The organism is Luteolibacter flavescens, from assembly GCF_025950085.1.
Taxonomy (GTDB): Bacteria; Verrucomicrobiota; Verrucomicrobiia; order Verrucomicrobiales; family Akkermansiaceae; genus Haloferula; species Haloferula flavescens.
This window is the reverse complement of sequence record NZ_JAPDDS010000009.1, coordinates 57,672-173,014: the sequence shown is the minus strand read 5'-3', so window position 1 is coordinate 173,014 and position 115,343 is coordinate 57,672. Positions and strand designations below refer to the sequence as shown.

Below are 115,343 nucleotides of genomic sequence, written 5' to 3'. Positions count from 1 at the left end.
TCACGAACGCCAGCGACGGACCAAAGGTCGCACGGGCATCCGCGATGAACGTGCCGAGATTTGCCTGATAGTTACCCGCCTGCGCCGCGCTGGCATCGGCCTCACCCTGCATCCAGACCATGGAATCGATCTCCACGGTCGCGAGCGGATGCTTCGCCGCGAGTGCCGCAAGGCCCGCCGTCACTGTCTGCTGGAATGTCACATACTCCGGGCCATCGCCCGTGGTGGTGGCGTCGCCTCCGGCCTTCCACTGGGTGTGCAGGTTCGTGCCGCCATTCGCATACTTGATGATCGCGACACGCGTGCCGGCTTCATGCGCATACAGATCTGCCAACCTGCGACCGAGCACGATCTCCGGGCCGAATTGCGAGGTCTCGCTGAGCCCGGGCTGCAGGGTGGTCAAGGAGCCCGCCCCACCCTCGATGCGATAGTAGAAATCCACATCCGCCTGCGAGGATTGCAGTGCGGCGGGCAGCCCGGTGATCGCGGCACGGCCATCCGCATTCGACTGCCCGCCCAGCAGGATAACGCGAACCTTCGTCGCTGTGGAGGGCGTTTCGACAGGCTTCTCGTCGTTGTAGATCGTCGCCACCTGCGTGGCCGTGAGCGCGGATGGCATCAGACGTACCTCGTCCAGCGTGCCGTGGAAGTTATACTTCAGCGTGGTCGTCGGGTAGGCCTTGCCGATGCTATCGACGGCGAAGGAGGTATTGCCCGCGAGCGTCTCGGATTCCTGCCCGTCGATGAAGAGCGTCATGTTTCCCATGCCATCGGCCACCAGCGCATAGTGGCGGAGCTGGCTGCCCTTCGGCGCGGTGAAGTCGAGCGTGGCACCCGTGGAGGATCGGAAACGCAGGCCCGGGTTCGTGTCATTCAGCCAGATGAAGTCGTTGGTATTGTCCGCACGACCCATCACCATGCCCTTGCTGGATCCGATGCCTTCGCGCCGCGCCCACCAGGTGGCCGTCCAGGGCTGCGTGGCGGTGTAGTAGCCGGGCACGGGCAGCACCATGCGCGAGGCATCCGCGCCATCCGTCCACAGCGCGCCGCTCCCCTCCACCACCCGTTGGGGATCGGTGGTGAGCGCTGCATTTCCTTCGGTCGCGCCGTGGAATGCGCCGCTTCCGCTGTCATTGAGATTCTCGTCAAAGCGGTAGTGGAAGCCCGCGTAGGGCCCGCCGGCATCCGGATCATTCGAGAGGTAGAGCGAGCTGATCTTGTCCGGCCCGAGCGCATCCTCGAAGATCCAAACTTCATCGATCTGGCCATTGAAATCATAGTCGGCCGCCGCCGTGTAGGCCTCGCCAATGGTGTCGATGATGAAGCCGGTCTGCTTCCCGCCGACCGTGCCGAAGAACTGCCCGTCGAGATACAGCGTGATGGTGCTGCCATAGGCGACGATGGCGTAGTGGTGCCAATCGTAGTCGAGCGGCACGCCGAAATTCGCTTCGCGGTCCGCGGCATTCGAGGAACCCCGCCAGCGCATGCCGGTGCCGCTCGCGTCATTCAGGCCGATGAAGTGGTTCGCATTGTCGCGCTGGCCGATGACCATGTCCCACTGGCTGGCACCTCCGGTGTCGCCCGGTGACTTCCGCGCCCAAAAGGCAACCGTGTAGGAGAGTCCAGAGCCAAAGGTCTTCGACGGGATCGCGATGAAATCCCGGTCCGCATGGAAGTTCATCGCGCCATTGCCGAACTTGAAATCGCCCGGCGTGCTGATGATGCCGCTGTTTCCGAGGGTGCCATTGTCGGTGAGCGTGCCGTGGCGGTTGTTTCCGGAAACGTCGTCGAAGCTGGTGTCAAAGGAGTAGTGCGCCCATACGCCGGCCGTGGCGGGGAGGATTTGAAGGAGGAGGGCACACGGGATCAGTCGGGAAGGATTCATCGCTGTCGGGTTTTTCGTGGAGGGGTTTCGCCCGGCGCTTGGTTGGACTTGGATCCGCGGGCACTAGGAAATGTGCGAGCCGCGGAATGGTTAGCAGGATTGCAGGAAATTTTTTCGCGACGGTCATCGCTCGCGAGAAACATCCCGGGGGAAGATCCACCTCTCCCTCAGTAGCTGCGTTCGTGAGAACGCGGGCAGCACGGGGACGGCTGGCCACTCTCACAGGGGACTACGAGGGCAGCTTCTTCAGCCCCATCAATCCCCCGGGACGAAGCGATTCTCCTGATAGAGGATCTTCACCTGCTCGTCACTCAGCGCTCCGCGGATGATAAACAATTCGTCCACCATCACCGGCACATTTCCCGGCCCGCCGGGCATCATGCTGTCGCACGCGACCCGCAGACGCGTCGCAGGGCCGCCGCCCGCACGCGTGTCCACCCCCGCGCCGAGGGTGGCCCAGGTGATGGGAACAGGTTCGCCATCGATGTAATGCGCCACCTTCACCATGCCCGTCTCGCTCACCTCACCGGTGAAAACACAGGCGATGTGGTGCCACTCGCCATCCAGCACGCGCCGCGTGCCGATCTTCCCGGCCGTCAGGAATCCCGTGGTGCCCCATTGCGTGCCGATGATGCCGGACACGCAGTGCGCGCGCAGCGTCCAACTGCCACCTTCGATCGACTCGTCCCCCCACATGACCACGGACGGCGTGTAGTCCACGGCATCCGCAGTGGAGCGGCGCTCGATCGGCCAGCCCTTCACCCACACCGCCACCGTCCTCGGCCCGCCGCCGGAAATGCCCGCGAATGCGCTCTCGGCAAAGGATTTGCCGTCCGTCAGATCGAGACCGGCACCGAAAGCCCCCTCCGCCTGCCGCGGCATCACCGCGCGCCCGTCCAGATCCCGGACGGTGAGCGGAACCGTCTGCATGCCACGCCCCGTGGCCGGAAAAGCACCACCCGACTCCTGGTCAAAGCTCCAGTGGATATAGGCAGGCTCGCTTTGCAACTCCGCCACGAAGAGCCCCGGGTCCGCCGGGGTGAGCTTTGACCTGCCGACGAGATCCGTGATCGCCGCCTCGCCGCTGCGCAGCGTCACGGGAGAGATGCCAGGCAGCCTCGGCTCCAGCAGCACTTCGCCGGACTCCACCTGGATGCGATCGCTGCCCGTCGATACCGCCACGCCGAATCGCGTCGCCGAGGTGCGCGCACGCAGGCGCTCGGTCATCACCGTGAGATCCCGGTCTTCCGCGCCCATCTCGAACCACGCCTTGCCGCTCGAAACGCTCACCTGCCGGGGATCGCTGATCTCCAGCGTGGCCGGGCCTTCCACGACGATGCGCGTGCGCTTGCGCGTGACGATCTCCAGATTTCCCTGCTCGACCACCAGACGCGTGCCGGGGAGGAACTCACCCTCCGCCCCGATGCCGCCGCTCGAGTAGTGCCACCGGGCATTCCCACCCGCGATGACCTGCGCGGGCGGCTGCTTTCCAGCGTGCCAAAAGATCAGGCTGCCCGCGACGGCCAGCAATGCGACCATCGCCGCCGCGGCATAGATCACCCTGCGCGAAGCCCCCGACGTCCGCCGGGGGAAAACCACCACCGAGCGATCATCCTGACCGTCCTCCGGGATCGAGGCCTCGGCGGTCCAGTGCATCAGCGTGGCGAAGGACATGTGCTTCCGATAGGCACGGCGGGCTTCCGCATTCTCGCGGAGCTGCTCCATCAGCCACACGTGATCGTCCGCAGCGATGGTGCCGTCTTCCAAATCCTGGAAGGCCTGCTCGAGTCGTCGGGATACGGGCGGGCGCGGCTTCATGGCAGGCATTCACCGATACGGTCCTCGATGCAGCGCTTCAAGGCAGCGCGCAGGCGGAAGAGCTGCACCTTCAGCCCGCTCAACGAGCGCCCGCGATCCACGGCGAAGTCCTGCAGCCGGCTCTTCCGCCAGTAGCGCTGGAGCAGCAGGTCGCGATCCTCCGGGCGCAGCTTGCCGAGACAGGCACGCAGCGCATCGAGCTGGCGCTCCATCACCTCCGGCTCCGCGTGCTCCTCGATCTCCTCCGCCAACATCGCGGCCACATCGTCATCCAGCGTGACCCAGCGGCGCTGCTTCAGCACCCGTAGATGGGCCATCACCTGGAAGCGCGCGACGGCCAGCGCCCAGGCGCGGAAATTCGTGCCGAGCTCGAATTGGGACCGCTTTGCCCACAGCAGGGTATTCACCTCCTGGATCACGTCGTCCGTCCCCGGGGCGCCGGGAAGCAGCGAGATCACGAAGGAGCAGATCACCCCCTGGTGCTCGGTCAGCAGCTTCACAAAGTCTTTGTCCGGGTCGTCCGCCATGCTCGGGCCTTCCTTGGAAATAGCGAAAATCGGAGAAGGTTAGCAGCGTTTCCGGGGAAAAATCGGTCATCCCGGAGCGGCCTATGCATAATTGGGGGCATCGCATCGGAGATTTTTTCAGGGTGAAAACGTAGTCTAGGCGGCACTGGTCACCGCGATCCGCCTCACGCGACCGGTGACACTCGCCGGAGGACCCCCTCTTTCCATATTTTACATGCATTCCGCCGGAAACCGCTGATTATCGTGCCTTTAATTCTACAGCCACCGGAGACCAAAAATGGCAACTCCGCCCGGAGGCATCTTCCGGACCCGCCCGATCGACCCGATTTTCGCCCCTCGGAACCGCCAAAGTCATTCTGCTAGAAGCCTGTCCGTTCGGGTAGGCCCCGCTCGAAATGCTGGCTTTTGAAAGGCTTGGCAGGTAGTTTTTGTATCAAGCGGCACCGCTCGCATTACCCGATTTCATCATCGTTTTGAAAGCACTCCTGCCCATCTGCTCCGTTTCGCTCCTTGCCATTCCTTCCTTCCTCCGTGCCGAGGAGGCGGGAAAGGTGGACTTTGCCAAGGAGGTCCGGCCCATTCTCTCGAACCGTTGCTTCAAGTGCCACGGCCCGGATGAAGGCACCCGCGAGGGCGGCCTGCGTCTGGACCTGCGCGAGGCCGCGCTCGGTGAGGGCGATTCAGGAAAGATCGCGATCGTCCCCGGCAAGCCGGATGAAAGCGAATTCATGAAGCGCCTCCACGCGACCGATCCGGACGACATCATGCCGCCCGCGAGCGCGAAGATGGAGATGAGCGACAAGGAGCGCGACGTGCTGCGCCAGTGGATCGCGCAGGGTGCGGAATACAAGGAGCACTGGGCCTTCGTCGCGCCGGTGAAGGCCGCGCTGCCGGAAGGCGACGCCGTGCATCCGATCGACCAATTCATCCGCAAGCACCTCGCTGAGGAAAAGATGAAAGCCTCGCCCGAGGCCGGGAAATACCAGCTCATCCGCCGGGTCTCGCTCGACCTCACCGGCCTGCCACCGTCGCCGGAGGAAACCCGCGCCTTCATCGAGGACACCTCGCCCGACGCCTATGACAAGCTGGTGGACCGCCTGCTCGCCTCGCCCGCCTACGGCGAACGCTGGGCACGCCGCTGGATGGACCTCGCCCGCTACGCGGACACGAATGGCTACGAGAAGGACCGCGAGCGCAGCATCTGGCCGTGGCGCGACTGGGTGATCCGCGCGATCAACGACGACATGCCCTTCGACCAATTCACCATCCGCCAGCTCGCCGGGGACATGCTCCCGGATGCCACGCCGGATGACATCGTCGCGACCGGCTTCCACCGGAATACGATGCTGAATGAAGAAGGCGGCATCGATCCGCTGGAATTCCGCTACCACGCGATGACCGACCGCGTGGCTACCACCGGGACCACCTGGCTGGGCATGACGGTGGGTTGCGCGCAGTGCCACACGCACAAGTACGACCCCATCCTGCACACGGAGTATTTCCAGTTCATGGCCTTCCTGAACAACACGGAAGAAATCCGCTATGAGCTCCCGGACGCGACGCTCGCCGGACGCGAGGCTGCGAGGGACAAGCAGGTGGCCGATCTGATCGCCGCGCTGCCGGACAAGTGGCCCGCACCGCCGCCACCAGCCCCCAAGCTCACCTCCGTGACCAGCGAGTCCGGCGAGACGGCGAAGGTCCTGCCCGACCAGTCCGCGCTCTTTTCCACCCCCGGCGCGAACAAGGACAGCTACACGCTGGAATTCGAGGCGAAGGACGGCGTGGTCGATCGCATCCGCCTGGATGCGCTGGCCGATGCCGGCATTCCATCCGGAGGTCCGGGCCGGACATCGCACGGGAATTTCGTCCTGAGCGAGATCGAGGTCTATGTCCGCACCCGGCAGGTGGGATCGGAGTGGCAGCGCGTGGAACTTGCAGGTGCCAGCGCCGCCGTCGAGCAGCCGAATTTCCCGGTGGCGCACGCCATCGACGGCAATCCCGAGACCGGCTGGGCGGTGCAGAAGGACGGCACGAATCTCAAGTCGGACAAGAACGCCACCTTCACCTTCAAAGCCCCGGTCGATACCCGCAGCACGCCGTATTTCATGGTGAAGCTGGTGCAGAATTTCGGCGGCTCCCACACCATGGGTCGCGTGCGCCTCGCCGTGAGCGGCCCGGAGGAGCCGACGCACAACGGCAGGAACGACGCGAAGCTCGCCTACGAATCCTGGGTCGAGCGCAGCCGCGCCGCCACCATCCCGTGGACCACGCTGGAGCCGGTGAAGATGGAGTCGAACGAGCCGGTGCTGACTCTTGAGAAGGACAAGTCCATCTTCGTCTCCGGCGACACCACGAAGGACGACCGCTTCGTCCTCACCTACAAGGATTTCCCCGCAGGCACCTCCTCCATCCGCCTGGAGGCTCTGTCCGACAAGCGCCTGCCAGCCTACGGCCCGGGCAAGACCTACTACGAAGGCCCGAGCGGCGACTTCCTCGTCTATGACGTCATCGTGAAGGCGGATGGCAAGGAGCTGAAGATCGCCTCCGCAAGCTCCAGCAACGCGGCGAGCGGCGGCAATGCCATGCTCGCCATCGATGAGGAGGATCTCACCGGCTGGGGTCCGGGAGGACGCTTCGGCGAGGATTGCCAGGCGGTCTTCAATCTGGCCGAGCCGCTACCCGCGGCGACCGAGCTGACCATCGAGCTGCGCATGGGCCGCCACTATGCAGCCACGCTCGGGAAATTCCGCCTGTCCGCCACGACCAAGCAAGCCAAGGCACCGACGCAAGTGCTGCCCTACGAGCTGGAGCTGGCACTGGCCAGCGGGGATGAGGCGAAGATCGAGGCGGTGCGCCCGGCTCTCACGCGCTACTTCCTGCTGAATTCGCCGGAGCTGACCGCTCACACGAACCCCATCCGCGAGCTGCTCAAGCCCCTGCCGACGACCACCACGCTGGCGATGGAGGAGCGCGATGCCGCGCACCCGCGGAAGACCTTCCTCCACAGCCGCGGTGAATACACCCAGCCCGCGAATGAGGTGAAACCGGACGTGCCGGCCTTCCTCCCGCCGATGGACCCGAAGGAGCCGAAGAACCGCCTCGGCTTCGCCCGCTGGCTGGTCTCCCGCACGCATCCCCTGACCGCACGCGTCACGGTGAACCGCCAGTGGCAGGCCTTCTTTGGCAATGGCCTGGTGAAGACGATCGATGACTTCGGCTTCCAGGGCGAAATGCCCAGCAACCAGCCGCTGCTCGACTGGCTCGCCGTGGACTTCATGGAAAACGGTTGGTCGATGAAGAAGCTCCACCGCCAGATCGTCACCAGCGCCACCTACAAGCAGAGCTCGAAGGTGACGCCGGAACTGCTGGAGGAAGACCCGCAGAACCGCCTGCTCGCCCGTGGCCCGCGCACCCGCGTGGAGGCGGAGATGGTGCGGGACATCGCCCTCAGCTCGGCGGGCCTGCTTTCCAAGAAGATGTATGGCCCCTCCGTCCGTCCGCCACAGCCGGACAGCGTGACCGAGGCCGCCTACGGAGGTATGTCCTGGCCGGTGAGCCAGGGCGAGGACCGCTATCGCCGCGCGCTCTACACCTTCGCGAAGCGCTCGGCTCCATTCGCCTCCTCCCTCACCTTCGACGCGCCGACCGGTGAGGCCTGCATTCCCCGCCGCGAGATGGCGAACACGCCGCTGCAATCGCTGGTGCTGCTGAATGACGAGGTCTACTTCGAAGCGGCCCAAGTGCTGGGCAAGAAGGTCGCCGCCCTCTCCGCGACGCCGGAGGAAAAGGCGAAGTATATCTTCGAACGCTGCCTCACCCGCCCACCGGAAGTCAGCGAGGCCGACACCCTCGTCACCTTCCACCGGGAACAGCTCGAACGCCTGAAGAGCGGCGAGCTGAAAACCTCCGAACTGATGCCCGCAGGCTCCACCGACGATGAAGCCGCATGGATGACGGTCGCCCGCATCCTCCTCAATCTCGACGAAACCATCACCCGCAACTGACCCGATGAACTGCCACAACTCTTTCTTCGCCCGTCAGCATACGCCCGGCAACGACGTCAGCCGCCGCTGGTTCCTCCGCGAGTGCGGGCTCGGCGTGGGCAAGATGGGCCTCGCTTCCCTGATGGGGGACGCGCTCATCCGGAATGCCGCCGCTGCCGTCCCGACGAACAGCATCGGACCGATCGGCGCGAACTACGCGGGCAAGGCGAAGTCGGTCATCCACCTCTTCATGGCCGGTGCGCCGTCGCAGCTCGATCTCTTCGACCCGAAGCCGGAGCTGGCAAAGCTGGACGGCAAGCCACTGCCGCCGTCCGTGACGAATGGCCAGCGCCTCGCCTTCATCAAGCCGGACGCCGCGGTGATGTCGTCGCGCTTCAAATTCGCCCAGCACGGCCAGAGCGGCGCGTGGGTGAGCGACCTGCTCCCCTACACGGCGAAGATCGCGGATGACCTGTGCTTCGTGAAGTCGGTGAAGACCGACCAATTCAACCACGCACCGGCGCAGATCTTCTTCAATACCGGCTTCCTCCAGCCCGGCCGGCCGTGCATCGGCTCGTGGGTCACCTACGGCCTCGGCTCGCTGAACAACAACCTGCCGTCCTTCGTGGTGCTCAGCACCGGCGCGGGCGTCAGCGGCGGCGCGGCGAATTGGTCGAGCGGCTTCCTGCCAACCGTCCACTCGGGCGTGCGTTTCCGGAATTCCGGCGATCCGATCCTGAATACGGCCAGCCCGCGCGGCGTGGACGACCGGCTCCAGCGCCGCACCATCGATGCGGTCTCGCAGCTCAACAAGATGCAGCTCGCCAGCGTGGGCGATCCGGAGATCTCCACCCGCATCGCCGCGCATGAGATGGCCTTCCGCCTCCAGCACAGTGCGCCGGAACTCACCGACCTCTCCGGCGAGACCGAGGCGACGCTGAAGATGTACGGCATCGAGGACATCCGGAAGCCCTCCTACGCCCGCGCCTGCCTGCTCGCCCGCCGCATGGTCGAGCGCGGCGTGCGCTTCATCAATATCTACCACGAGGGCTGGGACGCGCACTCGGACCTCTCCGGCAACCACAAGGAGATGTGCAAGGCCACCGACCAGGCCAGCGCCGCGCTCGTCACCGACCTGAAGCAGCGCGGACTGCTCGATGAGACGCTCGTCGTGTGGGGCGGTGAATTTGGCCGCACGCCGATGGTGGAGACGAATCCCACGCTGGGCCGCGCGCTTGGCCGCGACCACCACCCGTCCGCCTTCACCGTGTGGATGGCCGGCGGTGGCATCAAGGGCGGCGTGAGTTACGGCGAGACCGATGACCTCGGCTACCACGTCGTGGACAAGGCCGTCCACGTCCACGACCTGCAGGCCACCATCCTGCACTGCCTCGGCATCGACCACGAGCGCCTCACCTACTTCTTCGCCGGCCGCCACTTCCGCCTCACGGACGTGCACGGCCATGTGGTGAAGGACATCATGGCGTGACACACGGCGATCCACAGTGCTGACCATCTACCGTAGCTGGGGCATCTTGCCCTAGTCCGTTGAAGGGGCGTCCCGCCCCTTCTTCCTCATCGCGCGGACGTCTCCTCGTCCTCATCATCCTTCTCACCGCCGTTCATTTCCGCAACCTCGCGCGCATAGCCGGGGTCGCGGAACATCAGCTTGTAGCTGCCGGACCGGTGGGTGAACTCAAAGGCCAGCGGATGCAGCACCTGCCACAGGAGCGGCAGCAGCACGGCAAACAGGGTGACGCCGAGCGCCTGCCATTTCGACAAGCCCCATAGGACCGCCACCACCCCCACCACGGTGATGAACACCAGCGACGAGAAGCTCCGCAGGAAGATCGCACGCGAGAGCCTGACCCCGCATCCTCGGTGGGCGGGCACCACCAGCTTCGCCGTCGCGCCGAAGATCCACGGGGTCATCCCGAAGAATCCCACCGGATTCGCCCGCAACTTCACCACCTCGTCAGGCTGGCTCGCCTCGCCACAAGCGATGCACTTCGAAGGAAAGGCGACGGTCTCTTTCTCAATGGTGACATCGGTGCTCAGGGTCATCTCGGGAGGGAGGGATGAAGGTAGATCACGCTCGATAGCGCATCTGCGCCCCTGATTCAAGCTCCCTCGCCGCGATGCAGGGATTCCAGCTTGCCGGAGCGGAGACCGTTTCGATGATCGCGGGTCAGCATGGCTACCGGCGCATCCGATTCTGGAAAACACATTGCCGGATCACGACTCGCCAGATTGATGCAGGCCGCGGCCAAGCCGGTGGACGGCGCATCGCTCGCGGTTTTCCGCATCGCCTTTGGCCTGCTGATGTTCTTTGACGCCGTCGTCTATCTGAAGCGCGGCTGGGTGCGCGCGCTCTACATCGACCCCGCCTTCCACTTCTCCTACCTCGGCTTCGACTGGGTGAAGCCGTGGCCGGGTGACGGGATGATGGCGCACTTCATCGTGCTCGCCATCGCGGCGCTGATGGTGGCGGCGGGGCTCTTCTATCGGATCGCCACGGTGGTGCTCTTCCTCGCGCTCGCGCAGGTCTTCCTCATCGATGCGGCGGAGTATCTGAATCACCTCTACCTCATCTGCCTGATCGCCTTCGCACTTATCTTTGTCCCCGCGCACCGGCTCTGGTCGCTCGACGCCATCAGGGATTCCTCGAAATCCTCCCCCACCATGCCTGCATGCTGGCTGTGGCTGATGCGTATTCAGGTGGGCATCCCCTACTTCTTCGGTGGCATCGCAAAGCTGAATGGCGATTGGCTGCGCGGCGAACCTCTCGGCACGTGGCTCGCCAAGCGCGCGGACTTCCCGTGGATCGGCCCGTGGCTCACGGAGAAGTGGGTGGCGCTTCTTTTCAGCTACTCCGGGCTCATCCTCGATCTCGCCTTCGTCCCGCTGCTGCTGTGGAAGCGCACGCGGCTCGCCGCCTACGTGCTGGTGCTGTGCTTCAATGCGATGAATGGCTGGCTCTTCGAGATCGGGGTCTTCCCGTGGATGATGGTGGCGGCATCGCTGCTCTTCTTCCCGCCGGAGTGGCCGAGATTCGGGAGAAAGGCTCGCCCCACGAATCACATGCCCCGCGTGTCGAAACCGGTGCTCGCGGGCATCGCGGTGTATCTCGCCATCCAGGTCTTATTGCCCCTCCGCCACTGGCCCTATCCCGGCGATGTGGCGTGGACGGAAGAGGGCCACCTCTACTCGTGGCGCATGAAACTGCGCGACAAGCAATCGGAACGGCTCGCCTTCCGCGTGCGCGACCTGCAAAGCGGGCACCAGTGGGAGATCGAGCCCGGTGACTTCCTGACGGATCGCCAGGCCTTCCGCATGCCCGGCCAGCCGGACCTGATCCACCAGTTTGCCATCCACATCGCCGACGAGTATCGCAGGGAATACGGCATGGATGTGGCCGTCACCGTGGACACGAGCGTGAGCCTGAATGGACGCGAAGCCGCCGTCATGATCGATCCCGCCGTGGATCTCGCACGCGAGCCGCGGAATCCCTGGCACAAGCGCTGGATCACACCGCACGCGGGTGAGTGGTTGCCTCGATGAAATCGACGATCACTCTTTGGAGTGAGTCAAAAAGTGTTCGCCTTGGCGGTGCTGCGTCTTCAGCTTCGACGGGCTCGTGAGCCATCCGCAGACCAAGCCGCGGTTACTCCGGAGGCTGCTTGCCTGCGTGTGTGTACTCGTCTGTACGAGCGTCGTTTCCGGGGAGCCCACTCTGGAAAAAGTGCGGGCGATCCAAGGCAAGGCGGCGACGGAACCTTTCCAACCCATCGAGGTGAAGACCAGCGGCGTGGTTACCTGGACCGACCCGACCGAGGGGCGGTGGTTCCAGATACAGGACGATACCGGCGGCGTGCAGGTGACCTTCACGAATGCCGAGTGGCCCGCCGTGGGAGACAAGGTGGAAGTGACCGGCGTGCTGGATCGCGGCCCGTATGCGCCCGTCATTGATCGCGCGACTTTCACGAATCTCGGCAAAAGCGAACTGCCGGAACGCAAGAACGCCTCGGGCGGCGGACTGCTTCATGGCGAATACAATGGCGACCTGGTGGACGTGCACGGCTTCGTGCGCAGCGCCGAGATGGTCACGCCCACCACCTTCTCCGCGCTGCTCAGCTCAGGCTCCGCCCGCATCACCGTGCGGGTGAGCAATGCTCGCACGCTGGACCCGCAGAAGCTCATCGCGGCAAAGGTCTGGCTGCGCGGCGTGGCGGTGCCGATGAGGGCGCGGGGCGGCCTCCGGCAGCTCGTCGATCTCCAGGTGCTGGCTGCCTCGGAGGCGGACTTCCATGTCTTCGAGCATGAGGAGTATGACCCGTGGAAAATCCCGGCGCTCCCGCTCGAGCAGGCTTTCCAATACCGTCCCGGATTCAGCCGCGGCGACCGCATCCGCGTGCGTGGGGAGGTGATCCACCACAGCCATGGCGTGGTGTATCTGAATGACGGCAAGAGCGGCATTGCCGTGCGCGGTGCCGGGGCACACGACCTGCGGCGCGGTGATCAGGTGGAAGCGGTGGGGTTTCCGGATCTCGAGGATTTCCTACCCATCCTCTCCGATGCGGTCTTCGCCTCCTTCCCGCCGGAAGGCCCACGCGCGCTGCCGAAGGCGATGCCGGTCGAAGACCTGATCGACGGGCTGGAGCACGCGAACTACGTCACGGCACGCGGCCGTCTGTTAGACCGGCTCCAGACACCGGAGTCGGAGACGCATCGCGCGCTGGTGCTCGCCTTGAATACCCCGCACGGCGTCTTCACCGCGGAACTGGAAGGCCACGGCGAGAGCATCCCGGGCGTGGAGGATGGCGCCACGCTCGATGTGAGCGGCATCTGCCTCGTGAGCGTGGATGGCGCTGGCTCGCCCACGTCATTCAAGATCCTGCTCTCCGGGCCGGACCAGATCTCGGTGGTCGAGCCTGCCAGCTTTTTCACGGTGAAGCGGCTGCTGGTGATGCTGAGCATCGTGCTCGGCGTGCTGGTCGCGGTGATCCTCTTCGCCTATCTCACCACGCGGCGGAACCTGAGCCTGGCCGCGGAGATGCGGGAGAGGAATGCCGTGACGGCCGAGCGCAGCCGCCTCGCGCGCGACCTGCACGATACACTGGAGCAGGGACTCACTGGCATTCACCTGCGGCTGCACAGCATCGGTCCGGATGAAGCCGACGCCTCGCCCGAGACGCGCGAGCATCTGCAGGCGGTGGATTCCCTGGTGCGCCAATGCCACTCGGAAATGCGGCAGTCGATCTGGAACCTCCGCTCGGTGGCGCTGGAGAAATTCGACCTCGCGGAAGCACTCGAGCGCGCGGCGAAATCGCTCACGCTGGGGTCCGACATCCGCGTGGAGACGAGGCAAGTCCGCACCTCCGGACGGCTACCGGCCTTGATCGAGGACAATCTCCTGCGCATCGGCCAGGAGGCGATCACGAATGCGGTGAAGCACGCGAAGCCGACAGTGATCACCATCGACCTGCAGGTCACCCAAGCACGCGCCACGCTCTCCGTCGCGGACGATGGCAGCGGCATCCGCCGGGCGGCAGCGCCGGGGCGCTTCGGCCTCACCGGCATGCACGAGCGCGCGAGGCGCATCGGCGGCACGCTGCGGGTGGAGACAAATTCCCAAGGCGGCACGACCGTGGGAGTGGAGGTGCCGCTGCCGAGAAACGATCACGAAAGCCATCGCAAGCCATGACCCACGCCTCCCCCATCCGCATCCTCGTGGTGGACGACCACTTCGTCGTCCGCGAGGGCATCCGCAGCCTGATCCGCCGGGAGGCCGGCATGGTGGTCATTGCCGAGGCATCGCACGGGGCTGAAGGGGTGAAGATGCACCAGCTTCTCACTCCGGACGTCACGATCATCGACCTGCGCATGCCGGTGATGGGCGGGGTGGAGGCCACCCGGCTGATCCGCCAGGAGACACCGGACGCGAAGATCCTGGTGCTGACCAGCTTCGATGGCGACGAGGACATCCACGCCGCCTTTGCCGCCGGGGCCTCCGGCTACCTGCTGAAGCACAGTTCGGGCGACCAGGTCATCCCCGCCGTGCGAGCGCTGATGCAGGGCGACCAGTGGATCCCGCCGGAAGTGGGCGAGCACCTGGCCGCCCGCCAACGCGGCGAGGTGCTTTCCGAGCGGGAAAAGGAAATCGTGCGCCACCTCGCGCTCGGCGAGGCGAACAAGGAAATCGGCATCGCCGTCGGCATCTCCGAGCAGACGGTGAAGTCGCACGTGAAGAACATCCTCGCGAAGCTCCACGTCCGCGACCGCACCGAGGCCGTGACCGTAGCCCTCCGCAGAGGGATCATCCACCTGCCGGAGCGGTGAGGAAATGTGGGGCGCGGGATGCTCTCGTAGCTGAAGGATTTTTCGTAGCAGAAGGACTGCGTCCTTCTGGCTGGGCGAGGCCCGAACAAATTCGCCCGCCCGACCACCATTCCACCCGCCCCCAAACGGAACGGCGCAGCCGGTCCGCTACGTGACGCCCCCCGATTCCCGGCCTTGCGGGACGGGGGATCATCGCGGAGCCTCCTTCCCGATGACCACCCCACCGTCCGATTGGCAATCCAGCAAGGGCATCGCCAGGAGCATCCTCCACGACCGGACGGCGCGGCGGAAGGCGATGGCGCGCAGCCTCGCACTGCTGATGATCGTCTTCGCCATCGGCCTGTGGGGTATCGACGAATGGCTGGCGGCGGACCTCATGCGCTTCGTCCTGTGGTGGGGGGCCTGCGGGTTCCTCGCGCTCTTCGTCGTCCTCTTCGCGCTCTACGATGCCATGCGGGTGATCCGCGAGGAGCGGGACCGGGATTGAATCGCCCGGGGTTTCGCCTTGCCGGGGACGGGGGTGGAGCGCTTGATTCGCCCGCATGACGCCGGAGCTTGAGGACCTTTTCGCCTTCCTTCGTTTTCCCAGCATTTCCACGGACTCGCGGAATGCCAGCGACGTCCGCGCCTGCGGCGAGTGGCTGATCACGAAACTGACCGGCATGGGCCTGAAGGCCACGCTGCACCCGACCGAGGGCCACCCCATCGTGGTCGCGCAAAACGAGCACAAGCCCGGTCGCAAGACCGTGCTCATCTACGGCCACTACGACGTGCAGCCCGTGGACCCGCTCCACCTGTGGACCACCCCGCCCTTCGAGCCCGCCATCCGCGACGGCAAGATCTGGGCCCGCGGCTCCACGGACAACAAGGGCCAGATGCTCGCACACATCCTCGGCGTGGAAAAGACGCTGAAGGAAAAGGGCGAGCTGCCCGTGAACCTGACCTTCCTCTTCGAGGGCGAGGAGGAAATCGGCAGCCCCAGCCTCGCGCCCTTCCTGGAGGCAAACCGCGAGCTGCTGAAGTGCGACATCATCGCCATCTCCGACACCGGCATGGTCGCCCCCGGCCAGCCGACCCTCAGCTACGGCCTGCGCGGCATCGCCGCCTGCGAGGTGATCCTCCGCGGCCCGGCGCGCGACCTGCACTCCGGCATCTACGGCGGCGCGATCCGGAATCCCGCCACAGAGATCGCCCGGCTGGTCTCCACCTTCCACGATGCCGACGGCCGCGTGCAGGTCGAGGGCTTCTACGACCACGTGAAGCCGCTGGAAGAGTGGGAGCGCGAGATGTGGGCAAAGCTGCCCGGCACCAGCGATGACGATTTCCTCCGCTACAGCGGCTCCTCCCGCACCCACGGCGAGGCCGGCTACACCAGCGCCGAGCGCACCTGGGCCCGCCCGACCGCAGAGATCAATGGCATCGGCGGCGGCTATCAGGGAGAGGGCTCGAAGACCGTGCTGCCAGCGGAGGCATTCGCGAAATTCACCTTCCGCCTCGTCCCGAACCAAGACCCGTCCGACATCATGGACAAGGTGAAGGCGCACCTGGACAAGCACTGCCCGCCCGGCGTCTCGCTGCTCTACGTGGGCGGCCACGATGGCAAGCCCTTCTTCACCGATCCGCACAGCACCTTTGGCCGGGCTGCGCAGCGCGCGCTGCAGACCGCCTTTGGCAAGGAGCCCGTGCTCATCCGCGAAGGCGGCAGCATCCCGATCGTGCAGGCGTTCCGCGACATCCTCGGGACCGATACGCTGCTGCTGGGCCTCGCCCTCGCCGACTCGCAGATCCACTCGCCGGATGAGAACTTCCCGATCGAGAACTTCGAGGCGGGTATCAGGCTCAATCAGGCGCTGTTGGAAGAGTTGGGGAAGTAATTCCCTGAAACCTCGAAGGGCTCATGGCATTCGACATCTCAGAAGAGCAGGTCCGACTTACTGAAGCCGAGATCGGTCTTGGCTTTCCGCCGGTCTATCGCTCCCTGATGATGGCTAACAACGGTGGTCTCGCCTTCGACGGGATGGACGAATGGACGCTGAACCCCATCAAGGATTCATCCGACCGGAAACGGCTCTCACGTTCCTGCAATCATGTGATTGTCGAAACATCGAAGGCAAAAGAATGGCGTGGCTTTCCTCCGGAAGGACTCGCCATTGGAAGCAGCGGATCCGGCGACATCATCCTGCTCATGCCATCACCGGCTGATCCCGGCATGCTCGAAGACAAGATCCTCAAGTTTGATCATGAAACTGGGGAACTAGAAGAACTCGCGGCGGACCTTTCGAAGTTCGAAATCGAGTAACATCCCGACCAATTTCAATTTCATTTCCCATGTCCGATTCTCCCAAGCTCGACTTCATCCGCGAGATCATCGCCGCAGATCTCGCTTCCGGTAAGCACTCGACCACGATCACCCGCTTCCCTCCCGAGCCGAATGGCTACCTGCACCTCGGGCATGCGCGGGCGATCTGCCTGAACTTCGGCATCGCGAAGGAGAATGCGGGCATCGGCGCGCGCTGCCACCTGCGCTTTGACGACACGAATCCCGAGAAGGAAGAAGTGGAATACGTCGAGAGCATCAAGGCCGACGTGAAGTGGCTCGGCTTCGACTGGGGCGAACACCTCTTCTACGCCAGCGACTACTTCGAATTCTACTACGACTGCGCCGTCCACCTCATCAAGCATGGCCTCGCCTACGTCGATGAGCAGACCGCCGATCAGATCAAGGAAACGCGCGGCAACCTGACCGTGCCTGGGACGGCGTCCCCGTGGCGCGATCGCGCGGTGGAGGAAAATCTGGAGCTCTTCGCGAAGATGCGCGCCGGTGGCTTCGAGGAAGGCACCGCGGTGCTGCGCGCGAAGATCGACATGGCCTCGCCGAATATCGTGATGCGCGACCCGGTGATCTACCGCGTGCTGAAGGCGACCCACCACAATACCGGCGACGCTTGGTGCATCTACCCGATGTACGACTTCGCCCACCCCCTGGAGGATGCGAAGGAGCACATCACGCACTCGCTTTGCACGCTGGAATTCGAGATTCACCGGCCCTTCTACGACTGGACGATCGCGAATTGCCCGGTGCCCGCAAAGCCGCGCCAGATCGAGTTCTCCCGCCTGAACTTCACCTACACGGTGATGAGCAAGCGCAAGCTGCTGACGCTGGTGAAAGAAGGCCACGTGGCTGGCTGGGACGACCCGCGCATGCCCACGCTCTCCGGCGCGCGCCGCCGCGGCATCCCGCCGGAAGCGATCCGCCGCCTGTGCGAGAAGACGGGCATCACGAAGTTCCAGGGCATCACGGACATCGCGCAGCTCGAATTCGAGATCCGCGATCATCTCAATACCGTCGCCGCGCGCCGCATGGGCGTGCTCGCCCCGCTGAAGCTGGTCATCGAAAATTGGCCCGCCGGCCAGAGCGAGGACATCGAACTGGACAACCACCCGAAGGACCCGGCCATGGGCAGCCGCCATGTGGCGATGTCCCGCGAGTTGTGGATCGAGTCGGACGACTTCCAGGAAGAGCCCGAGAAGAAATTCTACCGCCTCGGCCCCAGCCGCCACGTCCGCCTGCGCGGCGGCTACATCGTGAAGTGCACCGGCTTCGAGAAGGACGCCGACGGCACGATCACCGAGGTCCGCTGCGAATACCTGCCCGGCACCAAGGGCGCGGACGCACCGGAAGGAGTCGAGTGCCGCGCCGCCATCCACTGGGTGAGCGCCGAGCATGGTGTGAATGCCGAGATCCGCCTCTACGATCGCCTCTTCACCGTGGAAGATCCGGATGGCGCCGAGGGCGGCTTCACCAGCGTGCTGAATCCGGATTCGCTCAAGGTGATCCGCGCCTGGGTCGAGCCCGCCGTGGCCGACGCCGCACCAGAGACTGTCTTCCAATTCGAGCGCATCGGCTACTTCGTCGCCGACCGCCACGACCACCAGCCCGGCACGCCCGTCTTCAACCGCACCATCGGCCTGCGGGATTCGTGGGGGAAGAAGTGACCGGGTCGGTCGGAAACGAGCGTTAGATCTTCATCTTCTTCGTCTTTGGCTTGGAGAATTCGTAAGCGGCCCCTCCCAAGGTGCACGCAAAGGTGAATTTGAGAGCCGCATACGTCGGGATCTGGACCAAGACGAACGGCAGTGTCGCTTGCAGCGCCAACCCCAGATCGAAGGCCCCGGATATCGCATAGGCCAATCCAATGCCGTACAGCAACTCGCCCATAACGACGATCGTCAGTGTGGCAAGGAACGACACGGTACCTGCTGAAAAACGGCTGATGGCCCCAGATCGCCGGATGACTGTCCCGATGGGCCATCCTGCACAGAATCCGAATCCCACTGCCAGGACGATCACCACCCACGAAGGGATGAGCAGTTGTTTCGCATCCAACACGCGAAACATCGCTGCCCAAAGATTCCAAAATACTCCCCACGCCAAGCCACCGGCCAAAAGCGCGGCCGGATACAGGAGGGGCAGCTTTTTTGAGGGAAGATTGAGCTGCTCCAAGTCCTGCTGGTGGGTCATCTGTTTGCTTTCCAGACAACGCGGGCAGATCGCCGTGATCGAGGCTCCGTTCTGAACCAGGGTTGCTTCGCCCAAGCCACCGCAGGTCAGGCACATGCCGTCATGATCGGGCAAGGTGCTTGCATGCTTATTGACACATTCCTTCGCGAGAAAGGCAATGTCCTGAGCTGTCAGCAGTCCCGGCCTGGCAATCCATAGGAAAACGTATTCATCATCCACGTCGCAGCTCACTCCAGCCATGACATAGGCCTCTGGCAAAGTGTCCTGCCACGCCACGGGTGGAATGTATCCCGTGGACCCCGGTCTCACCGGAGGTGCTGGACGCGACACGGGCCCGGGTAGTCCCATGCGGCCCTTTTTCCTGAATCTGAAGTAATACCCGGGAGGTTCCGACGCTGTCTCCCTCAGCAAAAAGGGCGCGAAATCCAAAACTCCGCGGTAGAAGCCGTCATCACCAGGTAAGGCTCCGACAGCTTCTGTCACCGAAATGAAGTGCTCGTCCATCAATGCCACGACTCTTCACGGATGAAGTCAGGCGCTCAACAATTTATGGACTCGAGCTTGTGAGCTCCTGCCCAAAAAAGAAAACAGCCGCAGGCCTCCCCGCCCACGGCTGTTTTCAAACAATCCACACCGATAAGGTGCTTCAGGTGGCCTGGAGGCCATCCGCCACCGGCTTCGGCAGCGGCTTGTCCTTCCGGCGCAAGGCCTTGCGCATCTTGGTCAGCGCCACGTTCTGGAGCTGGCGGATGCGTTCGCGGGTTACGCCGAATTCGCGGCCGACTTCCTCAAGCGTCATCGGCGTCTTGCCGGTGAGGCCGAAGCGTTCGTCGATGATGCGGCGCTCGCGCTTGTCGAGGACGTCGAGCAGTCCGCCCAGCTCCCCGTGAAGGTTCTTCTCGGACAGGCTTTCGAGCGGGTCTTCCGCACGATCGTCGCCGATGATCTCGCCGTATTCGGTCGCCTCACCCTCGTTGATGGGCGCGTCAAGCGAGGTCGGGCGCTGGGATGCCTGCTTCAGCATGGCGAGCTTGCGGCGTGGCAGACCGATTTCGTCGGCCAGTTCCTCGTCGGTCGGTTCGCGGCCGAGAGCCTCGGCAAGCATCGTGGAGATGCGGCGCATCTTGGCGATCTTGTCCACCATGTGGACGGGCAGGCGGATCGTCTTGCTCTGATTGGCGAGCGAGCGCTTGATCGACTGCTTGATCCACCAGGCGGCGTAGGTCGAGAGCTTGCCACCCTTCGCAGGGTCGAAGCGTTCGACGGCCTTCATGAGGCCGATGTTGCCTTCGGAAATCAGGTCGGAAATGGGCAGCCCGTAGCCGGAGTAGTCTTGCGCGATCTTTACCACGAGGCGGAGGTTCGCCTTGATCATGTGGGCGCGGGCATCCTTGTCGCCCTTCTTGATGCGCTTCGCGAGAGTGACCTCTTCTTCCGGGGTGAGCAGCGGGGTCTTGGAAATCTCCCGCAGGTAGACCTTCAAACTGGAGTCGGAATCGTATGGCATGGCTAGGTCCCGGTGTTCCCGGGTTCTGTAAGTTTAACGCCGTGGCGTGCGGAATTATTCCTGAAATCAGACCGCCATTTTGTAACCACATGGTCACTACACTGATCGGGCGAATTTCTCTCATATCCTGAGCATCCGCTGTGCCCTCCGCTTAACCGGCACTGTCAACCATTGATGATCAAAAGATTGCAATCACGTGTCCGACAGCCCCTTGGACAAAGCTCCGCCCCGGGAGCGTCAAATTGCCACGTCGAGCGCGCCAAAAATGGACATTTGCAACGCGCAAATGTCGCGGTGCCACCGCCGCGCAGGACGGGCCACTCGTCAGTCTCGACGAACTTTTTCCAAGATCAAGCGACGTCGGTCATTTTAAGCTTGATCCGGAATTCCTCCCCCCAGCCGACGCGAACTTACACGCCATCGCGTCCCCATCCCGTCGCCGACTTCCTGCCTGCCTTCATCAGCTCGTCCTCGATGCTTTTCCTGAGCGTTTCGCGGATCTTGAAGAGCCGCGCCTTCAGCGTGCCGGGCTGGCGATTCAGGCTCGCCGCGTATTCCTGCAGCGTCTTCTCGCTACCGTAGCGGACGAGCAGCAGCTCGCGGTCCCGCAGTGGAAGCCGACCGAGGCAACTCCTGAGCGCCGCCAAGGTGTCCTCGTCCACTTCTTCCGGAACCTCTGAAAATGCAGCCGCCCGGGGTTCGTCCGGCGCGTGGTAGGAAAAGACGCGCTCATCCCGCCTGCGCTGCTTGAGCTGATTGAGAGTCTCAAGACGTGCGATGGAAGCACACCAAGCCCCGAAATTCGTACCACGCTGGAAGTCCTTTCGCTTCCGCCACAGCACGATATTCGTTCGCTGCAGCAGGTCCTCCGCCTCGTGGTGGTTCCTCACCATCGACTTGATGTGCAGCAGCAGGCGGTGCTGCTGCGCTTTCAGAAGCTCCTCGAAATCAGGATCTGTCACCGACAGATCGACGCGCGAGCACCCTGCTTCGGGTATGGTGACTTCGTGAATCACGGGACGGGCCTACGGGTTTTGCAGCCCGTGGAATGCACTAATCATGCCATGGACTGCCATGTTAGATGGCTGCTATCCGGCAGCTTGATGGTTCTTCACCGTGGAAGATAAACCCGCCAACGAGCTTCCGTAAATGAACAATCCCCCGCCACCCGCCGGGCGGCAAGGAAGATCCGTGAAGGGCGCATCCGGCGATCTACGATATTCGTAGTATTACGGCACCGCTCCCTTCGCCACCGTGGCCGATGCGCGGAATTGCATCCCGGCCCGCGATGGTATTCATGTGCTGGGGAAAGACGCCCGTATACCCTGCTCACCATGCGCACCCCTTTCCTCGCCCTACTTCTGATCACCGCACTCCCTCTCGGAGCACAGCAGCCAAAGCCGCGGCCGAACGTCATCGTGATCCTCACCGACGACCAAGGCTACGAAGATGCGGGTTGCTACGGGGCAAAGGATCTCAAGACGCCCGCGATCGACCGCATCGCTGCGGCGGGCGTGAAGTTCACGCAATTCTACGCCGCCTCCTGCGTGTGCTCGCCGAGCCGCGCGGGCCTGATGACGGGCCGCTATCCATGGAAGGCCGGGCTGGAGCAGAATGGCCCGGGCAGCCCGTCCGAGGCTGTGAACGATCTCTCCACCAGCAAGGAAAAGGGCGGCCTGCCCGCCGCGCAGGTCACCATGGCGGAGGTCTTCCACGATGCCGGCTACGCCACCGCCCACATCGGGAAGTGGCATCTCGGCCATGGCGATGGTACGAAGCCGCTCGACCAAGGATTCGACTACTCCTTCGGCCACATGGGCGGGTGCATCGATAATTGGTCGCACTTCTTCTACTGGGCCGGGCCGAACCGGCACGACCTGTGGGAGGGGAATCGCCGCGTGCGCATGCCGGGCCGCTTCTTCCCGGACCTGATGGTGGAGAAGACCGCCGCCTTCATCGAGCAGCACCGCGAGCGCCCCTTTTTCATCTACTTCGCCATCAATCTGCCGCACTACCCCTACCAGGGAGACCCGGCGGCGCTGGAGGAATACGCCTCCCTCCCCTACCCGCGGAATCTCTACGCGGCCACGGTGAGCACGATGGACGCACGCATTGGCAAGCTGCTGGACCATCTGGACCGGCTCGGCGTGAGGGATGACACCATCATCGTCTTCCAGTCCGACCATGGGGCCTCCAGCGAAGAGCGCGCACATGGCGGCGGCGGCAGCGCGGGGCCGTATCGCGGCGGGAAATTCAGCTTCTTCGAGGGCGGCATCCGTGTGCCCGCGGTGATCTCCTGGCCCGCAGGACTTCCTTCCGGCGAGAGCCGCGACGCCATGGCGCACGGTTGCGACTGGCTGCCGACGCTGGCCGACCTCTGCGGGGTGAAACTACCGGAGGCACCGCTGGACGGTCGCAGCCTCGCGCCGGTGATCCGCTCTGCAGATGCTCCTACGCCGCACGCTCACCTCGAGTGGAAGGTCGGCGAGCAATGGTGCGTCCGGCAGGGACCATGGAAGCTGATCCACCGGCCAAAGCCCGCCGGGGGCCCGCCGCTGCTGGCGGAGGACAAGGAGTGGTTCCTCGCCAACATCGCGGACGATCCCGCGGAGTCGAAGAACCGCGCCGCGGATCACCCGGAGATCGTCGCGAAGCTTCGCAAGCTGCGCGAGGAACAGTGAATGTCGCAGCCCCCGTCACTCCGGATTGAAACAAAACCGCCCCGCCCGGAAATCCCGGACGAGGCGGAAAGACTGCACCGGAGGAGGCATGGAGCCACTCCGGAGAAAGCCGGCTCAGAGTGCCATGTCCTTGAGCGCCTTCAGCGGGCGCACCTTGACGGCGGTCGAGGCAGGCTTTGCCTTGAAGGTGACTTCTTCCTTGGTGAAGGGGTTGATGCCCTTGCGTGCCTTCACGGCGGGCTTCTTGACGGTGTTGATCTTCAGCAACCCCGGGAGGACGAATTCGCCCACGCCACGCTTGTCCAGGTGACCGGCGATGATCGTGCCGAGGCCATCGAGGACGGAGGCGACCTGCTTGCGGGCGAGGCCGGTCTCAGCGGCGATCTGATCGAGGATCTGGGTCTTCGAGTAGCGTTCTTTGATCGGAGTAAGCTTCTTTGCCATGCGCGGGGAATCGCACGAAGCTCACCAGCGGTCAAGAGCGTCTAACGTCCGCCATCCCCCGCGCCACAAGGGAAAGCAGGGCGCGCGTGCTTCACCGGATCATCACGGGCCGCCGGGGGCCCGTGATGCCCTACCCGCGTGCCGGGGCGAGGCGGGGTTCACGGGCGGGCTCGCGGCGGCGGCGGAGCAGCCACTCGGCGGTGATGGCGAGGAGCAGCGGGAGGAGGATCCACCAGCGGTCCCACACGGGTACGGCGCGCTTCCACGTGACGTCCACGGAGCGTGAGGAAAGCTCGCCGAGCACCTGCCCGGCGCTCTTTTCATCGAGGATGCGGCCACCGGTTTCGCGGGCGAGGTCCGCCATCAGGTCCGGGCGCGCGGCGACGGCGACGGCTTCATCGCCGGTGGCCTGCACGTGGAATCCCGCCAGTGTCGTGACCGGCGTGCCCTCGGCATTCTTGTAGCGGGCCTCGATGGTCACGTCGCCGGCGATGCGCGGGACGTAGCCGCCCTGCCAGTGACGCGTCGCGCCGTTCCACTGCATGGGCAGCAATTGCGGCTCGCTGTCGCCTTCGCGCACGCGCAACTCCAAGCCCGGCAGGTCCGCGGTGGACAGTGCCGCGAGGCGGATCTCCACGGCATCGCCCGGCATGACCATGGCGGAGGGCACCTCGATGGAGGCCTGTCCACCCTTCCGCGCGATGCGGTCCGCGGCCAGCCAGCGCACGGTATTGTTCCAGAATTTCCGGTAATAATGCGCGTCCCCGTGGGTCGGCCACTGCGTCTCGAAGGCCGAGCCCCAGCCGCTGGTGGTGTCCGACATGAAGGCCATGGTGCGGCCGCGCCCGATCTGCTGCACGGCGAAGAGCAGCAGGTCATCATACTGGCTGCCCGGCAGGTCGATGCGTGCGAGCACGTGCGCACCCGGCTTTGCCCGCGTGGCGTAGTTCGCGCCGCCGAAGCCCGGGAAAAGGCTCGTCCACGCCTCCTTCGTCTCCGCGAGAGTCTTGCCCACGCGCATCATCGGATGCTCGTAGCCGGCGTCCGAAACGCTCACCTGGAACTGCTGCCAGAAGGGGTCGCTGTTGTTCGCGATCTCGATGGGCATGAGGAGGTCGATGACCGTCTTCTCATATCCGCCCGCGCCGAAGGACGTCTGCCCGCCGACCATGACGAAGCCCCCGCCGAATTCCTCGACGAAGGCGACGGTCTGCGCCATCTGCTCGGGCGAGAAGGCTTCCTTGATGATGTCGCTGTCGATGACCACGTCGTACTTCAGCAGCTCCTCCATCTTCACCGGATAGCCGCGCGTGGGGTGGCACACGCTGGGCACGGGCCGACCCTTCGAGTCCTGGAAGATGCGCATGTCCTTTCCCCGCAGCGCGAGCGCCTGCTGGGCCAGCGCCTCCACGGAGGCATCGCCGGGGAAGTGCAGGCAGGTGATCTCCATCTCCGGATCCGCCTCGATCGCCTCGCGCAGGTAGGCCGTCTCGGTGGGCATGGAGCCCTCCATGTAGAGCACGCGGATGGGCTCGCGCCGCACGTCGCACGCGACGCGCGTGGAGTTGTTCGAGACGGTCGCCTCACGCTCCATCGGGGAAAGCGCCACCTGGTAGAATTGCAGGCCGCGGTAGGGCGAAAGGAAGTCAATGGCGAGCGGCTGGGCCTTGCCCGCCAGCTTCACCTGCTGGCGGTGTAGCACCTGCTCGCCGAAGCGCACGGTGAGCTCCGCCTCCTTCCCCGCGTAGCCCGGGCTCTCGATGCCCAGCTCCAGATGGAGCGCGGTCTGCGACGGGCTCGGCTGGCGCAGGCTGGCGGAGGTGATCCGCAGGTCATCCGGCTGGTCCTGCGTGCCCAGCACCCAGGGGAAGACGGGCACGCGCGCGTCCTGGTAGAGCCGCGCCGTGGCATGCAGCTCGGCAGCATCGCTCGCCGAGCCATCCGACAAGAGGATCACGCCGCCGAGCGCCTGCTGGCTGCGATTCTCCAGCGCCTCGCGCAAGGCACCACCGAGCGAACTGCGCGGCGCATCCGGCGTGGCCGTTGCCACATCGCCCTGCGTGTATCGTTCACCCGCGAAGCCCGTCTCGAGCTTCGCGCCGCCGCTCCATGCGGGCTCGATCTGGCTGGTGAGGATATCGCGCGCGGCATCGAAGCGCGACTTGCCGCCCTCCGCATCCTTCGCCGCCATGCTCTGCGAGCGATCCACCACCACGCGCAGCAGCGGCTTCTCCGCCGTGCGCCGCGTGTCCTCCGCCCGCCAGTCGAGCAGGCAGGCGAGCAGCAGCGCACCGGCGACCACGCGCAGCAGCCACAGCCTCGCACGCAGCCCGCGCGACAGGTGCGGGTGCTCGCCGCGGATGAAAAGCCATCCGGCGACAATGGCGGTAGCGCCGAAGAATGCCGCCGCCCACGGCCACCAGCCGGGCATCAGATACGTCAGGGAGCCGGACACCGGCAGATCAATCATCATACGAAAGCCTTCGCGTGTATTCCTGGATCAGGTGCTGGTATTCCAACGCCTGCGCCCTTGGCTCGACGGCACCACTGGCCGATTCGCCGAAGAGGGACTTGGTCAACTCATGCGCCTTGCGCAGCGCGTCGGTGGAGGCCCGGCCCTGCGTCTGCGCGCCGCCCTCCCCCTGCGCGATCGCCTGTGCGGCCTGCGCCTGGAATTCGGCGGCCTGCCTCAATTGATCCGCGGCCAGGCCGGGATCGGCACCGTTCGAGGCCTTGCCCATCGCTTCGAGCTGCGCCCGGATGGCGGAGGACATCTGGCTGGCCTGGCCCTGGCGACCGGCGAGTCCACCGCCGCCCTGGCCACCTTGGCCCGGGCTTCCCTGCCCTTGGCCCTTGCCACCTTGCCCTTGGCCCGGCTTGCCGCCTTGGCCACTGCCCGGAGAACCGCTGCCCTGCGATTCGCCCTCCTGGCCCTCGCCTTCTCCTTCACCCTCGCCTTCATTTTCGGCGAGCTCTTCATTGATCTCTTCTTGCTCCTGCATCGCCTGCTCGATCTCGGCAAGCGCCTGCTCGATCTGTTCGCGCTGCTCCTGCTCGGTCAGCGGACGGGACTGCGGGGAACCGGACTTCGTGAGCGAATACTGCTTGCCCGGAGGCGCGGCACCTTCGCCGCCGCCACCACCGCCGCCCTGCTGCTGTTGCCCCGCCTCCTGCGCGATGCGCGCGGCTTTCAGCAGGGAGTCGATCACCGCACCTTCAGACTGGAGCGCCCGGTCGTACGGGGTGCCGTTCCGCGTGGGATAGGAATAGCGCAGGAACAAGGCGGCCTGCTCCGCGGATTTCTTCGCGGTTCTCAGCAGACCCATGTATTCCTCGCCCATCTCTTCTTGCTGCGGATCCTCCAGCATCTCGGCGAGGTTCTTCGCATTCTCCTGCTGCCGCTCGAAGAGTTCCTCCTTCGGCGCGGACTTACGACCCAGCGAAAGACGCAGGGTCTCGCGATAGAGCTGCTGCTGGATCTCCAGTGGATTCACCTGCTCGGGGCCACCACCGCCGCCGCCACCACCGCCGCCGGAACTCGGGTCTTCCTCTTCCCCGGTGTCTTCCGGGATCTCGATGATGATCGGCTCGGAGCTGCCAATACCGGGACCGTCCACGTCATTGGCATCGCGCGCCTGCACGACGATCACGACCATATCGAGCGGCTCGGCCTCGATCTCGGAAAGCGGCAGCTCCCACTCGCCACGCTGGTTCCGCACCAAGGGCGCACTGAGCGGAATGGGGATCTCCGTCGGCTTCGGGTCGCCCACGCGGGTGTAGGTCACGCGCACGTCCGCCAGGCCGATGTCATCGCTGGTGTCGAACTTGATCTTCAGCGAATCCTTCAGCGTCTTGATTTCCTCTGCATTGTTAGACGTGATCTCCGCGACGGGCGGCTTGTCCGGGTAGACGACGATCTGCTGGGGCTCGCCCGTCAGGCGCGGTTCCCCGCCTGCCTCCGCGGCTTCCAGATGGTAGCCGCAGGTGCGGCGCATCAGCGGTAGGTCCGCCTTCCACGAGCGCGGATTTTCCGGATCGGCGGTGAGTTCGATCGCTTCCAGATCGTTGTCGAAAACCATGCGCACCGACGTCGCGGGCTGATCGAAGACGGCCACGTAGCCGACCTTCGTCGCGCGCAGGATCGTGAAGCTCCCCTGCGTCTCGATGCGCTCGCCCTCGCCCGTGTAGGCGGGCGGCACGATGCGGTGCGCGAATTCCACCGCATGCGGAAAGGAGCGCAGGTCGATCTTCAGTTCCGGAGAGAAACCGTCCGCCGCGCCGCGCGCCACCAGCTTCACCGGGGCCGGCACGCCATTCTCAAAGTTATGTCGGAAGCTGCCATCCTGTGAAACCGCAACCGTGATCGCCGGGCCATCCACACCATGCAGCTCCACGCTCGCCGGGATGCGCCCGGCCACCACGCCGCTCACGGCGAAGGCCTCTCCGGCCAGCGGCTTCTTCTCCGGCCCCGTGAGCCCGATGGTCGTGTAGGGCAGCTCCTTCCACGGCTGGAGAACGCGCACCACCGGCCGCGTGCCGTGCACCGCAACAAGCGAGCCCAAAAGCACCACGCCACAAAGCGCACCAACGACCTGCCAACCGCGCGGCGCGGGGTGGATGACCTTCGCGCCCGCCGCGAGCTTGCCCGCCTCCGAGTGAAGTCGGGCGAGCAACGCCTGCTCCTCCACGCGATCCGTCGCCGGGGCATCGATCTGCGCGGACGTGGAGATCGCATGGCCCTTCACCAGGGATGAGTGCTCGTCCAGAGTTGCCGCGACCTCGCGCTCGTCCGGAGTGCGGAGCGCGCGACCGATCCCGGCGAGCGCCGACAGCACCGCAATCACGAGAACGACCAATCCCGCCCAGCGCCACGAGGCATCCAGCGCGTGAATGCCATCCGTCCATGCGACGAGCGCGAATGGCAGGGCCATCGCGAGCAACGAGATGACCGCCCACCTCCGGACCGATCCCGAGCGGTGCAACGCGCGATGTTTTCCAATGAGCTGCTTCAGTTCCGGGGTCATGGTTTCATCCTCAGGTTTGCCACCACGGGTTCGATCACGAGCAGCAGTGCCGCTGCCAAAAGACAGAGCCTCCAGGCGAGGCCACCCTGCTCCTCCGCCTCCCAGCGGACCGTGGAGCCGCTGCCGGACTGGCGGAGGGATTCGAGACGCTGGCGCACCACCGGCTCGGGGTCGCTTTCCAGCACGGACTCGGTGGTGGGGAAATTCACCGCGATCTTCCCCGCGGATGTCCCGTCATCGAGCGTCAGATCCACCACGCCGGGCTTGTCAAAGATCACATCGGTCGCGCGACCGTCCGCACCCACCGTGTAGGTCGCCTCGCCGAGCTTCAGCGTGCGACCGGCCAGCGCCGTGCCGAGCTTCAGCGTCACCGGCGCACCCGCGGCCACCGGCTGGTGGGCGGGCTGGAAAGGAGCATCTCCCAGCGAGCGCGCCGCGAGCAGGTGCATCGCGGGCACGAAGAGCGGCGCGGACGCCGCCCAGTCGCCCCACGCACGGTTGGCGGAGGTATTCACGAATTCCGTGCGGCCGCTGCCGATGACGCGCTCCGCCACGAAGGCCACGCCATCCGCGTACGATGCCAGCACAGCGGCGTCCGCCGCGAGTTCCACCGCGTGGCGCTGGCGCAGCGGGGCCTTTTCAAGCTGGCGGCGCGAGAGCGATTCCAGCGGGCCCCACAGCAGGTTGCCGTCGTTCATCTCGGCAAGCGATGGCGTCAGCGCGATCGATTCCGCCTTGCCGACGCGCACCGGCAGGAACTCCCCGAACGCGGCGGCATACTCGTCCGCATCGAGTGCCGGACCGCCGAAGAAGACGACCGAGCCGCCATTCTCCACCAGTCCCTTCACCAGCGCTGCCAGCTCCGCGGACGGCGATGCCGTGGCGGGCACGAAGAGCAGGCGCGGGGCGGCCGCGGTGCCGAGCTCGCCGACGGCAGCCGAGATGTTAGATTCTGTTAGAGCGACCGGAAGGTAGCGGGACACCGCGCGGCCATCCTCCGTGGACACCGGTTGCAGCGCGCGGCTGATGTAATACGACGCTTGCTCATATACGTGCTTCGCCTCGCTCGGCGGCTCCCACAGCCACACCGGGATGTAGTCCTGCGCCTGATAGACATCGTGAGCGACATTGTCCGCGGCGATGCCGTCGGTCTCCTGCAGCTCCAGGCGCCGGGTGACCCACTCGCCCTTCTCTCCCGCATGGCCGAGGCGCACGCCGCTGTTCCCGGGCGTGATCTCCAGCTCGCGCGAGCTGCCGTTTTCATCCAGCACCAGCTTGCCACCCGTGCCGTCATTGAATGAATAGATGCCGAGGTCGGTGGCACCGGCGGAGACGACTTCCACGGTCACGCCGCGGTTTTGACCCTGCGTCGCACCGAGCTTCGCGATCTCCAGGCCGACGCCTACCGGGAGCTTCACCTCGTCCAGCCCGGCTAGCGCGCTGCGCTGGAAGTCGCTCACCAGGTGCAGCACCTTCGGCCGGTCCTCCGGCATCTCGGCAAGCAGGCGCACGCCCTCGCGGACCGATGGTGCGAGCTGGTTCGCCCCGTAGCCCGGCTCCAACGCCGCGACACGCGTGGCGGCCTGCGCGGGAGATTCCCACGAGGGCACGCTGCGACCGGCAGGCGAGAGGATCACCGCGACGCGCGAGCTCGCATCGAGTTTTTCCAGCGAGGCTAGCACCTGCGCCTTCGCCTGGTCCCAGACCTTGCCGCCGGCCTCGGCCTGCATGCTACCGGAGACATCGACGACAATGGCCGCATACGCGCGGGCATTGTGGCTGCGCATGCCCGGCACCAGCAGGCGGCCGAAGCCGAGCGCCACCAGCAGCAACACCAGCGCGCGCAAGAGCAGCAGCGGGATATCGACAAAGCGGCGCGGCGACCGCGACGTCTGCGGCGTGGCACGCATCAGCCGCAGCGAACTCACTGTGGCGCGCTTCTTGACGCGACCCAGCCGCAGGTGGACCCAGACCGGCGCGCCGATGGCCGCGATGCCGAGGGTGAAGAGAAGGAGATTTGGCAACATGGGGGCTCAGAGCTGCTCGCGCAGGGCGAGGTAGCGGTGAAGGGCTTCGTCGAGCGGCTCGTCGGTGATGATGCGGCAGTAGTGTGCCTCCAGGCCGGTGCAGAGGCCCTCGATTTCCTGGAGGAAGGCGGCGAGACGGGGCGCGTAGTCACGGCGGAGCTGTGCCCCATCCACGATCATCTCCTCGCCGGTCTCGCTGTCGGTCAGCAGCACCTCGCCATCGTACTGCGGCTCCATTTCCTCGCGATGCATCAGGTGGAAGACGAGCACGTCCATCTCGCGCAGGCGGAGCTGGGTGAGCAGGTCGCGGCCTTCTTCGGGATCGAAGAAGCCATCGGTGATCCATACCGCGAGCGAACGCCGCCGCAGGTCCTCTGCCATCGAGGAAATGTCGCCGAGTCCAGCCGTCCGTCCATCCGCGCGCGTGGTTCCGAGCTGATGGAAGAGCTGGTCGAGGTGATCCGCGCGCGTGCTCGGCGGCAGCCACTTCACGCCGCCCTCCAGGCCGAGCACCGCCAGGCCCGGCGCATCCATCTGCGCCAGCATCAGCGAGGCCAGGCATGCCGCGAGCAGGCGACCGTAGGTGAACTTGTTCCGCGTGCCGTCGCCGAAGTCCATCGACTTGCTCGCGTCGAGCACGAGGTAGCCGCGGAAATTCGACTCATGGCGGAATTGCCGGATGAAGTAGTGATCGCTGCGCGCCCACACGTTCCAGTCCACGTCCTTCAGCGCGTCGCCGGGGAGGTAGGGACGGTAGGCCATGAATTCCTGGCTCACCCCGCGCAAGGCGCTGCGGTGCTGCCCTTGCAGGAAGCCATTGACCAGATGTCGCGCGGTCAGCGACAGGTCTTGGATCGAGTCCAGCAGCGACTCGTCGAGATGGATAGCGGCGTCAGCCATGACGAAAAGGTCGATAGATCCGGTCAGGCCTTTTCGCCAACGGACTCGAGCAGGCGCGTGACCAGATCAGCGCTCGTGATACCCTGCGTGCGTGCCTTGAAGCTCGGCAGGATGCGGTGGCCGAGCACCTGGCGGGCCACGGAGCGCACGCCATCGAAGTCCGCGCACGGGCGACCCAGCATCGCGGCGCGGCCCTTTGCAGCGAGGATGAGATACTGCGAGGCACGCGGTCCCGCGCCCCAGCGGAGCAGGTCTTCCATGGACTTCGGGCAATTCGGCGTGCCGGAGCGCGTGGCAGCCACGAGTCGCACGGCGTAGTTCACCACGTCCTGCGACACCGGCATCGCGCGCACGCCCTTCTGGATGCGCAGCAGCTCCTCGCCAGAGATCACCGGATTCAGCGCGGCCTGGCGCACGCCGGTGGTTTCCGTCACCACCTGCATCTCCTCCTCCACGGTCGGGTAGCCGATCTCGATGGAGAGCATGAAGCGGTCCGCCGCCGCCTCGGGCAGCGGGTAGGTGCCTTCCTGCTCGATGGGATTCTGCGTGGCGAAGACGTGGAAGGGACGCTGCAACTCGTAGGTCACGCCGCCCACCGTCACCTGGCGCTCCTGCATCGTCTGGAGCATCGCGGCCTGCGTACGCGGCGGGGTGCGGTTGATTTCGTCCGCGAGCAGCAGGTTGCAGAAGACGGGGCCCTTCAGGAAAAGCTTCTCGCGCCGTCCGGAGGAGAGGTCCTCCTGGATGATGTCCGTGCCGGTGATGTCCGTCGGCATCAGGTCCGGCGTGAACTGGATGCGGTTGAAGGAAAGATGCACCGACTCCGCGAGGCTGCGCACCAGCAGCGTCTTCGCCAGGCCGGGAACACCGGTCAGCAGCGCGTGCTCGCCGCAGAAGAGAGCCAGCAGCACATCCTCCACCACGGACTTCTGGCCGATGATCGCCTTCGCGAGTTCGGCGCGCAGGCGCTCCACGCTGGTGGTCATGAATTGGGCCAGCTCTTCACCGGCGGCGGATTCGGTCGGGGCGGATGCGATCATAGGGAAAACGGACGGAGCGGTTGGAAATGATTTGGAACGAAACGGATGCTCAATTTTGTGCAGGAAACGGTGGCTTGAGGAGAAATTCCTCGGGGGTTTGCGGATTGGCGACAAAGGCCTCGCCAATTGGCAGGTCGAACCTGCGATCCAGCCGGGGTTTCGCGTTACACTGTTGAGCCACGGCAGAGACAGGACATAAAATCTTCAGGAATCTTACTGACGACGAATCTGGGCTACCGGGCGATCCACATTCATCGGAAAGACCTTCCATGAAGGGACGGCAGAGCAGGATGGATTCCAAGAATTCACCGGCGAACCGGTGGATCATCCATCCCGCAGGGCACGGGCGTCACGCTTCCTTTTCAGGGAAAGCGGATCTTCACCAACCACGCCGGCTGGCGGTGCCGCACGAGGAATAAGCAAGGGGTTGGCTTATCCTTTGGCATGGCCAACTACAAAGCCACGAGAGAGACGAGAACAGATGACGCTGATATTCGAGTCGGTGCAGACATCCAATGCGGACGGGGCGTTCATGATGTGGCGGAGGAGGATCGCGATCGCGGAGGAGATCGGGGTGAAGCGTACGGCGCGGGTCCTGAGGAAGCATGCGGACTCGGGGATTCTGGCGGTGTATCCGCTGGCGTGGAGAGGCGGGGCCGGTGCGCGCATCGCCACCGTGGCCACCGTCTGATCCACGGTCACCAGATTGCCAAAGGTCTCCGCGTCCACGCCCAGCACCTTCCACGGAAGCAGCGGCGTCCACTGCCCGTCAGGCTTGGGCGAGATGTCCTTCGTCACGGAGACCTCGAAGCGTATCGGACGGAGCCGTGCTTCGGCAGCCGCGCAAGAGAGCTGTATCTGTAGCTCGCCGGCATCCAGCGGCTGCACCACGGAGAAGATCGCCGTCTGCTCGGAAAGCTCCCCGCCATCCACGCTCCAGCCATTGCCTTCCGAGAAAAGACCGTCGATTGCCTGGGCAACCTCCTTCCCCTCCACCTCGTAGCTCGCCACCGCAGTCGCCCACTTCACCTGACCCGTCGGTGAATTCGCCGCCGCCCGTCGTGGACGCAGCAAGGAAAGCCAAGGGCAGGATCGTTAGGACAGCGCGGAAGGACATCGGGGCCAATCCAAGCACTCCCTAGTCCACCCGAATCCGGTGTCGAAAGAAAAGTGTGCCGCCGGTCCACGCACCCGGCCACTGGCACAAAAAAAACGGCCCCACAATGCCCGGAGGCATCGTGGGGCCGGTAAAATCCCGTCTCCGCACCGGAGCGGAGACGTCGGTCATCAGCAGGAGCGGCGGCGGCGCGAGAAGCCCAGCAGGCCCAGTGCGCCGAGCAGTGCCACGGATGGCTCCGGAATGGTATCCAGCTTGAAGTTGTCCACTTCCACCCAGTTGTCGCTGGTGTTCACGATGCCGAGGCCCAGCGTGTGACCGATGGCCAAACTGCCCGCCGGAATGGTGAAGGTGCCGCTGTAGCTCTGGCTGGACGCGGTGGCAAAGACCTCGGTGGCCGGCACCGGCAGCACATTCGTACCGTCGAAGTAAACCAGCGTGACCGTGTGGCTCAGGTTCCGCCCGCGGATGTGGTCCCAGGAGAAGCTGAGCATATCGCCCGCCTGGATGGTGTGGGACGTGAGATTGTAGATGGCATTCCCCGGCTGGAGGAAGGCGAAGCGGATGCCGTCCGGGCCGACCGGGGCAGCAGGCGCGGGCGACCAGACCTCGGTGCCGCTGTTGTTGAAGTTGGTCGCGACCGAGCTCCAGATGGTCCAGTTGTCCACTTCACCGGCAGCGGCTCCGTCGAATTGCGTCACCTTCTCGATGTAGCTCGTGTTCACGACGCCATCGACGGACTCGAAGCTGCCGTTGTTCACGGTGGACGAGATGAGGGTGACCGCGCTGGCGGCTCCGGTGGACAGGACAGTGGCGAGCAGGCCGGTGGCGAGGGCGGTCTTCATTGGGTGGGTCCCGAGGGATTTCATGATTTTCTTTCGCAGGTTGGAGGCGGCATCAGGGGGAGCCGGTCTCACTCAGGATCATGCCCCGCGCCGTCCTCCCGGCCTACCTACCCGACCCAGTAGGAATGGTGTCCCACTTTTCGGCGACCTCATCGCGAGCCTCCCCGCGTGCACCCATCACGCCAAAGAATACATGATAAATACCATATCATCCATTCCTCTTCCCCCTCTCATTCGCAATAGTGGGAGACTGTTACTGGCCAATCTCCGCGCGTCTCGGACCGCGATGAAAGGACCCCGCGGTGGCGGCCAAGAACACAAAAACCCGGACCCACCCGAAAAATGCCAACGAAGAAGAAATGGACCCGCCATCCCCGGCCACGGCACCGGGGCTTCGCCCTCGTCATCACCCTGTCGCTGATGGTGATCGTGACGATCCTCTGCGTGGGGCTTCTCAGCCTTTCCTCGATCTCCCTGCGGAGCGGTTCCCACGGCGAGGCGATGGCGATCGCCCGTGCGAATGCCCGCCTCTCGCTCGCCCTGGCGATCGGCCAACTCCAGAAGCAGGCGGGCCACGATACCCGCGTCACCGCGAGAGCGGACATCCTCGACGAGGATAATCCGATGGTGCTCGGCACCTGGAAGAGCTGGGAAGGCATAGACCATGAGTCGAACGGAACCTTCGCCGGACGCCCGATCTCACCCGGGAACTACAAGAGCGCGAAGGAAGCGCGTTTCCAAGGCTGGCTGACCTCGTCGAATTTCGACCCGGCGGACCTGCAGAACCTGCCCGACACTCAGGCTGGCAATGGCAAGGCGGCACTGGTCGGAAAAGGCTCCATTGGGACGAAGGCCGGCAGCGAGAAAGCTCAGATCCATCTCTCCCCGCTTTCCATCGACGCCAGCGGACAATCCGGCGGCATCGCGTGGTGGACCGGCGGCGAGAACCAGAAGGCACGCTTGCCTAAGCCCGTTCGCCCGGAAGCGGAGGATTCCCCGGGGAGCTGGGCAGCCGTGGCCAAGTCTCACTCGGTGGCGGATCCGAAGCCCTTCGGACTGGAGAACCTGCTCGGCAATGCCGCGCTGGCCGACAAGGCATTCACCCTGCGGCAGGCGGATCTGATCGCCACCGCGGATGAGGCAAAGGCATCCGTGGATCATTTCCACGATCTCTCCGCGGTCTCCGTGGGCCTGCTGACGAATACCGCCACGGGTGGATGGCGGAAGGACATGTCGCTGCTCACGGAAGCTTGGTCGAACCAGCCATCCTCCCGGCTGCCGCTCTTCCGCCTGACCCCGCAGAAGGAAACCTCCGTGGGACGCCCCACGGCCAGCAGCCCCTTTGCCACCGGCTCGATGATCTATCCATGGGCCGCCTATCGCAGCGGCACCGCGCCCATCTACCAGCTCGGTGCGGTCAGCAGTTGGGAAAATCTCGTGAACTACGCGACCTTCTACAAGCGTGTCAGCACGACTTCCACGGGGCGTTTCTCCACGACTTCCTACTCCACGGCCATCTCGGGCAATGCCTTCAATTTCATCCACAAGGTGCGCATCCTGCCGGTGATCGCACGCATCCAGTGGATCTTTTCCCACTCCGCCGCCACGACCGCGGGAGCCACCGGTGACGCGCTGCTGGAGCCGCGCCTGCTGATCACGCCGGTCATCACGATGTGGAATCCCTACAACGTGGAGATCAGCCTGCCCACTGGCAACGACACGAATCCCTGCCTGGCCTTCATCCTCGACCAACCCTTCCCCACCGCGCTGAAGTACTACATCAACGGCGTGCCGAACTCGAAGTTCAACGCCGTGATGGGTGATGCCATCACCAACCAGCCCAGCCTGGGCGTGCCCCGGATGCGCTACAGCATCGCGACGATGACGGCCATGAAGCCAGGCGAGGTCCGGGTATTCAGCCCCACCAACACCACGCCCGTGCCATCCGGCACCACCGTGCCGCTGAAGGTGGGCTATCGGACTGGCGGAGGAAACTACTACGCCGTAAAGAACGACCAGGGAGCTGCGATGGCATTGCCTGGCGGCACCACCATCAAGGCGGATGCCCGGTTCGACACGGAGCACAACCAGTATGCGGAACTCACCAAGCCGGGCGTCGGCGTGGTGCTCGACATGCAGGTCGCCGGTTCCACCGACCTCGCCTACCGTGGCATCTGCACCAGCGCGGTCGCGCAGCAGCTCTACACGCCGCTCAACGGGCTGGCAGAGGCCACCCTCAATGACAGCAAAACGACCCCGAAGCCCTTCCTCTCCACCATGTTCGGCGTGCGGATGGCCAGCCGGACCCACATCGCGGCGAAGGGCTTCGTCCAGTCCAGCCCGATGGTGAACTACACCGCCATGGGCAAGGACGACGTGGAGTGGAGCATCCGCCGCCGCTACGCCGGAACGGACCACCCGGTGAATTCCCCCTTCGACTTCAGCTTCGTGGCGCACACGCCCACCGGCGACAGCCTGCTGCCGACCGACGATGGAAGCCGCGGCCACATCGTGACGGGATTCACGAAGAGCGACGGCCTTTCCCGCTGCATCATTGCGGAACTGCCGACGCGCCCGATCACCTCCCTCGGCGAGTTGGTGAATTGGGACCTGCGCTTTGACAATCCCATCCCGCCCTTTGCCCTGAACATCATCGGCAACTCGGACGCGAGCCCGCTGCTGCCCGCAAATGCCGTCTATAACGCCGCCGACAAGGGCCTGGCGACCAACCTGCAGTACGATGACTCCTACTGCGCGAATCACCTGCTCTTCGACGACTGGTTCTTCTCCTCCATCGCCCCGGACCCGAAGGAATTCGGCAACAATGGAAGGAACCAGCGCACCGTCTTCACCGATCTCATCTCCGGCCTGAAGGCGCTCCCGAACGCCGCTTACAAGCCCATCACGGAAGACCTGGCTGCAGGTTCCTCCGGGGACTCCTCGGCAGCCGCCAAGCTCTACACCGACCAGGTCGCGAAGGTGGACTCGTGGAAGAGGATCGCATCGCGACTGGAGGTCGAGGGCATGTTCAATGTGAACTCCACCTCGGTCCGTGCGTGGCGTGCGCTGCTCGGCCATGCGCGCAATCATTCCGTTCCCCAGTATAACGAGGCGGGCACCTCCTGGAACACGAAGCTGACCTCCGGAAAGGACCATCCCGTGACGCGCTTCAGCATCGCGGGAGATGGCGCGCCGGGAGAATCCAGCACCTCCGGATCCTTCCCCGAGGCGAATGAATTCGCGGGCTACCGGACCCTGGACGATGATTTCCTCGACGCTCTGGCGGAGGAAGTGGTCGCACAGGTGCGCCTCCGCGGCCCCTTCCTTTCGCTTTCGGAATTCGTCAACCGGCAGTTGTCCTCGGGCAATCTCGCCTTGGCCGGGGCCTTGCAGACGGCGATCAACGAAACCGCGTCCAAGTCCTCGAACAACATCTTCGCGAACGTTCAGGGGCTCTCGAGCGCATCGCTGGCGGAGCCGAAGGCCACCGCCGCCGCCGGCTACAAGTTCCCCGAAGCTGCCGTGGGCTACAGCGGCTACGGCCTGCCCGGCTGGACACGCCAGGCGGACATCCTCCGCCCGATCGCCCCCGTATTGACCGCCCGCGACGACACCTTCACCGTGCGCGGCTACGGCGATGCGCGAGACAGCAGCGGCAAGATCCTTGCCACCGCCGTCTGCGAAGCCGTGGTGGTCCGCACCCGGGAATTCATCAATCCGAGTGAATCCGCCGACATCCTCACCGAGCCGAAGGAAGCCGAGAACGTCATCTTCGGCCGCCGCTTCAAGCAGGTTTCCTTCCGCTGGCTGAAGTCGGAGGAGGTGTGAGCATGGCTGGTGGCGGCAAGGGCAAGGCCAGCCAAACCTCCAAAGCCGGCGCCACCCCCATAGTGGTCCGCACGCTCCGCGTGCGGCCGAAGCACCAAGGCAGCAGACCTCACTCCGGACTCCCGGACCAGCAAACCCTGGCAGCGGACCCCACCCACTGCCTCCCCGACCGGTGAACCGCACGCGGAGCGATGCGGACCACCTTTCCGGGTCGCAGATGATTGCCGCTTCCCCCTTGCCTTTCCAGCCGGGATGGACCGTCATCCCGCGGTCATGTCCGCTTTGCTTTCCGCCAATGAACTCCGGCTTTCCTATGGCTACCAGACGCTGCTGGATGGCGTGACGCTTGCCGTCTCGGCAGGGGAGAAGGTCGGGCTGGTGGGGCGCAACGGCTGCGGGAAGACCTCGCTGCTGAAAATCCTGACCGGCTCACAACGAGCAGACTCCGGGGAGATCTCGCTGCGGCGCGCGCTGCGCGTGGGCTATCTGCCTCAGGAATTCGAGCTCGATCCGGAATTGAGCGTCCACGAAAACATCGCGGCAGGCGCGGCGGACGTGGTGGAGGCGATCCGCCGCTATGAAGAGGGCGATGGCTCGGAGGTGGAGCTGGCAGACCTGCTCCACCTGATCGACCACGCGGATGGCTGGAACCTGGACGCGCGGATTAAGGCGACGGCCACGGCGCTCGGCACGCCGCCGCTGGAGACGTCGGTCGGCCCGCTTTCCGGCGGGGAAAAGCGCCGTGTGGCCCTGTGCCGCGCGCTGGCATCGCAGCCGGACCTGCTGCTGCTGGACGAGCCGACGAACCACCTGGACGCGGACTCGATCCGGTGGCTGGAGGATTTCCTGAAGACCTATTCGGGCGCGGTCATCTTCGTCACTCACGACCGCTATTTCCTCGATGTGATCGCCACGCGCATCATCGAGATCGACAATGGCAAGGCCTACTCGCACCCGGGTAACTACACCGCGTATCTGGAGTCAAAGGCGGTGCGCCAGCAGATCGCCGAGCAGACGGAGCGGCGCCGCCAGCGCTTCCTGCGCGAGGAGCTGGACTGGGTGCGCTCCGGGGTGAAGGCGCGCGGCACGAAGTCCCGGCACCGGCTGGACCAATACTACGAGATCGAGGGCATGGAAGCCCCGCCCGAGGAGCGCGAGATGGACATGCTCATCCCTCCCCCGCCCCAGCTCGGCAATACCGTGGTGGAACTGGAAGGCGCGGGCGTGAACGTCGGCACCGCGGCTTCCCCGCGCTGGCTCTTCCGCCATCTGGACCTGAAGCTGGAGCCCGGCCAGTGCACCGGCATCGTGGGCCGGAATGGCGTGGGCAAGACGACGCTGCTGAAAGTCTGCCTCGGCCAATTGGAGCCGACCGAAGGCACCGCCGTGGTCGGGAAAAAGGTGCGGATCAACTACATCGACCAGACGCGCATGGCGCTGGATGCGGAGGGTTCGCTGCTCGACGAGATTTCCGACGGGAACGAGAAGCTTCAATTCGGCGAGCAGACGCTCGGCGCGCGCGCCTACCTGCGACGCTTCCTCTTCGACGACCGCCGCATCAACGAGCGCGTGGACCTGCTCTCCGGTGGCGAGCGCGCGCGGCTGATGCTGGCAAAGGTGCTGAAGACCGGCGGCAACGTGCTGGTGCTGGACGAGCCGACCAATGATCTGGACCTGCCCTCGCTCCGCATGCTGGAGGAGGCGCTGGCGGACTTCGATGGCTCGGTGCTGGTCGTCTCCCACGACCGCTATTTCCTCGACCGGATCTGCGACCAGATCATCGCCTTCGAGGACGGCGGGGTGAAGGTGCAGCCGGGGAACTACTCCTACTACCTGGAGAAGCGCCAGGCGCGCGAGCAGGTGGAGCGCCTCCACGCGCAGGCGGCAGCACGCGATGCCGCGGCACGCCAGAAAGCGGTCGCCCCGGCATCGACGAAGCCGCGCAAGCTGACGCTGGCCGAGCGCAAGGAACTGGAAGGCATGGAAGAGGCCATCCTGCTCGCGGAGGAGTCCGTGGCGGAGCTGGAAGCCAAGCTGAACGACCCGGAATTCCAGAAGAACTACGCGGAGATCCCCGCAACCGTCGCCAAGCTGGACGAGGTCAAGGCAGGCGTGGTGAAGCTCTACGCCCGCTGGGAAGAGCTGGAGGCGGTGAATGCGGGTGCAGGCTCCTGACCCGTCCTCCACCCGCGATCAGCGCTTCCGTGCCGCGGCGGTGATCTCCGCCACCAGGCGGTGCAGCACCAGCCGGTGATCCAGCCCGGTGGTGACCAGCGAGCGGTCCGCACGCAGCGCGGACTCCATCGCACCGCGGAGGCCCTCGAGCGTGAATTGGTCGGCACCGCGCAGGCAGAGGAAGAGCGGATAGACATTCACGCCGCCCGCTTTCTTCTGCGGCAGCCACAGGCGCTCCATCTCCGGCATGCGGTCGATGGCGGCGGCGAAGTCGCGGTAGTTCCGCGTCGGCAGCTTCTTCTCAGAAAGCACCTTCGCCATGAAAAGGTTCCGCACCGTCGGGATGATCGACGCGCGCATCAGGCCGATGGCATTTTCACCGCGCTCGAGCTGCTGGTCGATGAGTTCCAGCGCGCGCGCGGCATCGCCATTCTGAAGGGCATTCCCGATTTCGAAGACCACGCCCGCGCGGCTGAGCGGCACCATCCGGCGCACGTCCTCCGGCGTTACATCGCGACGGTCCGGGCCGAGGTAGAGGTCGATCTTCTCCAGCTCGTTCCCGATCTGGCGGGTGGCCTCCCCGGCCAGCATCACGAAGAGCTCCAGCGCATCATCGCTGAAGCGCAGTCCGAGCTCCTTCGCGCGCTTTTCCACGATGGCGATGACCTCGTCCTGCCAGCCGTCGCGGGAGGTGTCGATCTTGTCGTAGGCCCTGACCTGGGCACCCTTTTCGAGGAATTTCCAGAAGGCGCGGCGCTTGTCGATGCCGGTGGCGCTCAGGAGGAAGGTGATGCCATCCGGCAGGCCGGCTTCCAGGCAGCCCTTCAGCGACTCGACTCCGGAGAGCGTGCGCTCGGAGCGGCCGGTGACATCGTCGAGGAGGAAGCTGGCGTTCTTCAGCCACACCACCTTTTGCCCGAAGAAGGGCAGCGTCAGCAGCGCCTCCACGACCGAGCGGCAGATCTGGAAGGCACCCTCGGAATTGTCCGCCGTGCCCTCGATGGTCTCGTGGGTGAAGCCGTCGTCGATGCCGCCCGTGAGCTCCCGGTGCAGGCGCAGGGACTCCTCCTTCACGCGCCCCTCGTCGCTGCCGACGATGGCGTAGATTTTCGTGCTCGCAGTGACGGCCACGCCGCTGGTGTACGCGGAGGACGGAGGGGCGGGAAACAAAAAGTGCCCGGCCGTCAGGACGACCGGGCACCGAACGAATCAACCGGGAAAGATCGATCAGGCCTTGATCGGCTTCACGCCGTACTCGGCGGGAGAGATCAGGGCGTCGTCATTCTTGTCCATCTTGTCGAAGGCGCGGAAGATGGTGGAAGGAGTCGACGGCGGGAAGAGGCGGGTCGCTTCGAATTCCTCGATGTCGAGGAAGCCGTCTTCACTCGTGTCGGCTGCGTCGAAGATCTGGCCCTTGGTCGGCTTGATCTTGCGACCACCGCCGTACTCGATGAATTCTTCGAGAAGGATGCCGCGCTCCGGGACCACGATGATGGCACCGCGATCAGCGATCACGTCGAGGTCGGTTGCCATGATGTCGAAGCGGATCTGGGTCACGATCGGGCGCGGGTTTCCGCCGATGGACTTGGAGAATTCTTCGTAATCGAGGACACCATCACCATCCACGTCGGCTTCGACGAAGAGCTTGGTGTAGACAACTTGCTTGAAGGTCTTGCGGGCTGGAACGGGTTCCGGGGTCGGGGAGCCACCGAAGGCCGGGACGGCTAGGGCAATGACACTGAGGAGGAGAGCAGATTTAATCATGCGGGGCGCATTTACGTGACTTTAGCGCCAGATTGTCAACCGGCGTGTTAAGCCATCCTGATAATCATGCAAAGTGCCTTCACATGTCCGTTGGGAATCCCGGCGGACGCGGCTTTTCCTCGCCCGCTTTCTTCCGTTCGCGGGCCTCGCGGAAGAATCCCTGTACGAGCCCGAGGCATTCCTCGCCCATGACGCCGGAGACCACCTCGCAGCGGTGGTTGAGCGGCGGGCAGGAGTTCAGCAGATTGATCCATCCCCCGGCAGCCCCTGCCTTCGGATCGCCGCAGCCGAAGACCACGCGCTCCGGCCTGCAGTGGACGATCGCCCCGGCGCACATCGGGCACGGCTCCTTCGTCACGTAAAGCGTGCATTTTTCCAGCCGCCAGTCACCGATGGCATTCTGGGCTGCAGTCAGGGCCAGCATCTCCGCGTGGGCGGTGGCGTCGCGCAGGGTCTCCACCTGGTTCCACGCGCGGGAGATGATCTTCCCCTCGCGGACGATCACGCAGCCGATGGGCACCTCGGTGGCGGCGTAGGCCTTCCGCGCCTCGCGCAGGGCCTGCCCCATGAAATACTCGTCACTGCCCAGGTCGATGATCCCGCTCACGGGCCGAGCAATAGGCAGCGCCGGAAAAGATCCAAGCGCCAAGACCGGCCGCGAGACCGTCGTCTCACGCCTGCCAGGTCTGGTCGATGAAGGCGACCAGCGTCGGGATGGCGAGATCGAGGGTCTTGCCGGTGTCCTCGTAGGCCTTTCGCCCCATGCCAATGGGATCCGGCACGTCCGCCGCCACGCCACGGCCTGGGATCTCCACGAATTCACAAACGAGGTAGAACTTGTCCGAATACTCCGGGAAGAGATTCTCCAGAGCCTCGAGATGACCCGAGGTCATGGCAAAGACGTGGGTCGCATTCTCCAGCAGTTCCGGGGAGACTGGCTGGCTGGAGAAGCCATCGAGCGTGATGCCGCGGCCGGAGAGGAATTTCACCGTCTCAGGATTCGGGCTGTCGCCGGGATAGGCGGCCACGCCGGCGGAGGCGACCGTGAAGTCCCCGCGGCTCTCCACCGCCTTGCGGAACATGCCCTCGGCCATCGGGCTGCGGCAGGTGTTTCCCGTGCAGACGAAAAGGACCGATTTGCTGGAGGACATCGCGCGCACCCTGCCCCCTACTGCCCGTGCGGTCAAGGCGGGTGGCGAGGAGCTTGCGGATGAGATTCCGGACGTTGTTAGTCGATTTCCCGGAAAGCGCCCTTCCCCCGGTGCCGCGGGACTGCTACAGCGCGCGTGGCATGACCTTGGAGGAAGCACGGCGCATACTCGGATTGTCCGCGGACGATGACGTGAATAACCGGCTGGGGGAGTTTTCCGCCGCGCGGGAGAGAATCGCGGACATGGTCCGTGGCGCGCCGAATGATGTCCTGGCGATGCGCTATCAGGACGGGCTCGTGGAATTCGACAAGGCGCTGGCAGTCCTGCGCGAGGAGTCGGAAAAGGAGCCGGAGGACGTGATCCGAGCCCGCGAATGGATGACGGCTGCCCGCGGTGGCACCGCGGATGAGCCCAAGGCCGGACCCGTCGCGGAAGCCGGGCAGGAGAAGGAGGATAAGTCCGACGAGAAGTCGGCTGCTCCCGCTGAAGCCGCTGCGACCACCCCTCCCGCACCGGCCCCACCTTCCCCCGCAGCCAAGGCCCCGGAACCGAAGCCGGAGGCTGGAGAAAGCGACGCGGATCCGGATCCGAATGCGGAAGAGGACGAGGAAAAGCGCAGCGTCGCTTCGCGGATTTTCTCCACTTTGGTGATCCTGCTCGTGCTGACCACCATCGGGGGCGCGCTCTATGCGTGGCACCTGGCCGACCAGAAGGTGCGCACGACCGAGCGGCTTGCGTTTTTGGAACGCATGGGCGCGAAGATGATCGAGTCCCGCCGCTGGCCGGAAGCGACCGCCGCCTACGATGAGATCGACCACCTCCGCCCCGGCACGAAGGCCGCCGAGGTGGGACGCCGCAGCATCGAGGCGGGCATGGTGGAAGAGCAGGAGCAATTCGTGGGCTACTTGTCCGGCGAGGCGACGAGTGCCTTCGACCTGGGCCACCTCGACGTCGCGATCGAGGCCGCTCGCAAGGTGCTGGAGAAGTATCCGAACCAGAAGGAAATGGCCGAGCTGCTCCAGAAGGCCGAGGACGCCCGCACCACCCAGGCCCGCGAGGCGCTGGTGACGGCCACTTCCGACGCCATCCAGAAGCGCCGCTGGGACGAGGCGGAGCACAAGGCCAACCAGCTCGCATCCTCCTTCCCCGGCGATCCCGAGGGAAATGCGCTGCTCGCCGAGATCCGCGCGGGCCGGGACAAGGAAACCAGAGAGCGCCAGCGCGCCCGCGAGCTCTACGACGCCGCCCGCCAGCGGGACACCGGCACCTTTGACAAAACGGCCTACGAGTGGCTGCGCGAGGCGACCGGGCTCTCTCCCGATGACGAGGAGATCGCCGCGCTCTACGAAAAGATCGCCTCCTACACCCGCACCATCCAGGTGCCGGGCGACTACCCGCAACTCGCCGACGCCATCGCCTCCGCCCGTGACCGCGACCGTATCGTGGTGGCAGAGGGGACCTACACCGGGCCGCTGATCGTGGACAAGGTCATCACCCTCGAGGGTGCGGGCCGCGACAAAACCTTCGTGGAAGTGGAAGCCAGCGAGAGCACCGCCGCCACCTTCAGCCGGCAATCGTCAGGCACCCGGGTCAGCGGCATCACCTTCCGCCACCGCGGCTTCGAGGCCGGGGAGGATCGCTTCTCGGCACTGCTGGTGCGAGGCGCGGAGGTCACGCTGACCGACTGCCGCGCGGCGGATTCCGCGGGGCACGGGCTGGCCGTGGTCGAGGCCGGGCAGGTGAGCGCCACCCGCTGCCTCTTTGAGAACAACGGCTGGGACGGCGTGGCCGTGCGCGGGGCTGGCAGCCGCATCGAATTCTCCGAGTGCGAGGCCGTTGGGAACATCGGCCACGGCTTCGACCTCTGGGACGGCGGCTCCGCGGCCATCCACCAGAGCATCGCCCGCGACAACAGCGGCAACGGCATCGTGGTCGGCACCACCGCGGACAATATCGTCATCGGCAACTGCGACCTGCGCGCGAACCGCGAGTACGGGATCGTGGTGGCAAATGCCGGCTCCGGCCGCATCCACGGAAACCGCTGCCGCGAGAACCTGATCGGCGGCATGGCCGTCCGCGTCACCGCCGCGCGACTGATCTTCGAGAACAACGTCTTGGAAAAGAACGAGGGGCCCGGCCTATCGCTGGAGCGGGGCCTGGATCCGCAGGCCTTCTCTTCCAATACCGCCACCGGCAACTCGGGCGGCCAGAATGTCCTGACCAATGGGGACTTCGCCCATGGCAACTAGTGTCCCGTTAGGCTAGTTTGCCACAATAGCTATCGATCTTCCCGAAGGTCCTGTCCGCTGTGGCTGTCCAGCGGAAGGATTCGGAGACTTGGTCGTAGGAGGCTACATACCTCGCGAAGGTCAGCCACGCTTGGCGGAGAAGCGTTCCACCTGCTTCAGCCGACTGGAATGCGCGGGAATGAAGGGAAGCCGCCATGGTGGGTGGCACAGGAATTCGAAGAACCACTGCAGGGGCCGGGGACCTGAGCAGAACAGCCTCTGCCCTCCGGGCTTTGGCCTGGGGCGTCTTCCTTGCCTCAGCCATGCGGGTGAGTTCGTCCCGCTCCTTCCTTCTCAACACCAGTCGCAACGTCGATCACCCAAGGGGTAAACGAGGACAAAAATAACAGCATCACCTGTTCCGGAAAGAACCAACCGAAGGGGATACTAGGAGAAATCCTAGGGCGGGTGTCGTTGACCCCTCTCAGGAGGGTGGCTAGTTTCTCGACTTGAATAAGTTTGGTGGAACCTGAGGAATTGCATTTTGCAATCACCTCTTCTTCTCCCCGTCCACGAAAAAAAATATCCATGTCTCAACACCACATCCTGCCACTCCTCGGCTTCCTCGCCTTGGCAAGTATCGCCCCCGGCGCGGTCGTCATCAACAACTCGGTCAATCGCGCCCCGGCGGGCGGCACCCCGGGCGCGGCCCACGACCCTTCGACTTCCGGCACCCCCAACCAATTCTCCGCCTCCAGCTCGGATTTGATACAAGGAATGACCCCCACGGTGACTTATACCGGTGGAACTGGTTCACCGACCACCGAAGGTTCCGCCGGCTCGGCAGTCTGGACCAACGGCTCGATCACCACGGTTTACGGCGGAGTGCCCGACGCCACCGCACACGCCGCCTATGGAGTGGTGAATGGGACGGTCGGCACATCCAACATCGACACCTTCGTGACCTACGACCTCGGATCGCTGTTCAATCTTACCGAGGTCAACGTGTTCACCGGCTGGAACGACTCGGGCCGCGACGACAGCTCGTTCAACCTGCTCGTGTCAGTCGATGGCATCACCTTTAGTTTGATCGCCGGTTATGCAAAGGGACCGGATGACACCGGGACTTACACCACGCCCGTCACCAACCGTCACAGCATTGTCGATGACGGCGGGGCCGCTATTGCCACCGGAGTCCGATTCGTTCAGTTGCAATTTACGGATAGCGACAATGGCCACGCCGGCATGCTCGAAGTGGACGTCTTCGGTGCCGCCGTGCCCGAGCCCGGCGCCGCCCTCTTGGTCGGACTGGGCGGATTGGCAGCCATGGCCCGCCGCCGCCGCGGCTGATCGACCGGAAAAGTCAGCTTCCTTCCTAAGGCGATCCGGCGGCACCGCGGCCCCGGGTCGCCTTTCTTTTTTGGCTCTCAAGGTCGGTCGTCCAAAAGCCATAAGGACGACAGGAACCTCAATGCCTCTATTGAAACGAACTAGACTGACGGCACACTAGGAAATCGCCCCATGAAAGAGGACTGACAGCCTTGCAAGATTTGCAGGCAAGTTTGCAAGACCTTCCGGATATGCCACCTATCCGATTCTCCCACGAAATTCGCGATATTAATCATATCATTGGAAATCAGGGAGATGTAGCACGTCGCCAAATTTTGGCACGAGGATTGCCATTACATAGGCGTTCTCTGGGGAGAGAACTGTCGACCCTTCGGGGTCTTAACTCGACCCGCATGATAGGCGATGCTGCGCGCGCGGTAAGTCTGTTGTGCGGGTCGATGTTTTTTCAGGGCATCGCTGCCATGAGGCTACCCGCTCGAACCGAACCACACGAGCCCGCGTGCTGGCGGCCCCCGTCCTTCCCGGGAGCATGGTGAGGACAGGGAACCGCCTTCGTCGGTGGAATGCCACACGCGCAATCCCTTGCAGGCCCGCGCCCGTGACTCCGATGGGGCCGCCGCAGTGCATGAAACGGGCCAAGCCCCGGCGGATCGCCGTTCCGTCACAGGGACCTTGAGCCCCGTGGGAAACGAGGCAAGTAGCAGGGGCAAATCCCCGCCTTTCCCGTGCGCCCGCCCCTTCACCGCTGGATCTCCTTTTGGCTCGGCCTGTTCGTCATCGTCTTCGTCGGCTGGGCCTGGTGGGATTCCCATCGCTACTACTCCACCCTCATCTGGGTCGGGAAGGGCTTCGCGTGGAATGGCGCGGGGATGGCTGGCATCAGCAGGAATGATTTCCTGGCACCCGATTCCTTCGAATTTGCGGTCTCGCGCGCACCTCTGGGCACCGTCTGGCTGCCGGGCATCCGGGCGAAGTTCCCGACCTTCGCGGTGGCACATTGGGCCGTGATGCTTTCCTTCGCCCTGCCATGGTTCAGGTGGCTGGCATGGCGCTGGCACCGACTGGGAAAGCTCCAGGCAGAGGCCCCTCCTGATGACGGAAGCCGCTGAAAACCCGCGCCCGCTGGGAAACCAATTCGCCCATACGCAACTTTTCCGGAAGTCTTACAGCCTATCTCACAACCGCGGATTGACAGAACCCCCAAGCAGGCTATCCGCTGGCTTGTGCTTCAACGCATCATCCACCTAACGGCCGCATTGGCTCTCGCGCCGCTCGCACCCGCGCAGGATTGGGAGCGCGAGGATGTGACCTTCGAAAAGATCGACGAGCGCGCCCGCGACCTGGCGGCCCAGCCCTACGCCGCTCCTGACAAGGAGGCGCTGCCGGACTGGATGAAGAATCTTTCCTACGACCAGTATCGCGACATCCGCTTCATCCCGGAGCGCTCCCTGTGGGCGGCGGAGAACCTCCCCTTCCGCGCGATGCTCTTCCACCCCGGCTACCTTTTCCGCGAGCCGGTGGGGATCAACGAATTCACGGACACGCACGTCCAGCGCATCCGGCTGACGGATGCCTTCTTCAACTACGGGCCGCTGGTGCCGCAGCGCGGTGACCTGCCGCCGGATGCGGGCTACGCGGGCTTCCGACTGCACCACCCGCTGAACCGCCCGGACTACTACGACGAGCTGGCCGTCTTCCAAGGCGCGAGCTATTGGCGCGCGCTGGGGAAGAACCAGCGCTACGGCATCTCCGCCCGCGGCATCGCCGTGGACACCGGCGTCGATGGCGCGCAGGAGGAATTCCCCCGCTTCCGCGAGTTCTGGCTGCGCAAGCCGGTGGCGGACAACAAGGCGGTGATGTTCTTCGGCCTGCTCGACGGCCCGTCCTACACGGGTGCCTACGGCTTCCTCATCCAACCGGGCGACGACACGGTGATGACGGTGCGCGCGGCTCTCTACGCCCGTCAGGGGGTGAAGCGCCTCGGCCTCGCTCCGATGTCGAGCATGTTCTGGTTCGGCGAGAATTCACGGAAGCGCTTCGATGACTTCCGCCCGGAGGTCCATGACTCGGACGGCCTGGCCATCCGCATGGGCAGCGGCGAGCGGATCTGGCGCCCGATTTCGAACGACACCGGCAGGCTGGAGTTCAGCGTCTTCCCGATGGACAAGTGCGGTGGCTTCGGACTGCTGCAGCGTGACCGCCGCTTCGCCGCCTACGAGGATGGCGAGGCGAACTACGAAAAGCGTCCCTCACTGTGGATCGAGCCGACCAGCGACTGGGGCTCCGGCCGCGTGGTGCTGATGGAAATCCCCACGCACAACGAGCTCGCCGACAACGTGGTGGCCATGTGGGAGCCCTCCCACATCCCGAAGCCCGGCGAACGCATCGAGCTGACCTACAAGCAGCACTGGACCATGGCCCCGGACCCTGCCGACGCGGGCGGCTACGTGGTGGCGACCCGCACCGGCCTGCACGACTGGCAGCCGGAGCAGCGGACCGTGGTGGTGGAATTCGCAGGTGGCCGCCTTGAGAAATGGGAGGGCGATCCTCCGGAGGCCGTCATCACCGCGCTCGGCGACTCCGGCGCGAAGATCAAGATCCAGGGCACCGCGGTGCAGCCGCTGCCGGAGGGTCACTGGCGCGTCGCCTTCCAGATCGCTCCCGCCACCGAGGGCGGAAAACTCGCGGACGTGGGTCCGCTGGAGTTGCGCTGCAGCCTGAAAAAAGGAGAGGATTTCCTGACCGAGACATGGGCCTACCGCATCATCCCCTAGAGACGCTGCGACCGCTGAGCGAGTCCGAGCTTTCGGAATGGGAGGAGGCCTACGCCGCCGTGGAGGCCTATCTCCAGGCGCTGCGCCTGCGGAATCGCCTGCTGGTGGCGGAACTGGTGCGCGCGATCCTGTGGCGCGCCTCCGCCCGTGGCGCAAAGGAGCCCGGCACCCCTGCCCGTGTGCTGGCCATGGAGGAGACCCTCACGGAGATCGCCACGTGGACGCAGGATGTGCTGGAGGAGCCGCTGGAACACCGCCGCCTCGCTGCCCGCGGTCGCCTCGCTCTGCTGCTGGCGGACATGCCGGGGAAGTGGCAGGGCGTCTTCCTGACCCCGCAGCCGTGGCCTCCCGCCTTCACCGAGGCCATGCGGAAGAGCTACCTCGCCGCCGGCCCGCAATTTGCCCAGCTCACCATGCTGCCGCAGCCGCTGGAGCTGAATGTGATCGGCGAGGGTGCCGCGCGGTGGTGGGAAACGATGGATCGCCGCCCGATCGTGCGGAAGATGTTCGCCGTCTTCGCGCTCGCCCTGATCGGGGCATTCCTCTGGTTCATCTATTTCTAAGCGATGGCCGATACCTCCCCTGATTCACCCCGGCAGGTCCGGCCCTTCTTCAGTCCCTTCCGCGCGGGGCTGCGCCGGCTCGTCTTCTTCGGCAGCGTCGCCCTCGTCAATATCGGCGCCACCTACTGGCTCTACGACATCTTCGAGCGCATGGGCGTGCACCGCGCCCACGGCCTGCTGCTGATCGTCTTCTTCATCCTGAATGGCCTGCTGGTGCTGGGGTCCTTTCACGCCATCTTCGGCGCGTGGGACATCCTGCTGGGGAGGAAGCAGGCGGTGCGCATCACGAAGCTCGCCGAGCAATCCGGCGACGGCCCCCTCACCCGCCGCTACGCGGTGGTGATGCCCGTTTACAACGAGGACAGCAGCCGCTTCTGCGCGCGCATCGAGGCGATCTACCGCTCGATCGAGGCGACGGGGCAGATCGAGCACTACGACTTTTTCATCCTCAGCGACACCCGCGACCTGGACCTGTGGGTGCTGGAGGAGACGGCGTGGACGAACCTGTGCCGGAAGCTCGGCGGCTTCGGCCGCATCTACTACAGGCGTCGTAAGATCAACTCGAACCGCAAGGCGGGCAACATCGGCGACTTCGTCCGCACCTGGGGTGGCGGCTACGAGGCGATGGTGGTGCTGGATGCGGACAGCCTCATGGACGGCGGGGACATCGTGAAGATGACCCGCGTGATGGAGGCGTATCCGAATCTCGGCATCCTCCAGACCCCGCCGAAGCTCATCCGCGGGGCATCCATTTTCACCCGCCTGCAACAGTTCGCCATGCGGCTATACGGGCCGCTCTTCATCCGCGGGCTGAATTGGTGGCAGCTCGGCGGCGGCAGCTACTGGGGTCACAATGCGCTCATCCGCGTGAAGCCTTTCTCGGACTTCTGCGAACTGCCGGACCTGCCGGGCCGCGAACCCTTCGGCGGGAAGATCCTCTCGCACGACTTCGTGGAGGCCGCGCTGATGGTCTCGCAGGGCTGGGAAGTGTGGCTCGCCTGGGACATCGAGGGCACCTACGAGGAAGCCCCGCCGACGCTGATCGACCACCTGAAGCGCGACCGCCGCTGGTGCCAGGGGAATCTCCAGCACCTGTGGCTGATCTTTGCCCGCAAGCTGCCGCTGACCGTGCGTGCCCACCTTTTCATGGGCATCATGGCATACCTCGGCAGCCCGCTGTGGTTCCTCTTCCTCATCTTCGGCACTTGGGTGGCGTGGGATCGCGCGGGTAGCGACCTGAGCAACTACACCTTCGACGGCACCACTGTGGACCGTTGGCTGAATATCGACGGCACCACGCAGAGCCTGATCCTCACGGGCTTCATTTTTGCCCTGCTCTTCCTGCCGAAGATCCTCGCAGTGATCGGCGCCATCCTCGTCCCGCGCGTGCGGCGGTCCTTCGGCGGCATGATCCCGCTGGTGATCGGCTCGCTGATCGAGACGGTGCTCTCCATGCTGCTCGCACCGTGCGTGATGGTGGCCCACACGATGATCGTGATGAGCATCGTGCTCGGCCACGCGGTCGGCTGGGGCACGCAGAATCGCGACACGGACGGTACCTCCTGGGGAGAGGCCGCGACGGTGCACGCACCGCCCACGCTGCTGGGTTTGGCCTGGGCCGGCTTGGCATGGTACATCAGCCCGGTCTTCGCCGCGTGGATGTCTCCCATCCTGCTCGGCCTCATCCTGAGCATCCCCATCTCCGTCATGACCAGCCGCGCCCGCCTGGGCAAGGCACTGCAGAGAAGCAAGATCCTCGCGACGCCGGAGGAACTCGATCCGCCCGCCGTGATGAAGCTGGCCGACGTGGCGAAGGCCTCCGTGGACCCGGCACTCGATGCCACCGTGGCCGGACGCCACGGAGTGGTGGCCGCCGTGGTGGACCCGTATGTGAATGGCGTTCACGTGGCCCTGCTGGAGCCCGGCGAGATGACACCCGGCCAGGAGGCCGTGGTGGAGCGCTGCCTAGTGGATGGCTGGCAGGCCCTCACGAAGTCCGAACAAAGCGAACTGCTCTACGATGCCCCCGGCCTGCTGCGCCTTCACCGCGCCGTGTGGCTGCGCCCCGCCGAGGGCATCCACTCCACCTGGACCCAGGCCGTGGAAAGCTACCGCCATCGCCTCGACGCGGGCTACGACGGCGACTGAGCTTCCTTCGTAGCGGATCGCCTTCTTGTAGCGGAGCGACTGCGTCGCTCCGGCTGTGAACGGCCGGAAGCACCATTCACGCACCGGCATTCCTCCAAGCCCCCTCTTTCAGCACCCCGCCGCATAACAAACGCGGCGCTTGCATGCGCGCCATTCCGGAGGCTCCTTGTGGGTCAAATGTCGGTCCTCGTCCGCGTCTTCAAGCTCGCCCTCGCCTATCCCGGTCGTGCCGTGGTCTCGCTGGTGATGGCGATCATCTGCACGCTGCTGGTCCTGGTGTTGCCTACCGTGACGATGGTGCTGGTGGACGAGGTGATGGACAAGGGACGGCGTGACCTGCTTTTCCAGACCGCTGCCTTCGGCGTGGGCGCGATCTGCCTCAGGCAATTCCTCTTCACCCTGCGCACCTATGGGAATAACGCGCTGGAGCAACGCCTAATCCACGACCTCCGCACGGTGCTCTACAACAAGCTCCAAAGGCTGCCGATCAAGTGGTTCGATACGAATTCCTCCGGCGAGATCATGTCACGCGTCGCGAGTGACGTGCCCACCACCGACCGCGTGATCGTGGAGGCCATCGACCAAGCATTGCCCGCGTTAATTCAGTTCGTCGCGATCGTGTGCTGGATGTGCTATTTCAGTTGGGAGCTCACGCTGGTGACGCTGGCACCGCTGCCTATCATCGCGCTGATCACCACGCTCTACTCGAAGCGCGCCGAGCCGAAGTGGCGCGAATCCTCGCAGGCATCGGCTGATCTGAATGCGCTGCTTCACGACAACCTCGCCGGCATCCGGCAGATCAAGGCCTACACGGTGGAGCCCGAGGCGCTCGACCGCTTCGACGCGGCAAGCCGCCGCGTGGGCGAGAAGCACATGCGCGTGATGAAGGGGCAGGCGGTGGTGTGGCCGACCGTGTCGCTGCTCGCCGAGTCCGGTATCGTCCTCATGCTCGGCTTTGGCGCGTGGTGGTATCTCGAGGGCGCGATCACGAAGGGCACGGTGATGTCGTTCCTGATGGCGTGGCCGCTGTTGTTCGACCCCGTCTCGCGCATCAACACTCTCACGCAGACCTTCCTCGGCGGCAAGGTGGCGGCGAAGCGTGTCTTCGACATCCTCGACCTGCCGGACGAGATGAACCTCACGGAAGGCAAGCGCCCGGAGACCTTCACGGGACGCGTGGAATTCGCGAATGCGGGCTTCTCCTACGATACCGACTCGCCCGCGGTGGAGGGCATCTCGCTGGTGGCGGAGCCTGGCATGACGGTCGCGCTCGTCGGACCGACTGGCGCGGGGAAATCCACGGTGCTGAACCTGCTCACTCGCTTCTACGAAACGGACCGCGGGAAGATCCTGCTCGACGGGCACGAGATCGAATCGCTTTCCAAGGAATGGCTGCGCGACCACACCGGCTACGTGACGCAGGAGAGCTTCCTCTTCAACAGCAGCCTGCGCGAGAACCTGCGCCTCGCGAAGCCGGATGCGACGGAGGATGAAATCTGGGCCGCGCTGGAGAATGCGAATGCCGCGCACTTCGTCCGCGAGCTACCGGAGCAACTCGACACCGTCGCCGGCGAACGCGGCGTGCGTTTCTCTGGCGGGGAGAAGCAGCGTCTATCAATCGCACGCGCGCTGCTGAAGAATCCGCCGCTGCTTTTGTTGGATGAAGCTACATCCGCTCTCGACAATGAAACCGAGCGGCTGGTGCAACAGGCGCTGGAGACCCTGCGCGCGGACCGCACGTCATTCGTGATCGCCCACCGCCTGTCCACGGTGCGGAAAGCCGACCTCATCTGCGTGCTGCAGGATGGCAAGCTGATCGAAAAAGGCAGGCACGATGAACTGCTGGCAAAGGGCGGGCTCTACGCGCGACTGTGCGAGGCATCAATCCGGGAGTAGCGCTTTTTTGTTAGATGGGAGGACAACGAAACGCGCGAAATTGACGAAAGAGGAAGAGGATTGGAAGGCCCGCACCCCTCTACGGCGAGCCTCTCGCGAATCGGACCCTGACTACTATATGCGCAGTAGACGAGGATGGCTCGGGCGGAATGAATTCCGCGTTCCCAGTGGCTTGATCAGGCCTTTGCCCTGATGTTCAGGGCCCGTAGAAATCCGAAACACACGAACAGAGCCAGAAGGATGATCCCGGCTTCATCAACCTGGAATGAATCCTTCCAGCGCTCAAACGAGGAGCGCCTGTCCAAGGACAGCTCGTTCCAGGAATTCCGGTCATCGTCATCGTTGCCCTGAGACTTCGAGATGCCGTCGGGGCCGAAGGAATAGAGCCCATACGCATCGAGATCCAACGCAGCCGAGAGCATCTTTTCGGAGTCTTTGATGGCTACATACTGATAAGGGTTGTTCCATGGATCCAGCGGCAGCTTGCCCATGATCTTCTGCCATCGCTTGTTCTCGGGATAGGTCGCAGGCTTTTCGATCAGGGCTGCCAAGCCCTCTTCTTCTGTAGGATACCTTCCGGCATTCACCCTGAACATATTGAGGGCGGATGACATCGAAGCCATGTCGCCATCGATGGGACCAACCGTCGCGATTCCCCCTCTACTTGGGAGAATGCCGAGATACATCGCCATGGCGAGACATACAGCCGCCACCAAAAGCATCACGAGGAACTTGCCCATTGCTTGTGGAATGCCGAAAGGCCGGAGCTTTGTCGGTGGATGTTTTCTGGTGATGGATTGTGCGGATGACCCGGGCGGAATGAATTCCGCGTTCCCGGTGGCTTGATCAGGCGGTTGCCCCCTTGCGTCCTCGCAGGATGGTGCCGATGCACAAGATCAGGGCGAGGATCGCGGCACCGGCGTAGGGAGCATGCCGAGACTCCAGCATCCTCTGTCCGAGCGGCCGTTTGTCCATCGAAGACTCATCCCACGAGTTGAGGTCCTCATCATCGCATCCACGGGAATTCGAGATGCCGTCAGGACCGAGTGAATAGAGGCCGTGGCCGTCAAACGTCCAATCTGGCATGTCGATCTCCGACGGATCATCGCTCTTCACGTATTGGTATGGATTACCCCATGGATCCAGCGGCAGCTTGTCCATGATCTTCGTCCATCGCTTGTTCTCGGGATAGGTCGCAGGCCTTTCGATCAGAGCCTTCAGGCCCTCTTCTTCGGTGGGATATCTCCCGGCATGCACCTTGAACATCTTGAGAGCTGCTGAGATCAAAGCCATGTTGCCGACGATGCGATTGGATCGCGTTCCCTCCGGCTTGCAACCTGTCAGCATCAGGAGTGATGCCACCGCAAACGAAATCATCGCGAGGAACTTTCCCATTGCTTGAGGAATGCCGAAAGAGCGGAGCTTCGTCGGTGGTTGTTTTCTGGTGATGGCTTGCGCGGATGACCTGGGCGGAATGAATTCCGCGTTCCCGGTGGCTGACGCATGCGCGGCATTTTTCGTGGTTGTACTGGTGACAGTGCGGAGACCATCCCGACGGCCGGCTTCACCCGATGCCTACGTGATGTCACCACCATGACCACGGATGGAAAGTGGCGGCTTGTATTTACGGCGATGCGAAGCTTCCATTCGCCCCGCATTCCCCTCACGTTCGCCACCCGCACATGGAAACCGTCCTGCAACTGCCCGATTCCGAAGAACCCTGCACGATCAAGGAAGTCGTCGATGCGCTCCGCAAGGAGAAGCTCTACCCGCGCCACGAGTCGAAGAACTGGGGCGACTGGATTCACTTCGAAGGCTCGCGCACGGTGATCAGCATCGAGTCCATGCGCGGCCTCACCCGCTCCGCGACGGTCGAGCATGCGGAAGACGAGGCGGAAGAACTCACGCCCGCCATCCTGCGCGCCTTCGGCCGCCTGAAGTGGATCGGCATCGGCGAGGACGGCGAGTATTCGCTCGATTGATCGACCGGCATCTTCGCACGTCGGAGAGCAACACGGGCCGGGATCACCCGGCCCTTTTTCGTGCGCCCCGTCTCAAGGTGCATCCACCGTCACGGACAGACGGAAGAACGCAGGCCCGGGCCCGCCCGGCGGCAGGTCCACGGCGAGCACTTCCACCTCGTCATCACCACCGATGACAACAGCCGCAGGGAGCGACGTCCACGCGCTGAGCTCGCCACAGGTCTGCGCCACCACGGTGAGGCCGCCTAGTGTCTCCTGCCTCCGCCGCGCATAGATGAAGCGCCAGCCTTCCGAGGTGGGCACCAGATCCGGCGCGCCACGCGTCACGAGCGCACCAGCCACTCCGGCACGCGATGACTGCGGGACCTTCGGATCGGTGCCGATCACATATTCCAGGACGTTCGCCAAGCCATCGCCATCCGGGTCCGCGTCCGCACCGCTGACGGTCACATCGGCGAGTTCGGTGGAGTCGAAGACATCTTGCCGCCACGAAACGAAGGTGAGAGGAGGTGGCTCGACCGGATCGGACGGAGGATCGGTGGCACCCGGCGAGCCATGGATGCGGGTGCTCGCCCGCCAGCCGGATGCCGACGCGAAGGCTGATAGCGGTGCAGCGAGATCCACCGGCACCAGAGAGTGCCCCTCGCCATCCGAGGCGGGATGCCAGCCGTCGTCGTAGGTGATGTCAAAGAGCGTCTGCCCCTGCGCGTTCTTCAGCCGCAGGCGCTCGCCACCATTGTCCAGGCTCCCGTCATACACACCGTCCACCGGGATCTCCGTGCCGTAGCGGGCCACGAAAGCGGCGGCATTTTTTACCAGCAGGATCGTCCCGCCAAGTGGCAGTGTCTTCTCGCCGAAGGTGAAGGTGAGGCCGCTGGTGAAGGTGGCTCCCGTGAGATCCAGCCCCTCAGTGCCGATGTTCCGGAACTCCAGGAACTCGAATTCATTCTGGTCTGAAAATCCCTCGGCGAGTTCCTCCGCATCCGGGTCCGCTGGATGATACATGATCTCGGTAATGCGGAGCGGGGCGGGACCTTCTGAAATGAAGCTGCGTTCATTCAGCGCGCTCCACACGGTGCCCTGCCGCACGCGGGCCTTCACGACGAGCGAATACGGAATCACCACCGCACCGGAGTAAGCGGTCGCGGCGGATGAGATACCGCCGCCTGCGAGCCGGGGATCGGTGCCGTCCACCGTGTAGTAGATCGTGCCCGTGGCATTCGGATTCGTCATGCCGAGCTGGTAGCCCTGCGCCACCTCACCGCCCTCCTCGCTGAAGGCCGGGGCGTCGATGGCCGGAAAGTATCCCTGCACACGCATCGCATTCCGCAGGAGAGTTGAATTCTCGGTGGTGCCCGTGCCCGCGGGCGTGCCGGTGAGCATGATGTTCCGCACGCGGTTCACCTCGTTGCGCCACTCAATGGTCGGTCGCGTGGGCGGCTCTTGCATCGTGTCCCCCCAGCGTGCGGACTCGCCGTAGATGGCATCCTCGACATGGGTATTGATGCGGTCCCAGCGAGCTACTACTTCCGCAGTACTAAGCGCGCCGCCCGCGGAGATGTGCTTCTGCAGCCGATCCCCGACTAGGGCGATGAAGTTCGGGTTCGCACGGGCGGCCTGCCAGATCTTCGCCGCCGGAGCGGCACTGGAGATCGGATTGATCGCGCGGAAATTCGGATGGACCCAGGCCGTGGTGTTCGAGCCATTGCCCGTGCCCCATGAGGTCTCACCGTCCCATGTGAAGAACTGGAATGGCCCCGCCGGGGTATTGCGATTCCCACCCCACCAGTTGTTCAGCGGCCAGTCATCCATGCCGATGAAGAACGCGCACAGCACGTAGTCCACGAAGGCGGGCAGATCCACATACTGGCCGAGCTCGGCGTAGTTTGCGGCATTCGCCATGTTCTTCCCCACCAGCGTGGTCGTCAGGTAGTCCCAGCGGGTGCTGTCCCCGCCGCCGTGGACGCCACCGTGGTTCACGCTGAACCACTCCTCCTTTTCCCCGCCGAGCGAACTCGCGGCGAAGTCCGCATCCGGGCGCTGCACCGCATTGTAGAGGCCCCAATAGACGCCATTGATGAAGAGGTGGACGAAGCGCCCCGGCGAGCCCGGACGGCCCATCGCGATCTGCGTCGCGCGGTAGAATTCATCCTCCGTGCAAGTGCTGGTCGTGGGATTCCAGCTCCGGGCAAAGCTGTGGTTGTTCCCCGCGCGGAGCACGATGTTGTCCACCTCGCGATTGCCCGCCTCGCCGCCCCACGGGACGCCGGTGAAGATGGCAGAGTCGAATTTCTTGTCGCCATACGCCGCCTTGAAGGACAGCCGCAGCGAGCGCTTCATGCGGTCGTGGCTGTGGCCTTGGATGCCGCAATCCGCCTGGGTGGTTTCCTCGGGGTTCTCCGGATTGATGTATTCCACTGAGGCGGCGCGCTCGAGGTCCGTGCCGCGGTAGAAGCCCCCCTCGCCCGCCGCCGTCCACATGTCGGTCTTCTTCACGACCACGGAGACGGTGGGGATGTCGGCGAAGCCCTCGATCAGCTCATCGCGGAAAGCGGGGTCGGACACCAGCGTCGGGTCCATCTCGTAGTCGTGCACCTTTGTCACGGTGCCGGTGCTGATCAGGGGATTCGGCCATCCGGCGATGGTGGCGGGCTGCTGGATGATGTCCGGCAGGTAGAGATACGTCCGCGTCTCCGGTCGCAACGAGGTGTAGCCGGTGCGATAGGCACAAGCGCGGATGGTGGCGGTGGTGGAGACCGGGATGGGCGCGGTGTAGATCTGCCCGGTGGTCGCGGTGGGTGCGGTGCCGTCCGTGGTGTAGCGGATCTGCGTCTCCGCCATGGGGCTCGTGAGCACGAGGGAAAAGGGCGCATTGAAATACCCGCGCTCCTTGCTGAAGACTACCTCCGGCACCATGCCGAGCGTGCTGGTCATGTTCGCCGCGGCAGGCGTGGCGGTCGTGTAGTATTCCTCCTTCGTCGTGATGCCCGTGGCCGCGACCACCTCCGGCATCACGAGGAAGTCATCGTCGGCGGCGGAGACATTCAGCCCCTGGATCGCCAGCACGTTCGTCTCGCCCGCGACGAGCAGGCCAAGCCGGTTGCTGATGTCGATGCTCTCCAGGTCCATGCCCGGGCTTGCAGCGGTGGCGGCGGAGTTCCAGGTGGGATTCGCCGGGGCATTGCGGCGCGCGATTTCCACTCCATTCAACCACGCCACATAGCCATCGTCGCAGCGCATTTTCAGCAGCAGGGCACGGAGCTGAGAGACAGACTCAGGCACGAAGGTGAAGCGCATCGCCGCGGTCGAGCGCACGCCATGCATGGCCGGCTCGATGTCGTGGCCGATGAGATCGTGATACGGCGGGGGCGGCACGAAATCGCCGAGAGCATGGAGGATGCATGCGTCAAAGATCGCCAGCCCGCTCGCCGTGAGAGGACCCAGCCCGTCGTCATCGAGGAAGAAGTGGATGCGGCTCGCCGGGGCGATGACACCTCCGCGGAGCTTCTTGCCGGCCGCCACTTCCAGGATCACCGGCTTCCCCGCGTCCGCGGTGGCCACCACCACGGCATCCGGCGCGAGATTCGAGAGATCCGCGGCATTCAGATTGCCTGCCGAACTGCGCACCGTGAGCGGCCCGGCGGGGAAGCCCGCGCCGAGCGGATGGGCCGCGCCGACCGTGGTGAGATGCACCGCCGTCTGAGCGCTCACCGCGGAGCCCGCCACGCTGAGCAGGAAGTCATCGGTCAGGCCGCGCTCGCAATTCACGACCGGCACCGTCACGTCCTTCAGCTTCGTATTCACCGCGCTGGCGGAAACGGTAGAGGAAACGAACACCAGGTCCTTGCCCGTGGCATCGGCGGCTTGCACCGCATTGTCGTCCACGGTGGTAACCACGTGGCCGTGGGTATTCGTCAGGCGGTTCACCAGCGTCTGGTCCCCGGCGCGCGCGGCGGCATTCGCTGACGTGTCCACCACCAGCAGGATCTTCGCCCCGCCCGCAATCATCGGCGTGGTATCATACCCCACCGCGGAGAGCCCGCTGGACCACGAGGCATCCGGCGTGAAAGTCGGCAGCTTCCAGTTCGCAGGCAGCGGCCCGGACGGCACCAGCACGTCCGCCGGGGCACCCGCCGCCAGCAACACCGATGACTCCCCTGCCACCGGCGTCAGGCCGTAGGAAATGTCCGACACCTGCGCGGGGAAGGTCGGCGCGTATTCCGAGACGATCGTCGTCCCGTCAGGCCGCACCAGCGCGAGATATTCGCCGGAGGCACCGAGCTTGAAATTCGTGTGGAGCGGATTGGCCGCGTTCCGCAGGTCGCGGTTCGACGCGAAGACCACGAGATAGCCATTCGCCGGGAGCGTCACCGCGGGGAATTTCCACTTCTTCAGGTTCGTGGCATTTCCCGTGAGATACCAGCCGTTCAGGTTCACCGCGGCCTTCGTCGGATTGTGTACCTCGATCCAGTCCTCGCGGTTGCCGAATTGATCCGTGAGGCCGCTGCCATTCGACGCGAGGAATTCACTGATGACCGGCGCGGTGCCGTATTCGGGCAAGGTGGCACCCGCCGCGAGGGCGAGGGCAGCGAGGCCAGCCGCGAGGACGCGGAGAGGGAGGGGAGACCAATTCATTCGCAACGGGGGGATTGCGGCGCGTAATCGATGAGGGAGGGATCAGCGCATCACGCCGGGGGGTGCACGAGCTATCCCGCCACCTCCCGCGGATATCAATTCGAATCCGGCACATCACCGCTCAAGTTGGGTATTCCCCTACAAATCGCCCCGGAAGCACTCCGAGACAGACAAACATTTCACACAATCTGATCAACAACATCACTCAACTTCCCGGCGGCCGTGGAGGAGTCCATTCCATGGTATGGCGCATCGCCGAGGTCCTGATGATGCGAAAGCCGAGCCGCTGGTAAAATCCCTGCACCGGATCGCCGATCACCGCCTCCAACCGCACCGGCACCTGGGTCCGCTGGCCCTCCGCCTGGACATTCTTCAGGAGCTGCGTGCCGATGCCGTGGCCACGGAATTCCGGCAGCAGCGAGATATCCATGACGCGCAGGCAATCGGTCATCCGCGCGACATAGAGACGCCCTGCCGGACGCCCCTCCACCATGACGATGGTGAACCACGCATGCGGATAGGTCTGCCGGTAGGAGAGCGTCTGCCACTCGTATTGCTGGACGAGCCAGCGGGTGCGCTCCGCCGGAGGCAGGTCGCGGAAGCCCGCCTCATCGTCCCGCGTGGACAGATACAGATCGACCAGGAAATCCCGGTCCTCCGGAACCTCCGGCCGCAGGGAGACCGTGGCGAGGCGGAACACGTGTGACTCAGGGCCGCTGCGGGAAGATCCCCTGCAGCGCGATGATGAAATTTACCGTGAGGAATGGAGGCATGTTGTTGTGCGCCAAGCCACCGCCGACCGAGGACGTATTGCCCGTAAGCGCGATGCTACCATCCGCCGCCGCATTCGAGAAATTGCTCTCGCCATCGCTGGCGCGCGACAGGCGGTTGCCATTCGGCGTCGTCTGGTTGCCCGCCGCCTGCACGGTGGGTAGGGTGCCTCCGGTAAGCGCATGCGTGTGGGCCGGGATCTCTGCGGTGGTGAGAGTCACGTTCTCGCTGCCGCCCGAACTTCCCAGCGTACGGCTGGTGAGGCCGCCCGGGCCCTGCCCCTGGTGGATAGGCATCCGGCCACGAAGATCCGGCAGAGCGAATGTCGTGTTGCCGTTACCCCCGTAGGTGGTGCCCAGCAGGGAAAAGAGTGCGGTATTTTGCTGGATCGAGAGCAACTGGCCACTGCACTGCGCCCAGCCTACCGGGGCGAAGTTGAAGCCTGCCATCCTGATTTCTGCGACGAAAGGATCTGCCATGGGAAGAGTTGGGTTGGATCTTGGTGAAGCGGGTGGCGCTCAAGTGGGAGAAGGAAAGATGCCGAAGAGCGAGATGATGAAATTCACCGTGAGGAACGGCGGCAGATTCGCGTGTGGCATGGTATTGCCCACAGGCTGGGTATTCCCTGTGAAGGCGAGAGCGATGGCGCCGTCGGCTACATCGGAAGAGTAGTTCTTCTCGCCATCGCTCGCGCGGGCAAGGCGCAGGCTACCGGGAGATGCAGCATTCCCCACCAGGTTCGTCGAGGGCACTCCCACGGACGAAAGCGGGTGGGAATGGGCCGGGAGTTGCTGTGTGACGATTGTCTCCGTCTCCGAGCCGGAAAATTGGCCGAGAGTCCGCGGACTGAGGGTCGGGCCCTGACCCATGTGGACGGGTGCTCTTCCACGCAGGTCCGGCACCGCGAAAGTCTGCTGCCCATCCCCGCCGTAGGTAGTCCCGATCAACTGGAATAACACCTCATACTCCGAGATAGCGAGAAGCTGGCCGTGGCACAGCGCCCAGCCGGGTGGTGCGAAATTGAAGCCGACCATCCGGATTTCGCCGATGTAAGGGTTGGACATGAGCGGGTGGAAATTGGCGAGGCTCGGAATGCTTGTGCGTCCTTATCTTTACTCAATCAAAAATGCCCGGTAGCCTGCAAGACATGAAGTCCGGCCGCGCAAAAATGTGGACCATCGCCCTGGCTCTCCTTCCCGCGGCACCCGCGCTCTCCGCCACGGTGGTGTATGCGACATCACCGCCGGAATTCCACATCGACTCGAAAGGTGGCACCGACGCGCTGGCCCCCTACCTGAGCGGGATCAATCCCTGGGGACTGGCCAGCGATCCGGAGACGGGGCGCGTCTATTTCTCCGACCCCACGGGCGGGCGCATCGCCTGGATCGATCCCTCGGCCCAAACTCCCGCGGCGACGAACCTGATCAATCGCCCGGCCTCGACCTTCCACGGCATCGCCATCGACTCGCCGAACCGCCGGCTCTTCTACCTCGATTCCGCGAATGACACGGTGAATGTCTTCCACCTCACGACCCTGGCCGACCAAGCGATCGTGACCGGCGGGAACATCGTGCGCCCGAATGACGTGGCCTGGGACGCCGGGCGCGGCTGGGTCTGGTTCACGGACTCCGGCGGTGACTTCGTCAGCGCGATCCGCTCGTGGACGAGTTCGACTGCGGACCGGGTGACTTTCCCCGCGACCGATCCATGGGGCATTGCCGTGAACCCGCAGACGGGCGCGGTCTATTACTCGTCCTACTCCGCCGGGACCATTCGCTCGCTGGATCCGGCAAACGGTAACTCCGCAGTGGTCGTGTCCGGTTTGCAGGGACCACGCGGCTTGAAGTTCGACGCCTACGGTCGCCTCTTCTGCCTGGAAAGCGGTCTGAACCGCGTGAAGCAGGTCCAACTCCCCGGCCAGCCAGTGCCAACGAAGACCTACACGAATGCCGAGAACGGTCGCGCCTTCCTGATCTATGAGTCCGACGATCTCGATGGCGATCACCTGATCGACGCATGGGAGCGTCGCTACAGCTCGACGCTCGCGGGACTCTCCTCCGCCAGCGATCCCGATACGGACGGTCGCACCGCGCTGATGGAATTGCTTTTCAATGGCACCCCGCAGAGCGGCGCGGACCCGGCACCGGTGCGCAGCTTCACCAGATCCGGAGGGACGGTTACGGCCACCTTCCAGGGACCACGCGAAGGCTACAACTTCGGCGCGCAGTTTTCATCGAACCTGTCGTCGTGGCAGAACTACAGCGGCACACTGACGAAGGTGAACCTGGCCGATCCGCTCTATGCCACGTGGACGCTGAGCTTCTCCCCCGCATCGGTGGGGCTGAATCCTTCACGTGTCTTCATCCGCTTCACCGGCGAGCGCGCGGCGCCATGACATTGCACGCGCGTCCCCGCCTCGCGGACTTCGAGGCACGGCTGGAGCAGGCCTTCACGGCGACGACACCGGAAGGTGCGTCTGCGGGTGAATGGATGCTGGCCGGGTGTGAGGCGCTGCCAGTGCCGGACCTCCCGCAGCTAGCCGGGCAGGATTGTTATTCGCTGACATTCCGCTGCGAGGCTGGGCTGGTGCAGGGCCTCTATCAGCTCGTGGCGGCGGATGGCTTTGTCGTGGCATTCTTCGCCGTGCCGGTCGCGGCGGGCCGGATGCATGTGACGGTGAACTGAGCAGGCCTGCCCTTCCTCACGCGGCGCGCAGCAGCACGCGGAAGGAACGCCCTCCCTGCAACCCGGTGACAGTGCGGCCATGGCAACGGAGGACGCCGTCCGCGAGACCGGCAAGCTCTTGCAGGGCATCACCGAAGGATGTCACCTTCGCCCGCGCGACAATCCGCAGTTCACCGTTCTTCAGCGAGAGCGATCCGCCATGACGGCCGGCCCAGCTTTCCAGGGTATCCTCCGCTTTCGCCGGCTGATCCGCATGCACGACACCGGTCACGAGCCCGAGTGAGGCCACCAATCCCAGCCGGATGAAATGCGCGCGGTCCATGGTGGCAGACTATCAGGCCCGCGCCCGGCGACAAGACACAACCGGGACAGCGATCCAAATGTCCCTCGACGTGGCGGGCATCGGGTGCATCGTGGCAGGTTCCCGAAATTTTTTTCACTCCGCCATGATCTCGCTCAAAGTGAACCAACAGGATCACGCCGTGGATGCGGATCCCTCCACTCCCCTGCTCTGGGTGCTGCGCGACCTGCTGCACCTCACCGGCACGAAATTCGGCTGCGGCATGGCCCAGTGCGGTGCCTGCACCATCCACCTCGACGGCGAGGCGGTCCGCTCCTGCGTCACGCCCGTCTCGCGTGCGCTGGGAAAGAACATCACCACCATTGAGGGCATGGCCGCGGATCCCTACGGGCGGGTGCTGCAAGACGCGTGGATGGAGGAGGACGTGCCGCAGTGCGGCTACTGCCAGTCCGGCCAGATCATGTCCGCCGCCGTGCTGCTGCGGGAGAAGGCGGACCCGAGCGACGAGGACATCGACCTCGCGATGAGCGGGAACATCTGCCGCTGCGGCACCTACCAACGCATCCGCTGCGCGATCCACCGCGCCGCCGGGGCCAAGGCGAAGGGAGGTGCGAAGTGATCGCTCCCACCTCCCCTGCCGCACCCGCCACGCTGGGCCGCCGGCGATTTCTCGCCACGTCGGGCGGGCTGGTGCTCGGCTTCTTCGTCCCGCTGCCGAAGCGCGCAGCGGCAGCCGGGACCCCTCCGGCGAAGCCGGGTGCGCTGCCCGCGCCGAATGCCTTTCTCCGCATCGGCATCGACGGACGGGTCACCGTGTTGCTCGCGCATTCCGAGATGGGTCAGGGCATCTGGACGACGCTGCCGATGCTGATCGCGGAAGAGCTGGATGCGGACTGGTCGAAGGTATCCGCGGAACATGCACCGGCCTCGCACACGTATGCTCACCCGGCCTTCGGCATGCAGATGACCGGTGGCTCGACGACTACGCATTCCGAATTCGACCGCTACCGGCAGGTCGGTGCGCTGGCGAAGGAGATGCTCGTGCAGGCCGCCGCGGCAAGATTCGGCGTGAAGCCGGAGGAATGCCGCACGGAGAACGGCCATGTGATCGCCGGGGAAAAACGCGCCTCGTATGGCGAGCTCGCGCAAGGTGCCGCCCGCGTCGCCGTGCCGAAGGAAGCGAAGCTGAAGGACCCGAAGGACTGGAAGATCATCGGCAAGGCGACCAAGCGACTCGATGCGCCGGAGAAGGTGAATGGCTCCGCGCAATTCGGCATCGACGTGCATTTCGATGGCCTGCTGACCGCGGTGGTCGCGCGTCCACCGGGCTTCGGCGGCTCGGTGAAATCCTACGATGCGACGGCGGCAAGAAAGGTGCCCGGCGTGCGCGACGTGGTGCAGGTGCCGAGCGGCGTGGCCGTGCTGGCGGATCATTTCTGGGCTGCGAAGCAAGGGCGTGATGCGCTGGAGATCGAGTGGAAGGAAGGCCCGGCCCACGACAGCGCGGAGCTTCTGGAGGAATTCCGCAAGCTCGCCGGGACCGAAGGAGCCGTCGCCGCAAAGGCGGGCGAACTGCCGGTGGCGAAGGGCGGCAAGACGATCGAGGCGGACTATTATGTACCCTACCTCGCGCATGCGACCATGGAGCCGCTGAATGCCACCGCACACCTCACCGAGGGGAAGTGCGAGATCTGGACCGGCACGCAATTCCAGACGATGGACCAGCAACTCGCGGCAAAGGCGGCGGGACTGGAGCCGGGACAGGTGGAGATTCACACGACCTTCCTCGGAGGTGGCTTCGGACGACGGGCAAATCCTGCGTCGGACTTCATTGTGGAAGCGGTGCACGTCGCGAAGGCGGCGAAGAAGCCGGTGAAGGTGGTGTGGACGCGCGAGGACGACACGCGCGGTGGCTTCTACCGCCCGGCATTCCTGCATCGTGCGTCGATCACGCTGGATGACTCCGGCATGCCGGTGGGGTGGAAGCACGTCATCGTCGGCCAGTCGATCATCGCGGGAACACCGATGGAGGCCATGATGGTGAAGGACGGCGTGGATGCCACCTCGGTGGAGGGAGTGGCGGACTCGCCGTATCTGAAGTCGGTGCCGAACCATCGCGTGGACCTGCATTCGCCGCGGCCCGGTATTCCCGTGCTGTGGTGGCGCTCCGTGGGACACAGCCACACGGGCTATGCAATGGAGTGCCTGATCGACGAGGCCGCGAATGCCGCGGGGAAGGACCCGGTGAATTACCGCCGAATGATGCTGAAGGATCACCCGCGGCACATGGCCGCACTGAATCTAGCCGCGGAGAAATCCGGCTGGGGCAAGCCGCTGCCGGCGGGACACTTCCACGGCGTGGCGGTGCACGAGAGTTTTGGCAGCACCGTGGCGGAGGTCGCCGAAGTCTCCGTGTCGCAGCAGGGTGTGGTGAAGGTACACAAGATCACTTGCGCGATCGACTGCGGGCTCGCGGTGAATCCGGAAGGCGTAAAGGCACAGATGGAGTCCGGCATCGTCTTCGCGCTCGGCGCAGTGCTTCACAGCGAGATCACCTTTGAGAAAGGCCACGTGAAGCAGGGGAACTTCCACGACTACCAGGTGGCCCGCATGCACGAGAGCCCGCTGATCGAGACCCACATCGTACCCAGCACGCAGAAGATGGGCGGCGCGGGAGAATGCGGGGTGCCGCCGCTGGCCGCCGCCGTCTGCAATGCCATCCACGCAGCCACCGGCAAGCGCGTCCGTGAGCTGCCGATCCGCAACCTGTCCTGAACACCCGCGCGCGAATCCCCAACCACGACCCGACTCCATGAAAACGAAAGCCACCGCCACGCTGCTGGGCGCAGCCGCCGCCATCCTCGGCGGATACGCCTTCCACGCCTACGGTCAGGATGACGTGAAGGAGAAGCCGCAGGTGAAGGACCCCGCGGTCTCCAAGGCGGCATTCCGCGAGGTTTACAAGGTGCTGATGCATCCGCGCTGCATGAATTGCCATCCCGCGGGCAATGCCCCGCTGCAAGGCGACGACAGCCATCCGCATGCGATGAACGTGACCGCCGGTCCGGAGGGCAAGGGCATCTACGCGATGAAGTGCGCGAACTGCCACCAGCACGCGAACCTGCCCGGTCTGAACATGCCGCCTGGAAACCCGAACTGGCACCTGCCACCGCGCGACATGCCCATGGTCTTCGAGGGCAAGTCCCCCGCCGAACTCGCGGCCCTCCTGAAGGACCAGAAGAAGAATGGCGGCAAGGACTTCGACCAGCTCATGCACCACATCGCCGAGGACAAGCTCGTGCTCTGGGGCTGGGACCCCGGCGAAGGCCGCACCCTCCCACCCCTCACCCACGAGGAATTCGCCAAGCAATTCCGCCTCTGGCTCGACCACGGTGCCGAGGTGCCGGATGAGTGATTCGCTTCCTGATGCCGAAGACCTGTTAGAGGGAAAGAAGTCCCTCCACGACTTACGGCTCCCGGCTTATCACGAGCCTGCCGAAACGGGCGGCCTCGGCACCCGTGGCAGTCACATCATCCACCGTCACCCTTTCCCATTGTGCATTCAGGATTTCGGTATGCGCGGTGAAATCGGTGTGCCGGGTGAAGTCGCTGAGATTTCCGGTGAACTCCACGGCATAAGTTGCCGGTGCGGAGGAGCGGCGACGGTGGAAAATCATTCTCAGTCTCTTCCCTTCTCCCGACTCGACGAGACCGACCCAGGGAAGCCCGCGTGAAGCAGGATCCGCCGGATCGATCTGCCGCAGGTCCGGCACTTTCGGATCGAGGCCGAGGGCATACTCGGTGAGCTGGTCCAGCCCGTCATTATCCGTGTCCAACGAATCGGAGGAAGCCTGGCTGCCCAGGGACCGATCCAAGGCCCACTGCTCGTACGTGTCCACCCAGCTCATGAAATTCCAGTCGGAGCGAAGGCTTGTCGCCCCGAATTCATCCATCACCGCGTGCTCCTTCACGCGTACGAGCATCTTCCCGGCATCCGGCACCAAGGTGATCGTGTATTGCTCGCCGCTGCCGGACAGCGATGTAACCTGCCCACCGATCGTCTCGAAATCCGCGAGAGAGAGTCCCGTCACCGGCGAAGTGAAGGTGAGCCCCATGGTACGGGTAGGCGACGAGGAAACCGCCGTACCGCTCCAGATGGCATAGGGTCGCTCGGGAATCAGCGACAAGCGATCGATGCGGGTGCCGTCTTCCGCCGCATACACGTACAGTTCGGTGTCACCTGTTGTGAGCGGGAACACATGGTCAGAGCCATCGTTCCGAGCGAACCCCGCATGAAATCGCCCGGAACCAACTTCACCCGGCCCCTGGTTGCAGCGCCATGGCAGGGTCCCTGGTCCAGGGACATTGCGAGATGCCAGCGACACATGAAACGAATCGCTGTTCAGATCGTCGGCCCGTGTCCATGCACGCAGACGGTAGTTCCCCTTGTGCCGGATGTTCAGTTTTGAAAAGATGCTATACAAGGAATCCGGCATCGTGTTTGCCCCTCGCTCTCCCTTTACGGTCCAGCTATAGGCGCCACCACTTGCAGTTGGATCCGTCACCCGTCGGAATTTGAAGGTAGAGAGGCTTTCAGCCTCCAGATGGGTGCGGGGCGAAATCGATCCCCTCGTGACGATCGCACTTTCGCCCATTTGCAAGCCATTGTGCCCCATCACCGCCCCTTCCCGTAGTGTGACTTTGGCTTGGCCAAATTCCGCAGCCACGATCAGGTGCCAGGCATCACCGTCCGGTATCAGCCATTCCAGTGTCCCGCCCGTCACCGTGAAGTCCTCCTTGGTAAGGCCGCTACAAGGTTGGTCGAAAGAAAGCCGGACATCCATCACCCGGTGAAACACATCATCCGTCGTGAAGGTGGGGACCGGAGGCGTTTCCAGTCCGCTCTGGATCGTGAGCACCTGCGAGGCGGAGTTGCCATAGGGTCCTGCATTGGCGACATTGGCAGGCAGTGAGACGGAAACCTGAGGCTGGGAGGCCCTGATCATCGCTACATAGTAGTAACCGCTGCCACGCATGGACGTCACCGCCCCCCCCGTGACCAACAATTCATGGGAGAAGAAATCCGTAACCGGAGAGTCGAAGACAATGGTCACCGGAAAGTCCCTTGCTGCGATGACCGGCGCAGCAGCCAGAGAGCTGCGGATCTTCCGACGGCCGATGAGGCCGGTATATGTCTGCGTTTTCGGCGACCCCACCCCGGAGGCCGAAGTCATCAAGGTCCAGGTCACGCCATCCATGCTGTAGTGGACCTCATATCCGGTGAGGCGGCCCGTCGAATCGTCCTGCCGTGGGATGTATTCCATCCCGCCGATCTCCCGCACGCCCTCCAGATCCAGCGTGATCGATTTGGGCAATGATCCGCCCGCCGAGGTGGACCAATACGTCCAAGGATCGCCATCGATCGCGAGGGCGGAGTTCCCCGCGATACCTTCACTGGAGAACGCTTCGATGGTCGCGCCTGGGATTTTGATACCATTTCCGTCCAGCACGGAGAACTCGGCAATCGCGACCATTCCGTTCGCCCCTCCCTGAACGGCAGAGAATCTCACATAGCGGGCCTGTGGCAATGGGTCCGCAGCGAATTCACCGGACGTCAGCCCTTGCAAATACTCCGTAATCGCCTCCACCGCCGTATCGTCCGCCACATGCTTGGCCAGGGGTGGCATCATCACTCCCGGCTGCGTGCTCGCGGTGCGGGTCAGCACGGCGGATAGCGACGGGTCTCCAGGCTTGAGGTAGCCCCCCCCGGCAGGTGGAACTGGCCCCGTATCGCTTCATTCATGAGGCGCTGGCTCGCCAGCGGCGTCTGAAGGCGGGCATCGAAGTATGGCACCGCGGCATTCGGTTGGTGGCAGTGGGCACAATTCGAGTCGAGATAGGAACGCACGCGGTGCTCCAGGGGTGCCGCCACGTCGTCGATGCGGCGCGACTCCAGTGCCGTATCCAGATGTGCAGCAGACAATGAGGAGGGGGCATAGCTGACTTCGTTTGTCGTGGTGAATAGCCGCTCTTCGTTCAAGAGCTGCAACTGGCCCTCGATTTCCCCGGTCACGGGACGCTGCACAGGCAGATTCATCTGATGGGTGCGCAGGCCGAGCGCCTGGCCGCTGGCATCACCATGGCACTCCAGGCAATTCGCCCGCGAAGGATAGCTCCACGTGCGTGTTTCCGTGGAGCCGTCCTGCCCGGTCACGGCGAATGTCTCCTCGGCACCGTCCGTCAGCAGGACCGCATCCGTCCCCTGCTCGTTCCATCGATAGGTCAGCCCGTATTTGCTCCCTCCAGGAGTGCAAACGATGACCCGTGTCTCCAGTCGTTTCACCACCGATGGATTTCTCGCGTCCACCGGCATCTCGAAATGCTTCACAAAGACCGACCCTTCGGGAAAAGACCAATTCCCGGTGGCGGAGTAGAGGATTCTCTCGCTTACGAGATTTCGATTCCCGTCATTCGGTATCACCAGCCAACGCCGCTTCGACGCTCCGTCCGACCATAGCGGGCTGGCCACCTCGTAGGGTCTCAATGCCGGAGAAGGCACCAGTTGCCGGGTATCGCTGAAGAGCCCGGTGGCAGACAGCAAGGCGGGAGCCGTGGGGGCGGTCGAGGCCGTGGCCAACTTGCGGATGGTCCCTCCCGGTTGGCTCTCCCCATTCAGCTTCAGGATGTAGATTTCGCCTGCCGCATCGGTGCAAATACCCGATATTCCGGAGTAGATGCCGATCCCCAGCCCCGAAACGATCTGCCTGACGACAGGTGGGCCGCCATCCGGATCCCATTTCATTTCGCGAAGCGCCCCTTGGGAATTATCCGCGAAGAGAATCCCTCCCCCCAGCAATGCTGACCATTTCGCACCCTGATATCGGCCCCCCGTCAACACACACCCTCCCTCCGTGCGGTCGTAGGAATACACCGGCGGCGTCTCGATCCCTACCACGGTGAACTTGCTTCTCAGTACCGGACCGGCGAGCGTGCCTTCCATGAAGGGCCATTCGTAATTGGCGCCGCGCTTGATCAGGTTCAGCTCTTCCCGGGCGCTCTGGCCCACATCCCCGACCCAGATCTCACCTGTCACCGGATCCAGCGACATCGAGTGCGGGCTGCGGAGGCCGATCGCATAAAACTCCTCAAGGACTGTGCCTGCCGTGCTCAACCACGGATTGTCATTGGGAATCCCGTAGCCTTGGGAGAAGGAGGCAAAAGCCCCGCCGACGGGAGACGCCGGTTGCCGGCGGATCGCGTGCGAACGCGCCGGGTCATTGTCCACGTCGATCCTCAACACTCCTCCGAAGAAGCCGCCATTCCGCTTCTGGATCAGGCCAAACTCGCCATTCGCCCCGCCACCGTCCCCACAGGTGACGAGCAGGAAACCGGAAGCATCGAATGCCATCGCCCCACCATTATGCCAGCGATGTGGATCATATTGCTGGATGAGCACCGACTCACTGGAGGGATCAATGGTCCCGAGAGCCGGCTGCCACCGGAAACGGGAAAGCCGCCACACGCTGTGATTGGGGCCAGCCCCTGACGCCGCAGGACGATGATTGTAGGTGATGAAGACATCATTGGCATGGGTGAAACCCGCCTTTCCGAAATCGGGATGGAATGCGATCTGATAGAGCCCCTGATCCTCCGAAACCTGCACCGATGCCGACAAGTCCAGGACCACCTTCATCTGCCCGGGAGTCGCATCGGGGCTATTTGGAAAACGGCGGATGAAGCCCGTCTTCTCGATCACCACCAAGTCGTCCGACCCGGGAAGGTCTCCCACCCAGAGCGGATCCACGAATGTCAGGTTCGGAAAGGCATTCACCGTGGTCCACCCGTTCACATCGGGCGGCTCGGATGGAAAAACACCGTTGAAATAAGGAGACACCGGTACTGCTGCCCTCAGACCGACGGACATCACGCCCAAGAGCAGAGCGAACCCGAACCAGCAGATGACATGTCCATGGCTTGGGCACCGTGGGGAAGCAAACAGCATGCGGACTTCTATTCTCAACTCCTGCCGGGAGTCATAGGAAAATCCGCGACGGAATCGATCCTGCAAACCCGTCAAACCCACCCCTTCAGCGTCTCCAGGAAGACGGGCAGGTAGCGCTGGGCCTTTGACTCGCCGATGCCGGGAATGGCAAGGCCTTCCTGGAGGTTCTTCGGGCGGTAGCGGCAGAGGGCTTCGAGCGTCTTGTTGCTGAAGATGACGTAGGGCGGCACGTCCTCGCGCTTTGCGATGCGTGCGCGGGTGTCCCGGAGCTGGGCGTAGAGTCCGCCATCGAAGCCCTGGTCGGGGAGCGAATCGACCTGCCCGGACGACGCGGGTGCGGGCCAGGCGAGACGGTATTTCCCGGTGCCCCGCATGACCCGCTCGCCGATATCTGTTAGAGTCAGCAGCGGGTATTCCCCGGCATCGACACGCACGAGGCCGACATCGCCCATGGAGCGAAAGAGCGCATTCACGTAGCCGGTGCCCTGCGTCTTCAGGATGCCGTAGGTGCTGAGCTGGTCGAGCGAGCTGGAGAGGATTTCCTGCGAACGGCTGCCGCAAAGCATCTGCACGATCTTTCCGCGACCGAACTTCCCCTCCCAGCCGTGCGCGGACTTCCGCGACATGCGGGCGACGCCGCTGAGGGCCTTTCTCACGATGATGTCCTCCTCGGCGGTCGGCGCGCGCTGGTCGTGATTCTCGCCGCTGCGGCAGATGTCGCAGGTGCCGCAGGGATCGGCATCGTCCTCGCCGAAGTAGCCGAGGATCCACTGCTGCCGGCAGATGCGAGCGTAGCAGAGCTCCACCATGGACTTCAGCTTGTCGCGGTCGCGGCGGTCCTTTTCCTCCAGTGCCGCCTCGTCGAACTCCAGCGCGCGAGCGAAGACCTCGGGCTTCTTCAGCCGCGTGCCGCGCATGCGCTTCCCCGGCACATCGAAGCGCTCGATGTATCCCGCGCGGCCGAGCGTGGCGAGCGCGCTGCTGACGGACATGGAATTCTGCACGCCCGCTCCCTCGGCGATGTCCTCGATGCTACGATGGATCTCGTACTCCTTGTCCGCCTGGTTCAGCAGATACTGATAGACCTCGCGGATGACCTGCGCACTGGGATTCGCCCCATCAATGAAGAACTCCTGCGTTCGCGTGTCGGCGTAGTTGAAAAGCAGCTCGCAGGCCGCCGCCTCGCCATCACGGCCGGCACGCCCCGCCTCCTGGTAGTAGGCCTCCACGCTGCCCGGCACCTCGAAGTGGATGACGAAGCGCACGTCGGAGCGATCGATGCCCATGCCAAAGGCGTTCGTCGCCACGGCCACGTCCGCCTTCTTCGCGAGGAAGACATTCTGCGCCTCGCTGCGCTCGGCATCGCTCATCCCGCCGTGGTAGGCGATGGATTTCAGACGCCAGGAAGCGAGCACTTCCGCCACCTCCTCGACCTTCTTCCGCGTGGCGCAGTAGACGATGCCGGTCTTGTGCGCCTGGATGATGTCGCGGATGCGGTCGTACTTCTGCTGCTTCTTTTCCACCGCGGTGATGGCCAGCGAGAGATTCGGCCGGGAGAACCCGCTGACCACCTCGAAGGGCTCGCGCAACCGGAGCACCTCGAGGATGTCCGCTCGGACAACGGGCGTGGCGGTGGCGGTGAGGGCAACGCATTGCGGGCGGCCGATCTTGTCGAGCGCCTTGCCTAGACGCATGTAGTCCGGCCGGAAATCGTGGCCCCACTGGCTGAGGCAGTGCGCCTCGTCCACGGCGAAAAGCGAGACCTCCACGCCACGGAGGGCATTGAGAAAGGACTCGGCGCGAAAGCGCTCCGGGGCGACATAGACGAGCTTCCACTTCCCCGTGCGCATGCCGTCCAGCCGCTCCTTTTGCTCCTCCCACGGCACGGTGGAATTGATGAGCGTGGCGGGGATGCCTTTCGCGACGAGCGCGTCCACCTGGTCCTTCATCAGCGCGATGAGCGGCGAGACGACGAGCGTGACCCCCTCGAAGCACAGCGCCGGGAGTTGGTAGCACAGCGACTTGCCGCCGCCGGTGGGCATCACCACCAGGCCGTCGTGCCCGCTGGTGATCTGCTCGATCACGCGGTCCTGGCCATCGAGGAAGCCGCCGTGGCCGAAGTGTTTTTTCAGCGCATCAAGCGGGGTCTGGACGAGGACTTTGGCGGGCGTGGCAGGCACAGGACGTGTTCAGGTGAACGAATCGCCGCCATGGGGTCAAGCCGGGGGTTGTCGGCAGCGCGGCTTCTCCGTAGGATAGCACCGAAATGGCGAACCCGCACGACACTCCCGACGCGCTGAAGGAGCTTCAGGACGCGATTTACAGGGAGAAAGTGCTGCGTGCGAGGGAGCTGACTCCGGGCGAGCGCTGCTCCGATGTTTTCGAACTATCCACGTTCCAATTTCACCTCATGCATGCCGGTGCGATGAAACGCCTCGGCACGGATGACCACGAAGCGGGGTGGAAGGAAGTCCGTCGCTCGCTCGACCGGCTGGCGAAGGTGCATGAAGCCGGGCTCTATACCACCACGCCTCCGCTTGCCCGATGAAACTCGAAGAACTGGCCGGCCAACTTTTCGACATCGCCGAAAAGAGTGGAGTTCCACACATGGCGGTGGGTGCGATCGCCGCGGGAACCTACGGCATCCCCCGTGCAACCAAGGACATCGATTTTCTCGTAGCCACCGACGACAATTTGGGAATCCGCCAGCTCATCGAGGCATTCCGACCTCTCGTGGAATTCGATCCGCAGGTCCAGTTCGACACGCTCACCTGGGGCAAGCGCTGGGTCGGTGTTTCGACAACCACGCCGCACTACAAGGTCGAGCTTTTCGAGATGTTCGACGATCCTTTCGTCCAATCGGAATTCTCACGTCGCACGCGGACCTATGTGCCGATTCTGGGCAGGGAGATTCATGTGCCCACGGCAGAGGACATCGTCGTGCAAAAGCTCAGGTGGGCGCGGCCGAAGGACCTTGATGACGCCCGCGACGTGCTCGCCGTGCAAGGCCCGGAAAATCTCGACATGAGCTACATCGAGAAATGGTGCGGGATTCACGGCACCATGGACCGACTGCATCGCGTGCTGGCGGAGATCCCGCCGCTATAGCAAGTCACCAGATCACTTTCACACCCGGATAAGTCGGAATGATCCGATCCGAAGTCAGAATCGTGAACCCTCTCTGAAGTGCTGTAGCCACGACAACGCGATCAAAGGGATCGCGGTGGATCAGCGGAAGATCCGCCGCCGCGCAAAAGACCGAGATATCCGGTACGTGCCTGTCCAGATTCAGGGAATGGCGCGTCGCAAGCGCCTCCGCCCAAGCCAGCGGATCGGTCGGAAGCTGGAGCTTGCCGGTCTTCACCTTGATCGCAATCTCCCAGACCACCACCGGGCTGATACAGGCATCACCGCCTGCTTCCAAGGCCTCGCGCGCCGCCCGTGGCAATGAACCTGCGGCCAGTGCCAGAAGAGCGCAGGTATCCAGCAAGAGATTCATCGGCAATCCCGGGGCCATTCATCTTCTGCCAGAGGCTCCGCAGGATCGTAGCTGGGAGCAAGGATCGGGCGAAGAGCGGGATCGGGCTCCAGATTGCGACGTCCGCGGGGAACGACTGCCGAGGAAAGGCGCGCGACCGGCTTGCCATCCTCACAGATCACCACCTCATCGCCGCGACTCGCATCCTTCACCAATTCGGCAAAGCGGATCTGCGCCTCGTGCATTTCCACGGTGATCATCGCGACCCACAATAGCAAAGCAGGGTCTCGTGTCAATTCACCCGCCCTACCCGATCAAATCCCCGATTGACCCGAAGTCCGGGGTGAAAAGCCGCTTGTACATCCGCGAGGCGTAGCCATCCGTCATCCCCGCGAGGAAGTCGCAGATGAGGCGGGCCTTTTGCGCCTCCGTCTCCGCCTGACCGATCTCGATGGCGGCGTCTTCGGGGAGGAGCTGGAAGGTCTGTCCGTCGATGTTGTCGCTGGTGACGTAGCGCTTCACGAGCACGTCCCACAGGCCGTGCAGGAGGTGGTTGCCCTTGTGCTCGAGTTGCTTGAGCTGCGGGGAAAGGAAGACTACCTCGAAAGCGAGCTTCTTGAAGAGCTTCGACTCCGCCTTCACCGCGGGATCGACGACCAGCCGGTAGCGGTAGCGGTTCGTCGCGCCGCTGAGGAAATTCGTGTCGGTGACGAGCGTCGCGGCGCGGATGTAGCGACCGATTCGCGACCCGACGAAGGGGTCCACGCGGCGCTTGCGGATCGAGCGGATCAGCTCGCCCAATGGCGTATCATCCCCCACCTCCACCCCGTGCTTCTCCGCCCATGCCTCGATGCGCTCGATGCGCAGGAAGCCGGCGCGCACACTGTCCGCGAGGTCATTCAGCGAGTAGGCGGTATCGTCCGCCCAGTCCATGACCTGGCACTCGATGGACTTGAAGGAATCGCGCTCCTTGCCCGGAGGATACTCCGCGGGGAAGTCATTCCCACCCATCGCCCAGTCGAGCCACGTGTGCTGGAAGTCGTAGAGGAAATGGTGCTCCGGCAGCTTGTCCGCGGTCCGCAGCTCGCTCCACAGCGACTTGTATTTCAGCACCGCATCCAGGAAGGCGCGGCTGGGGTCCATGCCAGTGCGCTTCGCGGAAAAGATCCGCTCGGTGAGCAGGCGCAGCGTCTGCGCATTCCCCTCGAAGCCACCGTACGGGCCCATCAGGTGATTCAGCGTCCGCTCCCCCGCGTGGCCGAAGGGCGGGTGCCCAAGATCGTGGGAGAGGCAGGCCGCCTCCACGAGATCCGGATCGATGTAGAAGTCCTCCGAAAGATGCTCCCCGCGCGACATCAGCCAGTGGCAGATCGAGCGACCAATCTGCGCGACCTCCAGCGAGTGCGTCAGCCGCGTGCGATAGAAGTCGTACTCGCCGCTCCAGAAAACCTGCGTCTTGTTCTGCAAGCGCCGGAAGGCAGGCGTGTGCAGCACGCGGTCCCGGTCGATCTGGAAGGGCGTGCGGAAATCCGCGAAATCGGCTTTCCCGGAGAATCGCTCGGTATCGAAGGCGCCGTAGAAGCGGTTGGGCATCGCGGCTTTGCTAAAGCGCGCCGCGGGGCTTGGCGAGGCATTCCGCGCGTGTGCGAGGCGTCCACGCGGCGATCAGCGACCCTGCTTCAAGTGCATCTCCAGGATCCGCTTCACCTCGACGGCGGCCTTCGGGCAATTCTGGACGCTGTGGTTGTACGGCACGATGCACTCGCTCTCCGCCTTCGCGAGGTGCGAGGACCAGTAGGGCACGATGCCATCGGAGCTATCCGGCGAGTCTCCCCTGCCCCGGTCGCCGATGACGGAGTGGACCTTCACGCCATTGCGGAAAGGCACGTCGCGGAGAGCGTCGTAGGCGGGATACGAGGGTGAGAGCGAGCCGATGCTGGTGAACCAGCCCTTCGATGACGTCCTGCCGTTCGTCATCACGCTGGAAAAATCGTTCAGCGTGAAGTCCACGAGATCCACCGTCATCGTCTTCGGCAGGCGGATCAGCTTCACCATCCACTCGGAGAAAAAGCGGTCCGCCATCGGGGAGCCGCGATGAGGTGCGGCCATGAAGATCACGCGGTCGGGAGTGTCCACCGGCTCGTACATCGCCAGCGCCTTCACCGCGGCGAGGGTTTTCTTGTTCGTGGTGAGCTGCTCCAGCGGACGATCCTCGAAGGCCTCGTAGATCCGGTTGCCGGGTTTTTTCAGCGATGCCTGGGTGATCACGCCACCCATCGAGTGGCCGATCACCACCATCTTCTCCCACTGGTCCACCGGCCCCTGCCTGCGCGCATACTTGTCCGCTTGCCTCATCGCGAAGCGGAAGCGCGCGGCATTGTAGGTCCAGTTGTTTCCCGTCGGGTAGCTGAAGAACCACACCTGATAGTTCTCGCGGAACCACTTCTCGCGATTCAGCTCATTGTAGAGCCTCTTGAAGGCACCGGGGCTGGAATTCAGCCCGTGCACCACGATCAGTGGGATGCGCTTCGGATCGTAGGGCGTGGAAACGTAGAGCGCGGTCTCCTCGCTGAAGCGGCTCGGCAGGAAAACCTTCTCGAGGTCCAGGTCGTCGAGATTGCTCATCTGCCAATAGAAGGCCGAGGGCGCGGACCAGTCCGCGGCCAGATCCATCGCGCGCGTACCGACCTTCTCCGTATCCGAGCGCCCCGGATAGACGAAGGCCCACTCCGGCGACTTCCTCTCGGGAAAGCGCAGCACCGCGGTGAGATTCAGCGGCACGCCGGTCGGAGGCTCGAATTGCCAGCGCGGCTCGCCTTCCTCGGCGGTCTTTTTCCACCCCACCACCGGCACGCCGAGGCCGTCCTCCACATGGCGCTGGCCGACATTCTTCGTCGAGATCCTCGATGCGGGCAGGATGGCATCCAGATCCTGCACGCGGATGCCCGCACCGAGCGTGCGCGTCTCGTCGATGGTGGTGCCCATCCTCGCCGCCTTGTCATGCAGGGTGCCGCTGCCGCAGTGGAGCTGGTCGAAGAGCTTCGCCACCGCGTCATTGTAGGACACGCGCGCCTGCTCCCGCTCCGCCGCGCTGCCCGCCGAGGCCATGCCGCGCCAGCCCTGCCGTGCCTGCTCGATGAAAGCCGATGGCTCACCGCGCGACGCACGCGGCACCACGCTGCACTTCGGCGCGGACGGCGTGCCGCACTGGCAGAGGACGACGGTGAGGGATACTGCCGCGAGCCGGATGAGAGTCATGAACGGCGCAGGACATAGCGGGCGGACACGCTTTCGGCAAGATACGGGATCTTGCGAAACGCGACGCCGCGGATAACTTGTCCGAATGGAAAACCTCGAAACCCTCCGCGCGAAGTTCATGGACTCCAAGCCGGCCCCCATCCCGGAGGAGGCCTACGAGCCCCGCCACGCGCGACGCCGGAGAACGCTGGGTGAAGAGCACGCCCTGCCGCTGTGGGGCCGGTGGGTCATCGGCCTCGCCCTGGCGGTGGTCGCGTCAGCGGTGGGCTTCTACTACTTCGGCGAGGAAGCCATCGTGCGGTCGATGCCTGCCGTTTTGCAGTGGCTCGGCTTCGTCGTCGTGATCCTCGCGGGCATCGTCGTCTATTTCCTGCCCGCCGTCGTCGCGTGGAATTACCAGGTGCGCCGGTCAGGGGCGATCCTGGCGCTCAATTTCCTCGTTGGCTGGACCTTCTTCGGCTGGGTCGGCGCTTTCGTCTGGGCCATCGCCGAAGTCGAGAGCCAGGAGCCGCTCACAAGCGCCCCGCAGCCTTGATATCGAGGTAGCGGTTCGCCAGCGCGATTGGGAACTGCTGCGCCGGGACATCCACGGTGAGAATGCCCGAGCCTTGGAGCGTCGCCAGCACCTCGGCGCGCTCGGCATCGTAGCGCTCCGCCGCGGCGAAGCGGAGGGCGTCGGAAAACTCGTCGATCGGCTTCGTCCTCGCATCCTCCACCGAGCGCTCCCGGAGGCTGGCGAGCATCACGAGGTGCTTCGACCGCAGGAGCCGCAGCGCGGGGATCAGCTCGGAGGAATCCTCGCCGCGCAGGTTGGTCATCACCACCACCAGCGCCCGGCGCTTTTGCCGCGCGAGCAGGCTCTCCGCCGCCGCGGCGAAGTCGCTGGGCTCCGGCGTGGTCTGGTAGTCGAAGAGATGATTCAGCAGCACCGCCATCGAGTGCGCGCCCTTCACCGGCGGCAGCCAGCGGTTCGTCCCGCCGAAGGCCTGCACGCCGACCTGGTCGCCCTGCCGCAGCGCCACGTAGGACAGCAGCAACATTGCATTCAGGCAGTGGTCGAATTGCGGGAGCTCGCCATCCATCGCCCGCATCCGGCGGCCGGTATCGGTGAGGAAGATGACGATCTGGTTCCGCTGCTCTTGGAATTCGCGGCTGATCAGCGCGACGCGGCGCGAGGTGGCCTTCCAGTCGATCTGCGACATGGGATCGCCCTCGCGGTATTCGCGGAGCTGGTGGAAATCGCGGCTGCTGCCAGCGTAGGCCTTCCGCACGATGCCCATCTGCTCCTGCCGCGCCTGCATCGCGAGCAGCGCGAATTTCAAGACCGGCTCGTAGTCCGGATAGACCTTCACCTGCTCGGCTTCGCCCGCGAGGTGCCGCCTGCGCCAGAGACCCAGCAGGGACGTCCGCTGCACGTGGACCTTCCCGAAGGACGCCATGCCGCGCTCGATGAGCCGCACCGGGTGCGTCACGCGGGCCTTCCCGCCGCTACCCTGGATGGTGCCTGCCCATGGCATGGCCTCCGCCTGGCCACCGGCGGGAATGCCGTCGAAGATCTCGACGACCGCCGGAAAGCGCCCGGGATTCCGGACATCCAGCCGCACGTCCGACGCCTCGCCTACGGCGAAGCGGCCTGGCAAGCGCCGCGAGATCTCCACCGGTGCGAAGCGCTTCAGCACGATGCCATCGACCAGCGCCGTCACCGCCAGCACCACCGCGGAAATCCACCACGGCGTCACCAGCTCGCGCCACACCGAGGCCGCGAGCCCGAAAAGGGCCCACGCCACCACGATACCCAGCGCTCTGGCAGTCGGACTCATGCGTAGTCGGATCTCAAATTTCGAATCTCAGATTTCAAATTCCCGGATGTGGAAAGCCCCCTCACTGGCGTGGAAAGCCGCTTGGATCACTGCCGCGGCGCGGGCACGGAATCGACGATCATGCGGAGCACCTCGTCCATCGATTGCCCGCCCATCGCCACTTCCGGCGCGAGCTGGACACGGTGGCGCAGCACCGGCAGCGCGGCGGCCTTGATGTCGTCCGGGATGACGAAGTGACGGCCATGCATTACCGCGATGGCCTTGCCGATGCGGACTAGCGCGATCGCGCCGCGGGTGCCTGCACCGAGCCACACGGTCTTCGCCTCGCGCGTCGCTTGGACGATCGCCACGGCGTAGTCCACCACCTCGCGCACGACCTGCACGGCAGCGACGGCGGCCTGAGCGCGCACCACTTCCTCCGGCGTGGCCACGACCTGCAGTTCCGAGGTCGAGGAGTCTCCCGGCGCTTCCGAGGCGGCGCGGGCAACGATCTCCGACTCGGCATCGCGTTCCGGATAGTCGATGATGATCTTCATCAGGAAGCGGTCGAGCTGCGCCTCCGGCAGCGGGTAGGTGCCCTCGTGCTCCACCGGATTCTGCGTGGCCAGCGTCATGAAGGGCGGCGAAAGCCGGAGCGTCTCGCCATCAATGGTCACCTGGCGCTCCTGCATCACCTCCAGCAGGGAGGCCTGGGTCTTGGCCGGCGCGCGGTTGATCTCGTCCGCCAGCAGCAGGTTGCAGAAGACCGGACCCTGCCGGAGCTGGAAAGTCTGGCTCTTCATGTCAAAGAGCCGGAAGCCGGTAACGTCCGACGGCATCAGGTCCGGTGTGAACTGGATACGGCCGAAATTCCCGCCGAAGGCCCGCGCAAGCGCCACCACCAACATCGTCTTGCCCAGACCCGGCTTGCCCTCCAGCAGCACGTGTCCGCCCGCCAGCAGTCCGGCTAGCACCTGGCTGACCACCTCGCGCTGGCCGATCACGGCGTGCTCCACCTGCGCCCGCAGGCGGGCGACCAAGGCTGAGGCATCGGCGGAAGGCGGCGGCGCGGGCGGGGCGTATTGTACGGCGTCTTCTTCGGTCATGTGAGTGAGAGGTGAAGCTTTTGGAGATCCGCGACCACGCGGGTAAAGGCAGTGAGATCAGCCGGGCGCTCATGGGTCATCGCCCGCTCGGCGCGCTCGCGGGTCATCCCGGCGCGCTCGGCCATCCATTCGAAAAGATCGCCATGATGCTGGCCGCCATGGCGCATCGCGCGCTCCAGCACCGAGTCGCGCAGCGGGCGCAGCATCGCCTGCCCCTTGTCGAGCCGCCATTGGAAGTCGCCGAGCGCTTCCAGGTGATGGTCGTAGTCGCGCTGGTGGGTCGGCTCGTCCTCGCGGCGCATCGGGCCGAAGCGCGGCATGTTCTTCCACAGCCACACCACCGTCAGCACCAGCAGGCCGATGAGCGCAGGCCAGCCGTGCCGCCAGAGCATCGTCCAGAGGGAAAGCCCGCCGTCGCGGATGATGGCGACCGTTCCCTCGTAGTAGGACATGTCCACCAGCGCCAGCAGTAGCTCCGCGTGGTCGTGGTCGCCGATGTAGCGGTTCCGGAAGGGTCGCGCATCCATCATCACCGTGACGATGCCATCGCCCACGAATGACTGGGCCATCGCCTGCCGCGTCCTGCCGTCGTGATCCACGCCCAGCATGGATTCCGCGAAAACCTCGTATCCCGTGCCATCCACCACGAGGCGCTTCGCTTCCACCTTCGTGCCGCTCGTGCTGAAGGTGAAGCCCTGCTCCTTCAGCCAGGCATCGAGCGACTTCGGCACAGCTTCATCGTCGAAGATATAGCGTAAGCTTCCCGAGCCCCGCCAGTCATCGTGATAGGACTCCGAGTTCTCAAACAGGCAAATGAGATGCCCGCCGTCGCTCACCCAGTCCTTCACCTCGCGGACGTAGGCATCGGTGGTCAGCACCGATGCCGGCACGATCATCACCGAGACGTCTTCCAAGTCCGGCCAGCCGGGCTTGTTGAGGACGGCGTGGTCCATCTGCTCCAGAAAGCGCGCGGCTGCGAGGTAGGCATCCAGCTTCGCCCTGCCCTTGTAACCCGTCTCCTCGGTGCGGGTCGTGTAGCTGCCGCCGCCACAACCGGCGACCAGCAGGCAGAGGAGAAGCCAAAGCGTCCTCACGCCCGTCATGCCGGCCTCCTTTCCGAGGAAAACGGCCACGTCGCGCAGAGCTCCTGCATGCGCTCGTCCTGCGGGGCGCGACGACCGTAGGCCAGCGTCATCCAGGCATCGGTCAGCCCGCCGAAGTAACCTGAGTGCGCCGCGGCCTCAGCTTCCACCCGGCGCAGGCAATCGCTCTCGGTGTCCGACTCGGCGATCTCCACGCCGCCGGTCTCAATGAGCCGGGAAATCGTCCCGCGATACAGCAGGCTCATCGCCTCATGGCGCCGTCCGACGCGCCACAGCTCCATCGCCGCGGTCGGGATGTCCTTTGGCAGCGACTCCGGCGCGACATCCATGCCCATCACCACGCGTGCCGCGGCAGGGACGGGCTTTTGCAAGCTGATGCCGGCACCTTTGAATACATGGCGATACCGCCAGATCATCCACACGAAGAAGGCGATCAGCAGTCCTAGCAGCGTCCAGCCGATGCCGGAGATCAGCATTGCGAACCAGTCGCCCGGGCCACTCCAGCCGCCGGAGGAACCGCTCGGAGTGCGCTCCTTCCACGTGTGCTTGAAGACCTCGAAATCCGGATGCGCCTTCACGTCGCTGATCACCTCCTTCGGCGTCCCGTCAGCCATCGACCGCGGCGAGATCGCGAAGAAAACGAGCAGCGTCATCACCGCCCCGGCGACCCCGCGCAGGCGGTTCCCCAGGCGGCGGAAGGCGAGTTCCACGTCCCAGCCCTCGATCCAGGTACGATGGTTCACGTAGATGCCGAAGCCCGCACCGGTGCCGAAGACATCCACCAGCGACATCGCGAGCATCACCGCGCTCACCCCGGTCCACAGCAGCCCCTGCGGCAGGCCCGCCCAGGAATTCCCGCTCCACTCCTTCATCGCCAGGTTCCACACCTCCGCCTCGGTGGAGGGCAGGAACATCAGCGCCGTGGCAAAGACCGCGACCGCCAGCCACGCGGTGAGGAAGGCGCGCCACAGCGCGAGCACCACCACCGTGGCATCCCCGCGACGCAGCAGGATCCGCACGCGGGTGGCATAGTCCTTTTTCCGCAGGCCCTCCAGATCCTCCACGGCCATCGTCAATGGCCGCCACGGGGACAGACGTGCCCACAGCATGCGATAGAAGAAGCGCCGCACGCAGGCACGCGGCCACTCGCGAAGAATGGCCCGCCAACCGGGCAGCTCACCGAAGAGCCGGCGGCTCATGACAAAAAGCACCAGTCGCGAGCTCACCGGCATCCACCACCAGCACAGCAGCAGCATCAGCAGCGGGAGGTCCCGCAGGAAGACGAGCGAAAGCACCAGCGGCGGCAGCATGCCGAGCCACCAGCAGGCGAGGAGCCGCCAGAAATCGCGTCGTGACAGCGCGATGCCGAGGTCCACCGCCTCCCAATCGCTCCGTGGCCGGAGCTCCGCCGTCATTTCTTCAAGCCGCACGCGTCCCCCTTCCCAATGCCAGGAAATACACCGCGTGAAGCACCCATCCGGCGATGCCGACGGCATACTTCACCCCCGAGTCCATCGGCTGCGCGGACCAGAAGCCCTCCACCACCGCGGCCATGCCCGTCATGACCGCCGCGCCGAGCAGCAGCGGCAGCGCCTGCTTCCCCGCCTCCGCGATCGCCCGCGATCTGGGCAAGCGCCCCGGCTTCAAAACCCCGAGCCCGAGCCGCATGCCTGCCATGCCCGCGACCACCATGCCGAGCAACTCGTAGGACGAGTGACCCGCCACGAAGGTCCAGAAGGACTCCGGATTGCACGCGTAGTGGACATACCCCGCCGAGGCCCCGATGTGGATGCCATTGTAAACGAGGAAGAAAATGGTGCCGACGCACGCGGCGATGCCCCCGGCGAAGATCTGGAAGTCGATGCCGACGTTGTTCCGGATGTAGAAGCCGAACATCATGAAATTCGAGCCGAACTCCTCCCGCAGGTGGCTGATCTGCTCCTCCTTCCCGCCATACATGCTCTCCATGCTGGCCATGCCCTGCTGGCCGATGGCGGAGCGGATCCAGTCGATATCGAACCACGCCGACGCCATCATCGCGAAGAACGGGATCCAGAAGAGCGCATTGCACAGCCAGAAAAGCCGCCACTCCTTCCGGACGATCTGCGGGAATCCGGCGACGGCGAATCTCAGCGCGGTCTGCCAGCCGTGCTTGCGGCTGCGGTAGAGGAGCTTGTGCCCGCGGATGACAAGGGCATTCAGCCGCTCGATCAGGTGGCCCGCATACATCCGGTGGCGGGCCAGCGCAAGGTCGGAGCAGGCCTCGCGGAAGCGCCGTGGCAGCTCGTCCACGCCTTCCACAGGCTTGCCCTTCTCCACGCTGGTGATCAGGCGGTCCAGCTCCACCCACTCGGCGGCGCGGCGTTCTTCAAAGGATCCGGGGCTCATCGTCTCTCCTGCAGCCAGTGGGCTATCGCCATGATGCGCGTGACGCCCCTGCGGCCGTCGGCGCCCGTCAATTCCTTCGCGTGATTCGCGATCTCGACCTGTCGTCCCTCTGACCAGAAGCCCGCGCGCTCGCGGAAGGCGACGACGGCGCGGACTTCCTCCGGCCGCAGGGCCATGGCCGGGCGGGCAGCTTCCATGGGCGGGGGCGCGGGTGCCGAGGGCTCCGGCAGCACACGGTCGTAGATCACCACCGTCCCGGCCGCGAGATCGCCGAGCCGCTGGAAGCGCTTCGTGGCCATGCACGCCGCCAGGCCGAAGGCCATGGTGGGCACGGGGAGCCCGCTGGTCCACACCGTGGGCCACAATGGCATCTCATCGATCCAACGCAGGAAATTCCTCAAGATCGACTGCCCGAAGGTGATCGGCGCGCCGGACGTCTGCACCACGCGCAGGCCCATCATGCGCTTGCCGGGCGTCGCACCACGCTTCGAGGCTTCGAAGAACACGGGATACCACCAGCGCATGAAAAACCACACGAGCAGGAATATCCCCATCGCCACCTGGAAACCGATCGCCACTCCCGCAAACACGAGCACGAAAGCTCCGGCGATCAGGATCAGCATCTGAATGATCAGGTCTATGGCCATGGCGATCCCGCGTGGCAGCGGTCCAGCGATGCGGAGCCGCACCTCCACGCCCTCGGCCAATTCGATGGCCTGCAGCGTGTCGATCCGCAGCGTGGAATCTTCCATGTGTCCCAGAGTCGCGAGGAGGCTAGCGACAGATAATATTACGTAAAGGCAGGATACGCCGGAAATGCGACCGTTAGACGGCATAACCCCGCCCGCCACCACAGGTCGCGGGAGGCTCTGGACTACAGGCGACACGGGTCAATCCCTACCGCATACGTAGTAATGACCGCACAAGGATGCCGGGCAGGCCACCCACCGAAATACACGTAGGTCCCAAACGTCTTGAATGGTGGATTTTCGCGACACAACCCGCTAGAAGGCTTCCTGTAGCAAAGATCAGAAAGGTGTTCTCGTGCCAAAATGACTGCTCCCGTCAGGCACCCGGGGCCGACCCGACCGGCAACCACAGCGTAAAGACATCGAGCCACTAAACCCCTGATCCGTTTTCGCCGTTTGAAATTGAGACGATCCCACACGGGCCGTGTCCTCCTTACTCGAATACCAAAAAAAACCAAAATGCATACTCCCCGATTCGTACGAGGCTCCCTGCTCCTCCTCGCGGCATCGATGCCGGTACATGCCGCCCTCTACTGGGACGGCACCTCCACCACCCCGGACGCTGACGGAGGAGTCGGCACCTGGGACACCACGGCCACCAACTGGGACTCCGCAGCCGTCGCAGGCACGGACGTCGTCTGGAATCCGGCTGAGACAGCCGCCTTCGGCGGGACTGCCGGGACAGTGACCATCGCCACCGGTGGCATCACCGCGGCGAACCTCGATTTCCAGGTCACCGGCTACAATGTCAGCGGAGATCCCATCGCGCTCAGCAATGGCAATGTCCGGGTCGGCTCAGGCTCCGCCACCGTGGGATCCGTGATCACCGGAAGCAACGGCCTGACGAAGACCGGCTCCGGCGCCATCATTCTGGCTGGCAACAATACCTATACCGGGACCACTACCGTGAGCGGAGGTATACTTGTCGCAAACGTCTTGGCAAACAACGTGACGGCGTCCTCGCTCGGTATCGGCACTTCGCTGGTCCTGGATGGCGGGACCTTCCGCTATCCGACGGCGTCCGCCAACGTGAACAATTTCGCCCGCCTTATCACCCTCGCTGGCGACTCGGTCGTGGATATGGAAGGCGCTGGCTTCCTGTTCTTCGGCGGGGTTATTTCGGGCCCGGGGTCTTTGACCAAAGTTGGCACCCGGCAGTTGATCATCAGCGGCAACAATACCTATCAGGGTGAAACCTTCGTCAATGTAGGTGAGGTCCAGATCCGCAATCTGAACGCATTCGGCACCACCGGACAGGGCACGACCGTGGCCGACGGCGCACGCGTGGCGGCTGGCGGGGCACTGGGAGGAACCGTCAACGAGAGATTCACCCTCAACGGCCTCGGCGGAGGAAACGGAGCCCTGCAGGCAAATGACTCCGGCACCAATGTCACCTTTGGAGGTGCCATCACCCTGGCGACCACCAGCGGCATCGGCGGCGGGGTTCCCTTCGCAATCAGCGGCGTCATCGGCGGTCCCGGAGGCCTCACGAAGCTGACCACAAATGCCGTCACGCTGAATGGCACCGCGGCAAATACCTACACGGGCGTCACCACCCTCGGCGGCACCGGCAAGCTGGTGCTGGACAAGACCGATGGAGTCGTCGCCATCCCGGGAAACATCAATCTCTCCTCCACAGCGTGGAACGGCCAGAACTCGGGTGTCGTCCTCGCCAGCAACGAGCAGATCGCCGATACCTCCATCGTCACATGGACGACGACCTCAGCCCCGGCGGGTGGTGCTCAGGAAGACAGCTTCCTCCGCCTGAACGGCTATACCGAGACCATCGGTGGTCTGGTTTCAACCGGTCTCGGATTCAAGGCCGTGGTCGAGAACCGTGGTGCCAATGACCTCGCCACCTATGGCCAAGGCACGCTGATCATCAATGTCGCCACTGGCCTCACTCACAACTACAACGGCAGCATGCGGGATAGCGACGGTGGCGACAGCGGCACCGGCGGCAAGGTGGCCCTCACGAAGACCGGCCCGGGCACCCAGGTGCTCTCCGGCGGCATGAACTCCGCCACCGGCCCGCTGCTGGTAAACGCCGGCACTCTCCGGGTGAACAATCTGCTCGGCAGCGCCACCTCCTCGGTCACCGGTACCGGTACTCTGGAAGGCACCGGCACGATGAGCGGCGGAGCCGTCACCGTCACCGCCGGCGGCACCCTCGCCCCCGGCATCACGGGCACGGGCACCTTTACCGTCACCACCCCGGCGGTCATTGGCAACTTGGGCAAGCTTTCCTTGGCCACCGCCACCCTCGGCGGCTCTGCCACCGTCGCCTCCGGCGGTCTGGTCACGGGTGCAGGCACGGTCTCGGGCTCGCTGACCGTCCAGAGCGGTGGCACGCTCACCCCGGGCACCGATCTCGCGCCCATCGGCACCATCTCCGTCAATGGTGCCCTGAATCTGGCGGGAACCACCAACATCCAGATCGGCAAGACCGGCGGAGTGGTCAGCAATGACTCCATCGCCGGGCCTACGAGCATCGCCTTCGGCGGAACCCTCGCCATCTCCGTCGTTGCCGGCAGCGAGGCATTCACGGTGGGAGATACGATCACGCTGTTCAATTCCCCTGGCGCCCTTTTCTCGGGCTCCTTCGCCAGCATCACCGGACTGCCCGCCCTCGGCACAGGCTTGCAGTGGGAAACCACGAACCTGACGAGCAACGGCACCATCTCCGTGGTCAGCAATACCAGCGCTCCCGGCTTCAGCCTCTCGAGCGGTGGCTACATCGGAGCCCAGTCCGTGACCATCTCGTCGGACCCCGGTGCGACCATCTACTACACCACCAATGGATCCACCCCCACGGTCTCGTCACCGAGCGGCCTGAGCCCGCTGACGGGCATCACCGTGCCGGACAATACCGTCGGCTTCACCATCAAGGCGATGGCCAAGCACCCGGACTTCGGATTCAGCGCCGTCTCCACCGCGACATACAATACCGTCTCCGGCTCGGCCAAGTGGAACGTGGACGCCAATGGCAACTGGAGCGATGCCGGCAACTGGCTCAACCAGGTTGTGCCGAACGGAACCGGCGTCCAGGCCGACTTCACCTTCACGCAGGGCTTCCCGACCCTCGTGACCGTGGACAGCAACCGCACGGTCGGCGGCCTGCTCTTCAACAACGCGAACGCGATCTCGTGGACGCTGGAAGGATCCAGCGTGCTGACACTCGACGTCGCCACCGGCTCGCCGGTCATTGCGACGCCCAATGTGGCCGTGGAAACCTTCATCTCCACCGTGCTCGGGGGAAACAAGGGCTTCACCAAGACCGGTGCGGGACTACTGACCTTGTCCGGAGCGAATTCCTACGCCGGTGACACCGTCATTTCCGGCGGCGTCGTGAGCGTGGCGAACCTGAAGTACAACGGCACGGCATCGCCGCTCGGAACGGGATCGAATCTCGTCCTCGACGGTGGCACCCTCCGCTATACCGGAGGCAGCGTCCGCGTCGACCAGGTCAGCAACTTCAACCGCAACGTCGTGCTGACCGCGAACAACGGCACGATCGAGACGGGAGCCGCCGGATTCTGGCTCGCGGAAGGCGTCTTCTCCGGAGCGGGCGGCTTCACCAAGACAGGTGCGAAGCAGCTCATCCTGGTGAACGCCGGCTCCTACGGGGGCGTGACGAATGTGAACGAAGGTGAAATCCAGTTCCGCACGCAGACTTCGCTCGGAGCAGCCACCGCGGGCACCAACGTGGCCAACGGGGCATGGGTCGCGGCAGGTGGAAACGTGAATGGAGCGGTCGCCGAGCCATTCACGCTCAACGGCACCGGCAATGGAAACGGCGCGCTGCAAGGGAACGACGCCTCCACCGTGAACTTCACGGGCCCTGTCACCCTCGCGACGACGGCCGGTGTCGGCGGCTCCCGCGACTTCACCCTCTCCGGCGGCGTCAGCGGCCCGGGTGGACTGACGAAGCTGAGCGGCAACAACATCACCGTGACCGGAGCCTTGACCTACCAGGGCCCGACCACCGTGTCCGCGGGCACGCTCGGCATCTCCGGCACCACCACGAGTGGACTGACGGTGGCCACCGGAGCCACCTTTGCTCCCGGTGGGGCTATCATCGGCACCTTCATCGCGGGGAATACCGACATCAACGGCACCTACGCCTTCCAAGCGACTGAAACCACCGCTGACAACCTGACGGTGAATGGCAACCTGGACATCGAAGGAGCCACCCTCGCCTACTCCCAGCTCATCGCGCCAACAGCCAACAGCTACGTCATCGCCAGCTACACGGGCACCCTGACCGGCACCTTCACCGTCACCGGCACCCTGCCATCAGGCTACTCGGTGGTGTATGATGCGACCGCGAAGCAGATCCTGCTGAGAAAGTCCGGTGGCTTCTCGAGCTGGGCCAGCACGAACGGCTTGACCGGCTCACCGACCGCCGACTTCGACAACGACGGCCTGCCAGACGCCGTGGAATACGTGCTGGGCTCCGATCCGAAGGCATCCAGCACCGCAGCGGCACCGGCACTCAGCCTGTCCGGCGCGAACATGGTCTTCACTTTCAACCGCGCCAACTCGTCCAAGACCGCGGACGTGACGGTGGCGATCGAGGTGGGCACCAACCTGACCGCCTGGCCGACCACCTACACCGTGGGCAATGACACCGCCGGCTCCACGGCGGGCGTCACGGTTACCGCAGGTGCCAACGCCGATACCGTCACCCTCACCGTGCCTCGCGGAACGGACACGAAGAAATTCGCCCGTCTGAAGGTCACGGTCGCTCCCTGATCCGGCCTCACCCGCCACACAGCAGAAAACGCAGGAAGGCGTCCCCGCGAGGGGGCGCCTTCTTTCCGTGTGGGTGGGAGGATTCCCAAGGCCACTGTCACGATTCCGCCCCCGATGCTGGAATTTTGGAATCAGCCGCTGCTTCCGCTTTCATACGATTTCCGCACAGGCGAGGCGCACGGACGCGGCATATCGCGATTTTGTCGTCACCTTTCCGTTTGTGCCGGAAGCCCAACCGCATAGCTTGACCACGATGAACACACCTGACCTGAACCGCCGCCATTTCGTGAAGCTCTCCGCTGCCGCCGTCGGCGCGCTTGCAGCCACGCCTGCCGCATTTGCGCAGGACGCGAAGGCGGCGTTCACCCTCCCCGCCCTGCCTTACAAGCCCGCCGATCTCGCGCCGCACATCGATGCGAAAACCATGGAGATCCACCACGGCAAGCACCACCAGGCCTACATCACGAACCTGAATACCGCCGTGGCCGCCAATGCCTACCTGCAAGGCAAGCCGATCGAGGATCTGGTGGTGAACCTGCCGAAGATCGAGGACGAAGCCGTCCGCATGACCGTCCGCAACAACGGTGGCGGCCACTGGAACCACGCATTCTTCTGGGAAATCATGGCCCCGGCAGGAAAGGGCGGCGAGCCGGGCGACAAGCTCTTGGAAGCGATCAAGGCCTCCTTTGGCTCGATGGAGGATTTCAAGAAGCTCTTCGGCGAGGCCGCGACCAAGCGCTTCGGCTCCGGCTGGGCCTGGCTCATCGTGCAGGACGGCAAGCTGAAGGTCGTGAGCACCGCGAACCAAGACAGCCCGCTGATGAAGGGCATCGTCCCGGACAGCGACCTCGGCACCCCGATCCTGGGACTGGACGTGTGGGAGCACGCCTACTACCTGAACTACCAGAACCGCCGCCCGGACTACATCACCGCCTGGTGGAACGTGGTGAACTGGGACGAGGTGGCAAAGCGCTTCGCCAAGGCCTCCTGATAGCCCGGCTTTCGGGATACTTTTCGCAGAAATCGCGCGGCCTGACGGGGTCGCGCGATTTTTTTGTGTCCGGTCCCCCGATCTCGCGGACAGTAAGGTCCCAGAAATGCGGGAATCCTCCGATGCCGAACTCCTTTCGGACTGGCTGAAGCGCCAGCGCGAGACGGCTTTCCACGCCCTCGTCGCCCGCTATGCCGGGCTGGTCCACATGGCGGCACTGCGGACCTGCGAGGACGAGGCACTGGCCGCAGAGGCCTCGCAGCTCACTTTCATCACCCTCGCCCGCAAGGCCCGCTCGCTCGCCTCGCGCGGCTCCGTCGCCGGCTGGCTGCACATCACCGCCGTGATGCACGCCAAGAACCTGCTGCGCCAGCACCGGCGCGAATCCCGCAAACGCCAACTCCTGCGCACGCACATGGAAACTTCCCCGCCCGACCATGCCGCCGAGGCGTGGAAGAACATGCAGCCGGTGCTGGACGAGGCACTGGCCGCCCTGTCCACCAGCGACCGGGAGACCCTGCTGCTGCGCTTCTACCGCTCGCTGAGCGTGAAGGAGATCGCCGCCGCCCTGGGAATCGCCACGGATGCCGCGCAGAAGCGACTGGACCGCGCCACCGAGCGCCTGCGCCAGCAGCTCGCCCGCCGCGGCTGCCAGGTCGGCGGCTCGCTGGGTGCCGCCATGGTCGCCGGGCTGGGCGCGGATGCCCAGGCCGCGATCCCCGGAGTCGCCACCCTCGCCACGAAAGCCCTCGCCGCCACCGCAGCCGGTGGTGCCACCACTCTCACCACCATCACACTCATTGCCATGACCAAGAAAACCGCCATCACCGCCGGCGCGGCCCTGCTGCTTGTCGGAGCCGGAGCCGTCGCCTTCATCAATCGCGACACGGGAGCCCCCGCTGGAAATGCCCCTGAGGTCGCCACCACCGGTAAGCAAGGTACCGGAACCACCGGAGGCCTGGCACCCACCGAGGAATCCACCCGCGCCCCGAAGGCCAAGCCGCGCGAAACCACGCAGAACTCCGACCTCATCGCGCAGTACGGGGAGTCCCGCACCAATCTCTCCAAACATGTCGCAAACAACGTCATCGGCCTCTTCGAGGATGGCGTGGCCATGGGTGAAATGGCCACCACCGGGGAATTCGCCGGTGCCTTCGGCGGACCGCGCGCGCACCTCGGCCGCTCGCTAGGCGGGCTGCATGGCCGCCTGAATCTCACCGACGAGCAGCAGGACAAGGCCGCCGCCGCCCTTGCCGAATATCAGAAGCGCGAGATCGCCCGCTCGAAGGAAAACATCGAGAATCTCAAGAAGGACCCGACGGCGCTGATGAAGCTCATGCTTGCCAGCGACTCCTACTCCCGCGGCGACATCACCGAGGAAGAGTGGAAGGCCGCCCAACTCGCCTCCGGCGACGAGCTGAAGGGTGTCATGAACCCGCTCGACCGCAACAACCTCCGCGGCCAACCCTTGAAGGACGACCAATTCGTGAGCGACCTGAGCGCGGTGCTCGACCCCGCCCAGACGGAAACCCTGCAGCGCGAAATGACCGAGCAGCAGGCCCGCGAGGCATCCGGCAACGGCGGCGGAATCACCAACATGCCCTCGATGAACCTCGAGGAACTCGACAGCACCATCACCTCCGCGAAGAAAGTCACCGCTGGCATGAAAGGCATGATGGAAGGCATGGGCGGCCTACAGGGCCTCGGTCCCATGATGGAGCAGCAGCGCCGGGCCCGTGAAGCCGCTCCCGCGGAGGAGGCTCCGGAGAGCACCGAACAGTGAGCTGACCGGTGGTCCGTGGCCGCGGCCTCCAGCCGCAGGTCCTCACCAGGCAGGGCTTGCGGCCTCCGGCCACAGCCACGGACAGGCTCAGAATTCCCCCTTGAAAGAGCAGCGGGCGGTCGGGGTCTCGTAGATCACGATCTCCGCGAGGCCCGGGAGCTGGGGCGCGAGCTTCTTCCAAAACCAGCCCGCCATCCGCTCGATGGTGGGGCTTTCAAGTCCCTCGATGTCATTGAGATAGCCGTGATCCAGCAGCTCCAGCAGCGGATTCATGGCCTCGGAGATCCGCTTGTGGTCATAGACCCAGCCGACGGACTCATCCACCTCTCCCTCGATGGAGATCTCCACCTTGAAGCTGTGGCCGTGCATGCGGCGGCATTTGTGGTCCTCCGGCAGGCTCGGCAGGGTGTGGGCGGCTTCGAAGCGGAAGTCCTTGGTGACGCGGGCGCGCATGCGGGGATGAAATCACCATTCATCGATCGCTCAATCACCAATCGGGCTACCGGCGTCCTGACGCTACGGAAAAACCCGCCCCGATGGTGCGCGATGCACGGGATGCATCTTTCGGCCCATTGCCCGCCCCGATTGCTGACTGGAGGATTGCTGACCGAAGATTTCCGCGTCACACCTCCCCCGCATGCCGGATTCCCGACCTGTCGTTCTCATCCCCAGCTACAATACCGGACCCATCCTCCCAGCCACCGTCGCCGCGGCGCTGGCCCAGGGCGTGCCGGTGCGGGTGGTGATCGACGGCTCCACGGACGGTTCGCCGGATCTCCTCGAGCCGCTGCTGGCCAATCCGCTGCTGAAAGTCACCCGCCTCGCAAAGAACGCCGGGAAAGGCTCCGCCGTCCTGCACGGGACCCGCGACGCGCTGGCCGAGGGCTTCACCCACGTGCTGTGCATGGATGCGGACGGCCAGCACCCGGCGGAGATGATCCCGGATTACTTCGGCCTCTCCCACCGGCACCCGGAAGCCGCGGTCTTCGGCCGCCCGGTCTTCGACGCCTCCGCCCCGGCGCTGCGGGTGAACGGCCGGAAGGTTTCGAATTTCTGGGCAAACCTGGAAACCATGGGCTGGGGCATCGATGACTCGCTCTTCGGCATGCGGCTCTACCCTGCGGCCGGGCTGGTGGAGGTCTTTGAGAGCACCAGCTTTGCCCGGCGCTTCGACTTCGATCCCGAGGTGGCCGTGCGCCTCGCTTGGCGCGGCGTCCCCATCCTGAACCTGCCCACTCCTGTCCGCTATCTCAGCCGCGAGGAAGGCGGCGTGTCGCAATTCCGCTATCTCCGGGATAACACCTTGCTGACGTGGATGCACACGCGGCTGTTCTTCGGCTTTCTCGTCCGCTTACCTTGGCTTGCCTTGCGGGGCGAAAACCCGCTCCTTTCCCTCAGCCCGCCCCGCAAGTGACCGCCGATCTTCCCAAAAAACTCGCCGCCCCCTTCCCCGGGGTCTGGGACCGCTGCTACGTGGGATCGAAGGTGAAGACCGATCCGCTCTACGGCGCGGTGCACGAAGAACTCCGCGGCTCGGCACTGCCCCTGCTCGACCTCGGCTGCGGTCTCGGGCTGCTGGCCTTCTATCTCCGCGAGCGTGGGCTGGACTTCCCCATCACGGGCGTGGACTACGATCCGCGGAAAATCGAGTCCGCCTGGAAGGCATCCGCCGCGCTGGATCACCGCGACCTTTCCTTCGCCACCCACGATGCTCGCCAAGGTCTGCCGGAGCATCATGGGAATGTGACGATCCTCGATATCCTCCAGTTTTTCACCCCGGAAGAACAGGCGACCCTGATCGGCCTCGCCGCATCCCGCGTCGCGCCGGGCGGCAAGCTGGTGATCCGCTCCTGCCTGCGCGATGACTCGCGGCGCTTCAAGGTGACGGTCTTCTGCGACTACATCGCGAAGGCCACCTTCTGGATGAAGGCGGCACCGACGCACTATCCCTCTGCGGAGGAGTTCCAGAGGAATCTATCACCCCACGGCAAGGTCACGATCAGCCCGCTGTGGGGCGGCACGCCCTTCAACAATCACCTGATCGTGATGGAGAAGGCGTAGCGGTCACTCCCGCTCGATGACCGCGGTGGTGCGGAGTTCGGCGGCGAGATCCTTCAGCACCTGCAGGCGGCGGGTGCGCGCGACTTCCTCCCGGATGCTGTTGACGACTTCTTCGAAGGGCTGGACGGAGGCCGGGCGGACGCCGGTAACCTTCACGAGGTGGTAGGCCTGCTCGTAGTGGAAGACGGGGCTGATTTCGCCCTCCTGCATCGAGAAGAGCATCGCCTCGAAGGGATTCAGCAAACGCTGCTGGTCGATCCACCCGAGATCGGTCTCGCCGCTTTTCTTCTGGGTATTCTCGGCGGCCAGCGTGGCGAAGTCCTCGCCGGCTAGCGCGCGGGTGCGAATGGCCAGCATGGCGGCGTAGTCTTCCCACGGATTGGAATTCTCCGGGAAGCGCACCATATGGAGCACCTGCGCCTCGGCGGGCGTACGGAAGCGGGTGATATTCGCGTCGTACCAAGTACGAAGCTCATCGTAAGTCAGCTCCGGCAGGCCGTCCCACAGGCTGGCGGTGAAGCGCTCCATGCGGAGCTGCGAGACGGTCTCCGCGCGCAGCGAGTCGCGCTGGGCGTCCAGCAGGTCCCACGAGGCACCGTGGCGTCGCCACTCGCGCAAGGTTTCCTCGAAGGCCGTGCGGACCTCGTCTGCGAGTGGCTGCGGCACGCGGCGCTCCGCCTCCTGGGCGAGCAGGATGCCATCGATGACCTCCTCCTCTGCCTGTGCGCGGAATTCATCATCCCGCTCGCAGCAGGAGACCTCGCTGGCCAGTTCCGCCTCCGCCTTGAAGCGGACATAGGCATCCTCGATCAGCGCGGGATCGGCCTGCTCACCATTGACTCGCAGCATGCCGGTATCAGCGCGGCGGGTTGAGCGGCGGCGGCGTGAAGCCTTCCATGAGGGTCGAGCGCGCCTCCAGCGTGGAGCGATATTGTGCGAGCTGGGCCGGGGTGAGGATGCCCTTCAGCGCAGAGACGCGGACCTCTGCGGTGGCGCGTTGCGCCTCGATGAGGCGGCGCTGCACTTCCTGCGGGTTCTGCATCGCCTCGGGATCATCCATCACGTCGCCCAAGTCTTCCAGGACGGAAGCTTGGTTCGGGCCGACCATGCCAAAGGATTCATTCATGAGCGCCCAGCCCGCCGGGCGTCTCGCCGCGGCGGCCTCGCTGATCTCGCGCATGGCACCCAGCGCCTGCTCGCGCTGATCCTCGGAAAGATCTACCAAGCCGATGAGGTCTGCCACGTCCCGCTGGGCCTTTGCCTCGATGCGGTTGTCGCTTTCCCGCTGCTTGAAATCATCGAGCGCGGCGACCTGCTCGGGGTCCAGGAGCTTCTTCACGTCTTCCATGAAGGCCTGCTCGGAAATGCCGGCCTGCTGGATGGCATCCACGGGATTTGTGCTGCTGCTCTGCAGATCTCGGAAGCCGTCGCGGCGGTTTGCCAAGAGCACGGCCAGCGTCTGCCGCTGCTCCTCGCTGAGCCCGAGCGCCTCGGTGAGGCGGGACAGGCGGGCATTCTGCGCGCGATCCGCCGCATTGCCGAAGTTCTCCTGAAAGCGTGCCTGAGCGGAAACCAGCTCCGGATCGGACGCGGCCGGCGCTGTCCCGCGCTGCTTCAGCACCAGCGGGCGCTGGCTGGATTTCCCGTCGAGCCTCACATTTCCGCTGCTGCCTCCGTTACCACGGGTCGTATTTGACGCGCCATTCGCGGTGGCCGAGGCATCCGGGGCCGCATCGGGTGTCGGCTTGATGACCCAGCCTGCGGCGAAGCTGAGCAGGGCGATGGCGGTGACGACTACGGGTTTCATGGCGATGAGAAAACGGGCAGGACAGGAGTATAGCGCCGCCGGGCGGCAGATTCGTCGGTTTTCAGGCCTCGCGGATCTGCTTCACCGCTTGCGCCATGTCCGGAGCGCGGAAGGTGGAGGAGCCCGCGACCATCACATTTGCCCCGGCTTTCGCGCAGCGGGCGGCGGTGAGGGCGTCGATGCCGCCGTCCACCTCGATGTGGTAAGCCAGCCCGTGCTCGTCGCGCCACTGCGCCGCGGCCTCGATCTTCGGCAGCACTTCATCCATGAAGGCCTGCCCGCCGAAGCCGGGAACCACGGTCATGCAGAGGAGCAGGTCGATCTGGTCGAGATACGGCACCACGGCCTCGAAGGGCGTGGCGGGATTCAGCGCGAGCCCGGCCTTGCAGCCCGCCTCGCGGATGGCGCGCAGGGTGGCGGCCACGTCGTGGTCCGCCTCCACGTGCACGGTGATGAGATCCGACCCGGCTGCGATGAAGCGTGGCAGGAAGTGATCCGGCCGCGAGACCATGAGGTGGACGTCCAGGTAGATGTCATTTGTCTCATGGACCGCCTGCACCACGGCCGGGCCGAAGGAGATATTGTCCACGAAGTGGCCGTCCATCACGTCCAGGTGGATCCAGTCCGCGCCGGAGTGGATCGCGCGCGTCACCTCATCGCGGATGCGGGAAAAATCGGCGGCTAGCAGGGAGGGCGAAATGACACGGTCGCGGCAGGTCGGCGGGATCACGTCGGGGAAGGTGGCCTCCCCCGCCCGGGGTGCCAAGCGCCAAGAAAGGCCGGGGGCTTCCTGTGTCATCCGGGGCGGATGCGGGGTGCGGGGGGCATTCCGGCAGTCTCAGGAGTTGCATTTCACGCGCCTGCGGTCCATTTCCTCCGCCCCAAGCCGACCCATCATGAGCCAGAAGTCCCTGCGTATTGCCCTCGGCGCCGATCACGGCGGAGTAGACCTGAAGGATGCCCTCGTCGCCCACCTCAAGGCCGCCGGCCATGAGGTCACCGACTTCGGCACGCAAGGCCACGAGTCCGTGGACTACGCGGACTTCGCCAATCTGGTGGGCCGCGCCGTCTCCGACGGCACGAATGACTTCGGCGTGCTCTGCTGCACCTCCGGCGTGGGCGTCTCCATCGCCGCGAACCGCCACCGCCACGTGCGCGCGGCAAATGTCCGCACCGTGGAGGAGACCGTCACCACCCGCCAGCACAACGACGCAAACATCCTCTGCTTGGGCGGCAAGACCGTGGACGTGGAAACGGCGAAGGCGATGGCCGATGCTTTCCTTTCCACCGCCTTCGAGGGTGGCCGCCACGAGCAGCGCGTCTGCAAGTCCTCCGGCTCCCGCATCGCGGAGATCGATCCCGACCTCTACGCGGCCATCGTCGCCGAGGAGAAGCGCCAGCGGAACAACATCGAGCTGATCGCTTCCGAGAACTTCGCCTCGCCCGCCGTGATGGAGGCGCAGGGCTCCGTGCTGACGAACAAGTATGCCGAGGGCTACCCGGGCAAGCGCTGGTACGGCGGCTGTGAAAACGTGGACGTGGTCGAGCAGCTCGCCATTGATCGCGCGAAGAAGATCTTCGGCGCTGAGCACGCGAACGTGCAGGCCCACTCCGGCTCGCAGGCGAATACGGCGGTGTATTTCTCCGTGCTGAAGCCCGGCGACAAGATCCTGACCATGGATCTCTCGCACGGCGGCCACCTCACCCACGGCCACAAGGCGAACTTCTCCGGCAAATTCTACGACGTGGTCCACTACGGCGTGAGCAAGGAGGACGAGCAGATCGACTACGACCACCTCGCCGAGCTCGCCCGCGAGGTGAAGCCCGCGCTGATCACCTGCGGGGCCAGCGCCTACTCGCGCGTGATCGACTTCGAGCGCATGTCGCAGATCGCCCGCGAGGTGGGTGCCTATCTCTTCGTGGACATGGCGCACATCGCCGGCCTCGTGGCCGCGGGGGTGCATCCGAATCCCGTGCCGCACGCCGACTTCGTCACCTCCACGACGCACAAGTCCCTGCGCGGCCCGCGCGGCGGCATCATCCTGTGTAAGGAGGAGTTCGCGAAGAAGATCGACGCGCAGGTCTTCCCGGGCATCCAGGGTGGCCCGCTGATGCACGTCATCGCCGCGAAGGCGGTGTGCTTCGGCGAGGCTCTCAAGCCGGAATTCCGCACCTATCAGGAGCAGATCGTGAAGAACTCGCAGGCACTCGCCGCGCGCCTCACCGAGCATGGCTTCCGCATCGTCTCCGGCGGCACGGACAACCACGTGATGATGGTGGACCTCCGCTCGAAGGGTCTGAACGGCTCCGATGCCTCGCACGCCTTGGATGAGGCGGGCATCACGGTGAACAAGAACTCGATCCCCTTTGACACCGGCACGCCGATGAAGCCGAGCGGCATCCGCATCGGCACGCCCGCCGTGACCACCCGCGGCATGAAGGAGAAGGACGTCGAGCAGGTGGCCGACTTCATCGCCGAAGCGCTCGGAGCGATCGGTGACGAGGCCAAGCTGCACGTCATCCGCGACAAGGTGTTTGCCTTCAACCGCGCCTTCCCGATGCCGATGTGATGTGACCGGCGGTACCGGTGAAGCCGGTATCCGTAAAAAGTCAGATTTAAAAGAGCCCCGCCGCGACCTCATGTCCGGCGGGGCTTCTTTCGGCCTTGCGACCCGGATGGGAGATCGCGCCGCAGGCGGAGCGCTGGCTTTAGCCGGCGAGTATGGTTCGGAAAGCGGGCCAGGGGGATTGAGACGGCGTTTCCACCGCCCCTACCAGGGCGGGTCCGTCGTTATCGCCCTATCCGGCGGCTCACGCCGCCGGCTAATTTCCGACGCCCCTGCCGGGGCAATCAATCAGCCTCCTCACCTCACCCTCGGCACCACCTTGTCCAGGAAGCCCTCCACCTCGCGGTGGTACTTCGCGGGGTCACCGGCGCGGAGGTGGTAGTGGGTGCCTCGGGCGATGGGGACGAAGCGGTAGTTCTCCCCCTTGGCGTGGCTGGCGATGCGCCAGCCTTGGGCGATGGGGATGAGCTCGTCGGCCTCGCCGTGGAGGTGCAGCACGGGGGCGCGGACCTTTTCGATGGCGCGCTCGGGGGCCACGGCCCCGGGGTCGAAGGAGGCGAGCTTGCCCGCGGCGTCGATGAAATACGGGCCGAGCCCGCTGACCGGCAGCGTGGTCCGCATGGTCACCTGATCCTGCGCGACGGCGCGGAGATCGGCGAAGGTGCTCTCGATGATGCCGAAGTCGAATCCCCCGTCCACCGACATGGCCTGCAGCGCGACGGCCCCGCCATATGAGGTACCCCAGAGCCCGACCGGGATGCCGGGGAATTCCTTCTCGATGGCGCGGCGTAGCAAAGTGAGATCGTTCTTTTCCTGATACCCGTAGGTGGCGAATTTCCCGCCGCTGTCGCCATGCGCGCGGAAATCCGGGGCCATGGCATAGACGCCGCGGCGGGCGAGGTAGCGCAGCCCCTCCACCTGGCTCGCCTTCGAGTCGGAGACGCCGTGCAGCACGAGGATGGCGGCGCGGGGCAGCTCCTTCGGGCGGGCTTCCCACACGCGCATCTCCACCTTGTCCGGCAGGACAAAGGTGCGGGCAGCGAAGTCCTCTGGCACCGGGGCGGCCACGCCCTTGCGCGGCGGCTGCACGATCGCCTCTGAAACGAGCTTCGTGGTGAGCCCGCAGGAAACCAACCCCAGCAGCAGCACGACGACGCCGGAAACCAGGAGCCTCCGCCCGATTTTCCGCCATCTTGTCAGCATGGTTCCCCGACTCATCTCTCCCAACATACATAATGCCGGGACCACGGCAATCTGTCGCCGTGACCGGGAAGCCCGCGGGCGCTCACCCTCAAGCCTCGGCCTGCAGCACCATTTCCTCGTGCATCTTTCCATCGATGCGCTTCCGGCTGCGGTAGAAGCCGATGATCCGGCCATCCGTCCCGACCACCGGGGAAAGCCCGCAGGTCAGAGAGGTGTAGCGTGTCGGGAGATATTCCGACTCCTCGCCAAACCAGTCGTCGATCTTGCTCTCCTCCTTGAAGTCCGCGAAATCCTTGCCGACGGCCACTCCCAGCGCCGCGAGGTCCAGCAGCATCTGATCTTTCGACCGCCGGGAGTAGATCACCGCATTGATGCGGTTCGCCATCACCGGCCGGTAGGGGTCCAGCTCCTCCTCTTCCGGCGGCAGGTCCGGCTTCATGCCACCGCAGGCGGCGAGCAGGAAGGGCAAGGCGAGATGGGAAAACGCGCGGCGCTTCATGCCATGCGGATCAATCGATGACCACGGAGCGCGGGTCCCAATTCACCGTCGGGAAATCCATCTTCAGCCCGCGCAGGGTATCTACCAAAATGCGGGCGACGATGAGGTTACGGTACCACTTCCGGTTTGCGGGAATGATGAACCACGGGGCCTGCTCGGTGCTGGTCTTCTCGATGAGATCCTCGTAGGCGGTCTGGAATTCCGACCAGCGGGCGCGGTCCGAGAGATCGTCGGGATTGAATTTCCAGTACTTCGCCGGATTCGCGAGGCGGGATTCCAAGCGGCGCTTTTGCTCGTCCTTCGAGATGTGGAGGAACATCTTGATGATCGTGGTCCCCTCCTCCGCCAGCATGCGCTCGAACTCGACCACATGGCGGTAGCGGCGCTTCCACACCTCGTCGCCGAAGAGCTTCTTCACCCGCACCGCCAGGATATCCTCATAGTGGCTGCGGTTGAAAATGGCGATCTGCCCGTTCGCCGGGACGTGGGGATGCACGCGCCAGAGGAAATCGTGCGCCAGGTCCTCCTCGCTCGGCTTCTTGAAGGCGGTCACGGCAAGCCCCTGCGGGTCCACTTGGGAAAAGACGTGCTTCACGCAGCCGTCCTTCCCTCCGGTGTCCATGGCCTGCAGCACCACCAGCACGCGGTGCTTGTTCTGCGCGTAGAGCACCTTCTGGAGAGACTGGAGCTCGTCGCGGAGCTGGTTGAAGACCTCCACGGAGGCCCCCTTCCCGCCCTCGGGGAAGAGCGAGAAATCGCCCGCATCCAGAGCGGAGAGATCCACCTTCCCGCCGGGCTTCACCCGGTAGTGCTTCAGCGCGTCGCCGATTTTCATCGGGTTCCATGTTCCGGGCGAGTGCCAGCCCTTGGCAAGCATGGAGTCGCTTTAGGGATGGTCCGTCACACATTCGTCATTGAAAGCCGGGGGTTCCCGCGCTGTCTTTCGGGCGATGCCAGCCACGCCTGTTTCCGACGCCACCGGTTCGCTCGTCACCGCGATCCACGTCGGGGCCAGTTCCGTGTCCATGCTGGTCGCCGAGACCCAGCCGAATGGAACCCACGTGGCGGTGGATTTCCTGGAGCAGCCCGTCTCCCTCGCCCGCGATGTCTTCCGCCATGGAAAGATCAGCGCGGAGACCACCGAGCGCATCGTGGAGATCCTGAGCGACTATCAGAGCGCGCTGACGGAATACGGTGCGGACGGCCGCGACATCACCCGGGCGGTGGCGACGAACATCCTCATCGAGGCGACGAATCACGACATCTTCCTGAACCGCATCCACATCGCCTGCGGGCTGTCGATCACACCGATCGACGATGGCGAGATGACGCGCCTGATCTATCTGAAGACACGCCGGAGGCTGAAGGACACGCCGGCGATGAAGCGACGCTGCGCGCTGGTGGTGCACGTGGGCCCGGGGAATACCCGCGCGCTGCTTTTCCAAGACAGCGCGATCACCCGCTACACCAGCTACCGGCTGGGCACGCATCGCACGCGCGAGGCCACGGACGCGTCCCATGCCGAGGGCCCGGCGATGCTGCGGGTGATCCGCGAGCACACATCGGGGAATCTCGCGCAGATGCGCTTCGACTATCACGACGTGGAGCTCGAGGGCCTGGTGGTCATCGGCTACGAGATCCAGCAGATCGCGCGCTATCTTTCCAAGGGCGGCACGGCGGTCTCCACGAAGGCGCTGCAAAAGCTGGCGCTGGAGGCTTCCCAGATGAGCGAGCTGGACCTGGTGAACCGCTACCAGATCGACTACCAGACGGCGGAGGCGCTGCTGCCCGCGCTGGAGACAAATCTGGCGATCGCCGAGACCTTTGGCCTGAAAGAGCTGCACATCCCGGCCAGCGACTACGAGCAGGGCATCCTGCTGGACCTGCTGGTGTCCGGCAGCCTGGCCGGCACGCTGGACCAGGAGGTGCTGCGCTCGGCGAAGATCCTGGCGTCACGCTACCAGTCCGATCCGCGCCACGGCGAGCACGTGGGGAAGATCTGCCAGCATCTCTTCACCGAGCTGCAGGACCTGCACGGCATGACGAAGCACGATGCGATGCTGCTGCAAGTGGCGGCCATCCTCCACGAGGTGGGCACCTACGTCAGCCCGCGCGCGCACCACAAGCACTCCGAGTATATCATCCTGAACAGCGAGATCTTCGGGCTCGACCGGCTGGACATCAACATGATCGCGATGATCGCCCGCTACCACCGCCACTCCGGCCCGCGGATCGACCACCCGAACTACCGCGCGCTGGACACCGTGGACCGCATCCGCGTGGCGAAGCTCTCCGCGCTGCTGCGCGTGGCGGACGCCCTGGAGCGAACGCACGACCAGCGCATCCACGAGATCCTGCTGCGCCGCGACGAACGCCGCTTGCGGCTGGTGCTTCCCGGGGTGACAGATGCCGCGGTGGAACGGTTGGCGATGGCGTCGAAGGCGGATCTCTTCGAGCAGGTCTTCGGGCTCGAAGTGGTCATCGATGACGCGGGGTAGCGGGAGATGTTAGATGGCGGATCGCGGATGGCAGATGAGACTGCCGGAAGCCATCCGCCCGAAGCCGCCCGCACCGCACGATTGCCTGTAATCCACTATCTTCCTCTCCCCGTCTTCCATCTCTATTTCCCATGTCGCTCCCCTTCATCAACCGCGAGCTATCCTGGCTGGAATTCAACCAGCGCGTGCTGAACGAGGCGCTGCGCGGTGACCTGCCGCTGCTGGAGCGCGTGAAATTCCTCGCGATCAGCGCGTCGAACATGGACGAGTTCTTCCAGGTCCGCGTCGGCAGCCTGATCCTGATGCGGCGCAGCGGGCGGAAGAATCCGGACCCCTCCGGCCTGACACCGGCGCAACAGCTCGCGGCGATCCGCAAGCGGGTGCAGCAGATGACGGAGGATCAATACTCGCTCTTCACGCAGGTGCTGACCCCCGCGCTGCAGGAGGCGGGCATCCGCCTGCTGGATGCGAAGAGCCTCTCTCCCGCACAGGCGAACAAGGTGGCGGAGGCTTTCCATGACTCGATCTCGCCGCTGCTGACGCCGCTGGCCGTGGTGCCGGGCGAGGAGCCGCCGCTGGTGCCCGCGCTACAGCTCATCGTGGCCTGCCGCATTTCCGACACCGAGACCGGGGCGATCCGCCACGCGCTGATCCCCATCCCTGACGGACTCGGCCGCCGCATCCCTGTAGGAGATGGCGAGGGTGTGTCTTTCATGCTCATCGAGGACGTGGTGGCGCTCCATGCTGGCGAGCTTTTCCCCGGCGAGGATGTGGATGCCACGGCGTGCTTCCGAGTGACGCGGAATGGCGACATCGCCGTGCAGGAGGACGACGCCGCCGACCTGGCGGGCGAGATGGAGGAAGTGCTGGCCGCGCGAAAGCTCTCCGACACCGTGCGACTGGAGCTGCCCGCGAGCATGCCGCGCGATCTGGCGAAGGTGATCCAGGAAGTCTGCGGCGCACCCTCCGAGGGCACCTATCGGCTCGCCGGGCCGCTGGCGCTTTCCGGATTCATGGATCTGGCATTCACGCCGGGCTTCGACCACCTGCGGGATGAGGATTGGCCGTCACAGCAATCGCCGGACATCGAGCCGGGCGACTCCATGTTTGACGCGATCGGCCGCCGCGACGTGCTGCTGCACCATCCCTACGAGAGCTTCGAGCCGGTGATGCGCTTCATCGAGGAGGCCGCGGACGATCCGCATGTGGTCTCCATCAAGCAGGTGCTGTATCGCACGGCGAAGCAGTCCCGCATCATCGACGCGCTGATCCGCGCGGCGGAGAATGGCAAGGCGGTGACGGTGCTGGTGGAGCTGAAGGCCCGCTTCGACGAGGCGCGGAACCTGTTGCGCGCGGAGGAGCTCCAGCGGGCGGGCGCACAGATCGTCTATGGCGTGAAGGGCCTGAAGACGCACGCGAAAATCTGCCTGGTGGTGCGCCGCGAGGAGGGCCGCCTGCGCCGCTACGTCCACCTCGGCACGGGGAACTACAACGAGAGCACGGCGCGCCTCTACACGGATATCTCGCTGCTGAGCTGCCGCCCGGAGTACGGCGCGGATGCTTCGCTTTTCTTCAATGCGGTGACCGGCCGGTCGAAGCTGCTGCGCTTCCAGCGGCTGGTGCCCGCCCCGACAGCGATGAAGCCGCGGCTGCTGGACCTGATCGCGTCCGAGGCCGAGCGTGCTCGCCAGGGCGAACCGGCCCGCATCCTGGCGAAGGTGAATTCGCTGCAGGACCCGGACATCATCGCCGCGCTCTATCAGGCGTCGAAGGCCGGGGTGGAGATCAACCTGAACGTCCGCGGCATCTGCTGCCTGAAGACGGGCGACGCGAAGTTCTCGAAGCACATCCGCGTGGTCTCGGTGATCGACCGATATCTGGAGCATGCGCGGATCTTCTACTTCCACCACGGCGGCGACCCGGAAATCTTCATCGCGTCCGCGGACTGGATGGGCCGGAATCTCGACCGCCGCGTGGAACTGATGGTGCCCATCGAGGACAGCCGCGCGCGGCGGCGCCTGCTGCGGATCCTGGAGTCGTTTTTCCAGGACAACGTGCAGGCATCGAAGATCCTGCCGGATGGCTCGGCCGAGCGCTTGAAGCCGGGACCGGGCGTGAAGAAATTCCGCGCGCAGGAGCATTTCTTCAAGGAAGCCCGCCGGGCGGCAAAGGCCCGGGACCACGAGCGAGCCATGACCTTCGAGCCGCATCGGCCGAAGTGAGAAGCTGACGGGAGCGGGGCGAAAAATGCCGGGCCAAAGAACCAACGGCCCCAACGGTTTCACGTGGGATCGTGGAATTGCTCATCCTTTGCGCTGCGCTACGGGATGAATCGGGCGGCTTGCCCTTGCGATCGGCCCTTGCCCTCGTGACCGGCCCTGCCCCTACGACCGGCCCTGCCCGTGCGACCGGTCGTGCTCTTCAGGGCCAACGGCCCGGCCATCCCTCAGCCCGGGTCGAAGGCCCGGGTATCCGGCGGATCGTGAATGGCGGCCTGAAGGGCCGCGATAGGAGCAGCGCCGGAACAAACGGGGAGAGACCGAAATCGGATGTCGCTGGAAGCAAGGATTTCGGAGGACGGGGATGTGACGTGTTTCGACCGGCGGCGTGTCACGTCACAAGGGCCGCCCACGTATCGCGGCCCTACAGGCCGCCGTGGGCACGGTGCCCGTTTTCCCGGGCCTTCGACCCGGGCTGAGGGATGGCCGGGCCGTTGGCCCTTTGGAACGGGCTGCACAACGCGCCTTGATGACAGGCAGCGTGTCACGTTGGACCGGCGACATGACGCGTTCCTCCGGCGGCGTGGCACGTCACAAGGGCCGCCCAAGTATCGCGGCCCTACAGGCCGCCACGGGCGCGGCGTCCGTTTTCCCGGGCCTTCGACCCGGGCTGAGGGATGGCCGGGCCGTTGGCCCTTTGGAGACGAGCTGCACAAGGTCTGCACCACGCGCCTTGATGACAGGTGGCGTATCCCGTTCCACCGGCGGCGTGACGCGTTCCACCGGCGGCGTGTCACGGCACAAGGGCCGCCCACCTATCGCGGCCCTACAGGCCGCCACGGGCGCGGCATCCGTTTTCCCGGGCCTTCGACCCGGGCTGAGGGATGGCCGGGCCGTTGGCCCTTTGGAGATCATTCACTCCTCCAGCCCATCCATCTCCGCCCGCATGCGTTCCATGAGGAGTTCCATTTCTTCCAGATTCCGGCGGAGGTTCTCGGCGGCTCCGCGGGGTGCGGGGATGGCGCGGGGGACGTTCTGCTGCGGAGGCAGATTCTGACGGACCTGCTGGCGGCGGTTCGCCTCTTCCTCCTCCATGGCAGCCTGGGCGACTTCCGCGGAGACGGGCTCGCGGGAGAGCAAGTCTTGGATGTGCTTGGCAGGAATCACGAAGCTGCGCGTGCGGTCGGCACGGGCGATGGAGATGCCGACGAGATTCCCGTCGAGATCGACGACAGGACCGCCGCACTGCTCGCGCCCGACGCGGAGGTCGGTCTGGATGGCGGTGGGGAAGCCTTCGCGGACGATGCTAAGACCCTTTTCCTTCGATCCCATGCGCTCCATCTGACTGAGACGGCCATTGGGGAAGCCGGGGAAATTCGCGCCGCGCTCCTTGAGCTCGGCCTTGAGGGTGATTTCCTCACCCTTCCGGTCAAAGCGGATTTCCACGGAGTCACCGGGGCGATAGGCGGAAAGCACTGACTTCAGCTCGATGAGACCGCCGACATCCCGGCCACCCACGGAGAGGATGAGATCGCCCTTCTGCAGGCCTGCATCCGCAGCGGCACTGCCGTCCTCGACACTCTCGATTCGCAGGCCCTTGGCCGGCGGATCGGTATTCGCGATCACGCCGAGGAATGCCTGGTCCTTCTCGCGCAGGGAGCGCGCCTCTACGGCCACGACGCCGACGCTGACGGGCGTGTCATCCGGCGAGGCGGCGATGAGGAAGCGACCGAGCTTCGGCGCCGCCAAGGCATTGAAACTCACGGGGTGATATTGCGCGCCATCGAGCTGGAGCAGGGCGAGATCCTCCTCCTGATAGACGCCGATCACCTTCGCCTTCGCGGTCGCACCATCGCCGCCAACCACCTGGATGGGGCCGCGGGCCATGGCGATCTCACTCCACTTCGTGAGGGCCTTCGTGCCGTCCTGCACGATGGTTCCGTAGGCCACGGAGCGCTTCCCGCTGCCGGTATCCGCCCAGACCCATACGGTGGACGGGACCACCGGGCGCACGGACGGGCGCACGGCATCAATGAATTGCATCGCCTGGCGCTGGACGGTCTCGGCTTCCTCCGGGCGCATCAGCGGGACATCGTCACTGCCCTGGGCATACGCGCCGGTCAGGAGAGCGGCGTGAAGTGCGGTCGCTAGAAGACTTGTTTTCATGATGGATGGGACGAAATCGCTTACGTTCAACGAATCTGATTCCTTTGCTTCAATTCGATCTCAAGCTCGACCGGCTTTTCATTTCCTCCACGGAGGACGCCGACCTTCACCTTCTCGCCTGCCTGCTTCTTCGCGAGGTAGAGCTGGAGGGCGCGGCCGTCGCGGACCTTGTTTCCCTCCACGGTGACGAGGATGTCATTCGGGCGAAGACCCGCCTTCGAGGCATGCTCGCTGACCCCGGCGATGACGATGCCGCCGCCGCGGACCGGGCCGCCGAGCTCGATGCCCATGACGGCCCGCTCGGAGTTTGCCATGGGGTCCATCTGGAGACGGCCCCACACTTCCCCGTCGATGAGGCGCTTCCAGTCTTCCTTGAAGCCGTCCACGCCGGCGTGGTTGTTGTTCTTCAGGGAGACGCCGATGGAGGAGTTGATTCCCACGACCTTGCCATCGAGATCGAAAAGCGGTCCACCGGAGTCACCGCCGATGAGGGTGCAGTCGGTGGTGAGGAAATTCCCCGGGCCATCCGAAACGACGGAGCCAAAGCGCACCGGCGGGGTGCGGGCGGGGTCGAAGCCGGTCGAGTGGCCCATGGCGATGACCCAGTCCCCTGCCTCAAGCGGGCCGGATTCGCCGCGCTCCATGAAGGGCCACGGGCCCTTGTCCTCCATCTGGACCATGCCGATGTCCTTGGAGAGGTTCGCGCCGAGGACCTTGCCTTTCACCTGCTTGCCGTCCGGGAAGACGACGGTGACCGCTTCCGCGCCCTCGATGACGTGGGCGGCGGTGAGAATGAGACCGTCCGCGGTGACGATGACGCCAGAGCCGGAGGCGCCGCTTTCCTCGGAAATGAGGGCCACGGTGGACTTCATGGCCTTGGCGGCCACGGCCTCGATCTTGGCTTCAAGCTTGCGTATGTCCTCGACGGACCCCACGGGCTCGCGGGACCAGACGGGCTGCAACGAGGCCAGGGCCAGGACGGCTCCAGCCACTCCATGGAAAAATCTCGGATGCTTCATCGCTTTCTCACATGTCAGAGCGACACACTCGCGCGCCTTTGTTTGAGGTGCGATATCGCCATCGCCTCCGCAGACCATCCGCGCTAAGTTCTCCACGTCCATGCCGAAATCATCCCCGAAGGACCCCGGCAGCCCAACCGGAAAATTTTCCGACCAGCGCTCGTCCAACCGCAAGAAGTCCGATGTACCAAGGAAATCCACCGGCCTCGGCACGGTGATCCTGTTCTGGCCCTTCCTCATTTTCCACGGGCTGATCTCGCCGCTGCCGAAGTTCGTCCGCATCCCGCTGAGGCTGCTGGGAGACCCGGCGATTGCGGGACTCTACGCAGCCCTGCTGCTGGGAGGATTTTATTTCATCCGCGCCCAGCCCTTCGACATGGCAAAGGTGGCGGAAATGCCGGAGCGGACGGTGATCTACGACCGCCGCGGCGAGGAACTCGGCCGCATCCATGGCGAAAAGCGCGACGTGATCCGCGTGGAGGACGTGTCGCAGGACTTCATTTTCGCAATCCTGGCGCGCGAGGACAAACGCTTCTACACCCACCACGGCGTGGACTGGATCGGCGTGGGCCGGGCGATGGTGCAGAATTTCAAGCGCGGCGGCGTGGCCCAGGGGGCCTCGACGCTGACGATGCAGCTCGCTCGCAACAGCTTCGCGCTGAAGTCGAAGTGGCTGGATTTCTCGCCAAAGCTCCAGGAACTCGACCGCAAGCTGCTGGAAACGGCGGTCTCTTACCGCATCGAGAGCCACTACGAAAAGGAAGAGGTGCTGCAGCACTACGTGAACCGCATTTTCTGGGGCCACCAGATCCGGGGAATCGAGGAAGCGTCGCGGACCTACTTCGAGAAGCACGCGAAAGAGCTGACGCTGTCCGAGTCGGCGCTGCTGGCGGGGATCGTGCGCGGCCCGAATGCCTTCTCGCCCTTCAATGACATGGAGAAGGCGGTGCGCGAGCGGGACTCGGTACTGGACCGCATGGTGCTGGAGGGCTTCATCCCGCAGGATCAGGCGGATACGGCGAAAAAGGACCCCATCACGATCCGCCCGGAGTGGCGGCGCATTTTCCACGACAGCTATGCGATGGACGCGATCCGCCGGGAGCTGGAGCGCATCCTGGAAGAGGAGAATATCGAGCTGGGTGGCCTGCAGATCACGACGACCATCGACAGCCTGATCCAGAAGAAGGCGGAGGAAGCGCTGGACGCGAAGCTCCGCCAGATTGAGCGCACCCCCGGCTACCCTCACCAGACCCGGGCGGCGTGGAACGAACTGCCCGCCGACAAGAAGTCCCGTCCGCAGTACCTGCAGGGCAGCGTGGTGGCCATCGAGAACCTGACCGGGGCCGTGCTGGCGATCGTGGGCGGGCGGAATGCCGACGAGTCGAAATTCAACCGCGCGCTGCAGGGCCGCCGCCAGATCGGCTCGGTCTTCAAGCCCTTCGTGTATCTGGCGGGATTCGAGTCCGGGATCCGGCCGAACACGCTGATCGATGATGGCCCGCTGAATATCGGCGGCTGGCGGCCGAAGAACTCGGACGGAACCTTCGGCGGCATGCTGCCGGCCTCGACCGGGCTGATCCGCTCGCGGAACACGATGTCCGTGCGCATCGGCAGCCGCGCGGGGATCGAAAAGGTCTCCGATACGGCGATTTCCGTGGGATTTGAGACGCCGATCCCGAAGTCGCCGACGTCCTATCTGGGGGCTTGGGAGGCTTCCACGTATGAGGTGGCGTCCGCCTACACCGTCTTCCCGAACAGCGGGGTCCGCTACGCGCCGCGCATCATCAAGGAGATCCGCGATCGGAACGGTAACGTGGTGTGGCCGGAAAAAGGCGACTCGCCCTACATTTCCTATCAAGCGGTGAATCCGGGCTCAGCGTGGAGCGTCTCGAATATCCTGAAGGAAGTGACCACCCGAGGCACGGCGGCATCCGTCAAATCCTTGGGCTTCAACAAGCCATGCGGCGGCAAGACGGGCACGACGAATGATTACAAGGACGCGTGGTTCGCGGGCTACACCTCCAGCATCACCTGTGCGGTGTGGGTGGGCCTGGACACGCCGAAGAAGACCATCGACCGCGGCTACGGCTCCACGCTGGCACTGCCGGTGTGGGTGGAGGTGATGAAGACGGCGGACAAGCTGGGCTACAAGGCCGAGGGCCTGAAGTCGCAGCTCTCCTTCGTGGAGTGCCGCCTGTGCCGCACCTCCGGCAAGCGCGCGACGGCAGGCTGTGAGCGCGCGCAGGAAGCCTATACCGACAACGTGCCGGTGGATAACGTCCCGGCGGAAAACGACCTCTGCCCGGATCACCCGGCGAAGGCGATCCCGGTGGACGGCGTGATCGAGGAAGAGCCGACCACGGGCCGCCCGCCAAAGGCACAGGAAATCATCGACGAAGGTCCGATCCAGGAAGAAATGGAACCGGAGGTGCTGAAGGCTATCCCGGTGGACGAAGACGAGATCCGTTAGCAGGGCATCCGGCCTTGCCACTCCCCCTCCGAAGCCCTCTCACTTCCCGCGCATGTCCACCTGGCGTCCCATCCGCAGAACCCCGGCCTGGCTGGCCTGGATGCCGGGATGGCTGCGTGTGACGATGAAGTGGACGATCGGGATCGGCCTCGTCGGCGGCGTTGCGGGCTTCCTGCTGATCCTGGTGTATTTCTCGAAGGCGGCACAATTCGACCTCGCGGAGGTGGCGAGGCTCCCCGCCCACACGGCGATCTACGACCGCAATGGCAAGGAGATGGGCGGCGGCGGGCCGAACAACCGGCGGCTGGTGAAGCGGGAGGACATCCCGGATTTCCTCGTGCTGGCGCTGCGGGCGCGGGAGGATGCGCGGTTCTTCGAGCACAGCGGCGTCGATGTCCGCGGACTGGCGCGGGCGACGGTGCGGAACGTGAAGGACCGGGACTTCACCCAGGGAGCCTCCACGCTGAGCATGCAGCTCGCGCGGAATACCTTCGAGATCCGCGAGAAGTCCATCAACCGGAAGCTGCTGGAGATCGCGCTGACGCTGCGGGTGGAGTCGCGCTACTCAAAGGACGAGATCCTCGCGAACTACCTGAACCGGATCTATTTCGGCGCGGGCTGCCACGGCATCGAGCAGGCGGCGCGCACTTACTTCGGCAAGCAGACGTCGCAGCTCAATGAGGCGGAGTGCGCGATGCTGGTGGGCATCATCCGCGGGCCGCACATTTTCTCGCCCTTCCGGAATCTGGACGCGGCCCGCGAGCAGCAGTCGCAGACGCTGGCACGGATGAAGGCGGAGGAATTCATCGACGAGGCGGAGGTCGCGCGGGTGAAGGCCATCCCGATCAAGCTGGTGCCCTCGGAGCAGCGCACCTCGGAGCGATCCTATGCGCTGGAGGCGATCCAGAAGGAGCTGCAATCCATCCTCGATGACGCGGACATCCGCGACGGCGGGCTGACGGTGCGGACGACGCTGGACGCGAATTGGCAGCTCCGGCTGGAGAGCGATCTTTCCGACTCTCTGCGGAAGATCGAGCAGCGGAAGGACTGGCAGTATCCGACCCACGAGCAGCATGAGGCGGGGACGAAGCCGCAGTATCTCCAGTGCGCCGCGGTGACGCTGGAGACGAAGACCGGGGCGATCCTCGCGCTGATCGGCGGGCGCGACTATCTCGACTCGCGCTACGACCGCAGCAATGGCGCGCGGCGTGACCTGGGGTCGGCATTTTCCCCGTGGATCGCAGCAGCGGCAGCGGAGCGCGGCCGGCTGGTGCTGCCGGGCAAGCCGGTGCAAACGGGCCGCCAGATCGGGCCGAAGGAGACCATCCGCATCGCGAAACGCTGCGGGATCACGGGCCCCTTCGTGGAAACCGAGGATCTTTTCCGCGGCAGCGCGGCGGCGACGCCGATGGAGCTGGCCACCGGGCTGGCGACGCTGGGCAACGGCGGCCAACGCCCGAAACCCTTCCTGATCCAGAGCATCACCGCGGCGGACGGAAAGGTGCTCTACACGGCGAAGCCGGTGACCACCCCGGCGATCGGCAAGCAGGCGGCGAAGGAAGCCGCGGCTCTTCTCGACAAGGAATCCGGCACGCGCGTGCACGGCGGTGCCACCGGCTCCGGCCGCGACGCCTGGCTCGCCCGCCTGGGCCCGAAGGGCTCCACCGCGATCTGGGTCGGCTTTGACGATCCCCAGCGCATCACCACCACGAAGCAACTCGGCAACGTGCTGGACGACCTGGCGCAGAAGCTGGGGAACTAGCTTCCCTCTCTCGTTCCGACTGTCGGCCGATGACGATCCATCTTCCTTCATGCCCGCACCCCATCAGCCGCCCTTCACCATCACACCGCGGATCGTCTCGCAGGTGGCGGAGATCTGCGAGCGGGTGGGAAGCTGGTCTAACAGAGGATCGGAAGGAATCTCCCCGCGCCTGAGGAAAGAGAACCGCATCCGCACCATCCAGGCCTCGCTGGCGATCGAAAACAACACCCTGAGCATCGATCAGGTGACAGCGATCCTCGAGGGCAAGCGGGTGCTCGGCTCTCCCCGCGAGATTCAGGAAGTGCGCAACGCGATCGACTGCTACGACCGCTTTGGAAACTGGCAGCCGACCTCCGTCGAAGACTTCCTCGCCGCCCACAAGATCATGATGAGGGCACTGGTGGACGAGGCCGGTTCCTTCCGCCGTGGTGGTGTCGGCATCTATCGTGGCGACCAGCTTGTTCATATGGCACCGCCCGCGGGCCGGGTGGAGCATCTGGTGCAGGATCTTTTCGGATGGGCTGCGACCACGGAGCACCACCCCCTGATCGCCAGCTCGATCCTTCACTACGAAATCGAATTCATCCATCCCTTCGCCGATGGCAACGGGCGCATGGGGAGATTGTGGCAGTCCCTCGCTCTGGCCTCCTGGCATGCGGAGCTCGCCTACCTTCCGGTGGAGAGCCTGATCAGCGAACGGCAGACGGATTACTATGCGGCGCTGGGCGAGTCCGACCGGCGGGCAGATGC

87 protein-coding genes (2 of these 87 cut by a window edge) are annotated in these 115,343 nt (G+C 64.8%); 39 read left to right on the top strand and 48 right to left on the bottom strand.

The annotated features are described in order from the left end of the window. From OKA04_RS16515 to OKA04_RS16505, 3 genes are all read right to left on the bottom strand, one after another. Positions 1 to 1,885 carry the 5' portion of a LamG-like jellyroll fold domain-containing protein gene (locus OKA04_RS16515; RefSeq protein WP_264502297.1) on the bottom strand. Its footprint begins 560 nt before the window's first position, so only the first 1,885 of its 2,445 coding nucleotides appear in the window; it begins with the start codon at positions 1,883 to 1,885; its stop codon lies beyond the left edge, outside the window. Between the two features lie 255 nt (positions 1,886 to 2,140). Continuing rightward, positions 2,141 to 3,712, bottom strand: a complete 1,572-nt coding sequence (locus OKA04_RS16510) for a LamG domain-containing protein (RefSeq protein WP_264502296.1) — start codon at positions 3,710 to 3,712, stop codon at positions 2,141 to 2,143. Continuing rightward, the gene (locus tag OKA04_RS16505; protein WP_264502295.1) at positions 3,700 to 4,230 is read right to left on the bottom strand and encodes a sigma-70 family RNA polymerase sigma factor; all 531 of its coding nucleotides are present in this window, start codon (positions 4,228 to 4,230) and stop codon (positions 3,700 to 3,702) included. The genes OKA04_RS16510 and OKA04_RS16505 overlap by 13 nt, the downstream gene beginning before the upstream one ends. Before the next feature lie 473 nt (positions 4,231 to 4,703). Here OKA04_RS16505 and OKA04_RS16500 point away from each other — a divergent pair, with 473 nt between their 5' ends. Both OKA04_RS16500 and OKA04_RS16495 read left to right on the top strand, forming a co-directional pair. Next, complete coding sequence (locus OKA04_RS16500; protein WP_264502294.1) at positions 4,704 to 8,234, top strand: PSD1 and planctomycete cytochrome C domain-containing protein; 3,531 nt, start codon at positions 4,704 to 4,706, stop codon at positions 8,232 to 8,234. A 4-nt stretch (positions 8,235 to 8,238) separates the two neighbouring features. Then, the gene (locus tag OKA04_RS16495) at positions 8,239 to 9,702 is read left to right on the top strand and encodes a DUF1501 domain-containing protein (RefSeq protein ID WP_264502293.1); all 1,464 of its coding nucleotides are present in this window, start codon (positions 8,239 to 8,241) and stop codon (positions 9,700 to 9,702) included. Positions 9,703 to 9,788: 86 nt separating this feature from the next. Here the strand turns inward: OKA04_RS16495 and OKA04_RS16490 are convergent, their stop codons facing one another. Then, complete coding sequence (locus tag OKA04_RS16490; RefSeq protein ID WP_264502292.1) at positions 9,789 to 10,277, bottom strand: hypothetical protein; 489 nt, start codon at positions 10,275 to 10,277, stop codon at positions 9,789 to 9,791. 189 nt (positions 10,278 to 10,466) lie between these two features. On the opposite strand from OKA04_RS16490, the gene OKA04_RS16485 reads away from it, so the two are divergent. The 7 genes from OKA04_RS16485 to OKA04_RS16455 all read left to right on the top strand — a co-directional run bounded on the left by OKA04_RS16485 (position 10,467) and on the right by OKA04_RS16455 (position 18,548). After that, positions 10,467 to 11,774: an HTTM domain-containing protein gene (locus tag OKA04_RS16485; RefSeq protein ID WP_264502291.1), complete on the top strand. Its 1,308-nt coding sequence runs from the start codon at positions 10,467 to 10,469 to the stop codon at positions 11,772 to 11,774. Between the two features lie 181 nt (positions 11,775 to 11,955). After that, positions 11,956 to 13,917, top strand: coding sequence for a sensor histidine kinase (locus OKA04_RS16480; protein WP_264502290.1), 1,962 nt, complete (start codon positions 11,956 to 11,958; stop codon positions 13,915 to 13,917). Beyond that, on the top strand, positions 13,914 to 14,552 hold the full coding sequence (locus tag OKA04_RS16475; RefSeq protein WP_264502289.1) for a response regulator: 639 nt from the start codon (positions 13,914 to 13,916) through the stop codon (positions 14,550 to 14,552). The genes OKA04_RS16480 and OKA04_RS16475 overlap by 4 nt, the downstream gene beginning before the upstream one ends. Before the next feature lie 211 nt (positions 14,553 to 14,763). Then, positions 14,764 to 15,039 carry a hypothetical protein gene (locus OKA04_RS16470; RefSeq protein ID WP_264502288.1) on the top strand — a complete coding sequence of 92 codons (276 nt, stop codon included), beginning with the start codon at positions 14,764 to 14,766 and terminating at the stop codon, positions 15,037 to 15,039. Between the two features lie 55 nt (positions 15,040 to 15,094). Next, on the top strand, positions 15,095 to 16,426 hold the full coding sequence (locus OKA04_RS16465) for a dipeptidase (protein ID WP_264502287.1): 1,332 nt from the start codon (positions 15,095 to 15,097) through the stop codon (positions 16,424 to 16,426). A 23-nt stretch (positions 16,427 to 16,449) separates the two neighbouring features. Continuing rightward, complete coding sequence (locus tag OKA04_RS16460; protein ID WP_264502286.1) at positions 16,450 to 16,851, top strand: SMI1/KNR4 family protein; 402 nt, start codon at positions 16,450 to 16,452, stop codon at positions 16,849 to 16,851. Positions 16,852 to 16,880: 29 nt separating this feature from the next. After that, entirely contained in the window at positions 16,881 to 18,548 is a 1,668-nt protein-coding gene (locus OKA04_RS16455; protein WP_264502285.1) for a glutamine--tRNA ligase/YqeY domain fusion protein, read from the top strand. A gap of 22 nt (positions 18,549 to 18,570) precedes the next feature. Here OKA04_RS16455 and OKA04_RS16450 read toward each other — a convergent pair whose 3' ends face one another. The 3 genes from OKA04_RS16450 to OKA04_RS16440 form a co-directional block, all read right to left on the bottom strand. Beyond that, on the bottom strand, positions 18,571 to 19,350 hold the full coding sequence (locus OKA04_RS16450) for a hypothetical protein (protein ID WP_264502284.1): 780 nt from the start codon (positions 19,348 to 19,350) through the stop codon (positions 18,571 to 18,573). A 370-nt stretch (positions 19,351 to 19,720) separates the two neighbouring features. After that, the gene (locus tag OKA04_RS16445) at positions 19,721 to 20,581 is read right to left on the bottom strand and encodes a sigma-70 family RNA polymerase sigma factor (protein ID WP_264502283.1); all 861 of its coding nucleotides are present in this window, start codon (positions 20,579 to 20,581) and stop codon (positions 19,721 to 19,723) included. Between the two features lie 410 nt (positions 20,582 to 20,991). Further along, positions 20,992 to 21,597 carry an RNA polymerase sigma factor gene (locus OKA04_RS16440; RefSeq protein ID WP_264502282.1) on the bottom strand — a complete coding sequence of 202 codons (606 nt, stop codon included), beginning with the start codon at positions 21,595 to 21,597 and terminating at the stop codon, positions 20,992 to 20,994. Positions 21,598 to 21,915: 318 nt separating this feature from the next. Between OKA04_RS16440 and OKA04_RS16435 the strand changes: the two genes are divergently transcribed. Then, complete coding sequence (locus OKA04_RS16435) at positions 21,916 to 23,262, top strand: sulfatase family protein (RefSeq protein WP_264502281.1); 1,347 nt, start codon at positions 21,916 to 21,918, stop codon at positions 23,260 to 23,262. 114 nt (positions 23,263 to 23,376) lie between these two features. Here OKA04_RS16435 and OKA04_RS16430 read toward each other — a convergent pair whose 3' ends face one another. The 8 genes from OKA04_RS16430 to OKA04_RS16395 all read right to left on the bottom strand — a co-directional run bounded on the left by OKA04_RS16430 (position 23,377) and on the right by OKA04_RS16395 (position 34,683). Next, on the bottom strand, positions 23,377 to 23,706 hold the full coding sequence (locus tag OKA04_RS16430) for an HU family DNA-binding protein (RefSeq protein ID WP_264502280.1): 330 nt from the start codon (positions 23,704 to 23,706) through the stop codon (positions 23,377 to 23,379). Positions 23,707 to 23,836: 130 nt separating this feature from the next. After that, entirely contained in the window at positions 23,837 to 26,161 is a 2,325-nt protein-coding gene (locus OKA04_RS16425; RefSeq protein WP_264502279.1) for a glutamine amidotransferase, read from the bottom strand. A gap of 7 nt (positions 26,162 to 26,168) precedes the next feature. After that, positions 26,169 to 28,730, bottom strand: a complete 2,562-nt coding sequence (locus OKA04_RS16420) for a DUF4175 domain-containing protein (RefSeq protein ID WP_264502278.1) — start codon at positions 28,728 to 28,730, stop codon at positions 26,169 to 26,171. Next, positions 28,727 to 30,757, bottom strand: a complete 2,031-nt coding sequence (locus tag OKA04_RS16415; protein ID WP_264502277.1) for a vWA domain-containing protein — start codon at positions 30,755 to 30,757, stop codon at positions 28,727 to 28,729. Before OKA04_RS16415 ends, OKA04_RS16420 begins: the two co-directional genes overlap by 4 nt. A 6-nt stretch (positions 30,758 to 30,763) precedes the next feature. After that, positions 30,764 to 31,657, bottom strand: coding sequence for a DUF58 domain-containing protein (locus tag OKA04_RS16410; RefSeq protein ID WP_264502276.1), 894 nt, complete (start codon positions 31,655 to 31,657; stop codon positions 30,764 to 30,766). A gap of 23 nt (positions 31,658 to 31,680) precedes the next feature. Then, positions 31,681 to 32,697, bottom strand: a complete 1,017-nt coding sequence (locus OKA04_RS16405; protein ID WP_264502275.1) for an AAA family ATPase — start codon at positions 32,695 to 32,697, stop codon at positions 31,681 to 31,683. Between the two features lie 432 nt (positions 32,698 to 33,129). Further along, complete coding sequence (locus OKA04_RS16400; RefSeq protein ID WP_264502274.1) at positions 33,130 to 33,771, bottom strand: hypothetical protein; 642 nt, start codon at positions 33,769 to 33,771, stop codon at positions 33,130 to 33,132. 213 nt (positions 33,772 to 33,984) lie between these two features. Further along, positions 33,985 to 34,683, bottom strand: a complete 699-nt coding sequence (locus tag OKA04_RS16395) for a PEP-CTERM sorting domain-containing protein (protein ID WP_264502273.1) — start codon at positions 34,681 to 34,683, stop codon at positions 33,985 to 33,987. A 318-nt stretch (positions 34,684 to 35,001) separates the two neighbouring features. Here OKA04_RS16395 and OKA04_RS16390 point away from each other — a divergent pair, with 318 nt between their 5' ends. After that, on the top strand, positions 35,002 to 38,487 hold the full coding sequence (locus OKA04_RS16390; protein ID WP_264502272.1) for a hypothetical protein: 3,486 nt from the start codon (positions 35,002 to 35,004) through the stop codon (positions 38,485 to 38,487). Positions 38,488 to 38,760: 273 nt separating this feature from the next. Further along, positions 38,761 to 40,662 (top strand): ABC-F family ATP-binding cassette domain-containing protein, encoded by a 1,902-nt coding sequence (locus OKA04_RS16385; RefSeq protein WP_264502271.1) that lies wholly within the window; start codon positions 38,761 to 38,763, stop codon positions 40,660 to 40,662. 18 nt (positions 40,663 to 40,680) lie between these two features. On the opposite strand, the gene holA is transcribed toward OKA04_RS16385, so the two are convergent. The 4 genes from holA to OKA04_RS16365 form a co-directional block, all read right to left on the bottom strand. Next, positions 40,681 to 41,793, bottom strand: coding sequence for a DNA polymerase III subunit delta (holA, locus tag OKA04_RS16380; protein ID WP_264502270.1), 1,113 nt, complete (start codon positions 41,791 to 41,793; stop codon positions 40,681 to 40,683). Between the two features lie 96 nt (positions 41,794 to 41,889). Further along, positions 41,890 to 42,426, bottom strand: a complete 537-nt coding sequence (locus OKA04_RS16375; RefSeq protein ID WP_264502269.1) for an EF-hand domain-containing protein — start codon at positions 42,424 to 42,426, stop codon at positions 41,890 to 41,892. Between the two features lie 79 nt (positions 42,427 to 42,505). Beyond that, the gene (tadA, locus tag OKA04_RS16370) at positions 42,506 to 43,033 is read right to left on the bottom strand and encodes a tRNA adenosine(34) deaminase TadA (RefSeq protein WP_264502268.1); all 528 of its coding nucleotides are present in this window, start codon (positions 43,031 to 43,033) and stop codon (positions 42,506 to 42,508) included. 64 nt (positions 43,034 to 43,097) lie between these two features. Beyond that, the gene (locus OKA04_RS16365; protein WP_264502267.1) at positions 43,098 to 43,577 is read right to left on the bottom strand and encodes a low molecular weight protein arginine phosphatase; all 480 of its coding nucleotides are present in this window, start codon (positions 43,575 to 43,577) and stop codon (positions 43,098 to 43,100) included. 110 nt (positions 43,578 to 43,687) lie between these two features. Here OKA04_RS16365 and OKA04_RS16360 point away from each other — a divergent pair, with 110 nt between their 5' ends. The 7 genes from OKA04_RS16360 (at position 43,688) to OKA04_RS16330 (ending at position 54,536) form a co-directional block, all read left to right on the top strand. Continuing rightward, positions 43,688 to 45,826, top strand: a complete 2,139-nt coding sequence (locus OKA04_RS16360) for a right-handed parallel beta-helix repeat-containing protein (RefSeq protein ID WP_264502266.1) — start codon at positions 43,688 to 43,690, stop codon at positions 45,824 to 45,826. 567 nt (positions 45,827 to 46,393) lie between these two features. Then, complete coding sequence (locus OKA04_RS16355) at positions 46,394 to 47,155, top strand: PEP-CTERM sorting domain-containing protein (RefSeq protein WP_264502265.1); 762 nt, start codon at positions 46,394 to 46,396, stop codon at positions 47,153 to 47,155. Between the two features lie 725 nt (positions 47,156 to 47,880). Continuing rightward, positions 47,881 to 48,264: a hypothetical protein gene (locus tag OKA04_RS16350; RefSeq protein WP_264502264.1), complete on the top strand. Its 384-nt coding sequence runs from the start codon at positions 47,881 to 47,883 to the stop codon at positions 48,262 to 48,264. 114 nt (positions 48,265 to 48,378) lie between these two features. Next, entirely contained in the window at positions 48,379 to 49,929 is a 1,551-nt protein-coding gene (locus OKA04_RS16345) for an OpgD/OpgG family glucan biosynthesis protein (RefSeq protein WP_264502263.1), read from the top strand. Beyond that, positions 49,905 to 50,492, top strand: coding sequence for a hypothetical protein (locus OKA04_RS16340; protein WP_264502262.1), 588 nt, complete (start codon positions 49,905 to 49,907; stop codon positions 50,490 to 50,492). Before OKA04_RS16345 ends, OKA04_RS16340 begins: the two co-directional genes overlap by 25 nt. A 3-nt stretch (positions 50,493 to 50,495) precedes the next feature. Further along, the gene (mdoH, locus tag OKA04_RS16335) at positions 50,496 to 52,640 is read left to right on the top strand and encodes a glucans biosynthesis glucosyltransferase MdoH (protein ID WP_264502261.1); all 2,145 of its coding nucleotides are present in this window, start codon (positions 50,496 to 50,498) and stop codon (positions 52,638 to 52,640) included. A gap of 177 nt (positions 52,641 to 52,817) precedes the next feature. Beyond that, positions 52,818 to 54,536, top strand: a complete 1,719-nt coding sequence (locus tag OKA04_RS16330; RefSeq protein WP_264502260.1) for an ABC transporter ATP-binding protein — start codon at positions 52,818 to 52,820, stop codon at positions 54,534 to 54,536. A 176-nt stretch (positions 54,537 to 54,712) separates the two neighbouring features. On the opposite strand, the gene OKA04_RS16325 is transcribed toward OKA04_RS16330, so the two are convergent. Both OKA04_RS16325 and OKA04_RS16320 read right to left on the bottom strand, forming a co-directional pair. Beyond that, positions 54,713 to 55,276, bottom strand: coding sequence for a type II secretion system protein GspG (locus OKA04_RS16325; RefSeq protein ID WP_264502259.1), 564 nt, complete (start codon positions 55,274 to 55,276; stop codon positions 54,713 to 54,715). Positions 55,277 to 55,382: 106 nt separating this feature from the next. Beyond that, positions 55,383 to 55,829 carry a type II secretion system protein GspG gene (locus OKA04_RS16320; RefSeq protein ID WP_264502258.1) on the bottom strand — a complete coding sequence of 149 codons (447 nt, stop codon included), beginning with the start codon at positions 55,827 to 55,829 and terminating at the stop codon, positions 55,383 to 55,385. A gap of 389 nt (positions 55,830 to 56,218) precedes the next feature. Between OKA04_RS16320 and OKA04_RS16315 the strand changes: the two genes are divergently transcribed. After that, positions 56,219 to 56,518: a hypothetical protein gene (locus OKA04_RS16315; RefSeq protein ID WP_264502257.1), complete on the top strand. Its 300-nt coding sequence runs from the start codon at positions 56,219 to 56,221 to the stop codon at positions 56,516 to 56,518. Between the two features lie 72 nt (positions 56,519 to 56,590). Here OKA04_RS16315 and OKA04_RS16310 read toward each other — a convergent pair whose 3' ends face one another. The 4 genes from OKA04_RS16310 to OKA04_RS16295 all read right to left on the bottom strand — a co-directional run bounded on the left by OKA04_RS16310 (position 56,591) and on the right by OKA04_RS16295 (position 62,988). Next, complete coding sequence (locus OKA04_RS16310; RefSeq protein WP_264502256.1) at positions 56,591 to 61,153, bottom strand: lamin tail domain-containing protein; 4,563 nt, start codon at positions 61,151 to 61,153, stop codon at positions 56,591 to 56,593. 205 nt (positions 61,154 to 61,358) lie between these two features. Further along, entirely contained in the window at positions 61,359 to 61,853 is a 495-nt protein-coding gene (locus OKA04_RS16305) for a GNAT family N-acetyltransferase (RefSeq protein WP_264502255.1), read from the bottom strand. A 7-nt stretch (positions 61,854 to 61,860) separates the two neighbouring features. Beyond that, positions 61,861 to 62,403 carry a phage tail protein gene (locus tag OKA04_RS16300; RefSeq protein ID WP_264502254.1) on the bottom strand — a complete coding sequence of 181 codons (543 nt, stop codon included), beginning with the start codon at positions 62,401 to 62,403 and terminating at the stop codon, positions 61,861 to 61,863. A 39-nt stretch (positions 62,404 to 62,442) separates the two neighbouring features. Next, positions 62,443 to 62,988 carry a phage tail protein gene (locus tag OKA04_RS16295; protein WP_264502253.1) on the bottom strand — a complete coding sequence of 182 codons (546 nt, stop codon included), beginning with the start codon at positions 62,986 to 62,988 and terminating at the stop codon, positions 62,443 to 62,445. Positions 62,989 to 63,071: 83 nt separating this feature from the next. Between OKA04_RS16295 and OKA04_RS16290 the strand changes: the two genes are divergently transcribed. Then, positions 63,072 to 64,319, top strand: coding sequence for a Vgb family protein (locus OKA04_RS16290; RefSeq protein ID WP_264502252.1), 1,248 nt, complete (start codon positions 63,072 to 63,074; stop codon positions 64,317 to 64,319). Continuing rightward, the gene (locus OKA04_RS16285; RefSeq protein WP_264502251.1) at positions 64,316 to 64,609 is read left to right on the top strand and encodes a DUF6916 family protein; all 294 of its coding nucleotides are present in this window, start codon (positions 64,316 to 64,318) and stop codon (positions 64,607 to 64,609) included. Before OKA04_RS16290 ends, OKA04_RS16285 begins: the two co-directional genes overlap by 4 nt. Positions 64,610 to 64,625: 16 nt before the next feature. On the opposite strand, the gene OKA04_RS16280 is transcribed toward OKA04_RS16285, so the two are convergent. Beyond that, a complete protein-coding gene (locus OKA04_RS16280) occupies positions 64,626 to 64,931 on the bottom strand; it encodes a hypothetical protein (RefSeq protein WP_264502250.1) in 306 nt (101 codons plus the stop codon). A 124-nt stretch (positions 64,932 to 65,055) separates the two neighbouring features. On the opposite strand from OKA04_RS16280, the gene OKA04_RS16275 reads away from it, so the two are divergent. The 3 genes from OKA04_RS16275 to OKA04_RS16265 are packed head-to-tail and all read left to right on the top strand — an operon-like array spanning position 65,056 to position 68,325. Further along, complete coding sequence (locus OKA04_RS16275) at positions 65,056 to 65,529, top strand: (2Fe-2S)-binding protein (RefSeq protein WP_264502249.1); 474 nt, start codon at positions 65,056 to 65,058, stop codon at positions 65,527 to 65,529. Continuing rightward, positions 65,526 to 67,685, top strand: coding sequence for a xanthine dehydrogenase family protein molybdopterin-binding subunit (locus tag OKA04_RS16270; protein WP_264502248.1), 2,160 nt, complete (start codon positions 65,526 to 65,528; stop codon positions 67,683 to 67,685). Before OKA04_RS16275 ends, OKA04_RS16270 begins: the two co-directional genes overlap by 4 nt. A gap of 37 nt (positions 67,686 to 67,722) precedes the next feature. After that, positions 67,723 to 68,325, top strand: a complete 603-nt coding sequence (locus tag OKA04_RS16265) for a hypothetical protein (protein WP_264502247.1) — start codon at positions 67,723 to 67,725, stop codon at positions 68,323 to 68,325. Between the two features lie 52 nt (positions 68,326 to 68,377). On the opposite strand, the gene OKA04_RS16260 is transcribed toward OKA04_RS16265, so the two are convergent. From OKA04_RS16260 to OKA04_RS16250, 3 genes are all read right to left on the bottom strand, one after another. Beyond that, on the bottom strand, positions 68,378 to 70,636 hold the full coding sequence (locus OKA04_RS16260; RefSeq protein WP_264502246.1) for a discoidin domain-containing protein: 2,259 nt from the start codon (positions 70,634 to 70,636) through the stop codon (positions 68,378 to 68,380). Then, the gene (locus tag OKA04_RS16255) at positions 70,630 to 72,714 is read right to left on the bottom strand and encodes a PQQ-dependent sugar dehydrogenase (protein WP_264502245.1); all 2,085 of its coding nucleotides are present in this window, start codon (positions 72,712 to 72,714) and stop codon (positions 70,630 to 70,632) included. Before OKA04_RS16255 ends, OKA04_RS16260 begins: the two co-directional genes overlap by 7 nt. A gap of 269 nt (positions 72,715 to 72,983) precedes the next feature. Further along, positions 72,984 to 75,092, bottom strand: coding sequence for a RecQ family ATP-dependent DNA helicase (locus OKA04_RS16250; protein ID WP_264502244.1), 2,109 nt, complete (start codon positions 75,090 to 75,092; stop codon positions 72,984 to 72,986). A gap of 86 nt (positions 75,093 to 75,178) precedes the next feature. Between OKA04_RS16250 and OKA04_RS16245 the strand changes: the two genes are divergently transcribed. Both OKA04_RS16245 and OKA04_RS16240 read left to right on the top strand, forming a co-directional pair. Continuing rightward, positions 75,179 to 75,460: a hypothetical protein gene (locus tag OKA04_RS16245; RefSeq protein ID WP_264502243.1), complete on the top strand. Its 282-nt coding sequence runs from the start codon at positions 75,179 to 75,181 to the stop codon at positions 75,458 to 75,460. Beyond that, positions 75,457 to 76,020: a nucleotidyl transferase AbiEii/AbiGii toxin family protein gene (locus tag OKA04_RS16240; RefSeq protein WP_264502242.1), complete on the top strand. Its 564-nt coding sequence runs from the start codon at positions 75,457 to 75,459 to the stop codon at positions 76,018 to 76,020. Before OKA04_RS16245 ends, OKA04_RS16240 begins: the two co-directional genes overlap by 4 nt. Positions 76,021 to 76,024: 4 nt before the next feature. Here the strand turns inward: OKA04_RS16240 and OKA04_RS16235 are convergent, their stop codons facing one another. The 4 genes from OKA04_RS16235 to OKA04_RS16220 form a co-directional block, all read right to left on the bottom strand. Further along, complete coding sequence (locus OKA04_RS16235; RefSeq protein WP_264502241.1) at positions 76,025 to 76,411, bottom strand: type II toxin-antitoxin system VapC family toxin; 387 nt, start codon at positions 76,409 to 76,411, stop codon at positions 76,025 to 76,027. Further along, on the bottom strand, positions 76,408 to 76,650 hold the full coding sequence (locus OKA04_RS16230; RefSeq protein ID WP_264502240.1) for a type II toxin-antitoxin system Phd/YefM family antitoxin: 243 nt from the start codon (positions 76,648 to 76,650) through the stop codon (positions 76,408 to 76,410). The genes OKA04_RS16235 and OKA04_RS16230 overlap by 4 nt, the downstream gene beginning before the upstream one ends. Before the next feature lie 46 nt (positions 76,651 to 76,696). After that, positions 76,697 to 77,983, bottom strand: a complete 1,287-nt coding sequence (dgt, locus tag OKA04_RS16225; RefSeq protein ID WP_264502239.1) for a dGTP triphosphohydrolase — start codon at positions 77,981 to 77,983, stop codon at positions 76,697 to 76,699. Positions 77,984 to 78,055: 72 nt separating this feature from the next. Beyond that, positions 78,056 to 79,648 (bottom strand): esterase/lipase family protein, encoded by a 1,593-nt coding sequence (locus OKA04_RS16220; RefSeq protein WP_264502238.1) that lies wholly within the window; start codon positions 79,646 to 79,648, stop codon positions 78,056 to 78,058. An 85-nt stretch (positions 79,649 to 79,733) separates the two neighbouring features. Between OKA04_RS16220 and OKA04_RS16215 the strand changes: the two genes are divergently transcribed. Next, complete coding sequence (locus tag OKA04_RS16215) at positions 79,734 to 80,183, top strand: superinfection immunity protein (RefSeq protein WP_264502237.1); 450 nt, start codon at positions 79,734 to 79,736, stop codon at positions 80,181 to 80,183. Here OKA04_RS16215 and OKA04_RS16210 read toward each other — a convergent pair. The 6 genes from OKA04_RS16210 to OKA04_RS16185 form a co-directional block, all read right to left on the bottom strand. Continuing rightward, positions 80,161 to 81,468 carry a DUF58 domain-containing protein gene (locus tag OKA04_RS16210; protein WP_264502236.1) on the bottom strand — a complete coding sequence of 436 codons (1,308 nt, stop codon included), beginning with the start codon at positions 81,466 to 81,468 and terminating at the stop codon, positions 80,161 to 80,163. The genes OKA04_RS16215 and OKA04_RS16210 overlap by 23 nt on opposite strands. Positions 81,469 to 81,554: 86 nt before the next feature. Beyond that, the gene (locus OKA04_RS16205; RefSeq protein WP_264502235.1) at positions 81,555 to 82,553 is read right to left on the bottom strand and encodes an AAA family ATPase; all 999 of its coding nucleotides are present in this window, start codon (positions 82,551 to 82,553) and stop codon (positions 81,555 to 81,557) included. Next, positions 82,550 to 83,686, bottom strand: coding sequence for a DUF4350 domain-containing protein (locus tag OKA04_RS16200; protein ID WP_264502234.1), 1,137 nt, complete (start codon positions 83,684 to 83,686; stop codon positions 82,550 to 82,552). Before OKA04_RS16200 ends, OKA04_RS16205 begins: the two co-directional genes overlap by 4 nt. Next, a complete protein-coding gene (locus OKA04_RS16195) occupies positions 83,653 to 85,071 on the bottom strand; it encodes a DUF4129 domain-containing protein (RefSeq protein WP_264502233.1) in 1,419 nt (472 codons plus the stop codon). The genes OKA04_RS16200 and OKA04_RS16195 overlap by 34 nt, the downstream gene beginning before the upstream one ends. Positions 85,072 to 85,075: 4 nt before the next feature. After that, positions 85,076 to 86,044 carry a stage II sporulation protein M gene (locus tag OKA04_RS16190; protein WP_264502232.1) on the bottom strand — a complete coding sequence of 323 codons (969 nt, stop codon included), beginning with the start codon at positions 86,042 to 86,044 and terminating at the stop codon, positions 85,076 to 85,078. Next, positions 86,041 to 86,796 (bottom strand): RDD family protein, encoded by a 756-nt coding sequence (locus OKA04_RS16185; protein ID WP_264502231.1) that lies wholly within the window; start codon positions 86,794 to 86,796, stop codon positions 86,041 to 86,043. Before OKA04_RS16185 ends, OKA04_RS16190 begins: the two co-directional genes overlap by 4 nt. A 456-nt stretch (positions 86,797 to 87,252) precedes the next feature. Here OKA04_RS16185 and OKA04_RS16180 point away from each other — a divergent pair, with 456 nt between their 5' ends. The 3 genes from OKA04_RS16180 (at position 87,253) to OKA04_RS16170 (ending at position 94,322) form a co-directional block, all read left to right on the top strand. Beyond that, positions 87,253 to 91,548: a beta strand repeat-containing protein gene (locus OKA04_RS16180; RefSeq protein ID WP_264502230.1), complete on the top strand. Its 4,296-nt coding sequence runs from the start codon at positions 87,253 to 87,255 to the stop codon at positions 91,546 to 91,548. A 253-nt stretch (positions 91,549 to 91,801) separates the two neighbouring features. Then, entirely contained in the window at positions 91,802 to 92,539 is a 738-nt protein-coding gene (locus OKA04_RS16175; RefSeq protein ID WP_264502229.1) for a superoxide dismutase, read from the top strand. A 106-nt stretch (positions 92,540 to 92,645) separates the two neighbouring features. After that, entirely contained in the window at positions 92,646 to 94,322 is a 1,677-nt protein-coding gene (locus OKA04_RS16170; RefSeq protein ID WP_264502228.1) for an RNA polymerase sigma factor, read from the top strand. Positions 94,323 to 94,409: 87 nt separating this feature from the next. Here OKA04_RS16170 and queD read toward each other — a convergent pair whose 3' ends face one another. Next, positions 94,410 to 94,775 (bottom strand): 6-carboxytetrahydropterin synthase QueD, encoded by a 366-nt coding sequence (gene queD / locus OKA04_RS16165; RefSeq protein WP_264502227.1) that lies wholly within the window; start codon positions 94,773 to 94,775, stop codon positions 94,410 to 94,412. A gap of 184 nt (positions 94,776 to 94,959) precedes the next feature. Between queD and OKA04_RS16160 the strand changes: the two genes are divergently transcribed. Further along, on the top strand, positions 94,960 to 95,736 hold the full coding sequence (locus OKA04_RS16160) for a glycosyltransferase family 2 protein (RefSeq protein ID WP_264502226.1): 777 nt from the start codon (positions 94,960 to 94,962) through the stop codon (positions 95,734 to 95,736). Beyond that, the gene (locus tag OKA04_RS16155) at positions 95,733 to 96,383 is read left to right on the top strand and encodes a methyltransferase domain-containing protein (protein WP_264502225.1); all 651 of its coding nucleotides are present in this window, start codon (positions 95,733 to 95,735) and stop codon (positions 96,381 to 96,383) included. The genes OKA04_RS16160 and OKA04_RS16155 overlap by 4 nt, the downstream gene beginning before the upstream one ends. 3 nt (positions 96,384 to 96,386) lie before the next feature. On the opposite strand, the gene OKA04_RS16150 is transcribed toward OKA04_RS16155, so the two are convergent. From OKA04_RS16150 to rpe, 3 genes are all read right to left on the bottom strand, one after another. Beyond that, complete coding sequence (locus OKA04_RS16150; RefSeq protein WP_264502224.1) at positions 96,387 to 97,232, bottom strand: peptidylprolyl isomerase; 846 nt, start codon at positions 97,230 to 97,232, stop codon at positions 96,387 to 96,389. Between the two features lie 7 nt (positions 97,233 to 97,239). After that, complete coding sequence (locus OKA04_RS16145; protein WP_264502223.1) at positions 97,240 to 98,190, bottom strand: hypothetical protein; 951 nt, start codon at positions 98,188 to 98,190, stop codon at positions 97,240 to 97,242. A gap of 61 nt (positions 98,191 to 98,251) precedes the next feature. Next, positions 98,252 to 98,989, bottom strand: coding sequence for a ribulose-phosphate 3-epimerase (rpe, locus tag OKA04_RS16140; RefSeq protein ID WP_264502222.1), 738 nt, complete (start codon positions 98,987 to 98,989; stop codon positions 98,252 to 98,254). Between the two features lie 97 nt (positions 98,990 to 99,086). Between rpe and rpiB the strand changes: the two genes are divergently transcribed. Beyond that, entirely contained in the window at positions 99,087 to 100,760 is a 1,674-nt protein-coding gene (gene rpiB / locus OKA04_RS16130) for a ribose 5-phosphate isomerase B (protein WP_343226890.1), read from the top strand. Positions 100,761 to 101,054: 294 nt separating this feature from the next. Here rpiB and OKA04_RS16125 read toward each other — a convergent pair whose 3' ends face one another. The 3 genes from OKA04_RS16125 to OKA04_RS16115 all read right to left on the bottom strand — a co-directional run bounded on the left by OKA04_RS16125 (position 101,055) and on the right by OKA04_RS16115 (position 103,294). Continuing rightward, complete coding sequence (locus OKA04_RS16125; protein WP_264502221.1) at positions 101,055 to 101,960, bottom strand: alpha/beta hydrolase; 906 nt, start codon at positions 101,958 to 101,960, stop codon at positions 101,055 to 101,057. Positions 101,961 to 102,048: 88 nt separating this feature from the next. After that, the gene (locus OKA04_RS16120; RefSeq protein WP_264502220.1) at positions 102,049 to 102,459 is read right to left on the bottom strand and encodes a hypothetical protein; all 411 of its coding nucleotides are present in this window, start codon (positions 102,457 to 102,459) and stop codon (positions 102,049 to 102,051) included. A 10-nt stretch (positions 102,460 to 102,469) separates the two neighbouring features. Beyond that, positions 102,470 to 103,294: a polyphosphate kinase 2 family protein gene (locus OKA04_RS16115; protein ID WP_264502219.1), complete on the bottom strand. Its 825-nt coding sequence runs from the start codon at positions 103,292 to 103,294 to the stop codon at positions 102,470 to 102,472. A gap of 115 nt (positions 103,295 to 103,409) precedes the next feature. On the opposite strand from OKA04_RS16115, the gene OKA04_RS16110 reads away from it, so the two are divergent. Continuing rightward, positions 103,410 to 104,957: a Ppx/GppA phosphatase family protein gene (locus tag OKA04_RS16110; protein WP_264502218.1), complete on the top strand. Its 1,548-nt coding sequence runs from the start codon at positions 103,410 to 103,412 to the stop codon at positions 104,955 to 104,957. Positions 104,958 to 105,088: 131 nt separating this feature from the next. Beyond that, positions 105,089 to 107,179, top strand: coding sequence for a polyphosphate kinase 1 (gene ppk1 / locus OKA04_RS16105; RefSeq protein WP_264502217.1), 2,091 nt, complete (start codon positions 105,089 to 105,091; stop codon positions 107,177 to 107,179). Between the two features lie 912 nt (positions 107,180 to 108,091). Here ppk1 and OKA04_RS16100 read toward each other — a convergent pair. After that, positions 108,092 to 109,342 (bottom strand): S1C family serine protease, encoded by a 1,251-nt coding sequence (locus OKA04_RS16100; RefSeq protein ID WP_264502216.1) that lies wholly within the window; start codon positions 109,340 to 109,342, stop codon positions 108,092 to 108,094. Between the two features lie 26 nt (positions 109,343 to 109,368). Next, positions 109,369 to 110,334, bottom strand: coding sequence for a S1C family serine protease (locus tag OKA04_RS16095; protein ID WP_264502215.1), 966 nt, complete (start codon positions 110,332 to 110,334; stop codon positions 109,369 to 109,371). A gap of 127 nt (positions 110,335 to 110,461) precedes the next feature. Between OKA04_RS16095 and OKA04_RS16090 the strand changes: the two genes are divergently transcribed. The 3 genes in view from OKA04_RS16090 to OKA04_RS16080 are tightly spaced (at most 52 nt apart) and all read left to right on the top strand, a layout consistent with a single transcriptional unit that may run on beyond the window. Further along, positions 110,462 to 112,831, top strand: a complete 2,370-nt coding sequence (locus OKA04_RS16090) for a transglycosylase domain-containing protein (protein ID WP_264502214.1) — start codon at positions 110,462 to 110,464, stop codon at positions 112,829 to 112,831. Between the two features lie 52 nt (positions 112,832 to 112,883). Beyond that, the gene (locus OKA04_RS16085; protein WP_264502213.1) at positions 112,884 to 114,593 is read left to right on the top strand and encodes a transglycosylase domain-containing protein; all 1,710 of its coding nucleotides are present in this window, start codon (positions 112,884 to 112,886) and stop codon (positions 114,591 to 114,593) included. A gap of 49 nt (positions 114,594 to 114,642) precedes the next feature. Next, positions 114,643 to 115,343, top strand: partial view of a Fic family protein gene (locus OKA04_RS16080; RefSeq protein WP_264502212.1) — the 5' portion only. 322 nt of this gene lie beyond the right edge of the window; only the first 701 of its 1,023 coding nucleotides appear in the window; the start codon lies at positions 114,643 to 114,645; its stop codon lies off the right edge, out of view.

What these genes read in the sequence shown, in the direction of transcription:
- OKA04_RS16510 (WP_264502296.1), bottom strand. Translation starts at nt 3,712, where the DNA reads ATGCCTGCCATGAAGCCGCGCCCGCCCGTATCCCGACGACTCGAGCAG.
- OKA04_RS16505 (WP_264502295.1), bottom strand. Translation starts at nt 4,230, where the DNA reads ATGGCGGACGACCCGGACAAAGACTTTGTGAAGCTGCTGACCGAGCAC.
- OKA04_RS16495 (WP_264502293.1), top strand. Translation starts at nt 8,239, where the DNA reads ATGAACTGCCACAACTCTTTCTTCGCCCGTCAGCATACGCCCGGCAAC.
- OKA04_RS16490 (WP_264502292.1), bottom strand. Translation starts at nt 10,277, where the DNA reads ATGACCCTGAGCACCGATGTCACCATTGAGAAAGAGACCGTCGCCTTT.
- OKA04_RS16485 (WP_264502291.1), top strand. Translation starts at nt 10,467, where the DNA reads ATGCAGGCCGCGGCCAAGCCGGTGGACGGCGCATCGCTCGCGGTTTTC.
- OKA04_RS16475 (WP_264502289.1), top strand. Translation starts at nt 13,914, where the DNA reads ATGACCCACGCCTCCCCCATCCGCATCCTCGTGGTGGACGACCACTTC.
- OKA04_RS16470 (WP_264502288.1), top strand. Translation starts at nt 14,764, where the DNA reads ATGACCACCCCACCGTCCGATTGGCAATCCAGCAAGGGCATCGCCAGG.
- OKA04_RS16465 (WP_264502287.1), top strand. Translation starts at nt 15,095, where the DNA reads ATGACGCCGGAGCTTGAGGACCTTTTCGCCTTCCTTCGTTTTCCCAGC.
- OKA04_RS16460 (WP_264502286.1), top strand. Translation starts at nt 16,450, where the DNA reads ATGGCATTCGACATCTCAGAAGAGCAGGTCCGACTTACTGAAGCCGAG.
- OKA04_RS16455 (WP_264502285.1), top strand. Translation starts at nt 16,881, where the DNA reads ATGTCCGATTCTCCCAAGCTCGACTTCATCCGCGAGATCATCGCCGCA.
- OKA04_RS16445 (WP_264502283.1), bottom strand. Translation starts at nt 20,581, where the DNA reads ATGCCATACGATTCCGACTCCAGTTTGAAGGTCTACCTGCGGGAGATT.
- OKA04_RS16435 (WP_264502281.1), top strand. Translation starts at nt 21,916, where the DNA reads ATGCGCACCCCTTTCCTCGCCCTACTTCTGATCACCGCACTCCCTCTC.
- OKA04_RS16430 (WP_264502280.1), bottom strand. Translation starts at nt 23,706, where the DNA reads ATGGCAAAGAAGCTTACTCCGATCAAAGAACGCTACTCGAAGACCCAG.
- OKA04_RS16420 (WP_264502278.1), bottom strand. Translation starts at nt 28,730, where the DNA reads ATGACCCCGGAACTGAAGCAGCTCATTGGAAAACATCGCGCGTTGCAC.
- OKA04_RS16415 (WP_264502277.1), bottom strand. Translation starts at nt 30,757, where the DNA reads ATGTTGCCAAATCTCCTTCTCTTCACCCTCGGCATCGCGGCCATCGGC.
- OKA04_RS16410 (WP_264502276.1), bottom strand. Translation starts at nt 31,657, where the DNA reads ATGGCTGACGCCGCTATCCATCTCGACGAGTCGCTGCTGGACTCGATC.
- OKA04_RS16405 (WP_264502275.1), bottom strand. Translation starts at nt 32,697, where the DNA reads ATGATCGCATCCGCCCCGACCGAATCCGCCGCCGGTGAAGAGCTGGCC.
- OKA04_RS16395 (WP_264502273.1), bottom strand. Translation starts at nt 34,683, where the DNA reads ATGAAATCCCTCGGGACCCACCCAATGAAGACCGCCCTCGCCACCGGC.
- OKA04_RS16390 (WP_264502272.1), top strand. Translation starts at nt 35,002, where the DNA reads ATGCCAACGAAGAAGAAATGGACCCGCCATCCCCGGCCACGGCACCGG.
- OKA04_RS16385 (WP_264502271.1), top strand. Translation starts at nt 38,761, where the DNA reads ATGTCCGCTTTGCTTTCCGCCAATGAACTCCGGCTTTCCTATGGCTAC.
- OKA04_RS16375 (WP_264502269.1), bottom strand. Translation starts at nt 42,426, where the DNA reads ATGATTAAATCTGCTCTCCTCCTCAGTGTCATTGCCCTAGCCGTCCCG.
- OKA04_RS16365 (WP_264502267.1), bottom strand. Translation starts at nt 43,577, where the DNA reads ATGTCCTCCAGCAAATCGGTCCTTTTCGTCTGCACGGGAAACACCTGC.
- OKA04_RS16355 (WP_264502265.1), top strand. Translation starts at nt 46,394, where the DNA reads ATGTCTCAACACCACATCCTGCCACTCCTCGGCTTCCTCGCCTTGGCA.
- OKA04_RS16340 (WP_264502262.1), top strand. Translation starts at nt 49,905, where the DNA reads ATGGGCCTACCGCATCATCCCCTAGAGACGCTGCGACCGCTGAGCGAG.
- mdoH (WP_264502261.1), top strand. Translation starts at nt 50,496, where the DNA reads ATGGCCGATACCTCCCCTGATTCACCCCGGCAGGTCCGGCCCTTCTTC.
- OKA04_RS16330 (WP_264502260.1), top strand. Translation starts at nt 52,818, where the DNA reads ATGTCGGTCCTCGTCCGCGTCTTCAAGCTCGCCCTCGCCTATCCCGGT.
- OKA04_RS16325 (WP_264502259.1), bottom strand. Translation starts at nt 55,276, where the DNA reads ATGGGCAAGTTCCTCGTGATGCTTTTGGTGGCGGCTGTATGTCTCGCC.
- OKA04_RS16320 (WP_264502258.1), bottom strand. Translation starts at nt 55,829, where the DNA reads ATGGCTTTGATCTCAGCAGCTCTCAAGATGTTCAAGGTGCATGCCGGG.
- OKA04_RS16315 (WP_264502257.1), top strand. Translation starts at nt 56,219, where the DNA reads ATGGAAACCGTCCTGCAACTGCCCGATTCCGAAGAACCCTGCACGATC.
- OKA04_RS16310 (WP_264502256.1), bottom strand. Translation starts at nt 61,153, where the DNA reads ATGAATTGGTCTCCCCTCCCTCTCCGCGTCCTCGCGGCTGGCCTCGCT.
- OKA04_RS16300 (WP_264502254.1), bottom strand. Translation starts at nt 62,403, where the DNA reads ATGGCAGATCCTTTCGTCGCAGAAATCAGGATGGCAGGCTTCAACTTC.
- OKA04_RS16295 (WP_264502253.1), bottom strand. Translation starts at nt 62,988, where the DNA reads ATGTCCAACCCTTACATCGGCGAAATCCGGATGGTCGGCTTCAATTTC.
- OKA04_RS16290 (WP_264502252.1), top strand. Translation starts at nt 63,072, where the DNA reads ATGAAGTCCGGCCGCGCAAAAATGTGGACCATCGCCCTGGCTCTCCTT.
- OKA04_RS16285 (WP_264502251.1), top strand. Translation starts at nt 64,316, where the DNA reads ATGACATTGCACGCGCGTCCCCGCCTCGCGGACTTCGAGGCACGGCTG.
- OKA04_RS16280 (WP_264502250.1), bottom strand. Translation starts at nt 64,931, where the DNA reads ATGGACCGCGCGCATTTCATCCGGCTGGGATTGGTGGCCTCACTCGGG.
- OKA04_RS16275 (WP_264502249.1), top strand. Translation starts at nt 65,056, where the DNA reads ATGATCTCGCTCAAAGTGAACCAACAGGATCACGCCGTGGATGCGGAT.
- OKA04_RS16265 (WP_264502247.1), top strand. Translation starts at nt 67,723, where the DNA reads ATGAAAACGAAAGCCACCGCCACGCTGCTGGGCGCAGCCGCCGCCATC.
- OKA04_RS16245 (WP_264502243.1), top strand. Translation starts at nt 75,179, where the DNA reads ATGGCGAACCCGCACGACACTCCCGACGCGCTGAAGGAGCTTCAGGAC.
- OKA04_RS16240 (WP_264502242.1), top strand. Translation starts at nt 75,457, where the DNA reads ATGAAACTCGAAGAACTGGCCGGCCAACTTTTCGACATCGCCGAAAAG.
- OKA04_RS16235 (WP_264502241.1), bottom strand. Translation starts at nt 76,411, where the DNA reads ATGAATCTCTTGCTGGATACCTGCGCTCTTCTGGCACTGGCCGCAGGT.
- OKA04_RS16230 (WP_264502240.1), bottom strand. Translation starts at nt 76,650, where the DNA reads ATGATCACCGTGGAAATGCACGAGGCGCAGATCCGCTTTGCCGAATTG.
- dgt (WP_264502239.1), bottom strand. Translation starts at nt 77,983, where the DNA reads ATGCCCAACCGCTTCTACGGCGCCTTCGATACCGAGCGATTCTCCGGG.
- OKA04_RS16220 (WP_264502238.1), bottom strand. Translation starts at nt 79,648, where the DNA reads ATGACTCTCATCCGGCTCGCGGCAGTATCCCTCACCGTCGTCCTCTGC.
- OKA04_RS16215 (WP_264502237.1), top strand. Translation starts at nt 79,734, where the DNA reads ATGGAAAACCTCGAAACCCTCCGCGCGAAGTTCATGGACTCCAAGCCG.
- OKA04_RS16210 (WP_264502236.1), bottom strand. Translation starts at nt 81,468, where the DNA reads ATGAGTCCGACTGCCAGAGCGCTGGGTATCGTGGTGGCGTGGGCCCTT.
- OKA04_RS16205 (WP_264502235.1), bottom strand. Translation starts at nt 82,553, where the DNA reads ATGACCGAAGAAGACGCCGTACAATACGCCCCGCCCGCGCCGCCGCCT.
- OKA04_RS16195 (WP_264502233.1), bottom strand. Translation starts at nt 85,071, where the DNA reads ATGACGGCGGAGCTCCGGCCACGGAGCGATTGGGAGGCGGTGGACCTC.
- OKA04_RS16190 (WP_264502232.1), bottom strand. Translation starts at nt 86,044, where the DNA reads ATGAGCCCCGGATCCTTTGAAGAACGCCGCGCCGCCGAGTGGGTGGAG.
- OKA04_RS16185 (WP_264502231.1), bottom strand. Translation starts at nt 86,796, where the DNA reads ATGGAAGATTCCACGCTGCGGATCGACACGCTGCAGGCCATCGAATTG.
- OKA04_RS16180 (WP_264502230.1), top strand. Translation starts at nt 87,253, where the DNA reads ATGCATACTCCCCGATTCGTACGAGGCTCCCTGCTCCTCCTCGCGGCA.
- OKA04_RS16175 (WP_264502229.1), top strand. Translation starts at nt 91,802, where the DNA reads ATGAACACACCTGACCTGAACCGCCGCCATTTCGTGAAGCTCTCCGCT.
- OKA04_RS16170 (WP_264502228.1), top strand. Translation starts at nt 92,646, where the DNA reads ATGCGGGAATCCTCCGATGCCGAACTCCTTTCGGACTGGCTGAAGCGC.
- queD (WP_264502227.1), bottom strand. Translation starts at nt 94,775, where the DNA reads ATGCGCGCCCGCGTCACCAAGGACTTCCGCTTCGAAGCCGCCCACACC.
- OKA04_RS16160 (WP_264502226.1), top strand. Translation starts at nt 94,960, where the DNA reads ATGCCGGATTCCCGACCTGTCGTTCTCATCCCCAGCTACAATACCGGA.
- OKA04_RS16150 (WP_264502224.1), bottom strand. Translation starts at nt 97,232, where the DNA reads ATGCTGCGAGTCAATGGTGAGCAGGCCGATCCCGCGCTGATCGAGGAT.
- OKA04_RS16145 (WP_264502223.1), bottom strand. Translation starts at nt 98,190, where the DNA reads ATGAAACCCGTAGTCGTCACCGCCATCGCCCTGCTCAGCTTCGCCGCA.
- rpe (WP_264502222.1), bottom strand. Translation starts at nt 98,989, where the DNA reads ATGACACAGGAAGCCCCCGGCCTTTCTTGGCGCTTGGCACCCCGGGCG.
- rpiB (WP_343226890.1), top strand. Translation starts at nt 99,087, where the DNA reads ATGAGCCAGAAGTCCCTGCGTATTGCCCTCGGCGCCGATCACGGCGGA.
- OKA04_RS16125 (WP_264502221.1), bottom strand. Translation starts at nt 101,960, where the DNA reads ATGCTGACAAGATGGCGGAAAATCGGGCGGAGGCTCCTGGTTTCCGGC.
- OKA04_RS16120 (WP_264502220.1), bottom strand. Translation starts at nt 102,459, where the DNA reads ATGAAGCGCCGCGCGTTTTCCCATCTCGCCTTGCCCTTCCTGCTCGCC.
- OKA04_RS16115 (WP_264502219.1), bottom strand. Translation starts at nt 103,294, where the DNA reads ATGAAAATCGGCGACGCGCTGAAGCACTACCGGGTGAAGCCCGGCGGG.
- OKA04_RS16110 (WP_264502218.1), top strand. Translation starts at nt 103,410, where the DNA reads ATGCCAGCCACGCCTGTTTCCGACGCCACCGGTTCGCTCGTCACCGCG.
- ppk1 (WP_264502217.1), top strand. Translation starts at nt 105,089, where the DNA reads ATGTCGCTCCCCTTCATCAACCGCGAGCTATCCTGGCTGGAATTCAAC.
- OKA04_RS16100 (WP_264502216.1), bottom strand. Translation starts at nt 109,342, where the DNA reads ATGAAAACAAGTCTTCTAGCGACCGCACTTCACGCCGCTCTCCTGACC.
- OKA04_RS16090 (WP_264502214.1), top strand. Translation starts at nt 110,462, where the DNA reads ATGCCGAAATCATCCCCGAAGGACCCCGGCAGCCCAACCGGAAAATTT.
- OKA04_RS16085 (WP_264502213.1), top strand. Translation starts at nt 112,884, where the DNA reads ATGTCCACCTGGCGTCCCATCCGCAGAACCCCGGCCTGGCTGGCCTGG.